Raw genomic sequence first — 115,343 nt, forward strand, 5'->3', positions numbered from 1 at the left:
AATGTTAATAAGAATCATTATCATTTTTATATTTTTTTCTATATTCTTACCTAAAACGAACAAATAGCGACCCGCGCAACCGCGTGCTGGTCCTCTCCAGGGTACTTTTTTATGGTGTGCATTAACGTTGCTTGTGCTCGCTTTAAACTTCCGGCTCCCGGGGTGGCGCTATGCTGAACCTCAAATTGCTCTTCCAGAAGCACGCGCACGAGATCCAGCAGTTTCTTCAGAAACGCGGGCACGGGCCTGATGTGGCCGCCGATCTGACCCAGGATACTTTCCTGCGCATCCTCAGTTCGGCACCGCAAAAGGATGATAACCCGCGTGCGTGGCTGCACCGGGTGGCACGTAACCTCTCGGTTGACCTCTATCGCCGCCAGCAGATTGTCACCATAGAAGAGATGCCGGAAGAGGACTTCTATGCCATTGCTGACCCGCTCTCCGGGCCGGAACGGACCTTTGGTGCGCGTCAGGATCTGCAAATACTGAACGATGCGCTGCATGAGCTGCCGTTACAAACTCAGCAGGCTTTCCGCCTGTATCGTTTAGGGGAGATGACGATTAACGAGGTGGCAGAGGAGCTGGATATTTCTATTTCCCACTGCTGGAAACTGATTCAACGCGCCTACCTTCATCTGCGCGTGAAATTGAACGATGCGCATAAGCAATGAACTAAAATAAGCAAACGCATCTCTTATCCATTACAGTATGAATGCTCTTTTTGCCGACGCGCCAGCGAACCGGATTTGCTCAGATGACTGGAAACATGTCGCAGGACGATAAACTGTTTGAAGAAGCCTTCGACCTGATCATCATGTTGCAGGCTGGCAAGGATACCCCGCAGGTGCGCGATCTGATTCAGGTCTGGCGCGCGCGTGGCCCTGCCCATGAAGCGGCCTGGCGCGAGGCGATGCATATTCACAGCCTGTCCGGCGATTTGCTGCATGTTTCCCCCTCCACCGTTGTGCCCCTTCCTTCCCGACCGGGATTATCCCGTCGTCGTTTTCTGCTGGGGGCAACTGCAGTTGCTGCTGCGGGGGCTCTGTTGGCAGTGGCGGGACCCCAACTGCTGCTTAACCTTCGTGCTGACAACGTGACGGCGACCGCAGAAGTGAAACATCTGCGGCTGGAGGACGGAACCGCTATCGCGCTGGGACCGGACAGTGCCGTTCGTTATCATTTTACCCCGCAGGAACGCCGTATTGAGCTGCTCTCCGGGATGGCGTGGATTGATGTTGCCGCTGACGACATGCGTACTTTTCGCGCGGTGGCGCGTGATATGCAGGTCAGTACTTTCGACAGTGCTTTCGATTTGAGCCAGGAGAGTTCGCTGCTGAATGTCAGCGTCGGGCGCGGCAGTGCTGAAGTGCTTATCGCGGGTAACAGTGACCCGGTCAGTCCGCAGCTGGGTGCCGGTGACTGGCTGACCCTGGATCTGCACAGTCAGTTGATTGAACATGGTCATCATTCTGCTGATGCCGCCGGTGCCTGGCAGGACGGTACGCTGGTGGTGGACGGCGAAACATTATCATCAGTGGTCGCACGCATTGCGCGCTGGCAGCCGGGCAAGGTGGTGATGGCCAGCAGCCGCCTTGGTCATCAGCGTATTAGCGGTGTCTATAATCTGAGTGACCCCTTGAGCGCCTTGCAGGCTGCGGTGCAGCCTCGTGGTGGCAAAGTGCATGAACTGAGTCCGTGGCTGACGGTAATCGCCACGATCTGACCGAAAAAGACCTTCCTCCCTACGTTTTCATTCTCCCCCAAAATAGTTTTGTAAAAAAAACATCTTAATGAGAAAAATTGTCATTCCCATTCGTTGTATCTGACAGAGCGTGCTGGCTGTCACCTGCATCATCGGCCGCTTACAAAATAACAATATTTTTGCCGAGGGGATTTATGATTTCGTCAGTTGAAGTTCGCCTTGCACGTCGTGTCGGTACCCGACTGTTAAGCGCAACGCTTTTAGGTTCACTTTCGTTGCCGCTGGTGGTGCTGTCTCACAGTGCACACGCAGAAGCCGCACAGCAAATTTCATTCAGCATCCCGGCCGGTTCACTGTCCGGCGCGCTGGCCGCGTTTGGCCGCCAGTCCGGTATGCAGATCAGTTATCCACCAGAAATGGCGGCCGGGAAGACATCTCCGGGTATCTCCACCACCACCACGTCTGACGCCGCGTTGAACCGGTTGTTGCAGGGCAGTGGGCTACAGGCAAACTTCAGCGGCAACACGGTCACACTGAATACGGCTTCAGCATCCAATGCCGACGATGATGCCCTGATGCTGGGCACCATTACCGTGACCGCTAAAGCAGGTGGAACGCCAGCGGACGCACCCTATGAAAGTGCCGGTTCCAGAGCGTATCTCTCTGGCGAACAGGTGGAGCGTTTTCGCGGCACCTCGGTAGGCGACTTCCTCTCTGGTGTACCCGGTGTGCTGAATGGTGATGCCCGCAACTCAGGGGCGCTGGATGTGAACATACGTGGTATGCAGGGACAGGGACGAGCACCGGTTATTGTCGATGGATCCAGCCAGGAGACCAGCATTTATCAGGGATATAATGGATCGAACTCACGTACCTATATTGACCCGGATTTTATTGGTTCCGTCGAGATTGAAAAGGGTGCCAGCATGGGTGCCGATGCCACTGGTGCCATCGGTGGGGTGGTGCGCGTCAGTACCATCGGTGTACAGGATATTTTGCTGCCGGGCGAAAGTCTGGGGGTACGTATTAAGGGCGGCTTTAACAGCAACAGTGGTCATGTTCCTGCGGAAGGTACCCGTGCGGGCATGAAAAAATCGTTCGGCTATGCTGGCGATAGTCCGACTTATGACCAGATGTATTATAAGAATGACACCCGGCGTCCGGGGTTACTGGAGGCAACGGGCGGTTCCGGAAGTATTGCGGTGGCAGGGACGAGCGACTATTTTGACGGTGTAGCTGCCTATGCCCGGCGCTACAACGGTAACTACTACGCGGGTAAGCACGGTGGCGGCCAGCCCCGGGTGACGACCAAAGTGGATCTCTATGGTAATAACACCTTAGTCAACGGCGGCATTGGACCTTACCGTGGCGGTGAGCAGGTGCTGAATACCTCGCTGGATAACGAATCCTGGCTGCTGAAAGGCAAGCTGAAGATGGTGAATAACCAGACGCTGGAACTGGGATATTCAAAATACATCAGTGACTACGGCTATCAGCTGGGATCGACGTATTTTATCACCCCCTCTTTCTATCAGGGACGGCTGAGTAATATCACGCTAGATACCTGGACTGCGCGTTATCAGTGGCAGCCCGATGATACCGATCTGATTAACCTCAAAGTGAACACGTTTTACAATCAGGTGGATAACCGTGCTAATGCCACCAGCTACAATGAAACGCTGGGCACTCTGACCTCTACCGCTATGCTGGTCGGTGCGGATCGCTGGGGTGCCACCGCATCGAATACCTCACTGTTCACCACGCCTGTCGGGGATGTCAGCGTTGAGCTGGGCGGAGGTTATACACGTGAAGATGTTGGCACACCGAGGGGTGTTACATTTGTCGATGATCTTTCGGTGGTCATGCCACAACCGCGCGAGGGTAATCGCCGCGAGAGTAATGCCTTTACCACACTGGAATGGAAACCGCAGGAATGGCTGACACTGAACGGCCATGTGCGCTATCAGCACTATAAAACCCTGGATGAGGCGCCAACCCTGGAAACACCGTATGAGCGTACCGATAAAGGCTGGTCACGGATTATCAGTGCAACGGTTGAGCCGTTTGAAGGTGTGAAACCTTATGTGAAGTACAGCAATGTCATGCGCAACCCCAGTATCTTTGAGTCACTGACCAGCCCGTCATTTGGCGTGCCGGTGGCGGATAACGCCGTGAAACCGGAACAGGCACGCAGCTATGAGGCCGGAATTAACATTCTGCGCGATGGCGTACTGATGAAAGAAGACAAACTGCGCCTGCATGCGGCGTATTTTGATAACCAGGTTGATAATTACATTACCCGTTCCAATGTCCCTATGGAGACACCGTGGTTCACCTGGTATGCGCTGGGACGCATTAACCTGAAGTCAGCCGAGATGCGCGGTTTTGAAGTTTCCGCTGAGTATGACACCGGCAAAGTGTTCGGCAGTGTGGGCTGGAACCACTATACCCATGTGATGTTCTGCGCGGTGCCGGGCAGTATTAATCCTGAATATACCGAGTGTGCAGCCGGGGGGATTTACAACAGCTTCGCGCTTCAACAGGTACCGCCGAAAGATACGGTGACGGTGAATCTGGGAAGCCGTTTCCTCGATGACAAGCTGACCGTGGGTTCACGTGTTAACTGGATCGGCAGCCGCTACACCGAGGGAATTGGTGATGGCAGTGAGAAAACCACACAGTCACTGGGTGTCGGCTCAATTCAGCCTTCTCGCTGGCGTCCGTATGCGCTGGTTGACCTGTACGCCAGTTATAAGCTGAACAGGAATACGACGTTTGATTTGACCGTTGATAACCTGACCGACCGTTATTATGTCGAGGCGATGAGTATCTCACCGCAGGCCGGTCCAGGCAGGACACTGCGCGGTAGTGTGACGATGAAGTTCTGATAGCCTTTTGCGGGCGGGGGAAACCCCGCCCGTTTTCTTTTTTTCATTTAAATCAAAAAACGTTGTCTTCACTGAGAAAAAAAAGCCGCGCCGTTCGTTTTATTAGTAAGAAGCAAGATGCCAGGCAATCAACCCGAGAGGGGTGAAAGAATAAAAACAGGTTGGGGGTGGTATGCAAGGCGTACTCGGGCCGGAAAGTCAGCAAGATTCTCCGCTGTGGTTAACGGGTGGTCTGCTGGCGCTGGCACTACATGGCGGTCTGGCAGTCTGGTGGATGTGGACGCCACCGCCGGTTGCTGCTGACGATGCCCCTCCCGCAGCCATTATGATTGAAATCGCCGATACGGCGCAGGCTGTACAGACGCAGCAGAACAATATCACCACGGAAAAGGTGGATGCCCAGGCCAGTCAGGCGCAGAACAAAGAAGAAGCGCAGAGCGATGGCGCAGCGGCACCCGCGCAAGCACAGCCGCAGCCATCATTGAAGGACCCAGAAAAACCGCTGCCTGTCGTGGAAAAAACGGTGATGACCCAGTCAGCCGCCCGGGCATCGAAAAGTAAAAAAGATGAACAACGCAAGGCGCAGCAGAAAAGGCAGCGTCAGCAAAAACAGCAAAAACAGCAACAAGAGCAGCAACGCGAGCAAGCTGCATCAGCCCAGAGCGTTCAGGCACAGGTACAGGCGCAGCAGGCATTACGTAACGCCGCCCGCCAGACCGTCGCCAGCAACGCGCTGTCACCCCAACAGCGGGCGACCTGGATGAGCAAAGTGATGGCCCATCTGGAGAAGCGCAAACGCTATCCGCAGGCGGCACAGGATCGCGGACAGCAGGGGGTGGCGACCGTCGAATTTACCCTTGATGGTCAGGGAAATGTACAGACGGTAGCACTCAGAAAGGGCGTGGGTTTTAGTGCACTGGATAATGAAGTGTTGTCTCTGTTACGCCGTGCTTCACCGGTACCGGCACCGCCAGATGGTGAACCGAAACGACTTACCGCACAGATTCAGTTCTTCCCGCGTTCGTAGCGCGTGAGGCAGTTACCAGGGGGATATTCCGCTTTTTCCGGGGTAACTACGCTCTTATATGTAAATACAAATACATATCATTGTGATTTGTATTTAATTTTTTTGACCGGAGCCGCTGGTGTAACACGTAAGGGCGGCTCTAAATTTGCAGTTAACCGTTGTAAATCATCTTTTTAAGGAGAGTTCCAATGTTTGCAAAGAATAAAGTGGTTCTGGCTTTGGCAATTTTGGCGACAACAGGTGTGGCACAGGCAGCGGTCATTGTCGGGGGGACCAGTGCCAGCAGTAACCTGCTTATTGGTCAGGCTGGAACGACGACGCCTGCTGTTGCAGGGGCGGGAGTGAGCGGGCAGTTAAACAGTGCCATCACGGCTTTCAGCCATTTCACGTTACCGATGTTCAAAAACAGTGGGAACGATGGCTACAAATTCTCCGGTAAACAACTGACGGCTATCGGCGTTCCTGGTCATGGTGGCCTGGGGGTCTGGTCATTTGCCAAGGTGGGAACCCAGGATGTGTGGTTCGGTGAGTGGGATGCAGAAGGGACGGCTGTCGGTAGCAAAGTTAATGGCACTCATACCGCATTTTACGTAGGGAACAATGGGAATGTTGCCACCACGCTGCCAACCACTGGTCCAGTGACCTATGCGGTGAAATCCATCAACCGTGGCACCTCTGCGACAGCAGCCCTGCCATCCAGTACGCTGACTGCTAACTTCAGCACCAAAACGGCCAGTTCTACCGGTGATATCGCCTTCACCGGCGGCACCATTACCACTTCTGCTTCCGATGTGAAACTGGCGGCAAGCAACGTAGCGGTAACCAGCGTTAGCGGTACCGGTGGTGCTCTGAATGGTCAGTTCTACGGTACCGGCGCTTCTGCTGTAGCCGGTCTGGTTAAATTCTCAGACCGTAATAAAGATACTGCCTTTGGTGGTACTAAAAACTAATCTACCGGCAGCCTGAGGGTTGCTCCTCAGCAGGGATCCTTTATCGGATCCCTGCTTTTTTTATTCGGGGAACGTTATGCGGATGAGCAGGCTGATGGGTATCCGTGCCTTACGAATCGCTATACCCTTTTTTTGTACGCTCACAGTCGCTCATGCTCAGGAGCGTGAAGATACTCGCCGCATGCTTGAGATGAACGTGCAGCGCCAGGCGGCAGACCGCGAACGCGATCTGTTGCAGAGTGAAACCACCGCCCCGGCGGGCAGTACAATTACGATTGATGGACAAACCTGGCAGGTAGAGCACAGCTCCCCGGCCGTGGGGCAGGCGCTCTATCTGTCGCTGCAATCGCAGCAGTGGCCGGAAGCGCAACGTTTTCTCAATGACTATCTGACCTTTGCCGACCGTGACCCGCTGCTGGTGCACTACGCACAGGGATTGCTGGCGCGCAAACGGGGTGATTTTTCGCAGTCTGTTGCTGAATTTACCGCTCTGCTGAACAGGCAGCCCGGTTTCCTGCCAGCCCGGCTTGAGCTGGCCCGCACGCTGTTTGAAGATGGTCAGGAGCGCGAGGCGGAGAATACCTTCACCGAGACGCTGGAGAGTATTGATGCCAGCGACCCAAAAACGGCGGGCGTCCGCAAGTCGATTGGCCTGTTCCGTGATGCACTGGAACAACGTCAGGCCTGGACCGGGGCTTTCGCTTTTGGTCCCGAATGGACGGATAACGTTAACCGGACCTCTGCCAGCCAGACCTGCCTGCTGTCGATCAGTGGTCAGTGTTATTACGAGCGCACCTTGCCGAAGGCGATCAGTACCACTGGCATCAGCTTTGACGCCAGCGTGCAGCGGCGTATTCCCATCTGGCAGCATCATGGCTTGTATATTCGTTCACAGCTGTTTGGTACTCAGTACCGCACCCACGGCGACTACAACGAAACGACCTTCAGTACTCAGGCGGGTTACAGCTATCGCAAGGGACGCCATCAGATTGCTGTTGCACCCACGTTTGAGTATTACGATCTGGGCAATGACGCCTTTTACGGTGCCTGGGGTGCGCACGCAGAGTGGAGCTATCTGGCGGGCAGCGCCTCGTTGCTGAAAATTGAGAGCGACTATAAAGCGATGCGCTTTCGGCAGCAGCTGTATGCGCAAAATTTTGATGGCGGGCAAACCTCAACTTACACCACCTTTTATCGTGAGGTTGGGGCAGGGGTGACGTTGTTTGGCGGTATCGATTTTGTCGACAGTACGGCGGAAGATAAGGTCAATGCCTATCAGCAGAAGGGCGTTCGTCTGGGCGCTTCTGTTGAGTTACCTGCCGGGTTCCAGGCGACCGTATTTAGCGCGTATCGGCAGCGTGATTACGGCATGTACAGTCCGCTTCTTGAGATGCGTCGTCGCGACAAAGAGCAGAATTATACGCTGGTGCTGAAGGCGGTTGACTGGAAGGTCGCGGGGTTTGTTCCACTGCTGACCGTGCGGCATAACAAGGTGAAGAGTAACGTCGACTGGTTGTACAGCTATGATCGTAATGACGTGAGTCTGAAACTGGAGTATGCGTTTTGACCGCCGGGTCAGGCATGCCTGACCCCTGGGAAATATCCGTGCAGCTGGGCGTGGCATGCCGCGCCCGGGAGGATTACAACGAGTCCTGGCTGATTTCGTCCAGCGACAGGCTGAAGCTCGGCACGAAGACTTCGACGAAATAGTCCATTTCCGGGCTGTGGCGCTGCGTCAGCGTCTTCTCAAGCCGCGCTTTTGCCAGCAGAAACTCATTATTACCCGCTGATAATTCTTCCAGGCATTTCAGATAGGCACAGAGAGCATCAGCCTGCTTGACGATGGCCGTCTCCGCTTCGCTGTGCTGATGTTCATCGATCAGCGGTGCATAGGCGGAACGCAGCTCTTCCGGCAGCATTTCAATCAGCTTTTGCTGGGCAATCTTCTCTATCTTTTTGTACTCATGGGCAATCTGCGCGTTGTAATACTTCACCGGTGTGGGCAGATCGCCGGTCAGCACTTCGCTGGCATCGTGATAAATCGCCATCATTGCGATACGTTCAGCGTTGAGATTGCCATTAAATTTCTTATTTTTGATCAGGGCCAGAGCATGGGCGACCATTGCCACCTGTAAGCTGTGCTCCGAGACATTTTCGGTACGCACATTACGCATCAGCGGCCAGCGGTTGATCAGTTTCAGGCGGGAGAGGTGGGCAAAGAAGTGGCTTTGAGTCATGGTCATTTTCCCTTACGTCAAAATGCGAAGAGCGGCCTTAGCCGCTCTTTGGGGGGAACATTACAGCTGGCGATAGCCGCTGAGGAAGCGACCAAACTTGTTAATCGCCATATCCAGCTCATCCACGCGCGGCAGGGTGACGATACGAACGTGATCCGGCCACGGCCAGTTAAACGCAGTACCCTGCACCAGCAGCACTTTTTCTTGTAGCAGGAAGTCGAGCACCATTTTCTGGTCATCGTGGATGTTGAACTTCTTACTGTCGATTTTCGGGAACATATACAGCGCGCCATCCGGCTTCACGCAGCTGACTCCCGGGATTTCATTGATCAACTCCCAGGCACGGTTGCGCTGTTCATACAGACGGCCGCCAGGCTGGATAAATTCGCTAATACTCTGATATCCCCCCAGCGCCGTCTGAATCGCATGTTGCGCAGGGACGTTAGCGCACAGGCGCATTGAGGCCAGCATTTCCAGCCCTTCAATATAGCCTTTCGCATGTTTTTTCGGCCCGTTCAGCACCATCCAGCCCTGACGGAAGCCCGCCACACGGTAGGTTTTTGACAGACCGTTAAAGGTAATGGTCAACAGATCCGGTGCCAGGGCGGCAATAGAGTGATGCTGTGCGGCGTCATAAAGAATTTTGTCGTAGATCTCGTCGGCAAAAATAATCAGGTTATGCTGACGCGCCAGTTCGACCACTTCCAACAGCAGTTCTTTGCTGTAGACGGCACCGGTCGGGTTGTTCGGGTTAATAATCACAATGCCGCGAGTACGCGGTGTAATTTTGCTGCGGATATCATCCAGGTCCGGGAACCATCCTGCAGACTCATCACACAGGTAGTGAACCGCTTTGCCGCCAGAGAGCGATACGGCCGCCGTCCACAACGGATAATCCGGCGCGGGCACCAGCATTTCGTCGCCGCTGTTCAGCAGCGCCTGCATGGATTGCACAATCAGTTCAGACACACCGTTACCGATATAGATGTCTTCTACTGTCATATCACGCACGCCGCGCGCCTGATAATGCTGCATGATCGCTTTACGGGCGGAATAGAGGCCTTTTGAGTCGCAATAACCCTGTGCGCTTGGCAGGTTACGGATGACATCGACCAGAATTTCATCCGGGGCTTCAAAACCGAACGGGGCAGGGTTACCGATGTTCAGCTTGAGGACTTTATTTCCTTCTTCTTCGAGGCGCTTGGCTTCTTTTAATACCGGGCCGCGAATGTCGTAACACACATTATCCAGTTTGCTGGATTTATCAATTGGGGTCATCTCTGTCGCCTTGACTGGCAGAAGGGCATTCCTGCCGTGGAAAACTAAACATTGCACAATGTACTCTTCTCCTGGTTCCTTTTGAAGGGTGGCAACAGGCTTTGGTGTGTTAAAGGATGTTTTTTCATTCAGATGGCAGGCGTGCACACTGGATCGCTGTTTTATGACATTTCATGCTGTTATCTGAGTGTAATCCGATGTGAACAACTATTCAGATGTTTTAAAATCTCAGCGTATTGTCCTATCCGTCATACTTTTTCAACGTGATTATTAAATTATTTAGTAAATATTGATGTACTGATGATACATGAAACAGTCAAGTCACGCTTATTTGTCGGTATGTTTTTTGTACAAAGGGGGCTTTGCGTGAAGATTGACCATTGAGGGCTGATCCGCATGCTGCCTCGACCGAGTGTGATAATCGTGCTGTGGGAATAATAAAGTTTGTAGTGTCAGGGCCTGTGCTGCGGGCTGTTGCCAATAAAATCTTACTTTAGTGATAAGAATAATCAGTTTTGGGCTTAAAAAGTAAACGACAGTATGTCAGGATAACCTTCAGGAGACTTTGCACCGGGTGTGCAGGTTCTTCCGGTAATAAAAAAAAGATTTTTATTACCCTAAACAATAAGTACTGCTTAACATTTTTCGCTGTTTCTACAGCGTGTTGGTAACTTAATTTTCAAGGGTTGTTTTAGACTAACGACACCGCAACTCGTCTCTTTTTGAGTTTTGTCGGCGTTACTTAACTATAACGACGCGGCTTCCTGCAACTTATGGGTTAGTGCAGCGTGCATTAGTGATGTATCAGACGGAAGAACCTTTTCTCTGCGATCTTGCCATTCACCATTGGTCAAAATTACCAGAGTAAAAACTACTTATTCGTCTGCCAATGAAAGTAATGCATCGGGTAATTTTTTTTATTGCTAAACACTGTAGCCATTATGCAATTGTTATCATTTTATCCCATTGATAAAAAAGGTAATAACACCAGGGTAGCTGTTTGTAAAAAACTTATAAAGTGAAGAAAAAAACATGACTAGTGCAAATCGTCCAATACTTAATCTTGACCTCGATCTGCTGAGAACCTTCGTTGCTGTTGCTGATTTGAACACCTTTGCTGCCGCTGCAGCAGCGGTGTGCAGAACGCAGTCAGCCGTAAGCCAGCAGATGCAGCGTCTGGAACAATTGGTAGGCAAAGAGCTGTTTGCCAGGCATGGACGCAACAAGTTATTAACGGAACATGGTATTCAGTTACTGGGCTACGCCAGAAAAATCCTGCGCTTCAACGATGAAGCCTGTACTTCTCTGATGTACAGCAACATTCAGGGCGTACTGACCATCGGCGCATCTGATGATACTTCTGATACCATTTTACCGTTTCTGCTCAACCGCGTGACATCGGTTTACCCGAAACTGGCTATCGATGTCCGTGTGAAACGCAATCCCTTCATGATGGAAATGTTAAACCAGGGTGAAGTTGATCTGGTGGTGACGACCTCCAGCCCGATGAACTTCGCCTGGCAGGTTCTGCGTACGTCTCCAACATTGTGGTACTGCGCAGCGGATTACATCTTCCAGCGTGGAGAAGCCATTCCTTTGGTTCTGCTGGATGAGCCAAGCCCATACCGTGACATGGCCATTGACCATCTTAACGAAGCGGGCATTCCGTGGCGTATCTCGTACGTTGCCTCAACACTTGCTGCGGTCCGTGCTGCGGTGAAAGCGGGCCTGGGTGTCACAGCTCGTCCGGTTGAGATGATGAGCCCGGAATTACGCGTAATGGGGGCTGCTGAAGGGCTGCCAATGTTGCCAGACACCGAGTATTTGCTGTGCCGTAACCCGGACAGCGATAACGAACTGGCGCTGGCAATCTTCAACGCAATGGAGTCCGGCAATGATCCCTACCGCCTGACCCCTGCAGCGCCAGACAGCGCAGCTTTTGCCGATGAAGAAGAATAACCAGTAAACGCAAACGATTACTTTTATCATTAAACATTGATGAATTTAAGTTTTACTGAGTAAAAAAGGCCTTTCAGCGTATTTTTAATCTGAAAGGCCTTTTTTTTACCTTTTAGTCGAGTGAAACCCTTCTTTTTTTGACGTCAATTAACACTGCGGTGTCAAAAATTCACCTATTCGTTGAACGACGATTTTTTTCCTCTTTCTGAGCCATCTGGTCCGATCAGTGAATTGATTCGGCAGTAAAAAAACCGACCGTTTTTATCACTAAAAACACCAAACTGTGTTCTGGATCAAAAAAATAACCCCATTAAGGGGCAGGAAAAGAGGACGAATCCTGCCAAAATAGGCCTTGTTAAATACACGATCCAAACAAGGTTTTAACCGCTACACTTTGATCACATGATGTCACTGACTCGATTTAGCCCATTTTTTGAGCATCATGTGTTAAATAAATGTTGTGAGTGTAAAATAATGTGCGGATAGTTTTGTCAAAGTTGACAAAAGGTCAGTTAAAGGAGTAAAAAACCACATAAAATTACTGCCTAATCGCTAAAGACGGTAAAATTTATAAGGTTTTTCATTCTTCCCTTGAATCGATGTGGTGTGTTAACTGCCAAATAATAGAGCAGGACGCAAAACGCCACTTTTGGTGAGTAAGCAAGAGTATGTCAACAACCACAGAAGTCGTCGCCCATCACTGGGCATTCGCTGTTTTCCTGATCGTCTCGATTGGTCTCTGCTGCCTGATGTTGGCCGGAGCATGGTTTTTGGGCGGAAAAGCCCGTGGAAGGCATACAAATACACCTTTTGAATCCGGTATCGCCTCTGTAGGCAGCGCCAAACTGCGTCTGTCTGCCAAGTTCTACCTGGTTGCCATGTTCTTCGTCATCTTCGACGTTGAAGCCCTCTATCTCTACGCATGGTCGACGGCTATTCGCGAAAGCGGATGGGTCGGCTTTGTCGAAGCCGCCATTTTCATTTTGGTTCTGCTTGCTGGTCTGTTTTATCTGGTTCGCATTGGCGCACTGGATTGGGCTCCTGCCCGTCGTCAGTTTGACGTCAAACCTACCACCATCTCGCACGCCAACCGTCACAAGCAGTAACAGCGAGGCATTAACATGGACTATACGCTCACCCGCATAGACCCGAACGGTGAGAATGACCGTTACCCACTGCAAAAACAGGAGATCGTGACCGATCCCCTGGAAAAGCACGTTCATCAAAACGTCTACATGGGCAAGCTGGAACATGCCATGCACGACATGGTGAACTGGGGTCGCAAGAACTCCCTTTGGCCGTTTAACTTCGGTCTTTCCTGTTGCTATGTCGAAATGACCACGTCGTTTACGTCGGTGCATGACGTTGCGCGCTTTGGTTCTGAAGTTATCCGTGCTTCGCCGCGCCAGGCAGACTTTATGGTGGTTGCAGGAACCTGCTTCACCAAGATGGCTCCGGTTGTTCAGCGCCTGTATGACCAGATGCTGGAACCGAAATGGGTGATCTCAATGGGTGCCTGTGCCAACTCCGGTGGCATGTACGACATCTATTCCGTAGTACAGGGCGTGGATAAATTCCTGCCAGTTGACGTGTATATTCCAGGCTGCCCACCGCGCCCTGAAGCGTATATGCAGGCGCTGCTGCTGCTGCAGGAGTCCATCGGAAAAGAACGTCGCCCGCTGTCGTGGGTGGTCAGCGATCAGGGCGTTTATCGCGCCAATATGCAATCTGAGCGCGACAGGAAAAACGCCGAGCGTATCGCAGTCACTAATCTGCGTACCCCTGACGAAATTTAAGACAGCAGTTTATGGATGTGGTCATGAAAAGCGCAATAAAAACACAATGTCATCGCGCTGACCCACCTGACGCCAACACTGAGTGCCTGTCTGACAGGCCAGAATGGTGAACAACTTATGACAGATTTAACCACGCAAGATCTCGCTCAGCCGTTATGGCAAACCCGAGATCACCAGGATGACCCGGTGATCGGCGAGCTGCGTAATCGTTTTGGGCCTGATGCCTTTACCGTGCAAGCAACCCGTACCGGCGTGCCGGTAGTCTGGGTGAAACGTGAGCAGTTGCTTGAGATTATTGAGTTCCTGCGCAAGTTGCCTAAACCTTATGTGATGCTGTATGACCTGCATGGCATGGATGAGCGCCTGCGTACGCACCGTGCCGGATTACCGGCGGCGGATTTTTCCGTTTTCTATCACTTCATCTCCATTGAACGCAATCGCGACATCATGCTCAAGGTGGCGTTGTCTGAAAACGATTTGAATGTGCCAACCATCACCAAAATTTTCCCGAATGCCAACTGGTATGAGCGTGAAACCTGGGAGATGTTTGGTATCAATGTCGAGGGCCACCCACACCTGACGCGCATCATGATGCCGCAGACCTGGGAAGGGCACCCGTTGCGTAAAGACTATCCGGCGCGTGCGACCGAATTCGATCCTTTCGAGCTGACCAAGCAGAAAGAGGATCTGGAGATGGAGTCCCTGACCTTCAAACCAGAAGACTGGGGCATGAAGCGTTCGACCAACAATGAGGACTTCATGTTCCTCAACCTGGGTCCGAACCACCCATCAGCGCACGGTGCTTTCCGTATCATCCTGCAACTGGACGGCGAAGAGATCGTCGACTGTGTGCCGGATATCGGCTACCACCATCGTGGTGCGGAAAAAATGGGCGAACGCCAGTCCTGGCACAGCTACATTCCGTACACTGACCGTATCGAGTATCTCGGCGGCTGCGTCAATGAAATGCCTTATGTACTGGCGGTTGAAAAACTGGCAGGTATCAAGGTGCCAGAACGCGTTGAAGTGATTCGCGTGATGCTTTCAGAGCTGTTCCGTATAAACAGCCATCTGCTGTACATCTCTACGTTTATTCAGGACGTCGGTGCTATGTCTCCGGTGTTCTTTGCCTTTACCGATCGCCAGAAAATTTATGACGTAGTGGAAGCTATTACCGGTTTCCGTATGCATCCGGCCTGGTTCCGCATTGGCGGCGTGGCGCATGACCTGCCGAAAGGCTGGGAACGCTTGCTGCGTGAGTTCCTCGACTGGATGCCAAAACGTCTGAAAGCTTACGAACAGACGGCGTTGAAAAACTCCGTGCTGATTGCCCGCTCCAAAGGTGTTTCTGCCTACAACATGGAAGAAGCGCTGGCCTGGGGCACCACCGGTGCTGGTCTGCGTGGTACGGGGCTGGACTTTGACGTGCGTAAATGGCGCCCGTACTCCGGTTATGAAAACTTCGATTTCGAAGTGCCAATCGGAGACGGCGTGAGCTGTGCTTACACGCGTGTGATGCTGAAGATGGAAGAGATGCGCCAGAGTATGCGCATTCTGGAACAGTGCCTGAAGAACATGCCAGCAGGCCCGTTCAAAGCCGACCATCCTCTGACCACACCGCCGCCGAAAGAGCGCACGCTGCAACATATCGAAACCCTGATCACTCACTTCCTGCAAGTGTCGTGGGGCCCGATTATGCCGGCCAACGAATCCTTCCAGATGATTGAGGCGACAAAAGGGATCAACAGTTACTACCTCACCAGTGATGGCAGCACCATGAGCTACCGCACCCGCGTGCGTACGCCAAGCTTCCCGCACTTGCAGCAGATCCCTTCGGTGATCAACGGCAGCCTGGTATCCGACTTGATCGTATACCTCGGTAGTATCGATTTTGTTATGTCAGACGTGGACCGCTAATTATGCACGATCAAAGAATTGCGATCGAAACGATCGATGAAACCGGGGCTTTTGTGCTGAGTGCGGCAGAGCGCGACGCCATCGAGCATGAAAAGCACCACTATGAAGACGCGCGTGCGGCTTCCATTGAAGCGCTGAAAATTGTCCAGAAACAGCGTGGCTGGGTGCCGGACGGTGCAATCCACGCCATTGCTGATGTGTTGGGGATCCCGGCCAGTGATGTGGAAGGGGTGGCAACGTTTTACAGCCAGATCTTCCGCACTCCGGTGGGCCGCCATGTGATCCGTTATTGCGATAGCGTGGTTTGTCATATTACGGGCTTCCAGGGGATTCAGTCGGCGTTGGAAAGCAGCCTGAATATCAAACCGGGTCAGACCACGGCGGACGGGCGCTTTACGCTGCTGCCAACCTGCTGTCTCGGCAACTGCGACAAAGGGCCGGTGATGATGGTGGATGAAGATACCCACGTTCATCTGACGCCGGAAGGTATCGCCAACTTACTGGAGCAGTATCAATGAGACAGATCGTGCGTACTGCCGAAATGCATCCGCTGACCTGGCGCATGCGTGAAGACAAACAGCCGGTATTCCTCGAAGAGTACCGCAGTAAGAATGGTTATGCCGGGGCTGAAAAAGCGCTGAAATCCCTGTCGCCGGAAGAGATTGTCAGTCAGGTTAAAGATTCGGGCCTGAAAGGGCGTGGCGGTGCAGGTTTCTCCACGGGTCTGAAGTGGAGCCTGATGCCAAAAGACGAATCCATGAACATCCGTTACCTGCTGTGTAACGCGGATGAAATGGAGCCGGGCACCTATAAAGACCGTCTGCTGATGGAGCAGATGCCACACCAACTGGTGGAAGGCATGCTGATCAGCGCGTTTGCACTGAAAACCTACCGTGGCTACATCTTCCTGCGCGGTGAGTACATTGAGGCGGCCGTTAACCTGCGCCGTGCCATTGCGGAAGCGACCGAAGCGGGTCTGCTGGGTAAGAACATTCTCGGCACGGGGTTTGACTTTGAGCTGATTGTGCATACCGGCGCGGGGCGTTATATCTGCGGCGAAGAGACCGCACTGATTAACTCACTGGAAGGGCGTCGCGCTAATCCGCGTTCCAAGCCGCCATTCCCGGCTTCTGCGGGTGCCTGGGGCAAGCCGACCTGCGTTAACAACGTAGAGACGCTCTCTAACGTACCGGCCATTATCGCCAACGGCGTTGACTGGTACAAAGGGATTTCTACCAGCGAAGATGCCGGTACCAAAATGATGGGCTTTTCCGGTCGTGTGAAGAACCCGGGCGTATGGGAGCTGCCGTTTGGCACCACCGCGCGCGAGATCCTCGAAGAGTATGCCGGTGGCATGCGCGATGGCCTGAAGTTCAAAGCCTGGCAGCCAGGTGGCGCAGGTACGGACTTCCTGACCGAGTCGCACCTCGATCTGCCGATGGAATTTGCCAGTATTGGTAAAGCCGGTAGTCGTCTGGGTACGGCGCTGGCGATGGCCGTCGACCACGAAATCAACATGGTGTCGCTGGTGCGTAACCTTGAAGAGTTTTTTGCCCGTGAATCCTGCGGCTGGTGTACGCCATGCCGCGATGGCCTGCCGTGGAGTGTGAAAATTCTGCGCGCGCTGGAAAATAAACAGGGACAGCCGGGGGATATTGAAACCCTGCTGCAACTCTGCCGCCAGCTTGGCCCGGGTAAGACCTTCTGTGCGCATGCGCCTGGTGCAGTAGAGCCACTGCAAAGTGCCATTAAATATTTCCGCGAAGAGTTTGAAGCGGGTATGGCACCCCAGGTATTCAGCAACGCGCACGCGATTAGCGGCATCCAGCCCAACCTGTTAAAGGCGCGCTGGTAAGCAAAGTTTAACGCCCGTGTTCGCACGGGCCTTACGGAAGCATGTTCACTATGGCTACAATTCATGTAGACGGTAAAGAATATGATGTTGATGGCGCAGACAACCTCTTGCAGGCCTGTCTCTCCCTCGGCTTAGATATTCCTTATTTCTGCTGGCACCCGGCGCTCGGTAGCGTCGGTGCCTGCCGCCAGTGCGCGGTGAAGCAATTTCAGAATGCCGAAGACACCCGTGGCCGCCTGGTTATGTCCTGCATGACCCCGGCGTCTGACGGCACCTTTATTTCGATCGATGATGGCGAAGCCAAAGAGTTTCGCGAAAGCGTTGTCGAGTGGTTAATGACTAACCACCCGCACGACTGCCCGGTATGTGAAGAGGGCGGTAACTGTCACCTGCAAGATATGACAGTGATGACCGGCCACAGCTTCCGTCGTTATCGTTTCACGAAGCGTACCCACCGTAATCAGGATCTCGGTCCGTTCATTTCCCACGAAATGAACCGCTGCATCGCCTGTTACCGCTGCGTGCGTTACTACAAAGATTACGCGGATGGCACCGACCTCGGTGTCTATGGCGCGCACGATAACGTCTACTTCGGTCGTCCGGAAGACGGCGTACTGGAAAGCGAATTCTCCGGTAACCTGGTTGAAATTTGTCCGACCGGCGTATTCACGGATAAAACGCACTCTGAGCGTTATAACCGTAAGTGGGATATGCAGTTTGCACCGAGCATTTGCCAGCAGTGCAGCATCGGTTGTAACACCAGCCCGGGTGAGCGCTATGGCGAACTGCGTCGTATTGAAAACCGCTACAACGGTACTGTAAACCACTACTTCCTCTGCGACCGTGGTCGTTTCGGCTATGGCTACGTGAACCTGAAAGACCGTCCACGCCAGCCGATGCAGCGTCGCGGTGATGACTGGATCGCGCTGAATGCTGACCAGGCAATGCAGGGCGCGGCGGATGTGCTGCGCCAGGCGAAGAAAGTGATCGGCATTGGTTCCCCGCGAGCCAGCGTAGAAAGCAACTTTGCACTGCGTGAACTGGTCGGTGCAGAAAACTTCTCCACCGGCATTGCGGCGGGAGAGCAGGCGCGCCTGGATCTGATGCTGAAAGTATTGCGCGACAGCGGAATTCATACTCCGGCGCTGCGCGAAATTGAAAGCTACGATGCGGTGCTGGTGCTGGGTGAAGATCTGACCCAGACCGGAGCGCGCGTTGCACTGTCAGTGCGTCAGGCGGTGAAGGGCAAATCCCGTGAAATGGCTGCCGCACAGAAAGTGGCAGACTGGCAGATTGCCGCCATTTTGAACATCGGGCAGAACGCGAAGCACCCCCTGTTTGTCACCAACGTTGACCAGACCCGTCTTGATGACATTGCCGCCTGGAGCTATCGCGCCCCGGTGGAAGATCAGGCGCGTCTTGGTTTTGCCGTTGCGCATGAACTGGATGAAAGTGCGCCTGTCGTTACGGATATTGATAAGTCACTGGCAGGCAAAATTGACGTCATCGTTCAGGCATTAGCCGGGGCGAAGAAACCGCTGATTATCTCCGGGACTAACTCCGGCAGCGAAGCGATGATTCAGGCGGCCGCTAACGTGGCAAAAGCACTGAAGAATCGCGGTGCTGATGTAGGTATTACCCTGCTGGCAACCGCGACGAACAGCGTGGGTCTTGGCCTGATCGGTGGGAAATCCCTTGATGTGGCATTGTCCGAGCTGGAAAGCGGTGCAGCAGATGCCGTGATTATCATGGAAAACGATCTCTACCGTCACCTGCCAAAGGCGAAGGTGGATGCTGCGCTGGCCCATACGCCAAACGTGATCGTACTCGATCATCAGCGTACGTCGACCACGGAAAAAGCCGGTCTGATCCTCTCCAGCGCCAGCTTTGCTGAAAGCGACGGTACGGTAGTGAATCAGGAAGGCCGCGCACAGCGCTTCTTCCAGGTTTATGACCCTGCCTACTACGACGAAAAAGTACAGATGCTGGAAAGCTGGCGCTGGCTGCATTCGCTGCAAAGCACGATTAACAGCCGCGAAGTGGACTGGAGCCAGCTCGATCATGTGATCGATGCCTGCGTAGCGGCGTTGCCACAGCTGGCTGGGATTAAAGAAGCGGCACCTGATGCCAGCTTCCGTATTCGTGGTCAGAAACTGGCACGTTCACCTAACCGTTCGAGTGGGCGTACTGCAATGCGCGCCAACATCGACGTGCATGAGCCGCGTCAGCCGCAGGACAAAGACAGCATGTTTGCCTTCTCTATGGAAGGGAACAACCAGCCGTCTGCAGCACGTTCGCAAATTCCGTTTGCCTGGGCACCAGGCTGGAACTCACCTCAGGCATGGAATAAATTCCAGGCGGAAGTGGGCGGAAGCCTGCGTAATGGCGATCCAGGCGTGCGTCTGATCGAAGCGGGGGCCACACAGCTGGGCTGGTTCGACACGGTACCTGCTGCCTTCACTGGCGTGAACGATGCCTGGCGTGTGGCACCGTATTTCCACCTGTTCGGCAGCGATGAAATGACTCAGCGCGCCCCGGTTATTCAGCAGCGTATGCCAGAAGCCTACCTGATGGTTAATCCGGATGATGCTGCGAAGCTTGGGGTGAATGTCGGCACGGCCGTTGAGTTTACTTGCCAGGGCGAAACACTGCGCCTGCCAGTACGCTTCTCCAGCACGTTGCAGGCAGGGCAGGTGGGTTTGCCACTCGGTTTACCGGGCATTCCACCGTTCCTGGCGGGTAGCAACATCGACAATCTGCGGGAGGCAGTACAATGAGCTGGCTGACACCGGAAGTTATCGACGTGCTGATTGCCGTCGTAAAAGCGCTGATTATCCTGTTTGTGGTGGTCGGTTGTGGCGCCTTTATGAGCTTTGGTGAGCGCCGTCTGCTCGGCCTGTTCCAGAACCGATACGGGCCTAACCGTGTCGGCTGGGGCGGTTCCCTGCAGTTGGTCGCTGACATGATCAAAATGTTCTTTAAAGAGGACTGGATCCCGCCGTTTACCGACCGCGTGATTTTTACCCTCGCTCCTATGATTGCTTTTACCTCGCTGCTGCTGGCGATGGCGATTGTGCCGGTGACCTCCACCTGGATGGGCGCCGACCTGAACATTGGTCTGCTGTTCTTCCTGATGATGGCGGGTCTGGCGGTGTACGCGGTGCTGTTTGCCGGCTGGTCGAGTAATAACAAATACTCGCTGCTGGGCGCAATGCGTGCCTCTGCGCAGACCCTGAGCTATGAAGTGTTCCTCGGTCTGTCGTTGATGGGCGTGGTCGCACAGGCGGGCTCATTCAACATGGTCGACATTGTTAACAGTCAGCAGCATCTGTGGAACGTGATCCCGCAGTTCTTAGGTTTCCTTACCTTCTGCATCGCCGGTGTTGCGGTCTGTCACCGCCATCCGTTTGACCAGCCAGAAGCGGAACAGGAACTGGCCGACGGTTACCACATTGAATATGCCGGGATGAAATTCGGCCTGTTCTTTGTCGGTGAATACGTCGGTATCGTGACCGTTTCATCACTGATCGTCACGCTGTTCTTCGGCGGCTGGAACGGTCCGTGGTTGCCACCGATTTTCTGGTTCGCGATTAAAACGGCATTCTTCATGATGATGTTCATTCTGATTCGTGCTGCGTTACCGCGTCCGCGCTATGACCAGGTGATGTCGTTCGGCTGGAAAGTCTGTCTGCCGTTGACGCTGTTGAATCTGCTGGCGACTGCCGCAGTCATTCTGTACACGGCGCAGTAAGGGGTTTAAGAACATGACATTAAAAGACCTTGTCGTTGGTTTCGGGACAACCGTACGCAGTATCTGGCTGATAGGCATGAATGCCTTCGCCAAACGCGAAACCATGATGTATCCGGAAGAGCCGGTTTATCTGCCACCACGCTACCGTGGCCGTATTGTGCTGACGCGCGATCCGGATGGCCAGGAGCGCTGTGTTGCCTGCAACCTGTGTGCTGTTGCCTGCCCGGTAGGCTGTATTTCTCTGCAAAAAGCAGAGATGGCGGATGGCCGCTGGTATCCGGAGTTCTTCCGTATTAACTTCTCGCGCTGCATTTTCTGTGGCCTGTGTGAAGAGGCTTGCCCGACCACTGCGATTCAGCTTACCCCAGATTTCGAACTGGGTGAGTTCAAGCGTCAGGATCTGGTGTATGAAAAAGAACACTTGCTGATTTCCGGCCCGGGTAAATACCCGGAGTACAATTTCTACCGGATGGCGGGTATGGCGATCGACGGTAAAGACAAAGGCGACGCTGAAAACGAAGCCAAACCTATCGACGTCAAGGGCTTGTTACCTTAAGGAGCCAGGCATGGAATTTGCTTTTTATGTTAGTGGTCTGGTAGCGGTGCTGGCGACGTTGCGCGTCATCACTCATACCAACCCGGTACATGCGTTGCTGTACCTGATTATTTCTTTGCTGGCCGTTTCAGGAGTGTTCTTTTCGCTCGGCGCCTACTTTGCGGGCGCGCTGGAAATCATTGTTTATGCCGGTGCGATTATGGTGCTGTTCGTCTTCGTGGTGATGATGCTGAATCTGGGCGGCCAGGAAGTCGAGCAGGAGCGCCAGTGGCTGAAACCGAGTATGTGGATGGGGCCGGCTGCGCTCTCCCTGGTATTGCTGGTGGTGCTGGTTTATGCCATTAGCGGCATTAATGACCAGGGCATCGACGGCAAGATGATCGATGCGAAAGCAGTGGGTATCAGTCTTTTCGGTCCGTATGTTCTGGCCGTTGAGCTGGCATCGATGCTGCTTCTGGCGGGTCTGGTGGTGGCCTTCCACATCGGGCGCGAACAGCGTTCTGGTGAGGTTCTGAGCAACCGTCCGGGTGATGCGGCGAAAAGTAATAAGGAGGAGCGGGTATGATCCCTCTACAGCATGGACTTATTCTGGCAGCCATCCTGTTTGTCCTTGGACTGACAGGCGTGGTGATCCGCCGCAATCTGCTGTTTATGTTGATTAGTCTCGAAATCATGATTAACGCCGCAGCACTGGCGTTTGTGGTGGCGGGAAGCTACTGGGGACAGGCCGACGGTCAGGTGATGTTTATCCTGGCAATCAGCCTGGCCGCGGCTGAGGCCAGCATTGGCCTGGCGCTGCTGCTGCAGCTCCATCGTCGTAGCCAGACCCTCAACATTGATAAAGTGAGCGAGATGCGCGGATGAACCTTCTCTATTTAACTATCCTGTTTCCGCTGATTGGCTTCTTACTGCTGGCGTTCTCCCGTGGCCGCTGGTCAGAGAATCTGTCTGCTACCGTGGGGATGGGATCGGTCGGCCTTGCGGCGCTGGTGGCGGCATATGCAGGTATCGACTTCTTCAATAACGGCCAGCAGGTATTCAACCAGGCGCTGTGGACCTGGATGCAGGTGGGTAATTTCAAAATTGATGTCAACCTGACGCTGGACGGCCTGTCGCTGACCATGTTGTCGGTGGTCACTGGCGTTGGTTTCCTGATCCACATGTTCGCGTCCTGGTATATGCGGGGAGAAGAGGGCTACTCACGCTTCTTCGCCTACACCAACCTGTTTATCGCCAGCATGGTCGTACTGGTGCTGGCCGATAACCTGATGCTGATGTATCTCGGCTGGGAAGGGGTGGGTCTCTGCTCTTATCTGCTGATTGGCTTCTATTACACCAACCCGAACAACGGCGCGGCGGCAATGAAAGCCTTTATCATCACCCGTGTGGGCGACGTGTTCCTGGCATTTGCGTTGTTTATTCTCTACAACGAGCTGGGTACGCTGAACTTCCGCGAAATGATGGAGCTGGCACCACAGCACTTTGCAGCGGATAACCACATGCTGCAGTGGGCGACCCTGATGCTGTTAGGCGGGGCGGTCGGTAAATCTGCACAGCTGCCGCTGCAAACGTGGCTCGCTGATGCAATGGCCGGCCCGACGCCGGTTTCTGCTCTGATCCACGCCGCCACGATGGTTACCGCGGGTGTTTACCTGATTGCCCGTACACACGGCTTGTTCCTGATGACGCCGGAAGTGCTGCATCTGGTCGGCATTATTGGTGCGGTCACGCTGGTACTGGCCGGTTTTGCCGCGCTGGTGCAAACCGATATCAAACGCGTGCTGGCTTACTCCACCATGAGCCAGATTGGTTATATGTTCCTGGCGCTGGGTGTTCAGGCCTGGGACGCGGCGATCTTCCATCTGATGACTCATGCGTTCTTTAAAGCGCTGCTGTTCCTCTCTTCTGGTTCGGTGATCCTTGCCTGCCATCATGAGCAGAACATCTTCAAGATGGGCGGTCTGCGTAAAAGTATCCCGCTGGTGTATGTCTGCTTCCTGGTCGGGGGCGCTGCGCTGTCTGCGCTGCCGCTGATCACCGCAGGCTTCTTCAGTAAGGATGAGATCCTGGCGGGTGCGCTGGCTAACGGTCATCTGAATCTGATGATTGCCGGCCTGGCAGGGGCGTTTATGACCTCCCTCTACACCTTCCGTATGATCTTCATTACCTTCCACGGGGAAGAAAAAATTCACGCTCATGCCGGCAAAGGGATCACTCACCATCTGCCGCTGATTGTGCTGTTAATTCTCTCAACCTTTATTGGTGCGATGATTGTTCCACCGCTGAAAGGCGTGTTGCCTGAGACCAGTGAGCTGGCGCATGGTAGCGTGCTGACGCTGGAGATTGCGTCTGGCGTAGTGGCGATTGTGGGCATCCTGCTGGCAGCTGCTCTTTGGCTGGGTAAACGCACTCTGGTGACGGCAATTGCCAACAGCGCAGTAGGCCGTTTCTTCAGTACCTGGTGGTTTGCTGCCTGGGGCTTCGACTGGCTGTATGACAAAGTCTTTGTTAAGCCTTATCTCGGCGTTGCCTGGCTGCTGTCGCGTGATCCGCTCAATTCACTGATGAATATTCCTGCTTTGCTGGCGCGCGGCGCTAACAAAGGCCTGGTCGTCAGTGAGAATGGCTATCTGCGCTGGTATCTCGCCTCCATGAGCATTGGTGCCGTTGTGGTACTGGCGCTGCTGCTGGTGATGTAAAGGTTTGTGAGTGGGGTGGGGCAGAGCCACACCCTATAAAGAATAAAAATCGCAATAAAGGGAAAACCGCCATGTTATTACCTTGGCTAATATTCATCCCGTTTGTCGGTGGGTTACTATGCTGGCAGCTGGAGCGCTTCGGGCCTAAGCTGCCACGCTGGATTGCACTGATCGCAATGGGGCTGACGTTTGTGCTCTCGCTGCAACTGTGGCTGCAGGGAGATTACTCACTGACTCAGGCGGCGGGCTTGCCGCAGTGGCAATCTGAGTTCTCCGTGCCGTGGATCCCACGCTTCGGTATTGAGTTCCATCTGGCCCTGGATGGTCTGTCGCTGCTGATGGTGGTACTGACCGGCCTGTTAGGCCTGATGGCTATTCTCTGTTCGTGGAATGAAATCGAGAAATGGCAGGGTTTCTTCCATCTGAACCTGCTGTGGATCCTCGGTGGCGTAATCGGCGTGTTCCTGGCAATGGACATGTTCCTGTTCTTCTTCTTCTGGGAGATGATGCTGGTGCCGATGTACTTCCTGATCGCACTCTGGGGCCACAAAGCCTCTGACGGGAAGACGCGTATTTCTGCTGCCACCAAGTTCTTCATCTACACCCAGGCCAGTGGTCTGGTGATGCTGATCGCCATTCTGGCGCTGGTGTTTGTGCACTACAACGCAACGGGCGTATGGACGTTTAACTACGAACTGCTGCTGAAAACCCCAATGACGCACGGCGTGGAATACATGCTGATGCTGGGCTTCTTCATTGCGTTCGCGGTGAAAATGCCGGTGGTACCGCTGCACGGCTGGTTACCGGATGCGCACAGTCAGGCCCCTACGGCAGGTTCTGTTGACCTGGCGGGGATCTTGCTGAAGACCGCGGCCTATGGCCTGCTGCGTTTTGCCCTGCCGCTGTTCCCGAATGCCTCTGCCGAGTTTGCACCGATTGCCATGTGGCTGGGGATTATCGGGATCTTCTACGGCGCATGGATGGCGTTCTCGCAGTACGACATCAAACGTCTGATTGCCTACACCTCGATTTCCCATATGGGCTTCGTGCTGATTGCTATCTACACGGGCAGCCAGCTGGCGTTCCAGGGTGCCGTCATCCAGATGATCGCGCATGGTCTTTCCGCTTCTGCGCTGTTTATTCTGTGTGGCCAGCTGTATGAGCGCCTGCATACCCGCGATATGCGTCAGATGGGCGGCCTGTGGTCACGTATCAAGTGGTTGCCGGGCCTGTCGCTGTTCTTCGCCGTTGCTAACCTGGGGATGCCGGGCACCGGTAACTTCGTCGGTGAGTTTATGATCCTGACGGGCAGCTTCCAGACTGTGCCGGTGATTATTGTCATCGCCACCTTTGGTCTGGTGTTCGCGTCGGTGTACTCGCTGATTATGATGCAACGCGCTTACTACGGTGCGCCGAAGTCAGAAACGCCGCTGGGGGGGATGTCTGCACGTGAGTTCCTGATGATCATGGTGCTGGTGGTCCTGCTGGTGTTGCTGGGTGTTTATCCGCAGCCGATTCTGGATACCTCTCATGCTGCGATGAGCAATATTCAGCAGTGGTTTACTGCTTCAATTTCAACTACAAGGCCGTAATTCGCCATGACAATAACTCCTCAACAATTGATCGCGCTTCTGCCGCTGCTGATCGTCGGATTGACGGTGGTAGTTGTGATGCTGTCCATTGCGTGGCGACGCAATCACTTCGTCAATGCGACGCTGGCAGTTGTCGGTCTCAACCTGGCGCTGTTTTCACTGTACTTTGTCGGTCAGGCAGGCCCCATGGATGTCACCCCGCTGATGCGGGTGGATGGTTATTCGATGCTGTATACCGGGCTGGTGATCCTTGCCAGCCTGGCGACCTGCACCTTTGCCTATCCGTGGCTGGCAACGTACCCGGACAACCGTGAAGAGTTCTATCTGTTGGTGCTGATTGCTGCCCTCGGTGGCGTGGTGCTGGCCAGTGCGAACCATTTGGCATCGTTGTTCATTGGTATTGAGCTGATTTCTCTGCCGCTGTTTGGTCTGGTGGGCTATGCCTTCCAGCAAAAACGCTCGCTGGAAGCCGCCATCAAGTACGCCATTCTGTCGGCAGCGGCCTCATCGTTCCTGCTGTTTGGTATGGCGCTGGTGTATGCCGATTCCGGTAACCTTGCTTTCGCATCACTGGGTGCAAGCCTGAATGACGGTGTGATCAACCAGCCGCTGTTGTTAGCGGGCCTGGGTCTGATGATTGTCGGCTTTGGCTTTAAACTGTCACTGGTGCCGTTCCATCTCTGGACGCCGGATGTTTACCAGGGCGCACCTGCACCGGTATCCACCTTCCTGGCGACCGCCAGCAAGATCGCCATTTTTGGCGTGCTGATGCGTCTGTTTATGTATGCGCCAATGGCGGATAACGAAGGTGTGCGTACCGTTCTCAGCCTGATCGCCGTGGCATCCATGCTGTTTGGTAACCTGATGGCAATCTCGCAGAGCAATATCAAGCGTCTGCTGGGTTACTCTTCTATCGCTCACCTTGGTTACCTGCTGGTCGCCCTGATTGCGGTACAGACCCATCAGCTGTCGATGGAAACCGTTGGCGTTTATCTGGCCGGTTATCTGTTCAGCAGCCTCGGCGCCTTCGGTGTGGTCAGCCTGATGTCCAGCCCGTACCGTGGCCCGGATGCCGATTCTATGTACTCTTACCGTGGCCTGTTCTGGCACCGTCCGATCCTCGCCTCAGTCATGACCGTGATGATGCTGTCGCTGGCGGGTATCCCGATGACGCTGGGCTTTATCGGTAAGTTCTATGTGATTGCTGTCGGTGTCAGTGCGCACCTGTGGTGGCTGACCGGAGCTGTGGTGCTTGGCAGTGCCATTGGCCTGTACTATTATCTGCGTATGACCGTCAGTCTGTATCTTTCACCACCGGAACTGTCCCAGCGTGATGCGCCTGCTAACTGGGCATTTACTGCCGGTGGTGTGGTGGTGCTGATTTCCGCGATTCTGGTGCTGATACTGGGTATCTTCCCGCAGCCGCTGATTTCGCTGGTGAAACTGGCGCAGCCACTGATGTAATTTGATGCAAGACAGGTAATAATCGGGCCCACAGTGGCCCGATTTTTTTTGCTTCAGTCTGAGGAGTTAAGTTGATGGACATCATCTGGCAGGACCTGCACCACAGCGAACTCAGTGCCGCCCAGCTTTATCGGCTGCTGGCATTGCGCAACGCGGTGTTTATTGTTGAGCAGCAGTGCCCTTATCTCGATATTGATGGCGCGGATCTGGTGGGTGAAAACCGCCATCTGCTGGGTATCCTCGACAATCAGCTGGTTGCCTGTGCACGCATTCTGATGCCTGAAGGGGAGGGTCAGCCGGTCAAGATTGGTCGGGTGATTGTGTCCGGAGAGGCGCGCGGGCTGAACCTGGGGAGTCGGCTAATGGAGCAGGCCATGAATAGCTGCGAACACCATTGGCCAGGGCAGCCTATTTTTCTTTCTGCACAGGCGCATTTGCATCGTTTCTACGCTCGTCTGGGGTTTGTGGCAGTCAGCGGGGAGTATCTGGAGGATAATATTCCGCATATTGATATGCAGCGGACGTCTGGTTAGCGATAGCGTTTGGCGTTAATCGTTTATTTTAAGGTCAACGTCAACGTCAACGCCCTGGACCTTGAGACGTTGACCTGGCCCTTGACCGGCCAGGTCCAAACGCGATTAACCCGCGGTCATAATCCGGTCATCCACGTATTTACGCTTATCCGGCGGCGGTGGAACATACTGATACAGCCAGGTTTCGCTTAACGTTTCATCTTTAGTCCGCAGGAACAGACGCATATTTACCGGTTCGGTGGAATCGCTGTTTGGATACCAGTCGAAGAGAATACGGTAACCATCAATCGGTTCAACGTAGAGGATTTCAACCTGCTTCAGCGTACCGGAGGTGACGTTAATCACCGGCTCAATGCCTTTCGGTGCTGCTGCTTTCAGATCGCCGCCAACAAAGTCAACGGCGAAACGGCGTGACCAGACGTTCGGGTAATGCTCGCCCGGTGCCCAGCCTTCCGGGAAACCGCCCATGCCGGTGCGGGTGGCATTAACACGTGCCAGACCGCTACGTACCGGTGGCAGGCCGCTCCAGTAAAGCTTGTAGGAGAAGCTGTGCTCGCTCCCGGCTTTGATGGCATCGGCTGGCTGCCAGAAGCAGACAATATTATCCAGCGTTTCACCCGTGGTCGGGATCTCCATCAGGTTAATCGCACCTTTACCCCACTTACCGACCGGTTCCACCCACAGGCTTGGGCGCTTGTTGTACCAGCCAATCACATCCTGATAACTGTCGAAGTCATGATTAAGCTGTAACATGCCAAAACCACGCGGGTTTTCATCCTGATAGGCGTTAAACGTCAGACGCTGTGGGTTGTTCAGCGGACGGCAAATCCACTCACCGCTCCCTGTCCACATGGCCAGACGATCGGAGTCGTGGATCTGCGGATGGATGGTATCGCACATGCGGCGCTCGTTATTGCCGCAGCTGAACATGGTGGTCATCGGCGAGATACCCAACTGCTGGATATTCTTGCGCGCATAAATGTGGTTTTCCACTTCCATCACTACGCGTTTATCTTCGCAGTGAATGGTGAATTTAAACGCGCCGGTGCAGCTCGGGCCATCCAGCAGGGTATACACCACAAAGGTGGTGTCATCGGCTTTCGGGGTTTCGAACCAGAAGGCGGTGAAGTCCGGGAACTCTTCTTTACCGTTACTGAAGGTGTCGATGGCCACGCCACGCGCGGACAGACCGTACTGGAAGGTTTCATCGACAGCACGGAAGTAGCTGGCGCCGAGGAACGAGACGATGTCGCGTTTTGCCAGCTCGGGTTTTTTAAATGCACGGAAACCAGCGAAGCCAAGGTCGGTTTTGCCTTCCAGCTGTTTGGTGTCGACGTGAGCATTGTTGTAGTTAAACAACTCAGGGCGGAAGTGAATTTCACGCGCCTCACGACTGGCACCATCAACGGAGAACATGCGGATACGGCGCTTAAAGCCCATCCCCACATGGAAGAACTGAACGTCAAGCTGACGGTTGTCGATGCCGTTCCACAGCGAATGGTTGGCATCGTACTGGATTTCGTTATAGGCCTGCGGCGTCAGCGTTGCCAGTGTTTCAGGCAACGGCGCCGGAGCACCACCATAGGCCTGTTTTGCCATATCGGCGGCCATTTTTTTAAGCACATCAAAATCAAATCGCTTTGCGGAACCATCGGCAATCCCGTCTTCCGCCCAGGCAGCCTGGGAGAACAACGTGGATAAACCCGACATCCCACTGAGGGTTGCGAATGCCATTGACGCTTTCATAAACATTCTTCGATTCATGCCGGAAATAATTTCCTCAGGTGAACGGAGTTTGTAGTGACTGTCGTGCGTTTGCACGCATTCGCTTCGCCGGATAAAGGTCCGGTTACAGAGAGTTACGACAGCTTGCCTGGGTAATGATTCAGTTCACGCAAAATTTATCAGATAAATCTAACTACCGCAGTGGTTTCGCATGTGAATTAACGTAAATATCGGGAAAATAAGCACCCTTTGACCCGTTTTACTGTCCCTGAACACACCATTCTCAGTCGATTCCTGGCGGTTTTAATCAAGCAGAGCGGCAAAAACTGTCTATAGTTACCTGACGAAGATTTTTCGCCCAAGGAGAATGGAAATGGCAACAACGACTGAACCACATGAAACTCGCCTGGATGACGATCTGGCGCTGCTCACTGAAACCCTGGAAGAAGTGCTGAAGTCGTCGGGCGATCCGGCCGATCAGAAATACATTGAGCTGAAAGCGAAAGCGGAAAAATCACTGAACCAGGTGAAGTCCCGCATCAGCGATGCCTCTGATACCTACTATGTGCGAGCCCGTCAGGCCGTTACGCGTGCTGATGATTATGTCCACGATAAACCCTGGCAGGGGATTGGTGTCGGTGCCACGTTGGGCCTGGTCATCGGCCTGCTGCTGGCGCGTCGCTAATTCAGTAGAACAACAGGCAGTAGCACAACAGACGCCCTCCCGGGCGTCTGTTCATTTCTCTCCGCTGTTTTCAGATCAATATCCTGCCTTGCTAATCCCGCTAACATAACTGCCCATCCGTGTTTTACTTTCTATTGAGGTCAGCGTGCAACTTGCTCAGGCGGTAGAACAGCTACGCGATCGGCTCGCACAGGTGAGCGAATCGGTGCCCGGCGTGCGGCAAATCAGCGTGCGCTTTTCCCCCGAAACTGATGCGCTGAACTGGCTAGCCTCCCAGTCCTGCTGGCCCCAGTTTTACTGGCAGTCGCGCAGTGGTGAAGAGATCGTGGCAGCCTGTGGTGCGCTTGAGCGGTTTCACTCCGTTGCAGAGGCTACCCTGCGCTTGCAGGCATTGCCGCCGGGCTGGCGGATGTTTGGCGCAAACAGCATCTTTGGTGCCAGTGACCTGTTTCTGCCTGTCCTGCTGTGGCAGCAGGACAGTGCAGGGCACCACTTGACGATCAATCTGGTCAGCGACGGTTCGTTACAGCAGCAAGCCCGGCGTTTGCTGCACTGGCTGGCAGGCTTGCGCCCGGTGCAGCCGGCTACATCCTTACCGCATTATCATCGCGTGCATCATGCCCCGGATAAAGCGGGCTGGGTCCAACGGGTTAACCATGCGCTGACGGCTATAGCCGCTGGCGAACTGGAGAAAGTCGTGCTGGCACGCGTCAGCGATTTCAGCCTGTCTGGCCCCTTGTCTGCCGCCGCCTTGCTGGCCGCCAGCCAGCGCATTAACCCCCATAGCTACCATTTTATGCTGGCCACAGAGGAACATCAGGCGTTGGTGGGATCCAGCCCTGAACGGCTGTATGCGCGCGAGGGCAGCCAGCTTTCGAGTGAAGCCCTAGCCGGAACGGCTGACGTGCATCAGCCAGGGTTGCTGATGGATAAAAAAAACCAGTGGGAAAACACCCTGGTGGTGGAGGATATCCGTCAGCGGCTGGCGGATATTGTTACTGAACTGGAAGTCATGCCCGCAGAATTACTGCCGCTGCGTCATCTGCAACATATCCGGCGGCGGATCCGCGCGCGGTTAATGCGAGCGGACGATGCGCAATGCGTGGATCGCCTTCAACCCACAGCGGCCGTTGCCGGGGTGCCGCGTGCCGCTGCACAGGCTTTTATTCGTCAGCAGGAACCCTTTAGTCGCGGCTGGTACAGCGGGTCGGTGGGGTATCTGTCGCAGTCACACAGCGAGTTTGCCGTGGTGCTCCGTTGCGCGCAGGTGTCGGGGGCACAGGTTCGCCTCTACGCTGGGGCCGGTATTGTCAGCGGCTCCGAACCGGAGCGGGAGTGGGAGGAAATTGAACGCAAAGCCGCGACGCTGGGCACGTTACTCACGGCGGAAAACCAGGGGTAAAACTGGCCCAAATCAAAAAGGACCTCAATTCAGCTGATTATAATAGCGCGAGGATTTTTGATCTGGAGTGGCTATGCAGCAAGAGATGTCGCACGCAACGTTTAATCGCCGCTGGGCTACCGTACTGCTGGAAACGCTGACGCGCCACGGTATACGGCATATCTGCATTGCTCCCGGGTCCCGTTCTGCGCCGCTGGCTCTGGCAGTAGCAGCCAGTGATAAATGGGTGTGTCATACCCATTTTGACGAGCGTGGCCTCGGTTTTCTCGCGCTCGGCCTGGCCAAAACCACCCATCAACCGGTGGCGATCGTTGTCACTTCCGGGACGGCGGTAGCCAACCTTTATCCCGCGCTGGTTGAAGCACATCTGACCGGCGAAAAACTGGTCGCCATCAGCGCCGACCGCCCACCCGAATTGATTCACTGTGGCGCGAATCAGGCCATTGAACAGCCTGGTCTCTTTGCGTCCCACGTTTCCGCTGTACTCAACCTTCCCCGGCCTTCACCGTCGATCCCCGCACGCTGGCTGGTCTCGGCCATCGATACCTTGCTGGCACAGCAGCAGCATGGCGGCGTGCATATCAACTGCCCGTTTGCTGAACCTCTGTATGGCGCTGACAGCAACGATTACCTCGCCTGGCAGGATGAACTGGGAAACTGGTGGGACAGCAACGAACCCTGGCTGAAATATCCACAGCGCAGCCATACCCCCATTGAAGAAGACTGGTTTTTCTGGCGCCAGAAACGGGGGGTGGTGATTGTCGGGCGCGTCAGTGCTCAGCAAGGCCAGCAGCTGGCCGAGTGGGCGGAAATGCTGGGGTGGCCGCTGCTCGGTGACGTGGTGTCACAAACCGGGCAACCACTGCCTGGCGCGGCCTTGTGGCTGGGGCATCCATCGGCACAGCGGGCCTTGAGTGAGGCGCAGATCGTGGTGCAGTTCGGCAGCAGCCTGACGGGAAAAAACCTGCTCAACTATCAGAACGACAGCGGCACTGAGATGTACTGGCTGATCGATGCATTACCGGGGCATCGCCATCCGGGGAACCCTGGCGGGCGGCGCATTCAGGCCAATATTTCTGACTGGTTGCAGCACCATCCTGCGGCGCCTCGTCATCCCTGGTGTCCACAGCTGGTGCCGCTGGCTGAACGTACCCGGGACTATCTGCAACAGCATTTGCAGCAGTTTGGCGAGGCACAGCTGGCGCACCGTCTGCCCGCACTGCTGCCGGAAAACGGCGCGCTGTTTATCGGCAACAGCCTCGCCATTCGCCTGGTTGATGCTTTTGCACAGCTTCCTGCGGGTTATCCGCTGTACTGTAATCGCGGTGCCAGCGGCATCGACGGGTTACTGGCAACGGCGGCGGGCGTACAGCGCGGCACGGGCCAGCCGCTACTGATCCTGCTGGGCGATCTCTCCGCGCTCTACGATCTGAATAGCCTGGCGCTGTTGCAGCAGGCTTCTGCGCCGGTGGTGGTCATCGTGGTAAACAACCAGGGCGGCCAGATCTTCTCTATGCTGCCAACGCCCTTATCTGAACGTGAACGCTTCTTCACTATGCCGCCCAGCGTTGATTTTCGCCATGCTGCGGCACTGTTTGGTTTGCATTTTGCACAGCCAGCCAGCTGGCAGGCACTTCAGCGGGCGGTTGAACAGGGTTTCAGTTCGGGCATCACCCTGATTGAGGTGGTGGTCGACGGTGATGAGGGTGCACAAACCCTGGCGCGCTGCGCCAGCGAGGTGGTCCATTTATGATGCTACATGCGCACTGGCAGGGGCACCATCACAGTACGCGTCCGGTACTGGTATGGCTGCACGGTTTTCTCGGGAGTGCAACGGACTGGCAGCCGGTTCAGCGCTATTTCAGTCACTGGCCGCTGCTCAGTATTGATCTGCCCGGTCACGGTGGTTCACGTGCGCAGACCGTGAGCGGTTTTGATGATGTATGCCAGCGACTTAACGCCACGCTGCACTATCACCAGGTCGATCGCTATTGGCTGATCGGTTACTCCCTCGGCGGACGGCTGGCGCTCTATCACGCCTGCCGTCACGCCGGTAACGGTCTGGCAGGATTGCTGGTGGAAGCCGGGCATTTTGGCCTCAGTTGCCCCAGTGAGCGTACCCGCCGCCGGGCGCATGACCAGGGCTGGGTACAGTGTTTCCGCCAGCAACCGCTGGAAGAGGCGTTGGACCAGTGGTATCAGCAGCCGGTTTTTGCCGAACTGACCGCAATCCAACGCCAGTGCCTGGTCGCCCGGCGGCTCAACAATCGCGGTGAAGATCTGGCGGCGATGTTACAGGCCACCTCACTCTCAGAGCAGCCCGACCTGCTGCCGGAACTGCGAGAAAAAACCTTTCCGTTCCGCTATCTCTGCGGTGAGTGGGATCAAAAATTTTTGCAGCTTGCTCAGCAGGCCGCACTTCCTCCTGCGGTTATCCCCGCAGCGGGCCATAACTCGCACCTGGCGAATCCCCTGGCATTTGCCCATCAACTTGCCCGCGTGCTTAATCACCATTAAGGAGCTTTGATGTTGTATCCAGATGAAAGCCTGCTGTATGCCCCGGCGCAGTGGCGGGATTGCGGCGCTGAGTTCAGCGATATTCGCTATCACAAAACGGACGATGGTATTGCCAGAATCACCATCAACCGCCCTGAAGTACGTAATGCCTTTCGCCCGTTAACGGTCAGTGAAATCCAGCAGGCGCTGGATAATGCGCGCCGTGACCCGGCGGTGGGCGTGATTGTGCTGACCGGCGAAGGCGAACGGGCATTTTGCTCCGGTGGGGACCAGAAAGTTCGCGGCGACTACGGCGGTTATCAAGATGACGCGGGCGTTCATCATCTTAACGTCCTCGACCTGCAACGCCAGATTCGTACCTGTCCGAAACCGGTCGTGGCGATGGTGGCGGGCTATGCGGTGGGTGGCGGCCACGTTCTGCATATGATGTGCGACCTTACGATTGCGGCAGATAATGCACAGTTTGGTCAGACCGGGCCGAAAGTGGGCTCCTTTGATGGCGGCTGGGGCGCGGCCTACATGGCGCGTATTGTCGGCCAGAAAAAGGCGCGTGAAATCTGGTTCCTGTGCAGGATGTATAACGCACAGCAGGCACTGGATATGGGGCTGGTTAATACCGTTGTACTGCTGGCCGAGCTGGAAAAAGAGACCGTTCGCTGGTGCCGTGAGATGTTGCAAAACAGCCCGATGGCGCTGCGCTGCCTGAAAGCCGCTCTCAATGCGGATTGTGATGGCCAGGCCGGGCTGCAAGAGCTGGCGGGCAATGCCACCATGCTGTTCTATATGACGGAAGAGGGGCAGGAAGGGCGCAATGCATTCAACGAAAAGCGTCAGCCTGACTTCAGCAACTTCCGGCGTAATCCCTGATGCGTCACGCCACGTTATACGGTTATCAGGTCGCCATGGACGCCGGGGTGGTGTTACGAAACCAGCGGTTAAAAACCCGCCAGGGACTGCTGGTGAACCTGATGGAGGGAGCAGCGCAAGGCTGGGGTGAGATTGCCCCCCTCCCTGAGTTCAGCCATGAGACACTTGAACAAGCACAGCAGCAGGCGATGAGCTGGCTGGCGCAGTGGTGTGAGGGTGAAACGCCCGCAGAGAGTGAACGGCCTTCTGTGGCCTTCGGCATCAGCTGTGCGCAGGCCGAGCTGACGAACACCCTGCCCGCAGAAGGGGAGTATCGTCTGGCGCAGCTGTGCAGTGGCGATCCGGACGCGTTATTTCAGCAACTGCTGCGTCAGCCAGAGCCGCTGGCAAAAATGAAAGTGGGCCTGTACGAGGCGATACGCGACGGCATGCAGGTCAACCTGCTGCTGGAGGCGTTACCGCACCTCACCTTGCGGCTGGATGCTAACCAAAGCTGGACGCTGGAAAAGGCATTGAGCTTTGCCCGCTATGTGTCGCCGGAGCTGCGTTCACGCATTGCGTTTATCGAAGAGCCTTGCCGTGACAGACAGCAGAGCCTCGCCTTTGCCGCCGAGACAGGTATTAACATCGCCTGGGATGAAACCCTGCGTGACCATGATGACGCACTGACCGCCGCACCCGGCGTGGTGGCCGTGGTCATCAAACCGATGCTCACGGGCAGTATTCAGCGCGTACAGCATCAGGTGTTACAGGCGAAGGCGCAGGGGTTAACCCCGGTGATCAGTAGTGCGCTGGAGTCCAGCCTTGGGCTGACCCAGCTGGCACGGCTCGCACATGAGCTGACGCCGGGCGTGCGGCCAGGTCTGGATACGCTGCAACTGATGCAGCAGCAGGTGCTGCGGGCGTGGCCCGGCAGTATGTTACCTGTGCAGAACAGAGAGGTGCTGCAATGTCTCTGGCAACGATAGCCGACTGGCCGTGGCGTGACTGGCAGAAGTGTTGTCCGGCGTCGCTGGCGATTGATAGTGGCGAGGTCACGCTCAGTTGGCAGCAGCTGTCACAGGCGGTGGCAGAACATGCTCAGGGCTTTCAGCAGCAAGGCGTGGCCGCCGGAGATGTCGTGGCGCTGCGAAGCGCGAACAGTCTGGCGGCGCTGCTGGCGTGGCTCGGACTGATGGCCTGCGGGGCACGAGTGCTGGGGCTTAACCCTCAGTTGCCGGATGCCCAGCTACGCCAGCTGTTGCCGGGGCTGGGGCTGGACTTTGTACTCAATCTGGCCGGGGAAACCAGTATTGAAAGACCCATGCTGGCGCTGCGTCCGATTGCCGGTGATGGCAGCCAGCCGTGGCAGCCGGATCGGATCGCCACCCTGACGTTAACCTCTGGCTCTACCGGGCTGCCTAAAGCAGCGGCCCACACTTTCAGCGCCCATCTGCACAGCGCCGCAGCGGTCATTGAACTGATGGCGTTGACGGCTGATGATCGCTGGTTATTGTCGCTGCCGCTGTTTCATGTCTCCGGGCAGGGCATCCTTTGGCGCTGGCTGCTGGCCGGAGGCACGCTGGTGATCCCCGATGACAAAGGATTGCATACTGCACTGGCGCGCAGCAGCATCGCGTCTCTGGTGCCCACGCAGCTCTGGCGCCTGCTCAATCAACCTGTTTTACCCGCCAGATTGCGCGCGGTACTGCTGGGCGGTGCGCAAATCCCCGCTGAGCTGACGCGTCAGGCGGAGGCCGCCGGGCTGCACTGTTATTGTGGCTACGGTATGACGGAAACTGCATCGACTCTTTGCGCCCGACGGGCAGACGAACATCCAGGCGTGGGTGCGCCACTGGCTGGCCATCAGGTCAGGGTGGTCGACGGTGAGATCTGGGTGCGTTCGCCCGCTCTGGCCTCCGGCTACTGGTTGCAGGGCGCACTGATGCCGTTGACGGATCACGACGGCTGGTTACGTACCGGCGATTGTGGGCACTGGCATCGGGGCGAGCTGCGGGTCGACGGACGGCGCGATAACCTGTTCTTTTCAGGCGGTGAGTCGGTACAGCCGGAGCATATTGAACGCGTTTTGCTCGCCCATCCGGCGGTGACACAGGTGTTTATTGTGCCAAAAGTCGATGCGGAGTACGGTCATCGCGCGGTCGCACTGGTGGAAGGCAATATTGGGCTGGAGGTGTTGGCCGACTGGGCCGCGCCAAAGCTGGCCGGGTATCAGCGCCCGGTGGCGTGGTATCCGCTACCGGCTGATAACGGCGGGGCGATCAAGCGCTCACGCGTGCAGCTGAAGGCATGGGTGGCAAATCAGACGCAGGCCTGTTTGACATCGCGGGTCTGAATGACGGCTAAAGAAGTGGAAATTGACGTTGTATTTCTGCCGGGCGCTTCTTACAGTGTAAAGCTTGAGTGTACCCGGAGAACAACATGATAAGAGTGGAAATGCTCGCGACCGGCGACGAAGTGCTGCACGGACAAATCGTCGATACCAACGCGGCCTGGCTGGCTGGCGTACTGTTTGAGCAGGGCTTACCGATGACCAGCCGTCAGACGGTAGGGGACAGCTTGCAGGATTTGGTGACGGTACTGACCGAGCGCAGCAAAGTGGCTGATGTCTTGATCGTGAATGGTGGCCTGGGGCCGACCAGTGATGATCTGAGTGCGCTGGCCGCCGCCACCGCAGCCGGAGTGGAACTGCAAATTCATCCTGAGTGGCTGGCGAAAATGGAAGCCTTCTTTGCCAGCCGTGGCAAAGTGATGGCCGCCAGTAATCGTAAGCAGGCTGAAATCCCGCAGGGTGCGGAGATGATCGATAACCCGGTCGGCACCGCCTGCGGTTTCGCCATGCAGCTTAATCGCTGCTGGATCTTCTTCACGCCGGGTGTGCCTTCCGAATACAAGGTGATGGTCATGGATCAAATCCTGCCGCGCCTGAAAGCCCGTTTCCAGTTGCCCGAGCCGCCCGTCTGCCTGCGGATGACCACTTTTGGTCGCGGGGAAAGTGACCTCGCCTCTGATATTGAGCCTTTAGCGCTGCCGGAAGGGGTGGTGATGGGTTACCGCGCATCGATGCCGATTATCGAACTGAAGCTGAACGGTCCGGCGTCAAAGCGTGCCGAGATGGAGCAGTTCTGGCAGCAGGTACGTGAGATTGCCGGTGACAGTGTGATCTTTGAAGGGTTTGAAACCTTACCCGAGCAGCTGGCACGCCGTCTGAAAGAACATAAGCTTACGCTTGCCGTTAGCGAGCAGTTCAGCGCCGGGCTGTTGCAATGGCAGCTTATTTCCGCCGGTGCTTCTCTGGCGGCGGGCAACGTGTTGCCTCATCAGAGTGAGTCACTGGGCTTGCTGGCGGCACGCAGTCAGCAGCTGGCGAAACAGAACCATGCCCGGTTATCGCTGGTCGTGGGAAGTCTGGAGGACGATCGTCTGGGCTTTGCTCTGCACACGCCGGACGGCACTTTTGCGCAAAAAGTGAAGTTTAACGTCAGCCGACATGGTCTGAAAGCACGGCAGGAGATGGTGGCCATGCTGGCGATGAATATGCTGCGCCGCTGGTTGAATGGTCAGTCAGTGACCACCGGACACGGCTGGATTGATGTGGTAGAAACGCTGTAAATGCCCCGGGCGAGGCATGCCTCGCCCCTACGTGATGCGGTGACGGTATCGATTATCGGGAACGTGTAGGGGTCGGTCATGCCCGGCCCGATGTGATGCGGTGACGGTATCGATTATCGGGAACGTGTAGGGGTCGGTCATGCCCGACCCGATGTGGTGCGGTGATGGTATCGATTATCAGTAATGCGCAGGGGTCGGGCACGCCCGACCCGACGTGGCACGGTGACGATATCGATTATCAGTAATGCGCAGGGGTCGGTCATGCCCGGCCCGATGTGATGCGGTGATGGTATCGATTATCAGTAATGCGCAGGGGTCGGGCACGCCCGACCCGACGTGGCACGGTGACGATATCGATTATCAGTAATGCGCAGGGGTCGGGCACGCCCGACCCGACGTGGCACGGTGACGATATCGATTATCAGTAATGCGCAGGGGTCGGGCACGCCCGACCCGATGTGATGCGGTGACAGTATCGATTATCAGTAATGCGCAGGGGTCGGGCATGCCCGACCCGATGTGGTGCGGTGATGGTATCGATTATCGGGAATGCGTAGGGGTCGGGCATGCCCGACCCGATGTCGATGAGACAGCCGCGCTTAACCCCTTACAGCGCGATCTCAATATCCCCTTCGGCCTTGCAGCAGCAGGGCAAAATCTCACCCGGTTGCACAAAGGCCAACGGCGTTGCGCTGTAGCTGACTTCACCCTTCAGCAGACGTGTGCGGCACGAACCGCAGTAGCCCTCACGGCACTGATACTCCACGCACACCCGGTGCGACTCCAGTGCGGCAAGCAGGGAAGGGTGCTCATCATGACATTCAAGCTGCGTACCGGTGGTACGCAGTGTAATGCTCGCCATCTTACAGCTCGAAGTCGCTGAGGTCGTCAGCGTTTACTTCAGAGTCAATCTGGCCGACCAGGTAAGAACTCACTTCCACTTCCTGCGGCGCGACCTGCACGTTATCGGAAACCAGCCAGGAGTTGATCCATGGAATCGGGTTGGAGCGGGTTTTAAACGGCAGATCCAGACCGACGGCATTCATGCGGATATTGGTGATGTACTCAATATACTGCCACAAAATGTCTTTATTCAGGCCGATCATCGAACCGCCGCTGAACAGATATTCTGCCCACTCTTTCTCCTGCTCGGCTGCCAGCACAAACAGGTCGTAGCACTCCTGGCGACACTCTTTGGCGATCTCTGCCATTTCAGGGTCATCTTCGCCGCTGCGCAGCAGGTTCAGCATGTGCTGGGTGCCGGTCAGATGCAGGGCTTCATCACGGGCGATCAGCTTGATGATTTTGGCGTTGCCTTCCATCAGTTCGCGCTCGGCAAAGGCGAAGGAGCAGGCAAAGCTGACGTAGAAACGAATGGCTTCCAGCGCATTCACGCTCATCAGGCAGATGTAGAGCTGCTTTTTCAGTGCACGCAGGCTGACGGTGACGGTTTTACCATTCACTTCGTGCGTACCTTCACCCAGCAGATGCCAGTAGCTGGTCATCTCAATCAGATCGTCGTAGTAGCCAGAGATATCTTTGGCACGCGACAGGATCTGCTCGTTGGTGACGATATCGTCAAACACCAGCGACGGATCGTTAACGATATTGCGGATGATATGGGTGTAAGAACGTGAGTGGATGGTTTCTGAGAATGCCCAGGTTTCAATCCAGGTTTCCAGTTCAGGAATCGAGATCAACGGCAGCAGCGCCACGTTCGGGCTACGTCCCTGGATGGAGTCCAGCAGCGTCTGATATTTCAGGTTGCTGATAAAGATGTGTTTTTCGTGATCCGGCAGTGCCTGATAGTCGATACGATCGCGTGAGACGTCCACTTCTTCCGGGCGCCAGAAGAAAGAGAGCTGCTTTTCGATCAGTTTTTCAAAAATGTCATACTTCTGCTGGTCGAAACGCGCCACGTTCACCGGCTGGCCGAAGAACATCGGTTCCAGCAGCTGATTATTTTTATTCTGCGAAAATGTGGTGTAAGCCATGATGTATTCCAGATGCGTTCAGGGTCGGGCATGCCCGACCCTCAGAGTCAATGTTTCGCGAAGGGGCCAGGCAAACCTGGCCCACGGAGATTAGATCTTGCAGGCACCGCTTTCACAGCCATCATCCTGAATCGATGGTGCCAGGTCTTCCTGGGTATCTTCTGCACCGTCACGCGTGTTCTGATAGTAAAGCGTTTTCACGCCAAACTTATAGGCCGTCAGCAGGTCTTTCAGCAACTGCTTCATTGGCACCTTACCGTTGGCAAAGCGCGTTGGATCGTAGTTGGTGTTCGACGAAATCGCCTGGTCGATAAATTTCTGCATCAGGCCGACCAGTTGCAGATAGCCATCATTGTTTGGCATATCCCACAGCAGCTCGTAGCTGTCTTTCAGACGTTCGTACTCCGGGACCACCTGGCGCAGGATACCGTCTTTTGATGCTTTAATACTGATATGGCCGCGCGGTGGTTCAATCCCGTTGGTGGCGTTAGAAATCTGCGAAGAGGTTTCTGACGGCATCAGCGCAGACAGCGTGGAGTTACGCAGGCCGTGCGTTTTCACGGATTCACGCAGTGCTTCCCAGTCGAGCAGCAGCGGTGTGTTACAAATCGCATCCAAATCTTTCTTATAGGTGTCGATTGGCATAATACCCTGAGAATACGTGGTTTCATTGAACCACGGGCAGGCACCCTGTTCGATGGCCAGATCGTTGGACGCTTTCAGCAGCCAGTACTGAATAGCTTCAAAGGTCTGGTGCGTCAGGACGTTGGCGCTGCCATCGGAGTAGCGTACGCCATTTTTAGCCAGATAGTAGGCGTAGTTGATCACACCAATACCCAGCGTACGACGCCCCATTGCACCGCGTTTGGCGGCCGGGATGGGGTAATCCTGATAATCGAGCAGGGCGTCCAGCGCGCGAACTGCCAGCGTGGCCAGCTCTTGCAGGTCATCCAGGCTCTCAATCGCGCCCAGGTTGAATGCGGAGAGCGTACACAGCGCAATTTCGCCGTTTTCGTCGTTCACATCCAGTAGTGGTTTGGTTGGCAACGCAATTTCCAGACACAGGTTGGACTGGCGAACGGGCGCGATAGCCGGATCGAACGGGCTGTGAGTATTACAGTGGTCGACGTTCTGGATGTAGATACGGCCGGTAGAAGCACGTTCCTGCATCATCAGTGAGAACAACTCTACCGCTTTGATACGCTGCTTGCGGATACTGTCGTCTTGCTCGTATTTGGTGTACAGGCGCTCGAACTCGTCCTGATTCGCAAAGAAAGCATCGTACAGGCCTGGCACGTCAGACGGGCTGAACAGGGTGATATCTTCGCCTTTCAGCAGGCGCTGATACATCAGTTTGTTGATCTGAACACCGTAGTCCATATGGCGCACGCGGTTGCCTTCAACACCACGGTTGTTTTTCAGTACCAGCAGGCTTTCGACTTCCAGATGCCACATCGGGTAGAACAGCGTGGCTGCTCCGCCGCGAACGCCGCCCTGAGAGCAGGACTTCACTGCAGTCTGGAAATGCTTATAGAACGGGATACAGCCGGTGTGGAAGGCTTCTCCGCCACGGATCGGGCTACCCAGCGCACGAATGCGGCCCGCATTGATACCAATCCCGGCGCGCTGAGAAACATATTTCACAATGGCGCTGGAAGTGGCGTTGATAGAGTCCAGGCTGTCACCACATTCGATCAGCACGCAAGAGCTGAACTGGCGCGTAGGCGTACGCACGCCAGACATGATTGGCGTTGGCAGTGAGATCTTAAAGGTGGAGATCGCATCATAAAAACGCTTCACGTAGTCCAGACGCGTCTCGCGCGGGTAGCCGGAGAACAGGCAGGCCGCGACCAGAATGTACAGGAACTGGGCGCTTTCATAGATCTCACCACTCACGCGGTTTTGCACCAGATACTTGCCTTCCAGCTGCTTCACGGCAGCGTAGGAGAAGTTCATATCACGCCAGTGGTCAATAAAGCCGTCCATCAGCTCAAACTCTTCCGCACTGTAATCTTCCAGCAGATGATGGTCATATTTGCCCATCTCTACCATGCGGGTGACCTGGTCAATCAGCTTTGGCGGCTCGAACTGGCCGTAGGCTTTTTTGCGCAGATGGAAGATGGCCAGACGGGCAGCCATGTACTGATAGTCAGGGGCATCTTTAGAAATCAGATCAGCAGCAGACTTAATGACAGTTTCATGGATATCAGAAGTGCGGATACCTTCGTAGAACTGGATGTGAGATCGCAGTTCAACCTGAGAGACGGAGACGTTTTGCAGTCCTTCGGCAGCCCAGTCGAGAACACGGTGGATTTTATCGAGATCGATACGCTCGGTGCGGCCATCGCGTTTGGTTACAAGCAGACTCTGATTCATGTCGCGTTTTACCTGTCCTTAACAAATAGTCCCCACGTTTATACACAGATTTCTCATTGTGAGTAACTCTGTGGATAAACACTACATATAGGGGGTGGAAGAAACCTTGATAACAATATGGTGAGTATTCTAGTAATTTCCGCGTGCTTAACAAGGCTTGATTTTCGCGGCAAACTCCGGTTCTAGGGCTGGTATTTTTCCTAAGTCCACGTTTCTCAAGGCCCTGGGTCAATGTCAATGGGTTGAGATTTTTTTTAGAATATTGATCGAGCGCGGGTTTCTTGTTCAGGTTAAAAAATTCGAGCTTTGGGGCGCTGAAAAAGTACGCACAATAAGACGCCTCACGGGCACAAATGGCGTGATGCGGTGAGATTAACCTGATCTTGATGACAGGGATAAGACGAAAACGATCTTATCTCGCGTCAGGCACTAAGATGGACTTATATATCGCACGTATATCGCACGGGCGGATCGGCATCCGCCCGTATAGCGTCACGACGCGTCGATGGCGCTGTGCGTATGCACCATATAGTTCACGTCAACGCCCGGAGCCAGTTTGAAGTGGTTGGTGATCGGGTTGTAGTGCAGGCCAATAATATGGCGTTCGCGCAGGGGGGTTTCATCGACCCAGTTCAGCAGTTCAGCCGGACGGATAAACTTTTTGATGTCGTGTGTGCCGCGCGGCACCATACGTAATACGTATTCTGCGCCGATGATCGCCATCAGCCAGGATTTGCTATTGCGGTTAAGGGTTGAGAAGAACACTTCGCCACCCGGTTTCACCAGCCGGGCGCAGGCATGGACCACGGAACGTGGATCGGGCACGTGCTCCAGCATCTCCATGCATGTCACCACATCGTACTGTCCGGCGAACTGCTCAGCGTGCTCTTCCACGGTCTGCTGGACGTAATCAATGGCTACGCCGCTTTCCAGTGCATGTAGACGGGCAACCTGCAACGGTTCCGCTCCCATATCCAGCCCGGTGACGTTCGCACCTTCACGCGCCATGCTCTCGGCGAGAATACCGCCGCCGCAGCCAACATCCAGCACCTTCTTGCCAAACAGGCCGTCAGCGTGTTGGGCAATCCAGCCAAGGCGCAGCGGATTAATCCGGTGCAAAGGCTTAAATTCGCCTTCTAAATCCCACCAGCGTGAAGCAACTGCTTCAAATTTAGCGATTTCACCGTGATCAACGTTCTGCGTACCCGCGTTTTGTTCTGATTTCATTGGGTTATTACTCCAGCCAAAGTTTGCCCCATTATACATGTTTACGCGTTGCGATGGGCAGGGGCGCGGGCCGGAGAGGGACAGAATGCAATAAAGCGGCCAAAGCAACGCTTTCCATTCAACACATGGCTGCTTTGTGATATACTTTCGCACCTTTGAATCCGGGAATAATACAGAAGGAAAGCGCCTCCATGAGCGACCTGGCCCGCGAAATTACACCGGTCAATATCGAAGAAGAGTTAAAGAACTCCTATCTGGATTATGCAATGTCGGTCATCGTTGGCCGTGCGCTGCCAGATGTCCGTGATGGCCTGAAGCCGGTTCACCGCCGCGTGCTTTACGCTATGAACGTCCTCGGTAACGACTGGAACAAAGCTTATAAAAAATCCGCCCGTGTCGTCGGTGACGTCATCGGTAAATATCACCCTCATGGCGACACTGCCGTGTATGACACCATCGTGCGTATGGCGCAGCCGTTCTCGCTGCGTTACATGCTGGTGGACGGTCAGGGCAACTTCGGCTCCGTAGACGGCGACTCCGCTGCTGCGATGCGTTATACCGAAGTTCGCATGTCCAAAATCGCTCACGAACTGTTGGCGGATCTGGAAAAAGACACCGTTGACTTTGTGCCTAACTACGATGGCACCGAGCAGATCCCGGAAGTGATGCCGACCCGCGTTCCCAACCTGCTGGTTAACGGTTCCTCAGGGATTGCCGTCGGGATGGCCACGAACATTCCTCCACATAACCTGACCGAAGTGATCAACGGCTGCCTGGCCTATATCGACGACGAAAACATTACCGTCGAAGGGCTGATGGAACACATCCCAGGCCCGGACTTCCCGACCGCCGCTATCATCAATGGCCGCCGTGGCATTGAAGAAGCTTATCGCACTGGCCGTGGAAAAATTTACATCCGCGCCCGTGGCGAAGTGGAAGTGGATGCGAAGACCGGCCGTGAAACCATCATCGTGCATGAAATTCCGTATCAGGTGAACAAAGCGCGCCTGATTGAGAAAATTGCCGAGCTGGTAAAAGAAAAACGTCTGGAAGGCATCAGCGCCCTGCGCGATGAGTCTGACAAAGACGGTATGCGCATCGTGATCGAAGTGAAGCGCGATGCGGTTGGCGAAGTGGTTCTGAACAATCTGTATTCACTGACTCAGCTTCAGACCTCTTTCGGCATCAACATGGTGGCACTGCACCAGGGCCAGCCAAAGATTATGCCGCTGAAGGATATTCTTGAAGCCTTCGTGCGTCACCGTCGTGAAGTGATTACCCGCCGTACCATTTTCGAACTGCGTAAAGCGCGTGACCGTGCTCATATCCTTGAAGCACTGGCCGTAGCGCTGGCGAACATCGATCCGATTATTGAGCTGATTCGCCGCGCTGCTTCTCCTTCTGAAGCGAAAGCGGGCCTGATTGCGCGTCCATGGGCGCTGGGTAACGTCTCCGCGATGCTGGAACGTGCCGGTGATAATGCGGCGCGCCCTGAGTGGCTGGAAGATGAGTTCGGTATCCGCGATGGTCAGTACTATCTGACTGAGCAGCAGGCTCAGGCGATCCTTGATTTACGCCTGCAGAAACTGACCGGACTTGAGCATGAAAAACTGCTCGACGAGTACAAAGAGCTGCTGGAGCAGATCGCAGAGCTGTTGCGCATTCTGGGCAGTTCCGAGCGTCTGATGGAAGTGATTCGCGAAGAGCTGGAGCTGATCCGCGATCAGTTCGGCGATGAGCGTCGTACCGAAATCACCGCTAACAGCGCCGACATCAACATCGAAGACCTGATCAACCAGGAAGATGTTGTGGTGACCCTGTCGCATCAGGGCTACGTGAAGTATCAGCCATTGACTGATTACGAAGCGCAGCGCCGTGGTGGTAAAGGTAAATCGGCTGCACGCATTAAAGAAGAAGACTTTATCGACCGCCTGCTGGTGGCCAACACCCATGACACCATCCTCTGCTTCTCAAGCCGTGGTCGTCTGTACTGGATGAAGGTTTATCAGCTGCCGGAAGCCAGCCGTGGTGCGCGTGGACGTCCAATCGTCAACCTGTTACCGCTGGAAGCCAACGAACGTATCACCGCAATCCTGCCGGTGCGTGAGTATGCAGAAGGCTTTAACATCTTTATGGCGACCGCCAGCGGTACCGTGAAGAAAACGGCCCTGAAAGAGTTCAGCCGCCCACGCAGCGCCGGTATCATTGCCGTCAACCTGCGTGACGACGACGAACTGATTGGTGTGTCACTGACCAACGGTAGCGATGAAGCGATGCTGTTCTCTGCCGCCGGTAAAGTGGTGCGCTTCGCAGAAAGCGCTGTTCGTGCGATGGGTCGTACTGCCTCTGGCGTGCGCGGTATCAAACTGGCAGAAGGCGATCGCGTGGTGTCACTGATTGTACCGCGTGACGATGGTGCCATCCTGACCGTGACACAGAACGGTTATGGTAAGCGTACGGCGAACACCGAGTATCCAACCAAGTCGCGTGCGACGCAGGGTGTGATCTCGATTAAAGTGACCGAACGTAATGGACCGGTTATTGGTGCGGTACAGGTTGTCGACAGCGATCAGATTATGATGATCACCGATGCCGGTACGCTGGTGCGTACCCGCGTGTCTGAAGTGAGCGTAGTAGGGCGTAACACCCAGGGTGTTATCCTTATTCGTACCGCTGAAGATGAAAACGTGGTGGGTCTGCAACGTGTGGCCGAACCGGTAGCGGAAGATGAACTTGATGCTATCGACGGCAGCGTCGCGGAAGGGGATGACGATATTGCCCCGGAAGTGGAAAGCGACGACGATGCACCTGAGGCCGATGACGAGTAATCGTTAAGGGTCTGATAAAAAAGCCGGTTCACTCTGAACCGGCTTTTTTTTACCTGAAAAACAGAACTTACTTAGCGGGCCGGGGCGCGAGAAAACCGTGGTGTTGCATAAACTGGCCGACGTCGGCCAGGGTTTTCTGGTGGATCACTTCCCGTTGCGCCGTTGGGGTTTCACAAATAAATGCCTCCCCTTCCTCTGCCAGAATCGCGGCGGCATTGGGCTGGCAGAGCGGTAGAAAGTCAAAGTGCCCGGCATCAGGCACGGTTATCAGCGGTAATTTAAGACGATCCACACCGAGATTCATCTTTCCGGTGGCACGAATAAAATAGTCTGCGGCGATGGTCAGCAACGGGATCTTGATGGTATCCAGACTGCTGCGGGTCAGTACGTAGCTCATGCCGGGGTCGAGGGCTATGACCCACTTCACCCTCGGATCGCGATAGCTGGCCGCCAGGCGCTGGTCGTCCGTGTTTTCCAGTCTGACGCCATCACGATAGTAAAACTGACAGTCTGGCATCTGTGGCATTGTCTGGCAGTAGTGGCTCATCTGCTGGCGGTTGGTGCGGGCACCGGCCAGCGCCAGCACGCTGTATCCGCCTTTAGAATGACCTATCGCGCCGATTTTTTCTGCATCGATGGTCTGCTGCCAGCGTGGAGCCTGAAGATAGTGGGTGAGCATAAAAGAGAGATCGGTTATCTGAAGGGTCAGATCGGTTTTTGGACTGGAATCTCCGGTGGTACTGCCGGGGTGGCTGGCGGCAATAACGATGGCACCGCGCGCTGCCAGAGGAACGGCCAGCCAGGCGAGACTGGCGTTATTACCGCCGCTGCCGTGGCTCAACACAATCAGCGGGAAACGGCCTGTTGCCAGCGGCGCATTCACGATAGCCGAGAACCCCGAAAAAACGCCATTCTCTGCCTGTCGCTGAGGGACTTGCTCGCTATGGCTGGGATAAAAAATACGCACATTCAGCGTGCGTGCGCGCTGGCTATCAACGATCGTTTCCTGCTGGCTGCCGACGGAATAGCACCACGCGGGGAGACTCAGTATCCATAGCATTGTGGAAATAATTAAACGCATCATATTCACTCGTCGTGTGGAAAAAGACTATTATCAGGACATTACAGGCGCCTGGCGTCCTCGATCGCGATAGAGTCCTATGCTGATACCGGTTAATTTTTTGCTCAGTCTGGTGTGCGTGTTGCTGTTGGTGCAGCGCCGATACACCGGACACTTGTTTCAACTGCTGCTGTGGTTGTGTCTGATGCACAGTCTGATTGCCGGGCTGGCTATTATGCTGCCCGGGGAAAAGGTCTGGCGCGGATTGCAGCCCATCACGGCGGCGGCACTGCCGCTGATGTGCCGTCTGGCGCTGGCACAGGCAACCGGGCAGAGCGTACACGCCTGGCGAAGTGCGCTGGTGGTCATGTTGATGGTCGCCTGCGTGCTGTGGCTGCCGCAGGGGATTGACTGGCTGCTGCCTGCCATCTGGCTGGGCTGTGCCGGCCTGATGTTGCTGCGGCTGAAATCGGGCAGCGATGTGTTGCCGGAGGCGGTACTGAGCGAGAGTGATCTGACGCTGCGCGGCTGGCGGCTGCTGGCGCTATTGCTGGTTGCGGTAGCCTTACTGGATATCACCGTGTCCTGGTTAATGATATTTGCGGCGGCGGAGGGAACCCCGGGACTGTTATTAGCCGGAAATCTGACCATCGCGGCGGTGATGTCGCTGTTGCTGTTGTTAAGCCGTGTACCTGTTGCACCGCCTGTGATCAAGGTGACGCGGGAGGCCAGTGCAGAGGACCCGGATATTGTGGCCCGTATTGATGCACTGATGCAGGCCGGGCTGTACCGGGAACCTCAGCTGAACCTTGCGCGACTGGCGCGCAAAGCCGGGATCCCGACGCGGCAGGTATCCGCGGCGGTGAATGCCCTCTATCAGCAAAGCGTGTCTCAGTATGTGAATGGCTGGCGTATCCGCGAGGCGGTGGAGCGTCTGGCGGGCAGCCAGCAGACGGTGATTGAAGTGATGGAGAGCGTCGGTTTCCAGACCAAATCCAACTTTAATCGCGAGTTTCGCCGCATCACGGGTAAAACCCCATCTGAGTGGCGCAAAGATGCCTGGGAACAGGCTGAAAATCACTGAAATAGCGGCCTGCGGGCGTGCTGATAACTGGCTTTTTTACCATGCTGACGCTACTGTATCGGCAATCATTTTCTTTTGTCCGTTATGGCTGCCAGTGGGTTACGCTTGAAATATCTTGTCTCTTTCCGAACGACGTTAAAGATCTCCCGCTATCTGTTCCGCGCCCTGGCGTTGATGCTGTGGACGCTGGGCGCACTGCTGACCACGTTTTATATCATTAACGTCATACACGAAAGAGAATCGCAGGTACGCCAGGAATTCAATACCAGCTATGATCAGGCTCAGTGGTATGTGCGCCACTCAGCGGACGTCATGCGTGAGCTGAAGTTTATTGCGGAAAACCGCCTGAATACTGCGACCAGCAGCCTTGATGGACTGAGCGGTGTCTCTGCAGGCAAAGCATCGCCGCCACAGTTCTACCCTCTGTATGCGGATTCCGACTGCAATGCAATGAGCAATACCTGGCGCAACTCACTGGAGCCTCTCAGTTATTTCCTGAGTTACTGGAAAGAAAATTTCGCTTCCGCCTATGAACTGAACCGGGTGTTCTTTATCGGTGGCGACAGCACCTGCCTGGCGGATTTCGGCCTGGGCACGGCATCCGTCGATCGTGAACGCGCGATGAAATCGCTGCGCGAGCGCATCCTGAAGTACCGTAATGGTAACGACGACGAGCGTAAAAACAGCCTGTTCTGGATCTCTCCTGCGGCACAGCCCGGCGTTGGCTATTACTACATGATCACCCCGGTGTATGTGGCCAATAAGGTCACGGCTCTGCTGGGCATTGAGCAGAGCATCCGTATGGAAGACCTGATCCTGCCGGGTAGCATGCCGGTAACGGCCACGCTGGTGGATCAGAATAATCAGCGTCTGCTCTCTTCTGCGCGCAATGGCCCGGATTTCTCAGCGGATGACCTGCCTGATGACGCCGCCTGGTTTGGCTATATTTCCGGCTACAATCAACTGATCATGAAGAAAAGTCTGTCACCGTCTTCGCTCAGTATCGTCTACTCGGTGCCGACCAATGTGATGATTGAACGGCTGAAAATTTTGATTATCAACGCCCTGTTGCTGAACCTGATCAGTGCGGTAGTGCTGTTTACGCTGGCATGGCTGTTTGAACGCAGAATGTTTTTGCCCGCAGAAGATAATGCCCACCGGCTGGAGGAGCACGAGCAGTTTAACCGTAAAATTGTGGCCTCGGCGCCGGTCGGGATCTGCATTTTGCGCACCAGTGATGGCACCAACATCCTCAGTAACGAGCTGGCTCATAATTATCTCACCATGCTGACTCAGGAAGATCGGCTGCGCTTAACCGAGATTATCTGTGGACAGCAGGTTAACTTTGTCGATGTGCTGACAGGCAGTAATACCAATCTGCAAATCAGCTTTGTCCATTCGCGCTACCGCAATGAGAATGTGGCGATCTGCGTGCTGGTTGACGTCAGTGCCCGCGTCAAAATGGAAGAGTCATTACAGGAGATGGCTCAGGCCGCAGAGCAGGCCAGCCAGTCCAAATCCATGTTCCTGGCGACCGTCAGCCATGAGTTGCGTACGCCGCTGTATGGCATTATCGGTAACCTTGACCTGCTGCAAACAAAATCTCTGCCGCCGGGCGTTGAGTCGCTGGTGACGGCCATGAACAACTCCTCCAGCCTGTTGCTGAAAATCATCAGTGATATTCTCGATTTCTCCAAAATTGAGTCTGAGCAGCTGAAAATAGAACCCGCTGAGTTCTCTCCGCGTGAAGTGGTGGCACATATCACTTCCAACTATCTGGCAATGGTGGTGAAAAAGCGTCTGACGCTGTGGTGCTTTGTCGACAGCGATGTTCCAGCCACGCTGGATGGTGACCCGATGCGTTTGCAGCAGGTCATCTCCAACCTGCTGAATAATGCTATTAAGTTCACTCATACTGGCGGGATCATCCTGCAGGTTTACGTCAAAGATGGGTATCTGGCTTTCCGCGTGCGCGACAGCGGCGTGGGGATCCCGGCAAAGGAGTTGACGCGCCTGTTTGACCCGTTCTTCCAGGTCGGAAGTGGGGTACAGCGTAACTTCCAGGGAACCGGGTTGGGGCTGGCTATCTGTGAGAAGCTGATCAATATGATGGACGGTGATATTGAGGTCGACTCTGAGCCGGGCATGGGCAGCCAGTTTATTATCCGTATTCCGCTCTATAACAGCCGGGTGATAGCGCCAGAGTTGCAGGACGGTCTGCACGATAAGCAGTGCTGGCTGGCACTGCGTAATGAGCAGTTGGCCACGTTCCTGACGCGCTTGCTGGGCGAACACGGTATTCAGGTGCAGCGCTACGAAGGCGAGGCGGCGGCAGATGACGTGATGATTACCGATCATGATTTCCTGCCTGAGCAGGCCGTACGTGCCACTATCCGCTTTGACAGTCGCCACAATGATGCACCACAGCATCTGGGCGCGGGGCACTGGGTTTGTGCGACAACCACGCCGCACGAATTACCTTCATTGCTGGCGCGGATCTACCGGGTGGAGGCGGATCAGCCTGAAGGCGGGCTTGCCGTACTGGCGAAAGAAGCGCAAACCGCCGCGCATGATGACATCCTGATCCTCGTGGTCGACGATCATCCGATCAACCGTATGTTGCTTTCCGATCAGCTCGGATCGCTGGGTTACCGCGTGAAAACGGCGCGCGACGGTCTTGATGCACTTAACGTGATCGGCCGTAACGAGATTGATATCGTGTTGACCGATGTCAATATGCCGAATATGGATGGTTATGGCCTGACACGACGTCTGCGTGAACTGGGGAAAACGTTCCCGGTGGTGGGCGTGACGGCGAATGCGTTAGCGGAAGAGAAACAGCGCTGTATTGATGCGGGAATGGATAACTGTCTGTCTAAGCCGGTGACGATGGATACATTACAGCAGGCGTTAACGTTATATGCGCAGCGGGCAAGAGAGAGCAGGGCGAACGTTTAAATCATAAAGGCTGACCAAAACAGAAGGTCAGCCCCTGCAGATGTAGGGGCGACCATTTTTCCGGTCGCCCCGTCAGTCTTAAACTTAATCTTTAACCGGTGACATGCTGACTGATGACAGATAGTTCAGCAGCGCAATATCGTTATCCACACCCAGTTTCATCATGGCTGATTTCTTCTGGCTACTGATCGTCTTAATACTGCGGTTCAGTTTCTTGGCAATTTCGGTTACCAGGAAGCCTTCAGCAAACAGACGCAGCACTTCGCTCTCTTTCGGTGACAGACGCTTGTCGCCGTAACCGCCCGCGCTGATTTTCTCCAGCAGTTTCGCCACGCTATCCGGCGTATACTTTTTGCCTTTCTGCAATGCGGCCAGAGCCTTAGGCAGGTCGGTTGGTGCACCCTGCTTCAGTACGATGCCTTCGATATCCAGATCCAGCACAGCGCTGAGAATGGCTGGGTTATTGTTCATGGTGAGAACAATGATCGACAGATCAGGATAGTGACGCTTGATATATTTGATCAGTGTAATGCCATCGCCATATTTTTCGCCTGGCATAGACAAATCTGTCACCAGAACGTTGGCATCAAGCTTAGACAAGCTGTTAATTAATGCAGTGGAGTCTTCAAACTCACCGACAACATTGACCCATTCAATTTGTTCGAGCGACTTACGAATGCCGAACAGAACAATGGGGTGATCGTCGGCAATAATGACATTCAGGTTATTCATATTATTGGTTACCTTGCTGCAGCAGGTCATTGACGTAATTGTCAATTTCACTGGTGGTATTTTTGATGTTTGAATCGTCACACTGTTCAATGTGATGTTCTAACGTTTCACAAAGCTGCTTGCCGGGTAATAAATTTAACATGGCAAACACGCCTTTCAGCCGATGCGCAGTCTGAGCAAGCGCAGTAAAGTCCCTGTTTGCGGCCTCATTATACAGTCTCTTGACATCATCGGGTACTGTATCGACGAAAAGCTGGAAGTAACCACTGGCGAAAAGTTGAGCCGTGGTCTGTTGTTCCGCATTTTCGTCACCCAGCTCGTCCTGAGCCAGTTGCTGTTCAATCAACGTCAGCAGCGCATCCTGCATCGCACTGCTGATATTGAAATTGACCCGGTACTGATTGGATGAAATCTGGCAGAAACCCGGTTCATCACCGGAGAGCAGTAATGACCAGGGCGTCAAATGCTCAGGTTCATCCGTTACCAGTACATCGTGTTCCTGACCGGAGAAACGTTCGTCTGGCGTAATGCAGTTCGCTCCCCAGTCTTCAAGCTGATGTACGACGATTTTACGCACGTCATCAACGGTAATATCAATCAGGGCGTTGACGCCCTCCAGGAGCTTCTCTTCCTGTACCAGCTGGGGTTCCAGCGGCGTATGGAGCTGGATGCTGTAGCGCGAGCCGATATCCGGGCTGGCGCTGATATCCAGATGGCCACCTAACTGTTTGCACAGTTGCTTACACAGGAAAAAGGCCATGCCTGAGGCTTGACCATAACGGTCCTGATGAGTCTCACCCAGGTACGGGAAATCCGTGTTCGACATTTCGTCAGCCGAAAGACCAGCACCAGTATCAACAATCTCAATCGACAGGCGATCCGGGCGATCGTCGGGGGCGCTTACGGTGACGCTGACCCGGCCCCAGGTTGTGGTGGTCACGGCATAGTGCAGCAGCGTGGACAAGATCTTACTGATTGCCCGACGATCGCCAAAACGCGTCTCATCGCTGCTGCGGTGATTGGCGATCATCAGCGTCAGACCTTTGCGGCGCATAACCGGTAGCAGCTCAGCCACCAGCTCATCCAGCAGGGTTTGCAGATTGAAACTGCCTGCGTCCGGGGTCCAGTCGAGGGTTTCCAGCTGGTTCAGTAACACAATATCATCAACCAGACGACTGAGAGCCTGAGAGGCTTCCAGCGAGGTATCCACCTGTTCGTCCGGATGTCCGGCAGCCAGCGCTTGCAGGCTGGTGATCACCTCGTTCAGTGGACGCTGCAACGCGTGACCGAGATTCTGCAAGAGCTGTTGGCGTGACTGATGGTTTTTATCCAGCACCTGCTGTGCTTTTTGCAGCTTTTTGTTCACCAACAACTCACGATCCTGATCGCGCATCATAAACACCTGCGTATGCGGTGAAATCATGCTGCGGGCATGACGGATCTCATACACCTCGTTGTTCACCGTGGCCTGCAAAACACCCTGATGTTGATCGGACATATTGATGATTTTTTGCAGATTGAGATGCGGCAGCAGGTGCTCAGCAATTTTATTGCTGATAAGGGTGCGGTTATTGGCAAAATCATACACCAGCAGCCCCACCGGGAGCGTACCGACGATCTCTTCATTCAACAGGCGCAGCGACTCCAGCTCGGCACTCTGGTTTTCACTGGGGCGCAACGACTGCTGGCGCAGCAGGAAAAGACCCGCCAGTGACATCAGCAGCAACGCGAGATTAGCCAGCAGCGGCCACAGCAGATTATGTAAGGTATCTACCACCAGCCCGGTGATCGGTACACGATAGATCAGCTGTAAGGGTGTGCTGGCCAGTGAACCGGCAATTTCGATATTAGGGTTAACCCAATTGATGCGGGTGGTGCTGCTGCTGTCCTGATTATCATCCCCTTCGGCAACCGGGGTGGTATCCTGCTTTAGCTGGAAATTCTCCAGCGGCATATTCAGCGGAATAATGTCGTTCACCGGCAGATCGAAAGCCACCACGGTCGCCAGATGCCCCGGCTGATTGAAGGTGGTACGCACGGTGAAGTAGTGGTCATTCTGCCAGGTAAAACGGCGCAACGGCGAGAAGCTCTCACGCTCGTCCAGCGCATTAGCCTGTTGCAGCATCTCGGCGCGACGTGCCTCAACGATGTTGCTGATCGCGCTTTCTTTATAGCGTGAGGCCATATCTTTTAATGGCAGGGTAGAGACCAGGATCAGGCTGTTGTCCTGCCCGTTGAGGAAATACATCGACCAGGTGCTGTTCTCGGCACCCCATAAGGTGTCGAGATAGTTGGACATACGCAGGGTCATATCCAGCGTGCCACTGTCGTGTGAACCAAAAATCAATGCTTCGGTTTTACGCCGGGTTTTCTCCAGATAATAGACATCCTGACGTAGACGGGTTTCCTGCAAACTGTTGCCCGCCGTGCCCGCCGCATTGGCTGCCAGGTTTTCATAAATCTGCCAGGTGGCGAAGCGATAGGTATCAATACGCTTTTGCATCGCGTGAGTGATATCCGCCATCGCGTAGCGCTTTTCTGTCAGCCAGGCGTTAACTGCATTGTGGATCATAAATCCTGATGCCAGTACCAGCACCAGAATAAACAGTGCAAAGAAGCGCGTAACATTGCCGGAAGTCAGTGGAAATTTATATGGCAACATGCAGTGAAACCCCGGTTAACGAGTAATCTGTCGGGCGCTGGCAGCAACGACCAACAGCAGCGCCGCAATGCCGCTGAACGCGACGGACAGGCTGGATAATTGAGAAATAAAACCGACCAACGCGGGCCCTGCAAGAATGCCGGCGTAACCGATAGTGGTCATCGCCGCGATGGCCAGATTGGCGGGCATCACTTGCTGCTTTCCCGCTGCGCTGAACATAATTGGGACGGCGTTTGAAGCACCAAACCCCACCAGCAGAAAACCGGCCAGCGTCCAGGTGGCATCCGGTATCGCCACTGCCAGCACCAGGCCACCCGCCGCGCATAATGAACCGCAGAATAACGTTGCTGTGCGCCCGAACACGTTGACGATGCGGTCGCCAAACAGGCGGCCAATGGTCATGGCGATGGAAAATACCGCGTAACCCAACCCGGCTTGTGAGGCGGGCAGGTCACGGTTATGGGTCAGAAACAGTGCGCCCCAGTCAAGAATGGCACCCTCGGTTAAAAACAGAATAAAACAGAGCACGCCAAGGAACAGTACCCAGCCGCGCGGCATCACAAACAGCGGCATATCGGGCTGGTGCAGACGCTGGCTCAGCAGGTGCTGCTGGCAGTAAAGCCACAGCAACACCAGCAAAACATTGATCATCAGTATCGACACTAACGGAGAGGCACCGAGCGCGAGCGCAGCGCTGACCAGTCCGGCACCCACAATCCCGCCCGCGCTGAAGAAACCATGAAACCCTGACATCATCGCTTTTTTAGCCGTTTTTTCGACCTCGACGGCCTGGATATTCATGGCAACGTCGATCAGACCGATGGCGGCACCGAAGATCATCAGCGCCGGCGCCAGTGTAGAAGGGCTGGAGAGCGTTGCCAGTAGGGGTAAGAGCAGCAACAGCAACAGACTGCCCGCTGCAATAACGCGTTTGCATCCCAGACGACCCACCAGCATCCCGGTCAATGGCATCGCAATCAGCGAGCCTAATCCAAGAAACAATAACAGGGTGCCGAGTGAGCCATCGCTCAGCAGGGCACGATCTTTCGCATAAGGAACCAGGGGGGCCCAGGAGGCCATGCCGATACCGGCGATTAAAAATACCGCACGCGTGGCACGCTGTGTTGCCAGCGCTTTTTCCTCTGAGGCAGAGCCTTCCAGTATCGTCATTGTATCCATTTTGCCTGTCGCGTAATCAACCCCATTTTTTACCACAATTGTTGCCAGTTAAGAAGCTAAACCCTGCCTGCGAAGGCGATGCCGGGCAGGGTGCAACACAGAAAGACAGGATGGGCAAAGTTAATAACCTGGATAAATAGGGCGGTGAATCAGAATTGTCCCTTAACGCCAGCTTTTAAGAAGGTTCCTGGCTAAGGCTGAGCCTCTTTTACTTAACTCAAATTATTGTGAGGGAACATAAAATGCCGATTTTCACTGCTGAACCCGGAGCGGGGTTGGTGGCTTTTTAAGCTATTGCCTGCTTGTGCTTACGGTCACGAATCAACATGAAATTTTCGCGTCATTAACCCCGCGTTATTACCACGGTTAAATCGCTTTTATGCCTGAAAGTGTCTAAACGGCCATCATCAAACTAATTTTTCTGTTAACTAAATCAAATCATTAATCAGTGGTTGCACTATTTTTCAGCATTTTTTGGCAATTAATCGGCTACTGTACTAAACCATTAAATTAAAATAATTAATCGAATCGATAAATTTTAATCAAATCAAACATTCATTTTATTAATTATATGTGAATGAGGAATTAAACAAAAAATAAGTCAGTTTCAGCAAATTTAAGCCATTTTTTTCAGGGAGAGTCACTCTCTGACTGTGCATCAGGTGAAAAGTAACGCCCAACACGGTGTGAAAATATTTTGTTTAAGGTGAGCTAAAAGTGAAGTTTTTTTTCACTTTTCTCGCGTTGAACTTCTAAATCCTGTTATCTGATGTACATGAGGTTACTAAAATGGCACAGCTCAATGATGGCCGCGTAGACATTCTCTCACGCGACGACGGCTCTATTCTCTCCCAGGCCAATGCGGGCTCGTCCAGGAACGTTCTCCTTAATCAACCCAGCATCGTAAAAGTGCATGGCACGCGCGAAATGGTGGCCGAATACGAGCGCCAGGGTAACGACCTCATTCTGCACATGAAAGATGGCACCACTGTGCGCTATCAGCAGTTCTTCTTGGATGACGTGGATGGCGATCACAGCGAACTGGTGTTCGATGACGGAGTTAATCCGCCGGAACACGCTCTGTTCCCGGTGACCAGCGAGTTTGCCGATGCGCAGACCGCGATGGTCATCACGCCGCAGTATGAATCCCTGGGAAGTATTGAACCTCTGCTGCTGGCTGATACCGGGGCGGGTCCGGGCCTTGTCACCGCTGCAGGTCTGGGTGCGCTTGGCCTGGTGGGGCTGGGTGCTGCCGCACTGGGTGGTGGCGGCGGTGGTGGTGGTGATGATGGCGGTAATGGCGGTGGGACCAACCCTCCCAATCCTCCTAACCCTCCTGCTAACGGGCCGACACTGACCATTGGCACCTTCGCGGGCGATAACGTATTGAGCGCCGCAGAAAAAGAGACCACTCAGCTGTTAAGCGGTACTACCACCAACGTACAAGCCGGACAAACGGTGGTGATCGTGCTGAACGGCGTCACCTATAATGCGACGGTGCAGGCGAATGGTAGCTGGAGTGTGGCGGTTCCGGTTTCGGCCTTAGAAGCGCTGTCGAACGGTTCGGCGACCATTTCAGCCTCGGTGACTAACATCGCCGGCCAGTCTGCCAACGATACGCATAACTTTACTGTTGAAGTCTCTCCGGCGGCAAACGTGCCTCAGATTGCCATTGCTATTTTTGCCGGTAACGATGTGCTCGATGGCGCGGAAAAACTGACCTCACAAACCCTGAGCGGTACGACCGTTAACGTGCAACAGGGGCAAACCGTTACCGTTACGCTGAACGGAAAAACCTACACCGGAACGGTTGATGCTGACGGCGTATGGAGCGTGTCGGTGCCGGCGGCCGATCTTGCGCTGTTGTCCACCGGCAGTGCGACTATTTCTGCCAGCGTGAGCAATACGGGCGGCACGTCTGCCAGCGCCACTCACAATTTCAACGTGCAGGAAAGCACCACCCCAAGCGTCAGCATTACCTCGCCAGTCAGTGACGATGGCTATCTCAGTGCGACTGAAGCACAGGGCACGCTCACCCTGAGCGGGTCCGCGAGTGGCGTACCGGTGGGCACTGCCGTGTCTGTAACCCTGGGGGGGGTAAGTTATCCCGCTGTCACTCAGGCAGGCGGCAGCTGGACGGTAACGGTGCCGTCAGCCGACCTGCAACAGCTTCCGCAGGGCTCGAATCTGATTGTTGCCAGCATTACGCTGCCTAATGGCACCCTCATTGAAAACAGCACCACTGTCTCGGTGGATGTGATCACCACTGCGCCAGTCGTGCAGGTCGATCTGCCGTTTGTCGATGGTGTGTTAAGCGGCACGGAAATCGGTCAGCCGCAGACTGTGACCGGGACGACCGGCGTGACGGGCCCTAATCAGACGGTTTCCATCGATTTTAACGGTGAGAAATACCCCGGTACGGTCAATAACGACGGGAGCTGGAGTGTCACTATTCCGGCGGGTTCAGTGACCGATCCAACGCAAGGGACATTACCTCTGGTGGTGAATATCACCGATCCGGCGGGTAACACGGGCAGCAGCACAGTTGAGGTGACGGTGGATAATACGCCTCCGGTTGTCACTGTCGCGCCGTTTGACAGTGCGCTGAATGCCACTGACATCACGCAACCGCTGACAATCACTGGCAGCAGCGTTGGCGGTCAATCGGTGACCGTCTCTCTGGATGGTCAGACGTATACCGCTTCAGTGAATCCCGACGGTAGCTGGAGTGTGAACATTCCGGCTTCGGCGTTACAACAGCTCGATCAGGGGAGTAGCGACCTGGTTGTCACCTCTACCGACAAATACGGTAATACCTCGGCTGAAACCACCCTCCCGCTGAGTGTGGATACCGTGGCACCGACGGGCGTTACGCTGACGCCTGTCACTGATAATGGCGATAACTACGTTTCCGCTGATGAACTGGGCACCCTGACTATCAGCGGGACGGCGGAATCGGGCAGTATCATTCGCGTCTTCATCGGTGACCGGGAGCTGAGCCTGACCGGCAATGCGAATGGCAATAACGAATGGAGCATCGTGGTTTCTGACGCCGACAAGGCCGCTCTGGCCGACGGCAGTTACCCAATAAGAGTGGAAGCGTCCGATGCGGCAGGCAACGTGACGACGGCATACGGGAATGTCACTCTGGCCGTTGAACCGGGCAGCCAGCCGTTGATCGAGGTGAATACCTTTGCCGGAGACAACGTTCTGCAAAATGCCGAACTGGGTGTGGATCAGGAATTGAGTGGCCGGGTTCTCAATGTTGAGCAGGGCCAGCCCCTGATTGTCACGTTCAACGGCGAGCCATACCCGACGACCGTGCTGGCGGGGGGATTATGGCATGTCACCATTCCTGCCGATGCACTGGCAGGCCTGACTAACGGCCAATTTGTGAATTACGGTGTGTCCGTGTCCAATGCTGCCGGCGTCACCGCCCTGTTTGGCGGCAATTATCCCGTGATTAACGATCCGTTAGCCGTGACGCTGGCGATTGCGCCGGTTGGTGGCGATAACTGGATCAACGCGTCGGAAGCCGGGTCACCGGTGACCGTCAGCGGCAGTAGTCAGGGCGTGCCGCAGGGCACCCTGCTCACCGTGACGTTTAACGATAAATCCTACACTGCCACCGTGGGTGCAGACGGTAAATGGACCACTGAAATTCCGCCTGCTGACTTCGTTGGGGTCGCTAACAATACTTATGACATTAAGGTCGAAGTTGCCACCGATCCTGGCATCAGCGCCACGCTGAACATTGGAGTGCAGGCCAACTTCCCGGACAATGTCACTGTCAACGCTGCCTTTGGTGGCGACAATATCCTTAATCTAACCGAATCAGCCACACCGCAGACGATCACCGGTAACACCGGATTGACACTGCCGGATCAGACGGTGACCGTTGAGATAAACGGCACCTCCTATAACGCCACGGTGAATCCTGCTACGGGCGCCTGGAGTGTTCACTTACTCCCTGCTGATCTAGCGTTGCTGCAGCAGGGCAGCAACAATGTGATCGTGACGGTGCGCGATGCCGCAGGAAATGAAGTTATCCATAATGCCAGCGTCAGCGTGGACACACTCGCGCCAGACCTGAATGTCGGCGCGGTAGCGGGGGACGGGGTGATCAACCGCACCGAACAGGGTCAGCCGCTGCCGCTTTCCGGGACAGCAGACCCGTTAAGTACCATTACGGTGGTACTCAACGGCGTGACTTACCGCACTGCCGCCGATGCAGATGGCAACTGGAGCGTCAATATTGCGCCATCGACGCTGCAAACGCTTGCCGATGGTAAATATGATATCAGCGTCACGGCTCGCGACAGCGGCGGCAATGAAACGACGACGCTGACCCCGGTCACCCTCGATACGGCTTCACCGTCTGTGACGGTTGCACCGGTTTCTGGCGACGGCTATCTCAATGCGCTGGAACACAATGCAGCGCTGGCCATTACCGGTACCACTGAGCCGGGTGCGACGGTGGTGGTGAGCGTCAATGGCGTTGATTACCCCGCCACGGTGGATGCTGGCGGTAACTGGACCGCAACCCTTCCCGCGAACGTCGTTACCGGCCTGGCCGACAATACCTACACCGTGACTGCGACGGCCACCGACCCCCTGGGCAACAGCGGCAGCAGCAGCCAGCCGCTGACGGTGATTGCTGGCGGCGGTTCACTGCCGACCGTCACCGTCGGTGCGTTTGCGGGCGATAATATCCTCGACGGCGCGGAAAAAGGGCTGTCTCAGTTTGTCACCGGGACCACCACGAATGTTCAGGCAGGCCAGACGGTCACCGTCAGCCTCAATGGTGCAAGCTACACTGGTCAGGTACTGTCAGATGGCAGCTGGAGTGTGCTGGTTCCGGCCTCGGCGTTGCATAATCTGGCGAACGGCACCGATAATTATACCGTCAGCGTCAGCGATGTGGCCGGTAACCCGGCCAGCACCAATGGCAGCTTCACCGTTGATAATACCTTCAGCGCCATCGCCATCGGGGTGATCAGCGACGACAATACGCTGAACGCCAGTGAGGCACTGTTGCCGCTGTCCATCCATGGTTTCAGCCGCTTTGTGGCCTCAGGCAGTTCGGTATCGGTGTCATTCCGCGGAAAATCCTATCTCACCACCACCAACAGTGATGGCAGCTGGACGGTCACGGTTCCACCTGCCGATCTGGCGAACCTGACCAATACCACGCTGACAGTCACTGCCAGCACCGTTGATGTCAATGGCAATACCATCACCGTTGAGCATTCGCTTAACAGTGAAGTGCTGCCGGGCTTCCTGCCAGAGATCAACCCACTGTTTGGTGATGATTATCTTAATGCCACGGAGGCGGGCAGTGCCCAGACAATAAGCGGTTCATCGGGCGTTGAAGGTGCGGGCCAGACGGTGAAAGTGCTGATTGGCGGGATCACCTACACCGGAACGGTGGATGCGCAGGGTAACTGGAGCGTGTCGGTGCCGTCTGCCACGCTGCAAAACCTGCCGCAGGGAGAAAATACCTTATCCGTGACGCTGGGCGATGGTGCGGGTAACAGCGTTAACGTGAATACCGACTTTATCGTGGATACCGTCGCGCCAGTGGTGACGCTGGATGCGGTGGCGGCAGATAACCGCATTAACCTTGAAGAACAGAACGACATACAGACCATCGGTGGGTCAGGTACGCAGGGTGACCGTATCAGTGTCACACTGAACAACCAGACGTATGACGTTGTCGTGGATGGCACCGGGCACTGGGAGATCGAGCTGCCGGTTAACGCGCTGAAAGCGCTGACCGCGAGCAGCTATGAACTGCAGGTCACCAGCACCGATGAAGCCGGCAACGTGACCACCGTGGTCCGTACCATTGAGGTGGATATCACTCCGCCGCCAGTGACCGTCAATGCGGTTTCCGGGGGCTATATCAATGCGGCAGAGTCTATTCAGCCGCTGACGGTGACCGGCACCGGGGAAGCCGGCAATGTTATCCGCGTGGAACTGGCGGGAACCACGGTTACTACCGTGGTCGGTGCAGACGGGTCCTGGTCTGCCCTGATCCCGGGCAACGTGGTGGCCGGGGTGACTGATGGTGACTATACGCTCTCGGTAACGGCCGTTGATCCGGCGGGCAACACGACTATCACCAGCACCCCGCTGGTCGTGGATACCGGTGTACCGTCCATTGTTGTCAACAATGTCACGCCGAATAACAGTATTGATGGCGCTGAACAGCAGGTGGACCAGATTATCACCGGTACGGCTTCGAATGTGGAAGCCGGTCAGACCCTGACGCTAACGCTGAGTGGCAATGGCGCGACGTACACCACCACCGCCCTCATTCAGTCCGGCGGCGGCTGGCAGGCCAATCTGCCGACAGAGGTGCTGGAGGGGCTGGCGAACGGATCGTACACCCTGACCGCCAGTGTCACCGACAAAGCGGGTAATACCGGCACCACGGATAAAACCTTCAACGTCGATGACACGCAGCCCGCGATTGCCGTCAGCCCGATCAGTGACGATGGCTACCTCAACTTCGCTGAATCTCAGGCGGCAGAGGGGCTGGATATTATTCTGACCACGCTGAATGTTCCTGCTGACAGCAGAGTGACCTTTAGCTTTAATGGCCTCCCTTATGATGGCGTATTGCAGCCTGACGGAACCTGGCTGGTCAACATTCCGCTTGCTGACGTGGGAGCGTTGACCAATGGCACCGTGACGGGTGTCGCGACCGTTTATGACAGCAGTGATAACCCACTGGCCACCAGCAACGCCTCGCTGATTGTGCACGTCACCAACCTGCCGAACCCAACGCTGGATACGCCGTTTGGCGATAATACGCTCACCAATGCTGAAGCACTTATCGGGCAGACCCTGACGGGCACCACCGGGGAACTGGGCGACGGTCAAAGAGTGATTATTAACATCGGCAACAGTGCGTTTGAGGCCACCGTTAACAGCTCCGGCGTCTGGACTCTGGTGCTGACCACGCAGCAGTTACTGGATTTGGATCCGAAGGGGGCGTCTTCCATTCTGGTTACGGCGATTGATGTGGCCGGGAACAGCGCCGAAGCCGGGCCGTCATCCGTCACGATTGCCACCGATCTGCCTTCTCTGACGCTGGGTACTATCGCCGAAGATGGCATTATCAATGCCACCGAACAACAGGCGCCGCTGGTGATTGAAGGCACCACCGCTGCGGGTAATACCGTGGTGATCACGCTGGAGGGTAAAACCTATAACGCGGTATTCGGCAACAATGGCAGCTGGACGGTAACCATCCCACCTGCTGACCTGGCCCTGCTGCAAGACGGTGGCTACGATGTCACTGTTACCGTCACCGATCCGGCAGGCAACAAAACGGTGGATACTGAGGTGGTGATTGTTGATACCGCCGCGCCAACGTACACCCTCGATCCGATCGGCGGTGACGGCATCATCGATCGTGTTGAAGTGACGCAGCCACTGGATATCACCGGTAGTGGCACCATTGGGGACAGCGTCAGCGTCACCCTTGGCGGCACCACGCTGGATACCACGGTAGGCAGTGACGGCAAGTGGTCGGTCACCTTCCCGGTGACCACGCTCGATAATCTCGATCAGGGGCAGAACCCGGTCACCATTGTGGTCACCAATCCGGAAGGCAACAGCGTGACGCAGAACACCTCGGTGATTCTGGATACCGCTGTTTCCAACGCGCTGCTGGTGAATCCGGTCGCGGGTGACGATGTGGTTAATGCACTGGAAGCGGCCGCAGGTCTGACCGTTACCGGTAGCGTACCGGACGGCACCACCAGCGTGGTGGTTACCTTTAATAACCAGTCTTATAACGCCACCGTCGGGCCTGATGGTCTGTGGAGCGCCACCATTCCGTCCACGGCCCTCACCGGGCTGGCCGACACGGGTTATACCGTGACGGTGGTTGCAACACCATCGGTCGGTGACAGCGTGACGGTCACACGTCCGATTGTGCTGGACACCACGCCACCTGATTTTGTGATCACTCCGGTATCTGATGGCTATCTGAATGGCACTGAGCTGGGGCAACCTCTGGCGATCACGGGGACCGGTACGCCTGGCGACAGCGTGCGCGTCACGTTGAACGGCAAGGTTTATCTGACCACCGTGGGCAATGACAACAGCTGGGCGGTGAGCGTGCCGACCGGCGATCTGGCGGGCCTGAACAGCGGTACCAACACCGTCAGCGTGGTAGTGAAAGATCCGGCAGGCAACACCTCAACCAGCAGCAGCAATTTCACTGTTGACACTATTGCACCGTCGTTGGCGCTGGATCCTGTCACCGGCGACAATATTATCAACGCCAGCGAGCAGCAAAATGGTATCGCTATCAGCGGTACGGGTGAAAATGGCGCAGCCATTGTGGTGACGCTGAATGGCAAAACTTACGAGACCACCGTTGGGGTTAACGGGCTGTGGTCGGTAGAGGTGAATGCAACTGACCTCGGCGCTCTCACGGGCAGCAGCTACCCGGTCAGCGTTACGGAAACCGATCTGGCCGGCAACAAAACTACCCAGACGACCACGGTGCAGATCAATACCTCGCAACCGACGATTACGGTTGATCCGTTTACCGGCAACGATATTGTTGATGGGGCAGAGCAGCATGTCAGCCAGAAACTGACCGGGACCACTACCAACGTGGAAGAAGGTCAACTCGTTACCCTCGCGCTGAACGGCGTCACTTACAGTGGCGTGGTACAGGCGAGCGGCGCATGGAGCATTACGCTTCCCGCGACGGCGCTGGAAGCCTTAAGCAACGGACAGCAAACCTATGTGGTTTCTGTCAGCAACAGTGCCAATACAGCGATTGAACAAACCGGAAGCTTTGAGGTGAACAACCTGCTTTCGGGCCTGGCAATCAATCCGATCAGCGGTGATGGTTTCCTCAATGCGCAGGAGGCGGCTCAGCCGCTGGAAATCAGCGGTACTTCAGCTAACTTCACGGTCGGTACTCTGCTGACGGTCAGCATGGGTGGCAGCGACTTCCCGGTCACCGTTGGCGCAAATGGTCAGTGGACATTAACCTTGCAACCGGGGGCTATCCCCTTAGTGGATGGGCCGCTGACGGTAACCGTGAGCGGTACTGATGCGACAGGTTCGGCAGTGACCAGCAGCAGCTCGCTGGATGTTCACGTGACGAATCTCCCCAACGTGGTGGTTGATGCACCGTTCGGTGATAGCGTCCTGAATGCGACAGAGGCAGGCAGTACGCAAACCCTGACCGGCTCAACCGGTATCTCTGGCGACGGTCAGACGGTCACCATCACACTGGCAGGTATCACTTATACCGGCACGGTTGACGGTAACGGCAACTGGAGCGTGGCAATCCCGGGAACGGTACTGGCGGGATTACCGCAGGATACCAACAACATCACGGTGCTGGTCAACGATGCCGCGGGTAATCCGTCAGAACTCACCGTACCGTTTAACGTTGATACCCTGGCGCCGGCGGTCACCGTTGATGTGATAGCGGGTGACGGTGTGCTGAATGCCGCAGAGCGGGGCGCCGATCTGGCGGTTTCCGGAACGGGTGAAAATGGCAGCAGCATTGTTGTGACGCTGAACGGCGTCACCTATCCGCCGGTGGTGGTGAGCGGCGGAATCTGGACGGTAAACGTTCCTGCGGAAGATTTACAGGCTATTCCGGATGGCAGCTACGCGGTGAGTGTGACGGCGACGGATGCGGCGCAGAACAGCAGTGCCCCTGTCACCAGCACGCTGGTGGTGAAAGCGGATGTGGCGGATCTCCCCACGATTACGATTAATACCTTTGCCGGCAACAATATCGTTGATGGTGCTGAACAGCAGAGCAGTCAGTTGTTGTCCGGTACAACGACAAATGTCGAGCAGGGACAGACGGTGACCGTCACCCTGGGTTCGCAGGTCTATAACCCGGTTGTACAGTCAGATGGCAGCTGGAGTATCAGCATTCCGTCCGGTACCTTGCAGAACGGCACACCAACCATTACTGCCGCGGTGAGTGATGCTGCGGGCAACCCAGCCAGCAACACTCTCACTATCACGGTGAACACCCTTGCCTCGGGGATCAGTATCGATCCGATCAGCGACGGTTATCTCAGCGCCGATGAGGCTCAGCAGTCGCTGATCGTTACCGGTCATACCGCCAACGTGGCGACGGGCACCCCGGTGTCAGTATTGATTAATGGTCAGACCTTTACCGTGAACGTGGGTGCCGGTGGTGTGTGGAGTGCGCTGGTACCGGCAAGTGCGCTGGCGGGCCTGGCTGACGGCCAAACCATTGTTTCTGCCAGTACGCTGGATGCCAACGGTAATCCGGTTGCCAGTAACGCCACGCTGAACGTGGTTGTCCATAATCTGCCGCAAATCAGCGTCGATATCCCGTTTGGCGATGGTGTATTGAACGCCAGCGAAGCGGCACTGGGGCAGACGCTGTATGGCACCACGGGTGTGGCGGGGGCAGGACAAACGGTCTCTGTGCTTATCGGCACCACCACCTATACCGGCACGGTGGATACTAACGGTAACTGGAGCATTCCTTTGCCGTCAGCAGTCTTGCAAGGTCTGCCGCAGACAGGGGCAGATCTGGCCGTTACGGTCACGGATGTGGCAGGCAACAGCAGTAGCCAGACGGTGACGGTCGGTGTGGATACGGTCGCACCAACGATTACGCTGGATCCGATCGCCACTGACGGTGTGATCAACGCTACTGAAGCCGCGCAGGGTGTCACCATCAGCGGGGGCAGTACCGGTGCGCAGGAAGGTCAGGCAGTGAACGTGGTGTTCAACGGACAGACTTACACTACGACCGTTGATGATCAGGGGAACTGGAACCTGACTATTTCTGCCGATGCCCTGACCGGTGTGACCAACGGCAGCTATACGCTGACGGCCACCGTGACGGATGCCGCAGGTAACAGCAGCCCTGTCAGCACCAACGTGACGCTGGCTACCGGCGCACTGCAGCCAACGATTAACCTCCCGTTTGGCGATGGTTATCTCAACAATAACGAAGCGACTGATCCTGCCGGGCAGTCCCTCACGGGCACCACCGGCGCGATCGGTGCCGGTCAGACGGTGATTGTTACCATCGGCAGCCAGGCGTTCCCTGTTACGGCAGACATTAACGGTAACTGGACGCTACCGCTGAGTACCACACAGTTGCAGGCCCTCGGCGAGGGTAGCCTGCCCATCAGCGTGGACGTGACCAATGCGCAGGGCAATACGGGCAGCATCAGCAGTTCCGTCATCGTTGATCGGACTGCGCCAACGCTGAGTCTGGATCCGGTTGCCGGTGATAACGTGATCAACGGCACTGAAATTCTGCAAACCGTGACCATCAGCGGCACGGCATCGCCGGATGAAGCAGGTCAGCAGGTGAGCATCACCTTTAACGGTAACCAGCCTGCTTATATTGCGATTGTGCAGGAGGATGGTAGCTGGCGCTTTGATCTGCCGGGGAGTGCGACGCAGAACCTGGCCGACAATAGTTATACTGTGACCGCCACGCTGACCGACAAAGCGGGTAACACCTCATTGGTGGCCACGGAAACCGTCGAAGTGAGGGCAGAAGCCGGCGATCTGCCGCTGATTACCATTGATGCGATCACCGGTGATGACTATCTCAACACCAGTGAAGTGGGTCAGGCACTGCAGTTAAGCGGTACCACCACCAATGTGACCGATGGCCAGATGGTGGAGATTACCTTTAATGGGCAGACGTTTTACGCTGAGGTTAACGGCGGAGTATGGAGTTACCTGGTACCGGATACGGCAGTGGGAAGCATTGCGGATGGTCCGCAGCAGGTGAGTGTCTCGGTCAACGATATCTACGGTAACGTGGGCGATGATACCCGTGACTTTACCGTGATTGCGCGTGGTGACGATCTGCCTTCCATTACCATCAACCCGGTCACCAGTGATGACATGGTGAACTACAACGAGTCACGCGACCCGAATGGCGTCATCATCACCGGTAGCAGCCAGCATATTCCGGAAGGTGACACCATTACCGTGCGCGTTAATGGTAAAGACTATCCGGCAACCGTGGACAGCGACGGTAACTGGACAGCGACGATCCCGCAGACTGATGCGCAAAATCTGCCGCAGAACAGCAATGCCATTACTGCCAGCGGTAACGACGTTGCAGGCAATACCGCGACGGCCAATGAGAGCTTTACCGTTCATACTCAACCGCCACTGCTGGAAATCGACGCCAACCTGGTGACGGACGGTGTGCTCAGCCTGGCGGATGCTCTGACGGGGCTGGTGTTGTCAGGCAATACAGCGCCGAATCTCAACGTTGAGATCACCCTTGGGACCAATGTCTACAGCGTGCTCTCCGATAACCTGGGCAACTGGAGTACCACCATTCCAAGTGCTGATTTGCTGGCATTGGTCGACGGTGATCTGGGGCTCAGTGTCTCCGTCAAGGATGCGTACGGTAACACCACGGAGCAAATTCTCGACGTCAACGTGGCGGTGAACGCCCTTACGGAACTGACCCTGGAGACGCCATTCGTTGATGGCTTCCTTAACAGTACCGAAGTTTTAGTTGATCAGACGATCCGGGGCACGGTGGATAATCTGCCGAACGGTGCCAGCCTGGTGGTGACTGTCGGGACACAGACTTACTCCCCTGTGGTTCTGGATGGTCTGGGGGGATGGTCGGTGACTATCCCGGCCGCCGATCTGGCCGCGATGGGCAATGGGGTTATTCAGGTCAGTGTATCAACAGTGGATGCGGTGAACCCGGTGAGCGTATCGGCCGATGTCGAGCTGATACTGACCAATACGCTGAACCCGGTGATCAACCAGCCGTTTGTTGATGGTCTGCTGGATGTGGCCGAAGCCGCAGTGTCGCAGACGCTGACGGGCACGACTGGTGTGATTGGTGCAGGGCAGACTATCGTACTGACGATTAACGGCAACGTCTATGCCGCCAGTGTTGATGCCAACGGTGTCTGGACGGCCAACTTAACCCCGACACAGCTGCTTGCTTTGGGCAACAGCACGGGGGCAGGCCATGAGATTGTGATTGTGGTCGGCGATGCGGCGGGCAATACGGCATCAACCTCGCTGGACTTCCCCGCGATTGTCACCGGATTACCGACGGTCACCCTCGATCCGCTGTCGCTGGCGGGTAACGGTATTTTGACGCTGAATGAAGTCGCTGGCGGGATCACGTTGGGGGGGAATGTGACCTTTAACGGCGATCCGGCTAACACCCATGTCATTGTTAATGTGAACGGTACGCCGATTGAGGCCATCATCAACGGTGATGGCACCTGGAGTCTGCCGCTGTCGGGTGGCGTATTAGCCACGCTGCCGGACGGCAACTGGCCAATTACGGTGACGGTGACGGATGGCGTGGGCAACGTGGGGATCCCGGCAGATGCATCGCTGACCGTGGCGATTAACGATGTGCCCGTTCCGACGATTACCCCTCCGTTCGTTGATGGCCTGCTCAATATTGCGGAAGCCGCGGTCGATCAGGTGTTGAGGGGATCGACGGGGGTATTAGGTGCGGGTCAAACCGTCACTGTCAGTATTGACGGCGCGGCAGCTGTGCCTGCCGTCGTTAATGCCAATGGTAGCTGGTCGTTGGATCTCAGCACCGGCCTGTTGTCTGGTCTGGCCAACGGTGAACACACCATTACCGTGGTGGCGACTGACGCCTACGGCAATGAGGCGGAGGTTGAGGGCAGCTTTGATGCACTGCTGACGCTGCCTGTGCCGACCATTGTTAATCCGTTTGGCGACGGGCTGGGTATCACGGAAGCGGCGGGTACCATCATCGTGACCGGCACCACCGGCATTCCGGTCGTGGCTGGGCAGGATCAGACGGTTAAGTTGAAAGTGGATGTCAATGGCGTCGTTTATGACGGCGTGGTACAGCCAAACGGTGACTGGTCAGTCACTCTGCCTGCCGGGGCGCTAAATGGCCTGAATAACGACCTTCATCAGATTAGCGTGACGGTGATTGATGCGGCAGGCAATGCGGCGACGAAAACGCTCGACTTCAATGCCTATCTGACATTGCCGCAGCCTACGCTGGAAGTGCCATTTGATAATGGCTACCTCAACGTGGCGGACCTGGCGGGTACAGTCTTGAGCGGCACCACCGGCGCGGTTGGCGCAGGGCAAACCGTCACCGTGATCTTCAATGGTAATATCCCTATTCCAGCCATTGTTGACGCCAACGGTAACTGGACGGCCACGCTCACTCCGGGCGAACTCGCCGATATCGTGACAACTCAAGGCCCTCACACCCTTCAGGTCAGCGTGACCGATCCGGGGGGTAACACCAATACCCTCACCGAAGGCTTTATCATCGATACGGCTGCCCCGGTAATTAACGGACTGACGTTCGCTGGCGATAATGTCCTCAACTACGTCGAAAGCCTGAATACGCAGACGCTGACCGGGATTTCCAATCCTGCTGATGCGGGGGCCACCGTTACGCTGAGCATTGGTGCTCAGACCTTAACCGGCCAGGTGGGTGCCAACGGAACATGGACGATTAATGTCGGGGTGACGGATCTCGCGGCACTGGTGACCGCAGGCGGTAATTACACGGTGTCCATTACCGACGTTGCGGGCAATACCACCAGCGTTAATGGTGCTGTTGGGTTAAACCTCAGCCCAACACTTGACGGTTACATTACGCTGGCTCCTGTCAGCGGCGATAACATTATCAATGTGGCCGATGGCCCTAATACCCTTATCAGCGGGACGCTCAACAACGTCCCTCTGTCGCTGGGCGGGCAGATCACCATCACGGTGGGTGGCACTCTGGTCGATACAATTACGGTCGATGCGCTGCGCCTGAACAATGAGTTTACCTCCCAGACGCTGGTGAATGCGGACCTTCCGGCCGGTTCACAGCAGGTGGTGGTGACCTTTACGCCAACCGTTGGCGACCCTGTTGTCGCCAACACGACGGTTCTGATTGATATCACTGCGCCTACTGTGACGATCACGCAATTTGCCGGAGATAACATTCTCACCGTGGCGGAAGCGGCCACATCACAGACGATTACCGGTACCTCATCGGAAATTGGCAGCACGGTTTCTGTGACGCTGGGAACCAAAACCTACACCGCCGTGGTGCAGGCTGGCGGCGCCTGGACGGTGAACGTGCCGTCTGCCGATCTGCAAGGGCTGGCTCAGGATGTGACCAGCATCAGCGCCAGCGTGAAGGATGCGGCGGGTAATACCGGGTCTGCGGTACTTAACAATGTGATTGTGGATACTGTCGCGCCATCGTTGCTTAATGTAGACGCCTTGCTGGGTGATAACGTCATCAACGCGACTGAATCACTGCTGACGCAGACGCTGACGGGGACTGTGTCGGGAGCCGATGGTCAAAATATTTATGTTTACCTCGGTAACAGCACTGTTCCTCTGGCGCAGGCAACCGTCCTCAACGGTGCCTTTAACCTTGAGCTGACGCCGACGGCGATCGGCGCCCTGTTGCAGGGCGGTAACGTGCTGACAGTGAAAGTGGCGGATGACCATGGCAACCAGACCAGTGCCGCCATCACCATTAACAAAGTGTTCAACAGCCTGCTGGGGCTGACGGTTGATACCGTGTTTGGCGATCCTGCGGGCACCGGGGGTTACCTGAATGCGGTTGAGGCTGGCCTCAGTCAGCTGATCACCGGTACTGCGGTGTCCGCAGCGGGGGGATTAGTGTCACTCACGCTGCTCAGTGGTCAGGTCCTGACTGCCACTGTTGGTCAGGATGGCAAATGGTCTCTGGCAGTGCCGCCAGCGGCGCTGGCGACCTTGCAGGAAGGGGCCAATACGCTGAATCTGGTGGTGACTGACGTCGTCGGTAACGTTGCCAGCGCGGCGACATCGGTCACCACGATTGTCAATAATGTGCCGGTAGTTAACACGCTGACCAACCTGTTTGGCGACAACAACGTGCTTAACCTGCTGGAAGCGCAGGCCGGTCAGACCATCGGCGGCACATTAAATGCGGTGGCTGGCTCGGTTGTCACTGTGACGCTGGGCGCCAAGGCGTATACCACCACCGTGCAGGCGGGCGGCGGCTGGAGCGTAGACCTCTCCGCCACCGATCTGCTGGCGCTCGGGAATGGCAATCTGTCGCTGGGGGTAAAAGTGGTCGACCCGGCAGGTAACGTTGCCAGTAATAGCGCCAGCATCACCGTTGCGACGATCAAGCCAGAGATTATCCTTAACCCAATCCTGGGTGACGGCTTACTGAATATTGCCGATTTGAGCAATGTCGCCAGTCAGCTGGTCAGCGGTACGGTGAAAAATGTGGCGGCCGGTACCGTCATCAAAGTGATGATCGGGACAACTGAGGTGGACGCGACGGTTGATGCCAATGGTAAGTTCAGCGCGGGCCTGACTTTGGGTCAGTTGCAGGGGCTGCAGTCCGGGCTGCTGGATATCAGTGCCTCGGTGAAAGACAGCCTGTCCGGTAATGAGTCCACCCTTAATGTTGTGGGCGGGTTGCAGGTCAGTCTGACTCCGCCAAGCCTGTCGTTGAACCAGACGCAGCTGTTCGGGGATGGCCTGCTGAATGCGGCGGATGCACTGGTTAATCAGCTGATCAGCGGCACCACCACGGCGGGGGCGCGTGTCGTGGTCACTGTTGGTGACAGCATTACGCCACTGCTCTCCGGCACGGCAGGGACTGACGGGGCCTTTAATCTGGCGCTGACGCCATCGGCGCTGGCGACCCTGTTAGACGGCGGTGTCACCCTTAAAGTGACCGTCACCGATACGGCGGGTAACAGCAGCAGCAGCACACTGGCGGGGACGGTGGGCATTCATGCTTTACCATCGGTCACCCTTAACCCGCTGTTTGGCGATGGGATATTAAGTGTGACAGAGGCCCTCTCTTCGTTAGGGCAGCTGTTAAGTGGTCATGTCAATAATGTCCCAACCGGTACCCTGGTCAGTATTAAAGTCGGTGGCCTGACTTTACAGGGGAGCACTGACTCCAACGGCAACTTCGGTGTGACACTCACATCGGCACAGTTACTGGGTCTGGCGACGGGGGGACTGACGGTGTCAGCAACCGTGACCGATGCGGTAGGCAATGTGGGCAGCAGCAGTGTCGGCGTCACCATCGGGGTGCATGTGGCACCGACGGTCACCGTAGGCACGCTGTTTGGTGATGGCGTTCTTAACGCCGCTGAGCTGGCGACAGCGCAGACCATCAGCGGTACCTCCACCAATGCGGTGGCGGGTTCAACGGTGAGCTTTACCCTGAATGGTATTGCTTACAGTACGACGGTGGGCAGTAACGGCAACTGGAGTATCAGCATTCCGAAAACTGCGCTGGCTGCCATACCAGACGGTCCGTTGACCATCACCGCCAATCTGGCTGACCCGTATGGCAATACCGCGTCCGGCAGCAACAGCGCCAGCGTGATTGCGCACAATACGCCGACCATCACCTTTGGCACGCTGTTTGGCGATGGGGCACTGAATGCGGTGGAAGCGCAGACGGCGCAAACCATCTCCGGTACGGCGTTTAATGCCGAAGGTTCGACCATTCTGGTTAACGTCGGGTCGAAGATCTACAGCACGGTGGTCGCCGCCAACGGCAGCTGGAGCGTTTCGGTGCCGTCGGTGGATCTGAAAGCATTGCCGGATAACACGGCGTCAATCAGCGCCAGTGTGATCAACGGGGCCGGTACCAGCAGCGGCACGATTACGGTTCCGGTGATTGTCGGTACTCACAGCACGCCGACGGTGACGTTGAGCAATACCGCGGGCTTCAGCGATGGTTACTTCAACCTTGCTGAATCCGGTACCGCACAAGTCATTACCGGGACGTCCACCAGTGCAGCGGGGGGCCGGGTCACTGTCAATATTGAAGGGATGTCATACACCGGCACGGTAGCCGCTAATGGGACCTGGAGTGTGACCATCCCGGCAGGAGGGCTGACCTCTCTGGCAGATGGGCAGCATACTGCGGCAATCACTGTTGCTGACCGCGCAGGTAACACCAGCAGCACCAGCGCCAGCTTCAACGCCGTGACGCAAAACCTGCCGGCGGTGAGCGTTGATGCGGTTGCCAGTCTGTTGAGTGTCTTGCTGACCGGGCTGACCATTTCAGGGGGAAGCCTGCGTCTGGCGACGGGGACCGCGGTGACGATCACGCTGTCGCAAAGCGGGCAAACCCAGACAATGACCACGACGGTGGGCGCTAATGGACGGTACAGTGCGAAGTTCGTCGGGGGGTTACTCAGCACGTTGGATCTCAGCTCGGTGGTCACAGTGACGGCGGTTGATGCCGCAGGTAACCCGGCGACCACCGTCACCACGCTGCTGTTGGGTTCAGTGTTGCCGTTAGCCACCACCGCCTCGGTGATGATGGCGGTGGCCTCCGATGAATCTCTGGCGTCGACGGATACGTCTTCAATCAGTGCGGCCAGCACCAGTGAAGAGAGCACCACCACTACCGTGCATACGGCAGCGCGTGTGGCCTCAACGCTGGTGACCGACAGCGATACCAGCAGCACCGACCATGCCACCTCCACGGCAGCGGCCAGCACCACGGCCAGCAGTGAAACAGTGGCATCGACGGCAACGGATGACGGCAGCTACACCATTGGCGGGGTCACCATTACGCTGGCGGATGGTCAGACCGTGCACGGCGAATCGGTGACGGGTAGCGTAGGTAATGACACCATCACGGTGAATTCGCTCGACTTTACGCATATTGATGGCGGCGCAGGGACGGATACCCTGGTACTGAACGGTGAACATATTGCGCTGGATCTCACCTCGCTCGGTCTGAAAGTCGAGCATGTGGAGATTATCGACCTTGGCACCTCGGGCAATAACAGTATTAAGCTGGACTTGAACGAAGCGCTGAATATTACCGATAAACAGAGCGATGACCTGCTGATCAAAGGGACGCTGGGTGACCAGGTGACGCTGGCCAATACCGATGGCGGCGTCTGGGCCACCACCGGGCAAAGGACGGTAGAAGGGCAGACCTTTGACGTTTATCACAACTCGGCGCTGTCGTCAGACAACACCCTGGGCGATGTGCTGATCCAGCATAATCTCCAGGTCCATGTCGTATAACGAAAAAATAATCCCAGCTCGGGTCGCATTCCCGCGCTGGGCGTCTAAAGTTAAGAGGAAGTGATAGATTGGTAGCGAAACAATCCAACAGCGGCTTCGGCCGCTGTTGTTCGTTGTGGACCTGAATAAACTAAGAAAGGTGTTTTTAAAGTGAGTAAGGCAAAAATAACAATAAGATATAAGGCCACTGGCGAAGTGTAATTCCAGATTTTGGCCAGTAGTAATGCGCTGATGACAAGGCTAACGTAGGCCGCGCCAGCGCTACTATAATAGCTATTTTAACCATTTTTCCTTGTATGGATTGCATTGTGATCCGTTGTACACCGGGTGACGCTCGGCGCTATTTTTGTAGCGCTGGCTGATGTTTTGCGTGAAAAAAACGGCCTCTGGCTGGGCTTTTCTTCGCAAACGCTTACTCACTTTACCGGGTACACAAGGGGAAACACCATGACTCAGCCTGCATCTGGCTTCGTCGATATACTCTCTCGCGATAGCGGAAAACTGCTGTCTCAGAGCCAGCCTCATACGTCTCAAACCGTGCGGCTTGATCAGCCTTCGCTGGTGAAAATTCACGCACCGACCACCTCCGTTGTTGAGTATCAACAGCAGGGCGACGATCTGATCCTTCACATGCGTGATGGCAGCACGGTGCGCTATCAGCATTTCTTCACGGCCACCGACGGCGAACAAAGTGAACTGCTGTTTGATGACGGGGTGAACCCGCCGCAGCATGCGCTGTTCAGCAGCGGGCTGAATACTACCGATGCCGCAACGCCGCTGACACCAACCTATCAGGCACTGGCCAGCGTCGATGCGCTGCTCGGCGCGCCCGCCGCAGCGGAGAGCAGTGGAACCCTGACGGCCGTTGGTCTGGGGCTACTCGGACTGGCCGGGGTCGGCGGTGGCGTGGCGCTGGCCAGCCATCACAGCAGCAACGATGACAGCAGCAGTCAGAGTGCGCCTGCCAGCGGCGGTGACACCCCGGTGGTTGTGCCACCGGAGAGCGGCACAGGAACGGGCGGCAGCCCGTCACTCACCGTGACCCCGCTGACGGGTGATACGGTGATCAGTGCTGACGAGCGCCAGAGCGATCAAACCTTCAGCGGGACCTCCACCAATATTGCCGCAGGCAGCACCCTGACCGTCAGCCTGAATGCGCACACTTACAGCACGCAGATTGCCAGCGATGGCAGTTGGAGCGTCATCCTGCCTGCCGCAGATCTCCAGGCGCTGCCCGACGGCAGCAACACCATCAGTATCAGCTTCGTTAACGCCAGCGGCGGTACGTCGACCGCAAATAAAGTGATTACCGTTGAGCCGCTGACGCCCATCGGTGAGCCGCCGCATCCCACCCTCGACCTGCCGTTTGGCGATGGCATCCTGAACAGTGCCGAGCTGGCAACGCAGCAGACCCTGACCGGCAGCACGGGATCGACCGGCAGTGGGCAGAAGGTGGTGGTGACGATGGGTGAAGAAAACTACAACGCCACGGTGGACAACGACGGTAACTGGTCACTGAGTCCTGATTCGTATGCCCTGTATTTGATGGGCCAGGGGGAAAGCACCATTGTGGTCACCGCCACCGATGGCTGGGGCCAGCAGGGCAGCAGCAGCACGCCGATTGTTATCGACACCAGCGACCCACAAATCACCATGAATGAGATTTCGGGCGATGACGTGATTGATGCCAGTGAAAAGGGTGACGATTTGCTGATTAGCGGTTCGGCCTGGGGCGAAGCGGGACGGACCGTGGATGTGCTGTTCAATGAGCAGACCTGGCACGCGGTGGTGAGCAGCAGTGGCACATGGAATCTGGCTATCCCGGCCAGCGCGCTTCAGGGGCTGGACGATGGCGTCTATCGCGTGCAGGCCAGCCTGAGTGATGCCGCGGGTAACAGCACATCTACGGCGCACAACATCACCCTCGCAACCTCTGTTGATACCCTGCCGTCACTGAGCATTGACCCCATCTCCACCGATGATGCCGTCAACTACCGTGAAGGGATCTATGGGCTTGAAATGTGGGGCACCTCCAGCAACCTGCCTTCCGGCACGGTGGTTACACTGGATCTTGCGGGTAAAACCTATTATGGCAACGTCGCCAGCGACAATATCTGGCGCGTGTCGATCAATGACAGCGAACTGGCGGCGATCACCGACGGTAAATATACCTTTACCTTCAGCGCTACCGACCCCAATGGCAACAGCACCAGCGCCACCCGCGATGTCCTGTTGCTCAGTCATTACACCAGCAAAATTGGTTTCACCGTCGATGACGTCACCCCGGCGGACGTTAGCGTGGTTGACGGCCAGGAGTACGTCACCATTGGCGGCACCTTCGCCGATACCTTCCCCATTAACTTGATCAGCATCCGGGTGGATGACTATCCGTATTACAGCGCGACCCTGACGGAGGATCACCACTGGAGCATCACCGTGCCGCTGTCCGGTTCCAATGTGCATGACGGGCTGAATTATATCTATTTTGGTACCTCGGACGGTGCCGGTAACTGGGTTGAACAGTCTGACCAGATCCACGTTGATCTGGGGAATGCGACGGACAGCGGATCGCTGCAACTCGCCAGTCTGGGTCTGGCAACGCAGAGCGATGCGCTGGTGGCCGCGACAACGCAGGACGACCTCACCGCCGTTCAGTCACTGCTCCTGACCGGGGACAGCCCGGTGGCGCTCAGTACCACCGACAGTGGTGTCTGGTCACAGGTGTTACCGGGGGGCAGCAGCGAACCGATGTCGGATGTGTATCACGCTCCCCTTCAGGAAAGCACGCTGGCAGACGTGCTGACGCAGCATCAATTGCAGTTACAAACCGCTTAATTGGGGGCAGAAGAGGCGGGGTATTTCCCGCCTCTGGCCCGGAACATAATGATCACAGGTGTCTGGATGAAAAATAGGGTGATATTGCTGTGTTTCACAACCTGTCTGGTTGGGCAGAGCGCACTGGCGGCGAAAGAGGAACCTGTTGCGGCATTTAACTGGCGCGCAGCACCCACGGAAGAGCAGATTGCCAGCCTGACGCTGCGTGACGCTATCCTGCGAGCCTTTGCACGTAATCCCAAAATTTCTGAAGCCGCTGCACAGATCCGCGTCGGTGAGGCCGAGTTGGATGCGGCGAAAAGCGCCTGGTATCCCCAGGTGTCGCTGGCAGCCAGCGGCGGGCGATCGCACCAGACCGACTCCTCCGGCAGCCTGAATAACAGCGGTTCGGGTGGCATCACCCTCAGCCAGTTGCTGTATGACTTTGGCCGTACCGGGGGGGCAATCGACGAGCAGCACAAGCTGTCCGATGCCTACCGCTATGCGCTTTATGACACCATGACCACCGTGGCGCAGGACACCCTTCAGGCGTATCTGGCAGTGAAACGCTACCAGGCGCTGGTGGATGCCGCGCGTCTGAATATCGCGTCTTTGCAGCGCGTCAGGGACATGGCAAAGCTGCGTGCAGATGCCGGGCTAAGTTCCCAGTCTGATGTCCTGCAGGCACAAACCCGCATTGCCGGTATGAACGCCAGCATGGAGCAGTATCGCGCACAGGCGCGATCGGCGCGTGCGCAGCTGACCGTGCTGACGGGCGTAACGTCTGAAAACCTGCCAGAACTGCCACAGGCGTTGCTGAACCAGCAGGTGACACTGGACAAAATCGCCTATGAGAAAAGCGCTGCCGTGCGCAGTGCGCAGGCGAAGCAAGAGGCGGCGCTGGAGCGTGTGCGCCAGGCTTCATCCAACCACTGGCCGACCATTAAAGTCCAGGCTGGCCGCACCCGTTATGAAAATGACAGCCGATCCTACTGGGATGACGAACTGCAATTGCAGGTAGAAGCGCCGCTGTATCAGGGCGGGCTGGTGAACGCCAAAACTCGTGCCGCTGAGGGCGATCGTGAAGCGGCTGAGGCCGCCATCCAGCAGTCAAAACTGCAAATCAACCAGAATGCCTCTACGGCCTATGCCGACATGATTGGCGCGCAACAGCGTAAAGAGGCCGGTGAGCAGCAGTTGAGCAGTGCAGATCATACCCGTGAGGTGTATGCCGATGAATACAAACTGAATAAGCGTAGCCTGAACGACCTGCTGAGTGTTGAGCAGGATGTCTTTCAGGCTGACAGCAGCCGCCTGACGGCGCTCTACGATGGCTGGGATGCCACGGTTCGTTATGCCGCAGCGGTGGATAATCTGCTGGATATTTTGGGCATTGACCGGGAAAAGAACAGTGGACAAACGCTGCCGTCGCTGTGATGCGGCGCTCGTAAGACAACCAGATAAGGCCGTTTTTTATGACTAAACAAACCGCAACCACGGAAAACTGGATCGATGCCATGCTGCGTGTGGCCGCCCGCTTCGGTAAACCGGCTGATGGTAAAACACTGCGACAGCAGATGCGCTGGTTTGAGCACCTCACGCCGCCGCAGCAGCTGGAGCGACTGGCGGGGCTGCTCGGGCTGCATCTCACTATGACACCGCGTGACAAAATCCGCTGGCGTCAGGAAGTCACGCCCGTGGTGCTGATTATGGAGAGCGGCAGTGTGGTGGTGATTGAAGCCATTGATGGTGAAGGCAATGCCCGTTACTGGCTCAGTGACGGCGGTGACGTGGTGCGTGAAACCGAACTGGCGCTGCTGCTGGCACAAAGTCAGCAAGAGGTGGGGATTATCGGCGTGGCGGCACGTGGGCGCGATGCGCGTATTGATGAGTTCGTCCAGCCGTATAAAAAGCACTGGTTCTGGCAGAACTTCCAGGGAATGGGGCGCAAAATCGGTGAGATTTCCCTGGCCTCGATAGTCGGTAACGTGCTGGCGCTGGCGGGGATTCTGTTCTCCATGCAGATCTATGACCGGGTGATCCCCGCGCAGTCAGAAGCCACGCTGTGGGTGCTGTTTGGCGGCGTACTGATTGCCGCCGTGATCGAATATCTCATCCGTCTGATGCGTACGCAGGTGTCTGACATGATGGGAAAACGCATCGACCTGAAAGTCTCTTCCATGCTGTTTGCGCGTGCGATGAATATCCGTAACGAGGCGCGACCAAAATCCACCGGATCGTTTATCTCCCAGCTGCGTGAAATTGATCAGGTGCGTGAGCTGCTGACCTCCACCACCGTGGGGGCGGCGGCGGATATGCCGTTTGTCATCCTGTTCCTGTTTATTATGGCGTTTATTGGCGGCCCGCTGGTGATCGTGCCGCTGCTGGCGATCCCGCTGATCGTCATTCCCGGCCTGCTGATCCAGATTCCTATGGCGAAACTGGCCAAAGAGGGATTACGCGAAGGGGCATTGCGTAACGCCATCCTGGTGGAAACCATTGAAGGTATTGAAGATATTAAATCACTGCAGGCTGAACCCTATTTCCAGCGTCAGTGGGAGCAGACGCACGAAGTGAGCGCCGCGATTGGCATGCAGCAGCGTCTGTGGGGCGCGCGCCTCACGGGCTGGGCGTCAAGCGTGCAGCAACTGACCTACGCCAGCATGCTGGTGTTTGGGGTCTATCTGGTGCTCGATGGTCAGATCACCACCGGTACGCTGGTGGCGAGCAGTATGCTCTCTTCGCGCACCATTGCGCCGCTGATGCAGCTGACGATGGTGTTCTCGCGCTGGCAACATGCGAAAAGTGCGATGAACGGGCTGGATGAATTGCTGAAGAAACCGCTCGACCAGCCGGAAGAGGGAGAAATGGCGCACTGCCCAACGCTGACCGGTCACTACGATCTGCGTGGCGTGCAGTACAGCTACGATGAAGAAAACGTGAAAAACGTGATCACCATTAACCAGCTGCAAATTAAACCCGGCGAACGCATCGCTATCCTGGGACGTGTGGGGGCCGGGAAGTCGACGCTGCTGAAACTGCTGGCCGGGCAGGCGATGGCGACCCAGGGCAAAGTGATCGTCGACGGCGTGGACTTACGCCGCATTGACCCGGTTGACCTGCGGCGACAGTTGGGCTGGTTGTCACAGGATTCTCGTCTGTTCTTCGGCACCCTGCGCCAGAACCTGATGCTGGGCAACCCCCACGCCAGCGAGCAGGATATGTTACAGGCGCTACGCGTCAGCGGTGCACTGAGCCTGGTGCAGCAGGATGCGGCCAGCCTGGACCGCATTATTAATGAGGGCGGACGCGGACTCTCCGGCGGGCAGCGCCAGATGGTGATGCTCAGCCGTATGATCCTGCGCCAGCCGCAGGTGGTGCTGATGGACGAACCCACCGCGTCGATGGATGAACAGCTGGAAGAACATGTGATCAGTCAGATGAAAGGCTGGCTGAGTGGGCGCACCCTGATACTGGTGACGCATCGCCCGGCGCTGCTGAAAATGGTCGATCGCATTATTGTCATGGATAACGGCCGCGTGATTGCTGATGGCCCGAAAGATGACATCCTGAAACGTGCTACCGCGCAGACGGCACAGGCCCAACCGCCGGCGGCCAGTGCAAGAGGAGATGCCGCATGAGCCTTGTATTGATGGATCGCAGTCTGAAACAGAATGAACGGCGCACCTCGGCCATCATCTGGGTCTGTACTGTCGCGCTGGTGCTGTTTTTTGTCTGGGCACATTTCGCCATTCTTGATGAAGTGACGGTGGGAACGGGCAAGGTCACGCCGCTCAGTCGTGCGCAGGTGATTGAAAGTCTGGATGGCGGCATCGTCGACCAGCTCAACGTCCATGAAGGCAATATCGTCGAGAAAGGGCAGGTGCTGGCAAAACTTGACCCGACGCGTTTTCAGTCCAACTTTGGTGAGGCGGCATCACGCGCGCGAACGCTGCGCGGATCGGCCGAACGCTTAACCGCTGAACTGACGGGCGCGCCGCTGAAATTCAGTGCCGAAACGCTGAAAGAGCCGGATCTGGTGGCGCGTGAAACGCAACTTTACCAGTCGCGGCGGCGTAATTTGCAAGAGACCGTCAGCAATCTGGAGCAGTCAAAAAAACTGGTTCAGGATGAGCTGCGCATGACCCAGCCGCTGGTGGCGAAAGGGGCGGCGGGTGAGGTGGAAGTGATCCGCCTGCGCCGTCAGGTCGCTGAGCTTCAGGGAAAAATAGATGAGGCACGTAATGACTACGCGGTACGCGCACGCGAAGAGCAGGTGAAGAACAACGCGGACCTGGATGCACAATTACAGGTGATGACCGGGAAAGAGGATCAACTGACCCGCGCCACTATTTACTCACCGGTACGCGGCATCGTTAAAGATATTCAGGTCACCACCGTGGGCGGCGTGTTGCAACCCGGCGGTAAGCTGATGGAGATTGTCCCCCTTGAGGACCAGCTACTGATCGAAACACGCATTAACCCGCGTGATATCGCCTATATCCGTCCGGGGCTGCCAGCCACGGTCAAAGTGACGGCGTATGATTCGTCAATCTATGGCGATCTGCGCGGTGAAGTGGAGACGGTATCACCCGATACCTTGCAGGATGAGGTCAAACGTGACCAGTACTATTACCGGGTTTATGTGCGTACCGACAAGGCCGAACTGACCAACAAAGCCGGACGAAAATTCCCGATCGTGCCGGGGATGGTCGCGAACGTAGAGATTAAAACCGGCCAGAAATCCGTCATGGATTATCTGATTAAACCGCTGAATAAAGTTAAAGAGTCGATGCGCGAACGCTAGATTTTCGTCGCCAGATAATACCAGGAAAGAATAATTTCTCAGGGGAATAAAATACGTAAAAAAATGCCAGGCACAAAGCCTGGCAATATTAATAGGTGGTGCAACTCATTCGGGGTGAATGAAGATAATAATTCAATAAATGATGATAGCGCGCTAATAATACTGCTTCATGGCAGAATAATTTTATCAATCAGTGCGCATTGTTACATGTAGGTGTAATGCAATGAATTATAAGACGAATCTTATTTTTTGTCTTTAAGTGCGCAATTAGTTATCTATTTGTGCTGCGTAAAAGTTCCGCTTTATTTACATTAAGAAATGTGTTTACCCCCTTAAGAAACATTTTATGTGATTTAGTATCATTTTCTTGATGGATTATTACTCTCCCAAGCTTAACATGACACTAAGTGCTTAATTTTTACCTACAGCACGCAGTGGCAATATAAGACTTATAATCGAGAGGGTATTAAAAAATGAAACTTCGCGTTCTTTCTCTGATGGTCCCGGCGTTGCTGGTAGCAGGTTCAGCGGGTGCGGCAGAAATCTATAACAAAGACGGCAACAAACTGGATCTGTTCGGTAAAGTTGATGGTCTGCACTACTTCTCAGACGACTCCGGTTCAGATGGCGACCAGTCTTATCTGCGTTTCGGCTTCAAAGGTGAAACCCAGATTTCCGACCAGCTGACCGGCTACGGTCAGTGGGAATATCAGGCAGCCCTGAACACCGCTGAAGCCCAGGGAACAGCGAACAGCTATACCCGCGTTGGTTTTGCCGGTCTGAAATTCGGTGACGCTGGCTCATTCGATTATGGTCGTAACTACGGCGTGGCATACGACATCGGCGCATGGACCGACGTACTGCCAGAGTTCGGTGGCGATACCTACGGTGCAGATAACTTCATGTTCCAGCGCGGCTCGGGCATGGCGACCTACCGTAACAACAACTTCTTTGGTCTGGTCGAAGGCCTGAACTTCGCCGTACAGTACCAGGGTAAAAATGACAGCGATGCTGAAGTGGCGGGCAACCGTAGCGCTACCGCACAGAACGGCGATGGATATGGCCTTTCTGCCACCTACGACATCGGTGCGGGCTTCAGCGCTGGTGCTGCCATGTTCTCTTCTGACCGCACCAATACCCAGAACAGCAATGCGCTGCTGGGCAACGGTGACAAAGCAGAAGCTTACACCGGTGGTCTGAAATATGACGCGAACAACGTTTACCTGGCAGCCATGTACACCAAATCGTACAACGCGACTCGCTTCGGCAGCACGGATAATCCGGCCGCCTACGGCTTTGCCGATAAAGCAGAAAACTGGGAACTGGTTGCACAGTATCAGTTCGACTTTGGTCTGCGTCCGTCACTGGCTTACGTGACTTCACGCGGAACCGATATTCAGAACTGGGGCACCCAGAACCTGAAACAGTACATCGATGTCGGCGCGACTTACTACTTCAACAAAAACATGTCGACCTATGCGGATTACCAGATCAATCTGCTGGATGACAACAACTTCACCCAGGCTGCCGGTATCAATACCGACAACGTGGTGGCTGTAGGCCTGGTTTACCAGTTCTAATCCTCACCTGATACGGCCATTTTCCTGGCCGCGATAAGCCTGAGGCACAATAAAAAGCCGCCTCTGCGTGATATGACGCAGAGGCGGCTTTTTTGATCATGCCAGGTTCAGGCGGCCATCACGGCCACTTTTTTATCGCTCTCTTCTCCTTCTTCTTTCCCGGCGAAATGCTGCGTACTGCCTTCCAGTCCTGCTCCTCCGAGCGTCAGCAGTGAAAATCTCAACAGACGACGTCGGGCCTGGTTTTCTTTGACCGCATTTTTGTTGCGCATGACCTTTCCTCATTCTGAACAATAAGGATTATCAAGCAGAAAACGTGCCAGGTTGGGGGAGAGCGGATTGAGGGGCGGTTCAGGTGGCTTGTGATACTGTGCGCGGCTCAGAGAGAGGCAGGATGCACCAGGATGGTGCCGGTGAACTCACCCCGGTGCGGCCGGGGGAGTCTGGCATACCGTGTTAGCGGTGACGCGGACGCGGTAATTGTCGGACGTGTGTCTGCTTGTAATGCTTAAAGCCTGCAAAGATAATCAGGGCGATTGAAGCCATGAGAAGCACGTAATAGATCATTATGGCTCTCCTTTAAGAGTGAATGATGGGCGTCACGAGTGCCCTGTACAGCTACCATCCTGGTGAGCAATGGCGGTAAGATCAAGGCATCGAGTCCGAGTTTTCCCTGCGGTAAAGCGCGGTTCGGACCAGTTTTTAATCAAGGTTACAGGTTGATATGAAGAGTAAATGGCGGTTTTTTTTAGGTTTGATGGTGGTTTACTTGCTGACGTCCTGTGACAATCCTAAGCCATCAGCGGGATCTGAAGGGATGGTGCTCGAAGGTAAAACAATGGGAACATTCTGGAGGGTGAGCCTGGCGGGCGTCGCGCCTGAGCGTCGTGACGCCCTGCAAAAAGCGATACAGCAGCAGCTGGATAACGATGACCACGAACTTTCCACCTGGAAAAGTGATTCGGTTTTGTCACGTTTTAACCAGTATCGCGGCAGCGCGCCGCAGCCCATCAGTAACAACATGGCCGATATCATCACGCTGTCGTTACGCATCGGGCAGCAGACCTCAGGCGCGATGGATATCACGCTGGGTCCGCTGGTTAACCTGTGGGGGTTTGGGCCGGATAAACAGCCGCTGAAGACGCCGACACAACCTCAGATTGATGCTGCCCGCGCCTTAACCGGGCTGGAACATTTACAGGTGATCAACCGCGCCGGGCAATCCTGGCTGCAGAAAGACCTGCCTGAGCTGTATGTTGATCTCTCGACCGTCGGTGAAGGTTTTGCCACCGACCATCTGGCGCGGCTGATGGAGCAGCAGGGGATTAACCACTATCTGGTGTCGGTGGGCGGCGCGGTGCTGACGCGCGGCAAAAATGCCCAGGGCAATGCGTGGCAGGTGGCGATCCAGAAACCGACCGATCAGGAGAACGCCGTTCAGGCGATTGTCGACCTTCAGGGGCACGGTATCAGCACCTCCGGTAGCTATCGCAACTATTATGAGCTGGAAGGAAAACGCATCTCACACGTGATTGACCCGTCAACGGGTCGCCCCATTCAGCATAAGCTGGTCTCTGTCACGGTGATTGCCACCACGGCGCTGGAAGCCGATGGCTGGGACACCGGGCTGATGGTGCTGGGTACCGAGAAGGCCAAAGCACTGGCATTGCGTGATAAGCTGGCGGTCTATCTGATTTTCAAAGAGGGTGATCATTTCAGCCACTGGATGTCGCCACAGTTTGCGGCCTTTATCCCGCCATCCTCTCCACACTGATACGCGAAGGAGTTCCAATGCTCGATCTGTTTGCCGATGATGCCCCGTGGCAAGAACCGCTGATGGACGGCGCGGTGATCCTGCGCCGCCGCGTTCGTGACAGCGCCGCAGAGCTGATGGCACAGGTGAACCAGATTGCTGCGCAGAATCCTTTTGAACATCGCATCACGCCCGGCGGCCATAAGATGTCAGTGGCGATGACCAACTGCGGCGATCTTGGCTGGTCTACGGACTCACGCGGTTACCAGTACAGCGCCCAGGACGACGTCAGCGGCAAGCGCTGGCCCGCGATGCCCGCTTCCTTCCGGGAGCTGGCCGTGACCTGCGCCGCTGAAGCCGGGTTTAGTGGTTTTTCCCCCGATGCCTGTCTGATCAACCGCTACGAACCGGGGGCAAAGCTTACCCTGCATCAGGACAAAGATGAACGCGATCTGCGTCAGCCTATTGTGTCCGTATCGCTGGGGCTGCCAGCGGTCTTTTTATTTGGTGGTTTTGAGCGCGCTGACGCCTGCCAGCGCGTGCTGCTGGAGCAGGGGGATGTGGTGGTCTGGGGCGGGCCATCACGTCTGCGTTACCACGGTATTCTGCCGCTCAAACCCGGCATCCATCCGCTCACCGGGCCTTTTCGCTTCAATCTGACCTTTCGCCGCGCCCGCTAGCCCGCGTGTAAACGTTCCCGAATGAGAATTGTTATTGATCTCGTCTTGCTTCTCATTAAACTGCAAGCTGCTTTTTACCTGCCGGGACGTATTCATGGAGTTGCTTCACGTTGTTTATAAGCAGTATCGCTGGCCGTTTATTCTGGTGATCGTGCTTAGCCTTCTTAGCGCCGCGCTGGGGATTGGACTGATTGCTTTCATTAACCGCGAACTGATCGTCACCCTTAATTCCTCTGTGATGGTGTTACCGCAGTTTCTCGGACTGCTGCTGCTGTTGATGGCGGTTACGCTGGGTTCACAGCTGGCGCTGACCATGCTGGGCCACCATTTCGTCTATCGTCTGCGCGGCGAATTTATCAAACGTATTCTCGACACGCGGGTTGAGCGCATTGAGCAGATTGGTAACGCTCAGCTGCTGGCCAGCCTGACCAGTGATGTGCGTAATATCACCATTGCTTTTGTGCGTCTGCCGGAGCTGATTCAGGGGATCATCCTGACGATCGGCTCTGCGGCCTATCTGGCCTGGCTGTCACCGAAAATGATGGTGGTGACCTCCGTGTGGGTGGCGGTGACGATTATCGGCGGCTGGCTGCTGGTGGCACGCGTTTATCAACATATGGCGGTGCTGCGCGACACGGAAGACCGTCTGTATCACGACTTCCAGATTATTATTGAAGGGCGTAAAGAGCTGGCGCTGAACCGTCAGCGCGCGCAGCAGATCTTTGAAAACGTCTACAGCGAAGATGCAAAGACCTATCGTCACCATATTGTGCGGGCCGATACTTACCATCTGAGCGCGGTGAACTGGTCGAATATCATGATGCTGGGCGCCATCGGGCTGGCATTTTACCTGGCGAACAGCCTTGGCTGGGCCGATACCACGGTGGCGGCGACCTACTCGCTGACCCTGCTGTTCCTGCGCACGCCGATGCTTTCAGCGGTGGGAGCACTGCCCACGCTGCTGACCGCACAGGTAGCCTTCGACAAGCTGAACACCTTTAATCTGGCGCCTTATGAAGCTGAGTTCCCGCAGCTTCCGGCGGCGAAAAACTGGCAGACGCTGGAACTGCGTAATCTGATGTTCCATTACGGCGATAACGGTTTCCACGTTGGCCCGGTGAACATGACGCTTAAGCGTGGCGAACTGGTGTTCCTGATTGGCGGTAACGGCAGTGGGAAATCCACGCTGGCGATGCTGCTGACCGGGTTATATCAGCCGGTGTCTGGCGACATTCTGCTGGATGGCCAGGTGGTGGAAGCGTCCTCAATGGAGAGCTATCGTCGCCTGTTTTCGGCGGTGTTTACCGATGTGCATCTGTTTGACCGCCTGATTGATGATCAGGGGCAGGCGATTGACCCGGCGCTGGTGCAGAACTGGCTGGAACGCCTTAAAATGCAGGATAAAATCAAGCTGGAAGGCAACCGCGTGCTGAACCTGAAGCTGTCGAAGGGGCAGACCAAGCGCCTTGCGCTGCTGCTGGCGACGGCAGAGCAGCGCGATATCCTGTTGCTTGACGAGTGGGCCGCCGATCAGGACCCGCACTTCCGCCGCATCTTCTATCGCGAGCTGTTGCCGTGGTTGCAGTCACTGGGGAAAACGGTGTTTGCCATCAGTCATGATGACCATTATTTCCTGCATGCGGATCGCCTGCTGGAGATGCGTGACGGCACACTGAGTGAATTGACAGGGGATGAACGCGATCAGGCTACGCTGGATGCCGTGAAAAGGACGGATACATTAGTCTAGGGGCGAGGTAAGGTTTTCGTAGGGGCGAGGCACGCCTCGCCCGTGGCAGGTAAAGGTTTTCGTAGGGGCGAGGCACGCCTCGCCCGTGACAGATAAAGGTTTTCGTAGGGGTGAGGCATGCCTCGCCCGTTGCCGATGAGGTCGAGGCGTACCCCGACCCTATGGTGATACTGACTTATCACAGCACCTTCGCCAGAAAACGACGGGTCCTCGGATGCTGCGGCTGGTTCAACACCTGCCCGGCGCTGCCTTGCTCCACAATTTTCCCTTCCACCATAAACACCACATTATCCGCCACCTCGCGGGCGAAACCGATCTCGTGCGTGACCACGACCAGCGTTGTGCCGGAACGCGCCAGCTGCTTAATGGTATCGAGTACCTCGCCGACCAGCTCCGGGTCCAGCGCCGACGTGGGTTCATCAAACAGAATCACCTTCGGATTCAGCGCCAGCGCGCGGGCAATCGCCACTCGCTGTTGCTGCCCGCCAGAAAGATGGCGCGGCCAGGCATCGGCTTTATGGCGCAGACCGACCGTGTCGAGCAGCTGCAAAGCCCGTTCTTCGGCATCGGCGCGTGACAGTTGCTTATGGGCCAGCGGCGCTTCAATAATGTTTTCCAGCACCGTCAGGTGGGGGAACAGATTGAAATTCTGGAACACATAGCCCACGCCGATACGCTGTTTGAGGATCGCTTTTTCCTTCAGCTCATACAGCTTATTGCCTTTACGCTGATAGCCAATATAGTCGCCATCAATACGGATAAAACCTTCATCCACGCGCTCAAGATGATTGATTGCCCGCAGCAGGGTGGACTTTCCCGATCCGGAAGGACCGAGGATCACCGTCACGGAACCGGGCGGTAGTTCCAGCGACACATCGTCCAGCGCCTTGAAACGGCCATAACTTTTACTCACCCCGGCAATCGAAATATGACCGAGAGTGGCATCGCTGTGCAGATCGATAGCTTCAGACATGATTAGCTCCTGACAGGGGTAACGGCGGCGCGCAGACGCGCAGAGGCGAGGCGGCTAACGGGTTCACGCGTGGCCCCCCGGGCCAGCCAGCGTTCCACATAGTGCTGGAACACCGATAACACCGTGGTGATCAGCAGATACCAGACGGCCGCCACCATCAGCAGCGGGATCACCTGCTGCGTGCGGTTGTAAACCATCTGGATGGTGTAAAACAGCTCCGGCATCGCCAGCACATAAACCATCGCGGTGCCTTTGGCGAGGCTGATGATTTCGTTAAAGCCGGTAGGAATAATGGAGCGCAGCGCCTGCGGCAGGATAATGCGCAGCGTGCGGCGCGATGACGGTAAACCAAGAGCGGCTGCGGCTTCAAACTGCCCCTGATCCACGCCTAAAATCCCGCCACGAATAATCTCAGCGGTATAGGCGGCCTGCACCAGCGTCAGCCCAATCACCGCGGTGCTGAACTGCCCGAGCACATCAATGGTTTTATACTCAATCAGTGTTAGCGGGGTAAACGGAATCCCCAGTGAGAGCGTGTCGTACAGATAGGAGAAGTTGTAGAGAATAATCAGCACCACAATCAGCGGTAGCGAGCGGAACAGCCAGATATAACCGAACGCCAGCCCGGAGAGCAGCCAGGAAGGGGAGAGACGTGCCAGCGCAAGGCCCACTCCGAGCAGGATACTCAGCAGGCTGGCGATCAGCGTCAGCAGCAGCGTCTGGCCCAGACCACTGAGGATCGCCGGGGCAAAGAACCACTGAGCGAATACTGACCACTCCCAGCGTGGGTTAAACGCCACGGACTGGATCACCACGGCCAGAATAAACAGCGCGATCACCGCCCCCACCAATCGCAGCGGGTAGCGTGCGGGCACGACGCGCAGGGTTTCACTGGGTTTCATTGGCGGCTCCTGCATCGACGTTCTGGTGCAACGGCTTGGTAAAGCGCAGGCGGCCATCATGCGGTGGCAGGCTGTACTCTTCCGGGTCACGGCGGGTATCAAACTGCGGCTGATAACCGTGGGACAGATACAGTCGCACGGCCTCCGGCTGACGGAAACCGGTGGTCAGATACACCTGACGATAACCCGCCAGCAGGGCGCGGCGTTCCAGCTCCACCAGCACCTTCAGGGCCAGGCCCTGGCGGCGCAGGTCACTGCGCGTCCAGATGCGTTTCAATTCTGCTGTTTCGGCATCGAGTGCCTTGTAAGCGCCCATCGCAATAATGTCCCCGTCGCGCTCCAGCACCACAAACATCCCCCGGGGCGACAAATACCATTCGGTCAGTTCGACTTCGGCATCGCGTGCAAAGAAGTCACCGTAACGTGCGCTGTACTCACCAAATAACCCGTCGATAATCGGCGCCAGTTCAGGCGCCTCCGGCGACAGCTGGCGGAACTGTTCATGGCTCATGCTGACCTCCGTTAGTCGCCCAGGCCTTCCGGGTTGATTTCAGAATGGTCAAGACGCTCAATGCCTTCGCCCCAGCGGTTCAGCACCTTGTCGTACTCGCCCCCTTTGATCACGCCATTTAGCGCGGCGTTAACGGCAGTCACCAGCCCGTTACCTTTCTTCAGCGTTACGGCGATATGGGCCGCTTTCGGCCAGCCGCCATCCACGCTGCCCACCAGCCTGGTTTTTCCGGTCAGTGCGGCTTTCCATGCACCGATCACGTTCGGGCCGAAGAAGGCATCGGCGCGTCCGGACTGCAGTGCCAGCGTTTGCGCAGCATCATCCTTCACATAGTTAGGCGTGAACGGTTTCAGACCTTTCTTCTGATTTTCGGCATCCCACGCCAGCAGGATCGCTTCCTGGTTGGTGCCGGAGCCGACAATAATGCGCAACCCGGCGATATCTTCGGCTTTGGTCAGTGAGGTGATTTTACTGTCAGACTTCACGTAGAAACCGAGGGAGTCTTTACGGTAGGTGGCGAAATCGAACTTCTCTTTACGCGCTTTGGTCACCGTCACGTTGGTGATGGCGGCGTCATACTTACCGGAACTGACGCCCAGCGGCCAGTCCTCCCATGAGGTCGGTACCACGTTCAGCTCCAGCCCCAGGCTGTCAGCCACCAGGCGGGCGATATCCACTTCACTGCCTTGCAGGGTTTTATTGTCATCGGAGAACAGCGTCAGTGGCGGTGAGTTCAGTGCCGCAACGGCGACGGTAAACTTGCCCGGTACGGCCAGCTTAAGATCTTTCGGCAGCAGTTTGACGGCGTCCGGATTCAGCGGCGCGTGCACCGGCGTGGCATTGGCCTCGACGCTGATCCCGGTCCCGTTAATCTTGACGGTTTCTGCATTTGCTGTGGTGCCAAGCCACAAAGACGCGCTGAGCAGGCCCAGTAATACGGATGATTTTTTCATGATGAATGACTCTTATTATGGTGAAAATGCAGATGAATCGGGCCGTTCTCAGCCCGTTAAGCGATGTCCTTCAGCGCCGCTTCAGCCAGCTGGCTAAAGTATTCTGCGGCGGGATACAGCAGGGCTTCATCCGGGTTAAAACCAGGGTGATGCAGACCAAATTCACTGTTGCTGCCGATGCTGACAAAGGTGCCCGGCGTGTTATGCAGGTAGAAGGCAAAATCTTCGCCCCCCATTTGCAGTTCGGCATGTTGCACTGCGTAACCCTGACGGGCAGCCACCTGTTTGCTGAACTCGGCCCAGTACTCGGTATTAATCAATGCCGGCGGGCCGGCATGCCAGTTGAGGTCGGCACGTGCACCAAAGCCACTGGCGATGCCTGCAATAAGCGTGCGCAGGCGCTGCGGCAGCTCGCTGCGGATCGCCGCGTTATGGGTCCGTACTGTGCCTTCCAGCACCACTTTCTGCGGTAACACATTCCAGGTATTGCCGCCCTCAATGCGTGTGACGCTGACCACCACGGATTCCAGCGGGCTGTAACTGCGGCTGACCAGGGTCTGTAAGGCGCTGACGATCTGGCTGGCGATCACAATCGCATCCACCCCTTCCTGCGGCCGGGCTGCATGGGCACCTTTGCCGTGAATGTCGATGTCAAAACGATCCACGTTGGCGTAGAACGGGCCACCACGCGTCTCAAACGTACCGACCGGCAGTTCCGGGGCGTTATGCATACCGAAAATCGCTGCCACGTCCTGTAAAGCACCCGCTTTGATTAGCGTTTTCGCGCCACCAAAGCGTTCTTCTGCCGGTTGAAACAGCAGGCGAACGCGGCCGGGCAGGCTCTTTTCACGGGCCTTAAGCAGTTTTGCGGCACCCAGAATCACCGAGGTGTGCACATCGTGACCGCAGGCGTGCATCACGCCCTGATGCTGCGAGCGGAATTCGACCGGGACGATCTCTTCAATCGGCAGGGCATCGATATCAGCACGCAGGGCGATCAGCGGCTCACCCTGACCGACTTCGGCCACGACGCCTGTCGCCAGATCAAAAGGCAGGAGGGTAATGTCAGCTTCTTTCAGCCAGCCGGTGATGCGTTCCGTGGTGGCAAACTCCTCGTTCGACAGCTCAGGATACTGGTGCAGTTCACGGCGCCAGGCGACGAGCTGCTGTGCAAGAGAGTGGCTCATGGTCCGGCTCCTTATGCGGCAACCAGCTGGTGGGTGGCCAGCAGTTGCAGGGATTTCAGGCGTGGAACACCTGCACTGATCGGGGTGTCAATAATGAATTCTTCCACCCCGAAACGCTGATGCAGCGCGTCCAGATGGGCGTGAACCTCTGCGGCGGTGCCTTTCAGTACTGCGGATTCACGTGGTTCAATCCGGTACTGTTTCGCGCCGGACTGGCGAATAAAGGCCTCGGCCTGGGCCAGATTGCCGACCGTGACGCTTTGGCCGTTATCCACATGCACGCGGAAGTGCTGTAAATCCGCCGCCAGCAGATCGGCTTCGGCTTCGCTATCGGCAACAATGGCCTGCACGGCCAGCAGCGCGGATTGTCCTTTGCTGTGTGTGCGGTAAGCCGTCAGGGCGCGTTCCAGTTCCTGCTTGTCGCCATTCAGGTGGGCGGCAAACACGAACTGCCAGTTCAGCTCGGCGGCCAGCTGAGCGCTGGCTTCGCTGGCACCCAGCAGAAAACGAGTTGCCGGGCGCGGTGGTACCGGCGTGGCCAGCAGCTGGTCTTCACCTTCAGGGGCAGGGGAGGCGCTCAGCCACTGATCCAGCGCGCGCAGCTGGCTGGCAAAATCCCCTTTCTCTTCCGCGTTTACACCCTGCTGTAATGCTTTCGTGGACAGCGGCAGCCCGCCCGGCGCTTTACCCACGCCCAAATCGACGCGGCCAGGGGCCAGTGATGCCAGCAAATTGAAGTTTTCCGCGACTTTATACGGGCTGTAGTGCTGCAACATCACGCCACCGGAACCGACACGGATGTGGCGCGTGTGGGCGAGGATCCAGGCGATCAGCACTTCCGGTGACGGGCTGGCCAGTGCGGCCGTGTTGTGGTGTTCTGCCAGCCAGATGCGGTGATAACCCAGTTCTTCCGCCCGTTGCGCCAGGGTCAGGGTTCGTGCCAGCGCAACCGCCGCGGTTTCGCCTTCAGCCAGGGGGCTTTTATCCAGTAAGCTCAGTCGGTAAGCCATAATGCATCCTTGAACGGTATCAGTTGCTGGCAATTATTGAAGGAGGGTCCGCTGCTGTAAAACAACAAATCTGGCTTATATCAGTCGGGAAATGGGATTAACCCACGTTTGCCGGGAATCGGCAAAGGCTGTGCGAAATGGGTATTTTGTCTGGCGGGGGGAGTCGGGTTTAATAAAGCTTCACTTGAAGCCTGATGCGACAGGCGGTTAACAGAGGAATAAATGATGAAAGGTATTTGGCTGCACTTCACGCGATTTTTTCAGGCACCCTCTGGCATGGCAACATTAGACAGCTGTCGGGTGATTGAGGCAATGATGCCGATGGTTGAGCTGTACGGTGTGGATCTACACGATCTGCCGTCGCTGCAACAGCGTCATCACGATGCATCCCGTTAATCTCTGCGCTGCTGCGGCCCGATAATCCAGGTGATCACCTGATCGGGTTGCAGTATGGCTCTTCCCTCAAAAATTCTCCCGACCACCATCTCCCCGGAAATTGTCTGCGTCAGACGCAGGCTGATGTGCTGTAAGTCGGCACTGCACTGAATCACTTCCGCTGCACTGAAATCCATAAACTGCAACACCCGCGGGTAAAGCGCCTTATACAGACTCTCCTTTAGCGAAAAAGCCACGGTCAGCGCCGTCGTAAAGGGAACTTCACTCAGTTCCAGGCGTGCTTTCTCTGCTGCGGTGATCAGCATGGGGTGCGTCTCATGGGCGACCTGCGGCGTCATAATACGTTCACAGTCAACGCCGAGCAGCCGATCCTGACGACGCGTCAGCAGTGCGCAGACCTGCTGGTGGGTGTGCGACAGTGACCCGTTGATACCTTGTGGCCAGATGGGGGCGCGATCGGGGGTATTACGCAGCAAAAACGAGGGAATACCCCAGCTTGTCAGCGCCTGTTGCAGGCAGTAGCGGCTGGCCAGATATTCAGCACGGCGCTTTTTGACTGCCCGCTGTAAGTGTTCAGGCGCAGGGATAGTCAGCGTGGTAAACAGGGATTCCGTGAAATGCGCGGCATCGTAGTGTGCATCCAGCAGATAGATATCGGGATGCTCGGCCAGCGGTTGCAGGGTGCAGTGTGAAATAAAAGGCGGGTAAGACGGGAGGTGCAGTGCAGTCATAGCCGCTAACCTGTTCAAATAAGATGATTTATTTAAACAGGTTAGTGGCTGGATATCAAAATAAAGGCGTTAATCAGTGATTAGGGGGGATCGCGAAACTTTTCAGTGAGACAACGAAGTGATCGTGGCCTTTGGAGATCTTGGCGCCACGATCGCACCACTGGCTGGCAAGACGAAAGAAGTCGTCACTACCGATGTCATAAGCCAGTTCCACTTTACTGATACCTGAATGAAGCAGTTCTTCTGCGTCTTTGAAGTTTTTTGCTTTGATAATGGCCATTTGAGTTATCCCTGTCTGACAGTGCGATGAAAGTCTAGCGACAGCGTATGATATTACTGTGACAGTTTTGTTTCAGTGATGAAGATTGAGAGTTTCGCCACGTTTTTTGACGGAAAAATGCAGAGAATCGACGAAAAAAAGAGCGTAAAAACAATGCGATCTCTTGCAGGGCGCGATCATTTTTTCCGAGCGACCCGTGCTGAGGGTGTGCATCAGGAGGCTGGCCTGCAACACTGGTCGACCGAAACAGAAGGTCGGCCACCCCGGTTCACCGTCAACGCTGGCCCAGTTACCCCCTCAGATCGCCCCAACTAAACAGTTAACGCCGTCTTACACGTCCCTACAGTTAAGGCTAATTATTAGTTATTTAGTCTTAAAAAAGTCTTTAGGTAGTGTGCTGTGTGATTTATTGACTAGTGTCAAGATTTGGATTCATTAATCCGATACAGTGACTTTAATTAGTGATGATGGTGACTTTCATCACATTTTTTAATTAGGGCATTAAGTTTATGAAAAAACTATTTATTGTTGCTGCTGTGTTATTCGCTGGATGTAGCTCTCAGGCTTCACGTTTGGCTTCCTGTGAGGCTCAAGGCATCAGCCGTGATACGTGCTACCTTGCAGAACAAAATCGTCAAGCGGCTATTGTCGGAGCTGCTGAAAATCAGGCTTTACGTAATGCAAGCACTGTAAAATTTCATGCTCAATCAGCGCATAAAGTCAAAGTGTGGAAAGGGTACGGCGTGGTCGTTAAGCAGGATAGTTTAGGTATCGTTTCTGTTGAGGGTAAGCCTGCTGTATTGACTGAATCAGCACCTAACGGAACTAAGAGTTATCAACAGGGTTTGTTTGATGTTGTTTTCTACCCATCCGGGAAAGTGTGGCTAATTAAATCTGGTGTTGTTCAGGGGGCTTTGAAATGAAACTAATGGTTCTGTTAGTGGTGGTAAGGTCTCTTACGGCGTGAGCCACAATAAGCCACCAGGCTAAGGAAGGTTAAATATAGGTAAGTCATTGTGGGGTAAGATAAAAATTGGTCGGCACGGAGAGATTTGAACTCTCGACCCTCGCCACCCCATGACGATGCGCTACCAGGCTGCGCTACGCGCCGACAGAGTCATCTATATTACCCAACTGCATCCTGATTGCAACCCGCTAACGCGTTGACTGCTCTAGATTTATACAGCTAATTTGCGATAAATCGTTTTTCGTCAGTCAGAACCTGTAACAACAATGCCAGCTGCGGCTTGTGATCTTTCAACGGCTGGCCCTGCAAATCCCAGGCAGCATAGCCCCCATTGTTATCCAGCGCCAGCGTCTCCTGCGGGGTGGTGATCAGCAGTTGATGATGGGTGCTGCTGGCAACCCAGTTGTGACGTCGCTGGGCAGCAAACAGATCCTCGCCCTGCGAGTAATCAACCGCTGGCGTGTTGACGTGCAGCAGGCGCTGCATCAGGGTGGTCATTATATCCTGATGATCTGTCAACTTATTGACGGTTTGCGCAGGGGTTTGCGGCCAGTGAACCACCAGAGGTACCTGCAACATTTCACGATTTCCCGGCGTGGTATCGCCTTCCAGCACCACGCCGTGTTGGGCGGTGATCACCACCACGGTGTTCGCCAGTAATCCTTTTTGTTCCAGGGTCGTCAGCACCGTCTGGATCTGCTGGTCTACACTGGCCGCGGCGCGGTTGTAGTGACGAGCGCTCTGCTTATCGGCGCTATCACTGCTGTCAGATGTCGACAACGACAGGTAGGAGAACCACGGCGTACCTTCGTTTTTATGTCCGTCCAGCCAGCGCTGCCACTGACGAGTGGTATCCGCATTCGACTGGCTCTGCGATGTCGGTAAAGAGAAGTCGGTGAGCAGGGCCTGGCGATACAGCGGCGAGTTGAAACCGTCGCTGGCAAACAGACCCAGTTGGTAACCCTGTTGCCCCAACGCCGTGATCAGCGTTGAGGGAATACGCGATGACAGCACGCCATCCATATAGCTTGGTGAGATGCCGTAGAACAGGCCAAATAATCCACTGTCTTCCGTAGCGCCTGAGCTGAAATGCTGGCTGAAGCGCACGTTACTTTCGGCAAAACGTGTCAGGTTGGGCAATGATTTCGCCATCGAGGCTTCATTCAGCCCATCAACGGTAATCACCAGCAGGTTGTTACGCGTGCCTTTATCACTGAAGGTGATATCGCTGAGCGGATAAGCGACTGACACGGCTTCAGGGTTACCCTGTTGTACCAGGCGGCGTTGATATTCCTGAGCATCCAGCAGGCCGTGCTTCTCAAGGAAGCGTCGCGCGGTCATCGGATAAGAGAGCGGCAGGTTCGAGCGCTGCATAGTGATTGGACGGTAGAAATTGGCATCCGCCCAGATGTACATCAGGTGGCTGGCAAAGAAGGCGCTGATAAACAGCCCGGCCAGGGGTTTACCAAAGCTGCGACGGTTCAGACTGCGCAGTTTCTGCCAGCTCCAGGTGGCAAACAGCATCTCCACCAGGAAGATGACCGGTACGCTGATAAACATCAGTTGCCAGTCACGGGCCATCTCACTTTGGTCGGGGTTGACCACCAGCTCCCAGACGACCGGGTTCAGGTGCAGGTGGAAGCGGGAAAACACCGCACTATCCACCAGAACCAGCGTCAGCCCGGCAGTCGCGATAATCGCAGAGAGAAAGCGCAGCAGGCGCTGCGACATCACCACAAAGGTCAGTGGAAATATAATCAGCAGATAGGCAGCGAAAACAATAAAGCTGAAATGGCCAATCCAGCTGCTGAATGAGTAGATGCGACCGGCCAGCGAGGCTGGCCAGTCGGAGACAAACAGGTAACGGCTACCCAGAATAAGCGCAAAGATGATGTTAAACAGGGCGAACCAATGCCCCCAGCTAATCATCTGGGACACTTTTTCACGGTAGCGCTGTCGATTTGTTACCATATCGGAATCAGGATCATCTCATCAGTGGGCTTGGTCATCGCGTACCGACGCCTGCAGGGCATCGGCAAACGAACGTGCCATTGCCTGGCGCTGTGCCGGTGACACGCTGGTGTTAAGTAAGTTGGTCACCATATTCCCCAATACCATCAGGGAAAGATCGGTTGGGGTCTGGTTTGATTCCAGAACCTGGACCATTTCTGCGAGGATCTTCTCCACGCGCTCGTTGCTGTAGCGGGATGATTGTGCCATAACGTCAATTTTATACTGAGGTTTAAAGGGCGCTATCTTACCGTAAGAACGTGCTTTTTTCTGCATTTTTATCGTAATGACGCGCGAATGGACTGTGCATCGTTCTGACAGTTGATCGTAAAGTCGCACAGTGATTGAATACGCGCCTGTGCTTAAAGGAGAGTTTACCATGAGTCTGGATATCACCCAGATTGCCCTTCACCAGATGATCAAGCGTGACGAACAGACGCTGGAGCTGGTGCTGCGAGATTCACTGTTACCGTCCAACGCGCCCGTGACGGCAATGATGGAAGAGCTGCATCGCGTTTACAGTGCCAAGAGCAAAGCCTATGGCCTGTTTAATGAAGAGAGCGAACTCGCCGATGCATTACGCAACTGTCGTAAGGGCGAGAATGATTTCCTGGCGTTTAGCCGCGCCGCCAGTGCACGCCTGCGCGATGAGCTGAGCAAGTATCCGTTCGCAGAGGGTGGCGTGGTGTTATTCGGTCACTATCGCTATCTGGCGGTTGAGTATTTGCTGATTGCGGTACTGAACAGCCAGAACAGCATGCGTGTTAACGAAGAGCTGGATATCAGCACGACCCACTATCTGGACATCAATCATGCCGATATCGTGGCACGCATCGATCTGACCGAGTGGGAAACCAACCCGGAATCGACTCGTTACCTGACCTTCCTGCGTGGGCGGGTGGGGCGTAAAGTGGCTGATTTCTTTATGGACTTCCTCGGTGCCAGCGTGGGCCTGGATACAAAAGCGCAGAACCGTGGCCTGCTACAGGCGGTGGATGACTACTGTGCCGAAGCCAGCCTCGATAAAAATGAGCGGCAAAACTACCGCCAGCAGGTTTCCACTTATTGCAACGAGCAGCTTAAATCCGGTGAAGAGATTGAACTGGAAGGCCTGTCGAATGAGCTGGCCCCGCTGGGAGACAAAACCTTCCAGGCCTTTACTCAGGAACAGGGTTACGAGCTGGAAGAGAGCTTCCCGGCAGACCGCAGTACGCTGCGCCAGTTGACCAAATTTGCCGGCAGCGGCGGCGGGCTGACGATCAACTTTGACGCAATGCTGTTAGGTGAACGTATCTTCTGGGATCCGACCACTGACACGCTGACCATTAAAGGGACACCGCCTAACCTGCGCGACCAGTTGCAGCGCCGTACCAGCGGAAAATAGACGAAAAAAAACGCCGCATTAAGCGGCGTTTTTTTCACATCTAAAACGAACGGGCGATTAAGCGCGAACGAAGTCGATGTGGTGCAGTTTTGGCTTGAACGGGTGACGCTGAACAGCCTGCACTTTTACTTTAGTTTCTTTGCCATCAACAACCAGGGTCAGAACTTCGTCGTAGAAACCAGGCTTCGCCTGCAGGTTCATAACAGAGTCGTGGTCCAGTTCGATAGCAACAGCTGCTTCATTTCCGCCATAGATGATGGCTGGGAATTTGTTAGCTAAACGCAGGCGGCGGCTCGCACCCTTGCCCTGCTCTTTACGAGCTTCAACATTAATAGTGAACATTTTTAAGTCTCTTCAAGTTTTATTCCTGCTACAGGCGACCCAGCAACAGGTGGATTGTTCAGCTTTTATCCGGCAAAGCCAGTTAAAAGCGGGCGGAATTATACCCGGGTTTGCCTTTTCAGGCAATGTATTAAGTCGGAAAGCAGAGCAGGAGCGGCAATCCGTCTGTTTTAACGTAATTCGTTGGCCCGGCGGAAACGTCCCTGGTAATCAAACACTTTCTCGCGCACTTGCCAGTAATGGCGCTGTTTACGCGCGACGACGAAATCGGGATGACGCAGCAGCGGCTGAAGCGCAATGATATCGGCAGCGCTCTTCCAGCACAGCGGTACGCCGGGTGCACGTTGATGCGGGCGCAGAAATAGCTGCTCAAAGGCGGTGCGCTGCGCCGGGGTTTTTAAACGAAAGCGCTCGCTGACTTCGGTCGCTTCTTCATCGTAGTAACGCACCTTCAGCCATTCGCCCTGGTCGTCGCTCCCGTTCTCCAGCACCATCGCCGCACAGCGCAGCACCAGCGCATCTTTCAGTTTCAGTGCGGCTTTCAGCATATCGTCAGGGTCAACAAGGATTGCATCACACTCCCGGCAGCGGCGTGCGGCAATATCATTTTCAGCATGACAGTGTGGGCAGTTTTTAAAGCGAAAACGGTAATCACACTGTTCACGCAGCCCGTCATCATCCTCCAGCACGCCCTGGCAGCGACGGCCAAAGTGTTCGATAAGGGTGCCATCCTGAGTGGTTTTGCCCCAGAAGGTATTGGCAAAACCACAGCCAGGGCAGAAAACCTGCACCGGCTGATTATCACTTTTACCCTTGGGCGCACCGACTTCCGGGGTAAAAATATCGTGGGGGTTACCGGCATAGTCGAGGATTAGACAGTCTGTTTTGCCAGGACTGAGCCGCAGCCCACGTCCGACAATTTGTTGATACAGGCTGACTGATTCCGTGGGGCGCAGAATAGCGATAAGATCAACATGCGGCGCATCGAACCCCGTCGTCAGCACCGACACATTGACCATATACCGCAGTTCACGTGCTTTAAATGCGGCAATCAGCGCGTCACGCTCGACAGCCGGGGTGCCCGCGCTGATCAGGGCTTTACTGCCCGGCAGCAATCCGAGCACTTCACGCGCATGGTCGACCGTGGCGGCGAAAATCATCACGCCTTCCCGCTGTTGGGCAAATTCAACAATCTGCTGGATAATGTGCGGCGTAATACGCTGCTGCTGTTTCAGTTCACGGTTGAGGTCCGCCTCGCTGAACAGGCCGTTTTCCTGCGCCTGTAAACGACTGAAATCATACTGCACCACCGGCATATCCAGCCGCTCTGGCGGCACCAGAAAGCCGTGTTTGATCATATAGCGCAACGGTAGCTCATAGATGCAGTCGCGAAAGAAGGCGCGTTCGTCGCCTCTGACCATGCCGTGATAATGGAACTGATAAATCCAGCCTTTGCCCAGGCGATACGGTGTGGCGGTCAGGCCCAGCAGCCGGAGCTGCGGGTTATGCTGGCGAAGCTGATTGATAATTTGCTGGTACTGGCTGTCGTCGGCATCGCTGATGCGGTGGCATTCGTCGATAATCAGCAGCGAAAATTCCGCACTGAACTGCGCCAGATTTCGTGCTACTGACTGCACGCTACCAAACACCACCTTGGCATGACTCTCTTTACGTTGCAGTCCGGCGGCAAAGATATCGGCTTCCAGCCCATATGCCTGATATTTACTGTGGTTCTGCGCCACCAGCTCTTTCACGTGGGCCAGCACCAGCACGCGCCCGCGTGCGACCCGTGCCAGTTCTGCAATCACCAGGCTTTTACCGGCTCCGGTAGGCAGTACAATGACCGCAGGTTGCGACGTGTGGCGGAAATAGCGGATGGTGGCATCCACGGCTTCCTGCTGATAGGGACGTAGGGTGAACGACATGAAGACCTGTAAAGCAGCAATAAAGGGACATTATGCCATGAAAGCGCCATAAGAATACGATCCCCTCTGTGCCTCAGCCCCTTCTGCCGCTATACTCCCTGTTCCATTCCGGATGAGCGTTCTGCGCCACATCAAAAGACGATTATCGTCAGTTTCCACTCCAAACTAATTACAGGCAGTGCAGAGTTAATGCGACTTGATAAATTTATATCCCAGCAACTGGAAGTCAGCCGTGTCATCGCCGGGCGTGAGATTCGTGCAAAGAAAGTGACCGTAGACGGTGACGTTGTACGCGATAGTGCATTTAAACTGAGCCCGGACAGCGCGGTTGAATATGATGGCAATCCGCTGCAACAGCAGCATGGCCCGCGCTACTTTATGCTGAATAAGCCGGTCGGTTATGTCTGTTCCACTGAGGATCCCGATCACCCGACGGTGCTGTTCTTCCTTGAAGAACCTTCCGCCTGGAAGCTGCATGCCGCCGGGCGTCTGGATATTGATACTACCGGTCTGGTGCTGATGACCGATGATGGTCAGTGGTCCCACCGCATCACGTCTCCGCGCCATCACTGTGAAAAAACCTATCTGGTGACGCTGGAATCTCCGCTCAGTGACGATACCGCACAGCAGTTTGCTGACGGCGTTCAGCTGCACAATGAGAAGACGCTGACCAAACCTGCTACGCTGGAAGTGATTGATCCGCATCAGGTACGTCTGACCATCAGCGAAGGGCGCTATCACCAGGTAAAACGTATGTTTGCCGCGGTGGGGAACCACGTCGTGGGGCTGCATCGTGAACGTATTGGTGCGATTGCGCTCGATACAGAGATGGAACCCGGTGAGTATCGTCCTTTAACCGCAGAAGAAATTGCCAGCGTCGGACTGACGCGTTAGTGAATTTTTGTCCAGCAGAGGGGCAGGTGAGTGGCAAAAGATAAGAATTCCTCCATGGGACTGGTGGTGATCCTCGGGCTGCTGGCGATGCTTATGCCGCTGTCGATCGATATGTATCTTCCTGCCTTACCGCAGATTGCCCGCGAATTCGCGGTGTCAGCGGGCAGCGTACAGATGACGCTGAACGCGTATATTCTCGGTTTTGCCCTGGGTCAGCTGGTCTACGGGCCGCTGGCTGACAGCTTTGGCCGCAAACCGGTGATTGCGGCAGGAACGCTGATTTTTGCTATTGCGGCTGCCGCCTGTGCTCTGGCGCAGACTATCGATCAGTTGATCACACTGCGTTTTCTGCACGGCCTGTCGGCGGCGGCGGGCAGCGTGGTGATCAGTGCACTGATGCGTGACAGCTACTCGAAAGAGGAGTTTTCCCGCATGATGTCCTTTGTCATGCTGGTCACCACCATTGCACCCCTGCTGGCACCGATTGTTGGGGGCTGGATGCTGCTGATCTGGAGCTGGCATGCCATTTTCTGGACCATCTCGGCGGCAGCGGTGGTCACCACGCTGCTGGTGGTGACCCAAATCAAAGAGACGTTGCCGAAGGACAAACGGCAACCGTTCAGCCTGCGTACCACGTTGCGTAACTTCCTCTCTCTGTTTCGTCACAAGCGGGTGTTCAGCTATATGCTGGCCAGTGGATTCTCGTTCGCCGGGTTGTTCTCATTTCTGAACGTCGGGCCGTTTGTCTATATCGAGCTGAACCATATTTCGCCGCAGGATTTTGGTTATTATTTTGCGCTGAACGTGGTGTTTCTGTTCCTGATGACGCTGCTAAACAGCCGTTGCGTGCGCCGCTTTGGTCCGCTGGTGATGTTCCGTTTTGGGCTGTTAATCCAGTTCTCGATGGGCGTCTGGCTGGTGGTGGTGAGTGCGCTGAATCTTGGTTTTATACCACTGGTGTTCGGCGTGGCGATGTTTATCGGCTGCGTGGCAATGGTCTCGTCTAATGCGATGGCGGTGATTCTGGAAGAATTTCCGCATATGGCAGGAACCGCCTCCTCGCTGGCGGGTACGCTACGCTTCGGCGTGGGCGCGCTGGCAGGCGCACTGCTCTCCACGATTACGTTCACCAGCGCGTGGCCCATGGTCAGCGCCATCTTTATCTGCGCCACCACGTCCATCATGTTGTTTATCTACGCTTCGCGACCGCGCAAATCTGTCCCTGCGGGCTGACGAGTCGTGTAGGGCCGATCATGTGTTGCGATCGGCCCGTGCGAAAAATGTCTCCCGGCGTAATGACAACCCTCTCTCACCCCACTGGCTCCCCAAATCTCGCCTCCCGGCCTAAAAACCCTGCTCAGGATGTTGATTTTTTGTAAAAAAATTTCCATAAAAAAGTAACAACATTGCAGCGAAAACGGTTGTTATCACCCGGCGAACGCGGTAAATATAACGAATAAATGAGAGGCATCTCTCAAAAATGGGGCCGGATACGTGATTTTTCATGTCAGCCGATGCTCTGACACAGGGTAAATAGTTCCAGTAATTAACAGGTTAATCTGTTAGCGAGAATTGATGATTTACCTTGTGAATTATTTGTGAAAATATTGTTTAAAAATCGCTCTGGGGAGCTCTGGTGAATACGTTACAACATTCAGTGGTACATCGACTGCCGCAACGCTATCACTGGTGTGCCGGCCCGGTCGGACAGGTCATTGAAGCACAGACCCTTAACGGTCTGAACGGCGATGACGATCTTATCGGGTTGCGCCTGCTGAGCCATAGCGGCGAGTCGGCATGGGAAACCATGCAGAAGATTGAGTCGGCGCTCGCGGAAATTCAGTTGGTATGTTCGGTGGTCGAGTGGGAAGGGGAACCTTGTCTCTTTGTTCATCGTGATGATGAATGCGCAGCAACCTGCCGACTGAAAAGTTTCGGCGTTGGTATTGCCGAACCTTTTCTTAGCGACCGCAGTGCCTGATCGCCATTCAGCGTCAGGCCAGCGTGAGTAACTGTTGTGTATAGCTCTGCTGCGGTGCGCTAAATACCTGCTCACACTCACCCTGTTCAACCACTTCCCCCTGACGCAGTACCACTACCTGATGACACAGTGATCGCACAACGCGTAAATCATGGCTGATAAAGATATAGGCCAGACGGTGCTGTTGCTGAAGCTTTTTCAGCAATGTCAGGATCTGTTTTTGCACCGAACGATCAAGCGATGAGGTCGGTTCATCAAGGATGATCAGCTGCGGTTGTAAGATCAATGCCCTGGCGATAGCCACGCGCTGGCGCTGCCCGCCGGAAAACTCAGAGGGATAACGCTGACGCGTCTCAGGGTCCAGCCCCACTTCCTGCATTGCGGTGATGACCCGTGCTTCGCGTTCAGCGTGACTCAGTTCAGGATGATGTACCTGCAAACCTTCGGCGATAATCTGCAAAACGTTCAGGCGCGGGTTGAGTGAGGAGTTAGGATCCTGGAACACCACCTGAATCTGGCGCCTGACGGGCAGCATTTTTTTGCGGTTCAACAGGTGCAGAGGCTGGTTCTTAAACCAGATTTCCCCCTGCGAATGCAGCAGACGCAGCAACGCCAGCCCGGTGGTGCTTTTACCGGAGCCTGATTCTCCCACCAGGCCCAGGCTCTCTCCTGGCCGCAGCGTGAAACTCAGTGACTTCAGCGCATGATGATAACCCACGGTGCGCCTCATCAAACCTTGTTTGATCGGGAACGCGACGGCCAGATTTTCCACGCGCAGCAACGGCTCGGCCTGCTCGTCAGCCGGATCCGGCTGGCCTTCGGGTTCCGCGTTCAGTAACTGCTGTGTGTAAGCGTGCTGAGGGGCGCTGAAAAGCTGATGGGTGCTGTTATGTTCCACGCCCTGACCGTTACGCATCACGGTCACACTATCCGCCAGCTGTCGCACAATATTCAGGTTGTGGGTGATAAACAGCAGGCCCATATTCAGCTCCTGCTTGAGCTCTTTCAGCAGGGTGAGGATCTGTGCCTGCACCGTGACATCCAGTGCGGTGGTCGGCTCATCGGCGATCAGCAGTTCAGGCTGCGTCAGCAGCGCCATGGCAATCATCACGCGCTGGCGTTCACCGCCGGAAAGCTGGTGCGGGAAATCATTCAGACGGCTGGCGGCCTGGCGGATGCCCACCCGATCGAGGCAGGTCAGCATCTCAGCGCGTGCGGCTTCACGGCGCATACCACGATGCAGTGACAGCACCTCATACAGCTGTTTTTCGATGTTGTGCAGGGGGTTCAGCGATACCATCGGTTCCTGGAAGATCATCGCGATGCGGTTGCCTCGCAGGCCCCTTAGCGTACTTTCCTCAGCGTGTAGCACGCTTTTTCCATCAAACAGAATATCGCCCTGCGGATAGACCACCGGCGGTGTGGGCAGCAGACGCATCACCGACAGGGCAGTGACACTTTTCCCTGAACCCGACTCACCCACCAGTGCCAGCGTTTCACCGGCATCCACGGATAGTGACAGCCCATCCACAACACGACGTTCTACGCCACCCTGACGGAACGCGATACTGAGATCCTGAATCGTGAGCAGCGCCATATCAATACACCTTGCTGGGGTCAAAGGCGTCGCGTACGGCTTCACCAATAAAGATTAACAGCGACAGCAGGATCGCCAGTGAGAAGAAGGCGGTCAGGCCGAGCCATGGGGCTTGCAGGTTATTTTTACCCTGTAACAGCAGTTCGCCCAGCGAAGGTGAGCCGAGCGGCAGACCAAAGCCGAGAAAGTCCAGCGAGGTCAGCGTGGTGATTGATCCGCAGAGAATAAAAGGCAGATAGGTCAGTGTGGCAACCATCGCATTTGGCAGCATATGGCGAGACATAATGCGCCAGTCGCTCACACCCATTGCCTGCGCGGCACGGATGTAGTCAAAGTTACGGGTACGCAGGAACTCTGCACGCACCACGCCGACCAGTCCCATCCAGCCAAACAGCACGGTGATCCCCAGCAGCCACCAGAAGCCGGGCTGAATCACGCTGGAGAGCAGGATAATCAGAAACAGCGTTGGCATACCGGACCAGACTTCAATAAAACGCTGCCCCCAGAGATCGACCCGCCCGCCAAAATAGCCTTGCACCGCTCCGGCGAAAATACCCATCACGCTGGAGGCAATCGTCAGCATCAGACCAAACAGCAGGGAGATACGTGTGCCGTAAAGAATGCGCGCCAGCACATCGCCACCGTTAGCATCGGTCCCGAGCCAGTTCTGCGTGGAGGGGGGCGAAGGGAAGGGAACGGTACTGGCAAAGTTAATCGTATCATCACCAAAGCGGATCGGTGCCCAGATGGCCCAACCATTCTGGTCCAGACGCGATTTCAGCCACGGATCCTGGTAGTCAGCCGGGGTTGCCAGCGGGCCACCAAAATCACTCTCCTGATAGTTGACCAGCAGCGGGAAGTAAGTGCGATCCTGATAATGCACCACCAGCGGTTTATCATTGGCTAACAGCTCTGCACCAAGACACAGAATAAACAGCACGGCAAAGATCCACAGCGACCAGTAACCCCGGCGGTTATGGCGGAATCGCGCCCAGCGCGCCTGATTAATCGGGTTTAAACGGCTCATTAGCGGCCCTCAAAATCAATGCGCGGGTCGACCAGCGTATAGGTGATATCGCTCAGGATATTCAGTAGCAGGCCAATCAGGGTGAAAATATACAGCGTGCCGAACATCACCGGGTAATCGCGCTGGATCGTGGCATCGTAGCCCAGCAATCCCAGCCCGTTGAGTGAGAACATCACTTCGATTAACAGTGAACCAGTGAAAAACATACTGATGAAGGTGGCCGGGAACCCGGCAATCACCAACAGCATGGCGTTACGGAACACGTGGCGATAAAGAATTTTTTTCTCGTCCAGCCCTTTAGCGCGGGCGGTAACAACATACTGCTTGCGGATCTCATCCATAAATGAGTTTTTGGTCAGCATGGTGAGCGTAGCAAAACCGCCAATCACCGTTGCCAGTACCGGCAGGCAGATATGCCAGAGATAATCGGTGACTTTGCCATACCACGGCAGGGAATCAAACTGCGGGGAAACCAGCCCGCGTAGTGGGAACCAGTCGAGATAACTGCCCCCGGCAAACAGCACAATCAGCATGATACCGAACAGGAAAGACGGAATGGCGTAACCCACGATGATCAGCGTGCTGCTCCAGATATCAAAGGCACTCCCGTTGCGCACCGCCTTTTTTATGCCCAGCGGTATCGAGACCAGATAAATAATCAACGTGCTCCAGAGCCCGAGCGTCACCGACACTGGCAGGCTCTCTTTGATCAGCTGGATTACTGAGCTGCTACGAAACAGGCTGTCGCCAAAGTCAAAGCGCACGTAGTTCCACAACATGGTGAAGTAGCGCTCATGCAACGGTTTGTCGAAGCCGTAACGTTTGGTAATCTCGGCAATCACTTCCGGGTCCAGGCCGCGTGAACCCCGGTACTGACCGTCGCCCGGCGCGGCGTTAAGCGAGCTACGCCCGTGAGCCGAACCTTCCGCCCCGGCGCCGGGGAGGCCGGTCGTCTGACCAAACTCAATATTAGCAATCGCCTGATCTACCGGGCCGCCCGGTGCGATCTGCACAATGAAAAAGTTGATAGTGATGATCGCCCAGAGCGTTGGGATAATCAGCAATAAACGACGAAGTAAATAAGCACCCACAGTCAGACTCCTTAGCGACGTTGCGCCGGCAACTGTGCGGCTTTGTTGACATCGTACCACCAGTTATCAAAACCCTGCGCATAGGTTGGGCGCGTGGCTGGCATCGAAAACTTGTTCCAGTATGCGTAACGGTCATTGGCGGTATACCACATCGGGATCATGTAATAGTTCCACAGCAGCACGCGATCCAGGACGCGGCCCAGCGGCAACAGTGCCTCGGCATTGCCCTGATTCTGATTAATGCGGGTGATCAGGTCGTCAAGCAGCGGACTGCTCACGCCAGGCGTATTGTAACTGGAGTCCATATAGGACGTGGCCCAGTAAAACTGCAGGCCAGTATCGGGCGTAGGAAAGGCCGAATAAACGGTCGGCAGCATATCAAAGTCACGTTTCCGCAGGCGTGCCAGATATTGCGAACTGTCAACCTGACGCACCGTCATGGTAATGCCGACCCGCGCCAGGTTGTGCTGGAAGGGGAGAACCCATTGGTCGTTGCCGCCGCTGCGCAGCAGCAGCTCAAACGTAAAGGGTTTGCCGGTCTTACTGTTAACCAGCCGCTGGTTTTTCAGCTCCCAGCCTGCCTGGTTCAGTAGCGCCAGCGCCTGCAACAGTTTTTCCCGGTCGTAACCCGTGCCGTCAGATTTCGCAGGTTGATAGATCTTATCGATCACCTCCTGCGGATACTGGCCCTTTAAGGGGCCAAGGATCTCACGCTCTTTGGCATCAGGAAAGTGGCGCGCGGCATACTCGGTATTCTGAAAATAGCTGTCGACACGTTTATAAGCATTATAAAACAGGGCCTTGTTCATCCATTCAAAATCAAACAGCAGCGACATGGCTTCGCGTACCTTACGGTCGGCAAACTGAGGCTTCTGGGTATTAAATGCCAGCCACTGGGTGTTTGTGGCAACGGTATTCGGCACCTGTTCTTTAATGATATATCCGCGTTCGAAATTCGAACCACTGTACTGCGTAGCCCATTTCTTGGCCGACCCTTCGGTACGAAAATCAAATGCGCCGGCTTTAAAGGCCTCAAAGGCGACGTTGTCGTCAAGATAATAGTCGTAGCGGATCGTATCGAAATTATAGCGGCCTTTATTCACCGGTAAATCTGCCGCCCAGTAGTCTTTCACCCGCGAATAGGTTATCGACTGGCCCACTTTATACGCAGAAATACGATAAGGTCCGCTGGAAAGAGGAGGGGAGGGCAGGGGTTCCCCGAGATTGCGATTTTTCCAGAATTTTTCCGGAAACACGGGAGAAGAGATCAGCGACATCATCTTATCGCGGTCTCCCTTCGGCAGATCGAAGCGTACGGTGAGGCGTGAAAGCGCTTTCACTGTCACCCCTTTGTAAAACACCCGATACTGCGGCACGCCCTGCGTCATAAACATATTGAAGGTAAAGGCCACATCCGCAGCGGTAATCGGTGAACCATCCTGAAAACGCGCCCGTGGATTGAGGGTCACTTCTACCCAACGATAATCATCCGGATAACGGGCAAATTCCGCAATCAATGGATACAGGCTGCCGACTTCGTCATCAGATGAGGTAAATAAGCGGTCATACAACGTGTCCGTACCCACCCCGGGGCTGCCACGCAGGGCGAAGCGGTTGAAATTATCAAAGGTACCAATAGAAGAAAGTGTTGCGCTGCCGCCCTTCGGTGCGGCCGGGTTAGCATAATCGAAGTGTGTGAACCCGGCAGCGTACTTCGCCGTGCCCAGTTGAGCGAAACTGTAGCTCTCATTAATTTTTTCTGCCTGCACGCTGGCCGCAGACAGGCTAAGTAATGCAAGGGCAACAATACGCACAATCATGGTTTCAACAGGCTCCCACCAGCGACAAATCGGTTATATTTGCAAGCCGTGGCAGTCAAACCACGATGAGACAATGATAGTAAAGGTTTTTATCTGATTTAACAGCCCGTTATTCCTTTAAAATTGTACTGGGAACAGGCGTTTGTTGCTCAAGGTAGTACTCAATAAGCTGTGGCACGGTACGTGGGCGACTGAACAGATAGCCCTGCAAATAGGTTACGCCGCGGTTGATCAGCCACAATGCCTGTTCGCCCGTTTCGACACCTTCGGCCACCGTATTAAGGTTGAGTTTGTTCGCCAGCGTCAGCACCGCGTCCAGTACGGGAGAATTGACCGTCTCCATACCGATGCTTTGTACAAACCCCCGGTCGATCTTCAGATAATCAAACTGGAATTTTTCCAGATAGATTAATGCGCTGTGACCGGTGCCGAAATCATCAATGGCTATTCTGATGTTCTGCTGGCGGATCCAGTCGAATATTTCCTCAGTCCCCTGTTCGCTGACCATCGCCCGTTCGGTGATTTCAAACACGTACTCAAAATGGCCCGCAGGCATCATGGCCAGCCAGTCCCGCACATCCTGGCGAAAGCTCGGGTGAACAAGGTGATTGGGCGACAGATTAACCCCCATTTGAGTGCCGACGGGCACTACTTTACAGAGGCGATGCGCGTCCTGTGCCACCAGCGTAAAAAGATGGCGGGTCAGCGGCACAATCAGATTCTGTCCTTCGGCATAACTGATAAACGAATCTGGCGGGATACGGCCATCAGTCGGATGCGTCCAGCGCAGCAACGCTTCCAGCCCGTAGCATTTTCCGCTGTGGGTTTCGATGACGGGTTGGTATTCAACATGAAACTCTCCGCGCTTAATGCCAAGCATGATTTCTTTACCCGAGCGCAGGCGCAGCGTAAGCATCAGGAAACAGCCGCAGGTAATCAGTACGCCCATTAAGAGCCCTGCCAACAGGATAATATGGATATCGCGGCGTGGCAGCGCTTCGCCGTAAAGATAGAGCGTGAGGGGATAACCTGGAATGGCAATACTGCGCAGTGGCACCTTTGGCAGCGCGCTGCGTTTCACCACGCGTTGTTCATCCCAGGTGGTCATCGCACTGTCTCCGGCGACGATTGCCATACCGCTAATCTGTTGCTCGCGTGAGGCCAGCAGTAAATAAGGGGTGAGATTAATATTGAGGGTAGTGAAAACACCGCTGTTGGGCAGGGCAGGGTTTTTTAGCCACAGCACGATGGCGGGTGTATGGGGCATCATCGGCGTACCGGAGATCAGTCGAATGTCGGTGGCGTTTCTGACATCGGTATAGGGAGAGATTTCGCGGATATCCATTTGCATCGGACCGGTAGCGGATGAGCAAAAGGCACTGTGATCTTTGACCAGGAGAATAGCGCGAACATTGGCTGCAAAGGCTGAGCGTTGCGTAAGATCGTTGCGTATGGTTTCACAGGTCGCGTTGGTGGCAACCTGAAGTGGTTGGAGTGTGGTCTGCAACTCGTCGAAGGCGTTAACAACGTAACGTTGCGTATAGCTCGCGAGGCGATCGTGCGCTGCGGATCGCCGGCTCCAGGTGACGGTCAGCATAATGATAAGAAACAGTAGAAAAAAGAAAAAACCTATGGACGCACTGAGACAAACTATCTTGCGCGGCTGAGTCACCTGCCGCCTGACGGTGGTAGATAGTGGCATTCGGTGATCTCTCCCGTTTTCGCCGATTTTATTATTATTGGTCGCGAACTGCTTCTGGTGTCAGCCAGTGAGGATATAACGGAGGGGAAATTCTGTCTCTATCTTATTGATGGTAATCAATTCCTTTTCGGGCGGCCTGCCAGGTAAAACAACTGAAAAATTGTTCCAGGACGACGTAATCCTTTTTGCGGCAAAAAACAGGGTTCACTCCGCGAAATGACGAGCAGGAAGGACGGTATAAAAGGCAAAAAAAAACGCTGCCATGGCAGCGTTTTCATATCTCGTGTTCGCAGATTTCAAGGGAGTGAAATCAGCTTTGCGTTCGGCTCAATACCCTGCGGGCATCGCGGTAACGGTTTTTCCAGTAAGAATCATTCAGGTTCGAAATCATCACACCGCTGCTGGTGGAGGCATGAACAAAGTTGTCATTACCGATATAAATACCGACATGACGACCCGTGGAGCCTGCACGGAACAGCACTAGATCACCTGCACGCAGTTTTGCGCGCTGAATACTTTTTCCGGAATCTTCCTGCTCATACGTTGAGCGAGGTAAATCCAGGCCAAACTGTTCACGGAATGTGGTCTGGACAAACGCAGAGCAATCAATGCCACGTTTGCTGGTGCCGCCAAGACGATAACGTACACCTTTCCAGTCCGCATACTGGTCCATCAGGCGGGATTTGATATCCACATTCTGGACCATCTGTTCGAATTCATCCTGAGACGCTTGCAGTAAAAAACCGTTTTGATCTTTAACTGCATGAGTATCAGTTTGTACGTTGTGTCCGCTGTTCGAACTACATGCTGACAACAGTGTTGCTAATGCAACGGCGGGGAGCGCCCGCAAGATATATCTCAGAATAGGTTGAGACTTGACCATTATGTTTGTGATCCCTTGAAGTCCTTAACGACTAAGTCGTTAGCAAAATTGCGAAACGAAACGAGATTAATTAGTACAGGAGGTTAAGACAAATCGGAAAACCTTAAAATGTGTCATTGAGCACAAATTAAAATGTAACTTACCGAAATACTTTAGCCATTTAGCCTAATCGAAAACGAGATTACCCGATAACAAGCCCCATAGCGAGGGCTTTTAAGCACTTTTTTAGAGGATTTTACGATGTAAAACCATTACGTAACGAATTGGTCACATTATCGCCAATTAGCAGCTTAACTGAATGTGCTTAAGCGCAATTTTGCTGCTAACAACTACGGGTCAAGTCAAAATCAGAACAATCTGGATGGACAAGCTTGAGATGTAGCGGTTTCGGCTGTTATCCGGGGCATAATAAATACGTCTTATAGCCCCTTTTTCGCCTGCAGATTATTTGCCTGAACGGCAATATAGTGGACGTAAAAAAGAGTCTTTACATCCATGCGGCTGGGATTATTGTGCGGGTTTATATTTGCCCGGCAAATTGCGATACAGCCAGTTCACCAGATAATCACTCGCCGGTGTCAGCAACCACCAACTCATACCAACCAGTACGATTGACAGGGAACCCACGGCAATATCGGTAAACCAGTGTGCGCCAATCATCACGCGCGGCAGGGCAAAAATCAGCACAATAATCACGGCCAGGCCAAATGCGCGGCGGGTGAAATAGCGCAGCATAAAGCAGGCAAAAATCATCAGCATCATGCCGTGGTCACCGGGGAAACTGTCTGCTGAGGAATCTTTTGTCGGGATCCCGGTGAGTTTGGTCACGTGATTAACGTCCGGGAAGAATTTCGTTGGGCTGGGATGCGAAACCGGAATTTGATGGCCGAGTTGGTTAAGGCCCACTGCCGTGATTAACATGGTGATGCCGATGGCAAACATGCGGCGGCGCCCTTCAGGTGTTTCACGACGCCAGAAATGCAGGTACAACCCGCCCATCGCCAGCAGTGACACACCGTCAAAGGCGCGGAAGTTGGTAATAGCCACCAGCCATAACAGGATCGGATTGGTCGCCAGTCGCTGATTGAACCCGTAAAAAATGGTTTTATCGAGGGTAAACCACAGGCCATGGTTGGCCGGAATATACCATGAGAAAAACAGCGCCAGGCCGAGAACGTTCAGCAGCAAAATCAGTAAAAAACGTTTAATAGTCATATCCGTATAG

Annotated in this window: 78 protein-coding genes, 1 tRNA gene and 1 pseudogene; 48 read left to right on the forward strand and 32 right to left on the reverse strand. The window is 55.3% G+C overall.

Translation table 11 applies throughout. From position 1 onward, the window contains the following. Positions 1–170 precede the first annotated feature (170 nt). The 6 genes from HHI26_RS11010 to HHI26_RS11035 all read left to right on the forward strand — a co-directional run bounded on the left by HHI26_RS11010 (position 171) and on the right by HHI26_RS11035 (position 8,134). On the forward strand, positions 171–671 hold the full coding sequence (locus HHI26_RS11010) for an RNA polymerase sigma factor (protein WP_133841390.1): 501 nt from the start codon (positions 171–173) through the stop codon (positions 669–671). Between the two features lie 83 nt (positions 672–754). Further along, on the forward strand, positions 755–1,723 hold the full coding sequence (locus HHI26_RS11015) for a FecR domain-containing protein (RefSeq protein WP_159336282.1): 969 nt from the start codon (positions 755–757) through the stop codon (positions 1,721–1,723). A gap of 173 nt (positions 1,724–1,896) precedes the next feature. Beyond that, complete coding sequence (locus HHI26_RS11020) at positions 1,897–4,590, forward strand: TonB-dependent receptor (protein ID WP_133841392.1); 2,694 nt, start codon at positions 1,897–1,899, stop codon at positions 4,588–4,590. A 172-nt stretch (positions 4,591–4,762) separates the two neighbouring features. Next, positions 4,763–5,617, forward strand: a complete 855-nt coding sequence (locus HHI26_RS11025) for an energy transducer TonB (protein ID WP_171149095.1) — start codon at positions 4,763–4,765, stop codon at positions 5,615–5,617. A 188-nt stretch (positions 5,618–5,805) separates the two neighbouring features. Continuing rightward, positions 5,806–6,567, forward strand: a complete 762-nt coding sequence (locus HHI26_RS11030) for a Slam-dependent surface lipoprotein (RefSeq protein ID WP_133841394.1) — start codon at positions 5,806–5,808, stop codon at positions 6,565–6,567. Positions 6,568–6,748: 181 nt separating this feature from the next. Beyond that, the gene (locus tag HHI26_RS11035) at positions 6,749–8,134 is read left to right on the forward strand and encodes a porin family protein (protein WP_241008266.1); all 1,386 of its coding nucleotides are present in this window, start codon (positions 6,749–6,751) and stop codon (positions 8,132–8,134) included. 73 nt (positions 8,135–8,207) lie between these two features. Here HHI26_RS11035 and yfbR read toward each other — a convergent pair whose 3' ends face one another. Both yfbR and HHI26_RS11045 read right to left on the reverse strand, forming a co-directional pair. Further along, complete coding sequence (gene yfbR / locus HHI26_RS11040; RefSeq protein ID WP_133841395.1) at positions 8,208–8,804, reverse strand: 5'-deoxynucleotidase; 597 nt, start codon at positions 8,802–8,804, stop codon at positions 8,208–8,210. A gap of 60 nt (positions 8,805–8,864) precedes the next feature. Then, entirely contained in the window at positions 8,865–10,082 is a 1,218-nt protein-coding gene (locus tag HHI26_RS11045) for a pyridoxal phosphate-dependent aminotransferase (RefSeq protein WP_133841396.1), read from the reverse strand. Between the two features lie 1,032 nt (positions 10,083–11,114). Between HHI26_RS11045 and lrhA the strand changes: the two genes are divergently transcribed. The 15 genes from lrhA (at position 11,115) to HHI26_RS11120 (ending at position 28,204) form a co-directional block, all read left to right on the forward strand. Further along, positions 11,115–12,041, forward strand: a complete 927-nt coding sequence (lrhA, locus tag HHI26_RS11050; RefSeq protein ID WP_133841397.1) for a transcriptional regulator LrhA — start codon at positions 11,115–11,117, stop codon at positions 12,039–12,041. A 668-nt stretch (positions 12,042–12,709) separates the two neighbouring features. Further along, positions 12,710–13,147 (forward strand): NADH-quinone oxidoreductase subunit A, encoded by a 438-nt coding sequence (locus HHI26_RS11055; RefSeq protein WP_133841398.1) that lies wholly within the window; start codon positions 12,710–12,712, stop codon positions 13,145–13,147. A 15-nt stretch (positions 13,148–13,162) separates the two neighbouring features. Then, the gene (locus tag HHI26_RS11060) at positions 13,163–13,837 is read left to right on the forward strand and encodes an NADH-quinone oxidoreductase subunit B (protein ID WP_133841399.1); all 675 of its coding nucleotides are present in this window, start codon (positions 13,163–13,165) and stop codon (positions 13,835–13,837) included. 117 nt (positions 13,838–13,954) lie between these two features. Next, entirely contained in the window at positions 13,955–15,754 is a 1,800-nt protein-coding gene (nuoC, locus tag HHI26_RS11065) for an NADH-quinone oxidoreductase subunit C/D (protein WP_133841400.1), read from the forward strand. Between the two features lie 2 nt (positions 15,755–15,756). Next, positions 15,757–16,272 (forward strand): NADH-quinone oxidoreductase subunit NuoE, encoded by a 516-nt coding sequence (gene nuoE, locus HHI26_RS11070; RefSeq protein ID WP_133841401.1) that lies wholly within the window; start codon positions 15,757–15,759, stop codon positions 16,270–16,272. Continuing rightward, positions 16,269–17,609 (forward strand): NADH-quinone oxidoreductase subunit NuoF, encoded by a 1,341-nt coding sequence (gene nuoF / locus HHI26_RS11075; RefSeq protein ID WP_133841402.1) that lies wholly within the window; start codon positions 16,269–16,271, stop codon positions 17,607–17,609. The genes nuoE and nuoF overlap by 4 nt, the downstream gene beginning before the upstream one ends. Before the next feature lie 50 nt (positions 17,610–17,659). Beyond that, positions 17,660–20,386 (forward strand): NADH-quinone oxidoreductase subunit NuoG, encoded by a 2,727-nt coding sequence (gene nuoG, locus HHI26_RS11080; protein WP_133841403.1) that lies wholly within the window; start codon positions 17,660–17,662, stop codon positions 20,384–20,386. Next, positions 20,383–21,360, forward strand: coding sequence for an NADH-quinone oxidoreductase subunit NuoH (nuoH, locus tag HHI26_RS11085; protein ID WP_133841404.1), 978 nt, complete (start codon positions 20,383–20,385; stop codon positions 21,358–21,360). The genes nuoG and nuoH overlap by 4 nt, the downstream gene beginning before the upstream one ends. A 13-nt stretch (positions 21,361–21,373) precedes the next feature. Continuing rightward, complete coding sequence (nuoI, locus tag HHI26_RS11090; protein WP_048915455.1) at positions 21,374–21,916, forward strand: NADH-quinone oxidoreductase subunit NuoI; 543 nt, start codon at positions 21,374–21,376, stop codon at positions 21,914–21,916. A gap of 10 nt (positions 21,917–21,926) precedes the next feature. Beyond that, positions 21,927–22,481 (forward strand): NADH-quinone oxidoreductase subunit J, encoded by a 555-nt coding sequence (gene nuoJ, locus HHI26_RS11095; protein ID WP_133841405.1) that lies wholly within the window; start codon positions 21,927–21,929, stop codon positions 22,479–22,481. Further along, on the forward strand, positions 22,478–22,780 hold the full coding sequence (nuoK, locus tag HHI26_RS11100) for an NADH-quinone oxidoreductase subunit NuoK (protein ID WP_133841406.1): 303 nt from the start codon (positions 22,478–22,480) through the stop codon (positions 22,778–22,780). Before nuoJ ends, nuoK begins: the two co-directional genes overlap by 4 nt. After that, a complete protein-coding gene (gene nuoL / locus HHI26_RS11105) occupies positions 22,777–24,615 on the forward strand; it encodes an NADH-quinone oxidoreductase subunit L (RefSeq protein ID WP_133841407.1) in 1,839 nt (612 codons plus the stop codon). The genes nuoK and nuoL overlap by 4 nt, the downstream gene beginning before the upstream one ends. Positions 24,616–24,686: 71 nt before the next feature. Beyond that, positions 24,687–26,207 carry an NADH-quinone oxidoreductase subunit M gene (nuoM, locus tag HHI26_RS11110; protein ID WP_171149096.1) on the forward strand — a complete coding sequence of 507 codons (1,521 nt, stop codon included), beginning with the start codon at positions 24,687–24,689 and terminating at the stop codon, positions 26,205–26,207. Between the two features lie 6 nt (positions 26,208–26,213). Beyond that, positions 26,214–27,671, forward strand: coding sequence for an NADH-quinone oxidoreductase subunit NuoN (gene nuoN / locus HHI26_RS11115; protein WP_133841409.1), 1,458 nt, complete (start codon positions 26,214–26,216; stop codon positions 27,669–27,671). A 74-nt stretch (positions 27,672–27,745) separates the two neighbouring features. After that, complete coding sequence (locus HHI26_RS11120) at positions 27,746–28,204, forward strand: GNAT family N-acetyltransferase (protein ID WP_133841410.1); 459 nt, start codon at positions 27,746–27,748, stop codon at positions 28,202–28,204. Between the two features lie 105 nt (positions 28,205–28,309). On the opposite strand, the gene HHI26_RS11125 is transcribed toward HHI26_RS11120, so the two are convergent. Continuing rightward, positions 28,310–29,968, reverse strand: coding sequence for a glucan biosynthesis protein D (locus HHI26_RS11125; RefSeq protein ID WP_171149097.1), 1,659 nt, complete (start codon positions 29,966–29,968; stop codon positions 28,310–28,312). A 334-nt stretch (positions 29,969–30,302) separates the two neighbouring features. Between HHI26_RS11125 and elaB the strand changes: the two genes are divergently transcribed. The 9 genes from elaB to HHI26_RS25620 all read left to right on the forward strand — a co-directional run bounded on the left by elaB (position 30,303) and on the right by HHI26_RS25620 (position 39,440). After that, entirely contained in the window at positions 30,303–30,614 is a 312-nt protein-coding gene (gene elaB / locus HHI26_RS11130) for a stress response protein ElaB (RefSeq protein WP_133841412.1), read from the forward strand. Positions 30,615–30,759: 145 nt separating this feature from the next. After that, positions 30,760–32,016 carry an isochorismate synthase gene (locus HHI26_RS11135; RefSeq protein WP_171149098.1) on the forward strand — a complete coding sequence of 419 codons (1,257 nt, stop codon included), beginning with the start codon at positions 30,760–30,762 and terminating at the stop codon, positions 32,014–32,016. 85 nt (positions 32,017–32,101) lie between these two features. Further along, entirely contained in the window at positions 32,102–33,769 is a 1,668-nt protein-coding gene (gene menD, locus HHI26_RS11140) for a 2-succinyl-5-enolpyruvyl-6-hydroxy-3-cyclohexene-1-carboxylic-acid synthase (RefSeq protein WP_171149152.1), read from the forward strand. Continuing rightward, on the forward strand, positions 33,766–34,533 hold the full coding sequence (gene menH / locus HHI26_RS11145) for a 2-succinyl-6-hydroxy-2,4-cyclohexadiene-1-carboxylate synthase (protein ID WP_171149099.1): 768 nt from the start codon (positions 33,766–33,768) through the stop codon (positions 34,531–34,533). The genes menD and menH overlap by 4 nt, the downstream gene beginning before the upstream one ends. A 9-nt stretch (positions 34,534–34,542) precedes the next feature. Then, entirely contained in the window at positions 34,543–35,400 is an 858-nt protein-coding gene (menB, locus tag HHI26_RS11150) for a 1,4-dihydroxy-2-naphthoyl-CoA synthase (protein WP_171149100.1), read from the forward strand. Next, complete coding sequence (gene menC, locus HHI26_RS11155; RefSeq protein WP_159336286.1) at positions 35,400–36,368, forward strand: o-succinylbenzoate synthase; 969 nt, start codon at positions 35,400–35,402, stop codon at positions 36,366–36,368. Before menB ends, menC begins: the two co-directional genes overlap by 1 nt. Further along, on the forward strand, positions 36,350–37,735 hold the full coding sequence (menE, locus tag HHI26_RS11160) for an o-succinylbenzoate--CoA ligase (RefSeq protein ID WP_171149101.1): 1,386 nt from the start codon (positions 36,350–36,352) through the stop codon (positions 37,733–37,735). The genes menC and menE overlap by 19 nt, the downstream gene beginning before the upstream one ends. Before the next feature lie 86 nt (positions 37,736–37,821). Further along, complete coding sequence (locus tag HHI26_RS11165) at positions 37,822–39,012, forward strand: nicotinamide mononucleotide deamidase-related protein YfaY (protein ID WP_133841417.1); 1,191 nt, start codon at positions 37,822–37,824, stop codon at positions 39,010–39,012. Positions 39,013–39,317: 305 nt separating this feature from the next. Next, positions 39,318–39,440, forward strand: a complete 123-nt coding sequence (locus HHI26_RS25620; RefSeq protein ID WP_277395215.1) for a hypothetical protein — start codon at positions 39,318–39,320, stop codon at positions 39,438–39,440. A 179-nt stretch (positions 39,441–39,619) separates the two neighbouring features. Here the strand turns inward: HHI26_RS25620 and yfaE are convergent, their stop codons facing one another. The 4 genes from yfaE to ubiG all read right to left on the reverse strand — a co-directional run bounded on the left by yfaE (position 39,620) and on the right by ubiG (position 44,609). Beyond that, positions 39,620–39,874 (reverse strand): class I ribonucleotide reductase maintenance protein YfaE, encoded by a 255-nt coding sequence (yfaE, locus tag HHI26_RS11170; protein ID WP_133841418.1) that lies wholly within the window; start codon positions 39,872–39,874, stop codon positions 39,620–39,622. A 1-nt stretch (position 39,875) separates the two neighbouring features. Next, on the reverse strand, positions 39,876–41,006 hold the full coding sequence (gene nrdB, locus HHI26_RS11175; protein ID WP_133841419.1) for a class Ia ribonucleoside-diphosphate reductase subunit beta: 1,131 nt from the start codon (positions 41,004–41,006) through the stop codon (positions 39,876–39,878). Positions 41,007–41,096: 90 nt separating this feature from the next. Then, positions 41,097–43,382 carry a class 1a ribonucleoside-diphosphate reductase subunit alpha gene (gene nrdA, locus HHI26_RS11180; RefSeq protein ID WP_133841420.1) on the reverse strand — a complete coding sequence of 762 codons (2,286 nt, stop codon included), beginning with the start codon at positions 43,380–43,382 and terminating at the stop codon, positions 41,097–41,099. Positions 43,383–43,874: 492 nt separating this feature from the next. After that, entirely contained in the window at positions 43,875–44,609 is a 735-nt protein-coding gene (gene ubiG / locus HHI26_RS11185) for a bifunctional 2-polyprenyl-6-hydroxyphenol methylase/3-demethylubiquinol 3-O-methyltransferase UbiG (RefSeq protein WP_133841421.1), read from the reverse strand. A gap of 191 nt (positions 44,610–44,800) precedes the next feature. Between ubiG and gyrA the strand changes: the two genes are divergently transcribed. Continuing rightward, positions 44,801–47,437, forward strand: a complete 2,637-nt coding sequence (gene gyrA, locus HHI26_RS11190) for a DNA topoisomerase (ATP-hydrolyzing) subunit A (protein ID WP_133841422.1) — start codon at positions 44,801–44,803, stop codon at positions 47,435–47,437. 67 nt (positions 47,438–47,504) lie between these two features. On the opposite strand, the gene HHI26_RS11195 is transcribed toward gyrA, so the two are convergent. Then, positions 47,505–48,521, reverse strand: coding sequence for a hypothetical protein (locus tag HHI26_RS11195; protein ID WP_241008267.1), 1,017 nt, complete (start codon positions 48,519–48,521; stop codon positions 47,505–47,507). 76 nt (positions 48,522–48,597) lie between these two features. On the opposite strand from HHI26_RS11195, the gene HHI26_RS11200 reads away from it, so the two are divergent. Both HHI26_RS11200 and rcsC read left to right on the forward strand, forming a co-directional pair. Beyond that, positions 48,598–49,581 (forward strand): AraC family transcriptional regulator, encoded by a 984-nt coding sequence (locus tag HHI26_RS11200; protein ID WP_171149102.1) that lies wholly within the window; start codon positions 48,598–48,600, stop codon positions 49,579–49,581. A 105-nt stretch (positions 49,582–49,686) separates the two neighbouring features. After that, positions 49,687–52,539 carry a two-component system sensor histidine kinase RcsC gene (rcsC, locus tag HHI26_RS11205; RefSeq protein ID WP_133841424.1) on the forward strand — a complete coding sequence of 951 codons (2,853 nt, stop codon included), beginning with the start codon at positions 49,687–49,689 and terminating at the stop codon, positions 52,537–52,539. A gap of 84 nt (positions 52,540–52,623) precedes the next feature. Here rcsC and rcsB read toward each other — a convergent pair whose 3' ends face one another. From rcsB to HHI26_RS11220, 3 genes are read right to left on the reverse strand one after another with little or no spacing between them, the layout of a single operon-like run. After that, the gene (gene rcsB, locus HHI26_RS11210) at positions 52,624–53,271 is read right to left on the reverse strand and encodes a response regulator transcription factor RcsB (protein WP_062742930.1); all 648 of its coding nucleotides are present in this window, start codon (positions 53,269–53,271) and stop codon (positions 52,624–52,626) included. Between the two features lies 1 nt (position 53,272). Continuing rightward, positions 53,273–55,933 carry a phosphotransferase RcsD gene (gene rcsD, locus HHI26_RS11215; RefSeq protein ID WP_171149103.1) on the reverse strand — a complete coding sequence of 887 codons (2,661 nt, stop codon included), beginning with the start codon at positions 55,931–55,933 and terminating at the stop codon, positions 53,273–53,275. A gap of 15 nt (positions 55,934–55,948) precedes the next feature. Beyond that, positions 55,949–57,103 (reverse strand): MFS transporter, encoded by a 1,155-nt coding sequence (locus HHI26_RS11220; RefSeq protein WP_159336289.1) that lies wholly within the window; start codon positions 57,101–57,103, stop codon positions 55,949–55,951. Positions 57,104–57,901: 798 nt separating this feature from the next. On the opposite strand from HHI26_RS11220, the gene HHI26_RS11225 reads away from it, so the two are divergent. The 6 genes from HHI26_RS11225 to ompC all read left to right on the forward strand — a co-directional run bounded on the left by HHI26_RS11225 (position 57,902) and on the right by ompC (position 85,372). Further along, the gene (locus HHI26_RS11225; protein ID WP_171149104.1) at positions 57,902–76,171 is read left to right on the forward strand and encodes an Ig-like domain-containing protein; all 18,270 of its coding nucleotides are present in this window, start codon (positions 57,902–57,904) and stop codon (positions 76,169–76,171) included. 447 nt (positions 76,172–76,618) lie between these two features. Further along, positions 76,619–79,006 carry a BapA prefix-like domain-containing protein gene (locus HHI26_RS11230; RefSeq protein ID WP_171149105.1) on the forward strand — a complete coding sequence of 796 codons (2,388 nt, stop codon included), beginning with the start codon at positions 76,619–76,621 and terminating at the stop codon, positions 79,004–79,006. A gap of 66 nt (positions 79,007–79,072) precedes the next feature. Then, the gene (locus HHI26_RS11235) at positions 79,073–80,422 is read left to right on the forward strand and encodes a TolC family outer membrane protein (protein ID WP_133841429.1); all 1,350 of its coding nucleotides are present in this window, start codon (positions 79,073–79,075) and stop codon (positions 80,420–80,422) included. A gap of 38 nt (positions 80,423–80,460) precedes the next feature. Next, the gene (locus HHI26_RS11240; protein ID WP_133841430.1) at positions 80,461–82,626 is read left to right on the forward strand and encodes a type I secretion system permease/ATPase; all 2,166 of its coding nucleotides are present in this window, start codon (positions 80,461–80,463) and stop codon (positions 82,624–82,626) included. Then, a complete protein-coding gene (locus HHI26_RS11245; protein ID WP_133841431.1) occupies positions 82,623–83,792 on the forward strand; it encodes an HlyD family efflux transporter periplasmic adaptor subunit in 1,170 nt (389 codons plus the stop codon). Before HHI26_RS11240 ends, HHI26_RS11245 begins: the two co-directional genes overlap by 4 nt. Positions 83,793–84,265: 473 nt before the next feature. Further along, complete coding sequence (ompC, locus tag HHI26_RS11250; RefSeq protein ID WP_133841432.1) at positions 84,266–85,372, forward strand: porin OmpC; 1,107 nt, start codon at positions 84,266–84,268, stop codon at positions 85,370–85,372. Between the two features lie 107 nt (positions 85,373–85,479). Here the strand turns inward: ompC and HHI26_RS11255 are convergent, their stop codons facing one another. Next, complete coding sequence (locus tag HHI26_RS11255; protein WP_159336293.1) at positions 85,480–85,644, reverse strand: hypothetical protein; 165 nt, start codon at positions 85,642–85,644, stop codon at positions 85,480–85,482. A gap of 452 nt (positions 85,645–86,096) precedes the next feature. On the opposite strand from HHI26_RS11255, the gene apbE reads away from it, so the two are divergent. The 3 genes from apbE to HHI26_RS11270 all read left to right on the forward strand — a co-directional run bounded on the left by apbE (position 86,097) and on the right by HHI26_RS11270 (position 89,552). Then, on the forward strand, positions 86,097–87,146 hold the full coding sequence (gene apbE, locus HHI26_RS11260; protein ID WP_133841433.1) for an FAD:protein FMN transferase ApbE: 1,050 nt from the start codon (positions 86,097–86,099) through the stop codon (positions 87,144–87,146). Between the two features lie 17 nt (positions 87,147–87,163). Continuing rightward, positions 87,164–87,805 (forward strand): DNA oxidative demethylase AlkB, encoded by a 642-nt coding sequence (alkB, locus tag HHI26_RS11265; RefSeq protein WP_133841434.1) that lies wholly within the window; start codon positions 87,164–87,166, stop codon positions 87,803–87,805. A gap of 94 nt (positions 87,806–87,899) precedes the next feature. Continuing rightward, positions 87,900–89,552: a multidrug ABC transporter permease/ATP-binding protein gene (locus tag HHI26_RS11270; protein WP_171149106.1), complete on the forward strand. Its 1,653-nt coding sequence runs from the start codon at positions 87,900–87,902 to the stop codon at positions 89,550–89,552. A gap of 178 nt (positions 89,553–89,730) precedes the next feature. Here HHI26_RS11270 and HHI26_RS11275 read toward each other — a convergent pair whose 3' ends face one another. From HHI26_RS11275 to HHI26_RS11300, 6 genes and pseudogenes are all read right to left on the reverse strand, one after another. Beyond that, positions 89,731–90,525 carry an amino acid ABC transporter ATP-binding protein gene (locus HHI26_RS11275; RefSeq protein WP_133841436.1) on the reverse strand — a complete coding sequence of 265 codons (795 nt, stop codon included), beginning with the start codon at positions 90,523–90,525 and terminating at the stop codon, positions 89,731–89,733. Positions 90,526–90,527: 2 nt separating this feature from the next. After that, the gene (locus tag HHI26_RS11280; protein WP_167863602.1) at positions 90,528–91,427 is read right to left on the reverse strand and encodes an amino acid ABC transporter permease; all 900 of its coding nucleotides are present in this window, start codon (positions 91,425–91,427) and stop codon (positions 90,528–90,530) included. Beyond that, complete coding sequence (locus HHI26_RS11285) at positions 91,414–91,938, reverse strand: GNAT family N-acetyltransferase (RefSeq protein ID WP_171149107.1); 525 nt, start codon at positions 91,936–91,938, stop codon at positions 91,414–91,416. The genes HHI26_RS11280 and HHI26_RS11285 overlap by 14 nt, the downstream gene beginning before the upstream one ends. Before the next feature lie 11 nt (positions 91,939–91,949). Then, a pseudogene (locus tag HHI26_RS11290) lies at positions 91,950–92,903 on the reverse strand (ABC transporter substrate-binding protein); the annotation flags it as partial. A gap of 44 nt (positions 92,904–92,947) precedes the next feature. Continuing rightward, positions 92,948–94,078 (reverse strand): M20 peptidase aminoacylase family protein, encoded by a 1,131-nt coding sequence (locus tag HHI26_RS11295; RefSeq protein ID WP_159336297.1) that lies wholly within the window; start codon positions 94,076–94,078, stop codon positions 92,948–92,950. An 11-nt stretch (positions 94,079–94,089) separates the two neighbouring features. Then, the gene (locus HHI26_RS11300) at positions 94,090–95,088 is read right to left on the reverse strand and encodes an LLM class flavin-dependent oxidoreductase (RefSeq protein ID WP_167863603.1); all 999 of its coding nucleotides are present in this window, start codon (positions 95,086–95,088) and stop codon (positions 94,090–94,092) included. A 222-nt stretch (positions 95,089–95,310) separates the two neighbouring features. Between HHI26_RS11300 and HHI26_RS11305 the strand changes: the two genes are divergently transcribed. Further along, complete coding sequence (locus HHI26_RS11305; RefSeq protein ID WP_159336299.1) at positions 95,311–95,484, forward strand: hypothetical protein; 174 nt, start codon at positions 95,311–95,313, stop codon at positions 95,482–95,484. On the opposite strand, the gene HHI26_RS11310 is transcribed toward HHI26_RS11305, so the two are convergent. Further along, a complete protein-coding gene (locus HHI26_RS11310; protein WP_167863604.1) occupies positions 95,481–96,215 on the reverse strand; it encodes a 4'-phosphopantetheinyl transferase superfamily protein in 735 nt (244 codons plus the stop codon). The two genes, HHI26_RS11305 and HHI26_RS11310, sit on opposite strands and share 4 nt — an antisense overlap. Before the next feature lie 73 nt (positions 96,216–96,288). Beyond that, on the reverse strand, positions 96,289–96,495 hold the full coding sequence (locus HHI26_RS11315) for a hypothetical protein (RefSeq protein WP_133841443.1): 207 nt from the start codon (positions 96,493–96,495) through the stop codon (positions 96,289–96,291). A 509-nt stretch (positions 96,496–97,004) separates the two neighbouring features. Between HHI26_RS11315 and HHI26_RS11320 the strand changes: the two genes are divergently transcribed. Further along, positions 97,005–97,418: a hypothetical protein gene (locus tag HHI26_RS11320; RefSeq protein WP_133841444.1), complete on the forward strand. Its 414-nt coding sequence runs from the start codon at positions 97,005–97,007 to the stop codon at positions 97,416–97,418. Between the two features lie 111 nt (positions 97,419–97,529). Here HHI26_RS11320 and HHI26_RS11325 read toward each other — a convergent pair. The 3 genes from HHI26_RS11325 to HHI26_RS11335 form a co-directional block, all read right to left on the reverse strand. Next, positions 97,530–97,606, reverse strand: a tRNA-Pro gene (locus HHI26_RS11325). 75 nt (positions 97,607–97,681) lie between these two features. Beyond that, positions 97,682–99,433, reverse strand: coding sequence for an LPS biosynthesis-modulating metalloenzyme YejM (yejM, locus tag HHI26_RS11330; protein ID WP_133841445.1), 1,752 nt, complete (start codon positions 99,431–99,433; stop codon positions 97,682–97,684). Between the two features lie 21 nt (positions 99,434–99,454). Further along, positions 99,455–99,682, reverse strand: a complete 228-nt coding sequence (locus HHI26_RS11335) for a YejL family protein (RefSeq protein ID WP_133841446.1) — start codon at positions 99,680–99,682, stop codon at positions 99,455–99,457. A 169-nt stretch (positions 99,683–99,851) separates the two neighbouring features. Between HHI26_RS11335 and yejK the strand changes: the two genes are divergently transcribed. Beyond that, positions 99,852–100,856 (forward strand): nucleoid-associated protein YejK, encoded by a 1,005-nt coding sequence (yejK, locus tag HHI26_RS11340; RefSeq protein WP_133841447.1) that lies wholly within the window; start codon positions 99,852–99,854, stop codon positions 100,854–100,856. Positions 100,857–100,913: 57 nt separating this feature from the next. On the opposite strand, the gene rplY is transcribed toward yejK, so the two are convergent. Beyond that, the gene (rplY, locus tag HHI26_RS11345) at positions 100,914–101,198 is read right to left on the reverse strand and encodes a 50S ribosomal protein L25 (protein ID WP_133841448.1); all 285 of its coding nucleotides are present in this window, start codon (positions 101,196–101,198) and stop codon (positions 100,914–100,916) included. Between the two features lie 170 nt (positions 101,199–101,368). Next, the gene (locus tag HHI26_RS11350) at positions 101,369–103,123 is read right to left on the reverse strand and encodes a DEAD/DEAH box helicase (protein WP_171149108.1); all 1,755 of its coding nucleotides are present in this window, start codon (positions 103,121–103,123) and stop codon (positions 101,369–101,371) included. A 189-nt stretch (positions 103,124–103,312) separates the two neighbouring features. On the opposite strand from HHI26_RS11350, the gene rsuA reads away from it, so the two are divergent. The 3 genes from rsuA to HHI26_RS11365 all read left to right on the forward strand — a co-directional run bounded on the left by rsuA (position 103,313) and on the right by HHI26_RS11365 (position 105,998). Then, positions 103,313–104,017, forward strand: coding sequence for a 16S rRNA pseudouridine(516) synthase RsuA (rsuA, locus tag HHI26_RS11355; RefSeq protein ID WP_133841450.1), 705 nt, complete (start codon positions 103,313–103,315; stop codon positions 104,015–104,017). A 30-nt stretch (positions 104,018–104,047) separates the two neighbouring features. Then, entirely contained in the window at positions 104,048–105,250 is a 1,203-nt protein-coding gene (locus tag HHI26_RS11360; protein ID WP_171149109.1) for a Bcr/CflA family multidrug efflux MFS transporter, read from the forward strand. Between the two features lie 400 nt (positions 105,251–105,650). Further along, the gene (locus tag HHI26_RS11365) at positions 105,651–105,998 is read left to right on the forward strand and encodes a YejG family protein (RefSeq protein WP_133841452.1); all 348 of its coding nucleotides are present in this window, start codon (positions 105,651–105,653) and stop codon (positions 105,996–105,998) included. Between the two features lie 13 nt (positions 105,999–106,011). Here HHI26_RS11365 and yejF read toward each other — a convergent pair whose 3' ends face one another. From yejF to HHI26_RS11400, 7 genes are all read right to left on the reverse strand, one after another. Beyond that, the gene (gene yejF / locus HHI26_RS11370) at positions 106,012–107,595 is read right to left on the reverse strand and encodes a microcin C ABC transporter ATP-binding protein YejF (protein ID WP_167863612.1); all 1,584 of its coding nucleotides are present in this window, start codon (positions 107,593–107,595) and stop codon (positions 106,012–106,014) included. Between the two features lies 1 nt (position 107,596). Continuing rightward, positions 107,597–108,622, reverse strand: a complete 1,026-nt coding sequence (locus HHI26_RS11375) for a microcin C ABC transporter permease (RefSeq protein WP_133841454.1) — start codon at positions 108,620–108,622, stop codon at positions 107,597–107,599. Then, a complete protein-coding gene (locus HHI26_RS11380) occupies positions 108,622–109,713 on the reverse strand; it encodes a microcin C ABC transporter permease YejB (RefSeq protein WP_133841455.1) in 1,092 nt (363 codons plus the stop codon). Before HHI26_RS11380 ends, HHI26_RS11375 begins: the two co-directional genes overlap by 1 nt. An 11-nt stretch (positions 109,714–109,724) precedes the next feature. Further along, positions 109,725–111,533: an extracellular solute-binding protein gene (locus HHI26_RS11385; RefSeq protein WP_171149110.1), complete on the reverse strand. Its 1,809-nt coding sequence runs from the start codon at positions 111,531–111,533 to the stop codon at positions 109,725–109,727. A 109-nt stretch (positions 111,534–111,642) separates the two neighbouring features. Further along, entirely contained in the window at positions 111,643–113,235 is a 1,593-nt protein-coding gene (locus tag HHI26_RS11390; RefSeq protein WP_133841457.1) for a cyclic di-GMP phosphodiesterase, read from the reverse strand. Between the two features lie 310 nt (positions 113,236–113,545). Beyond that, positions 113,546–114,118 (reverse strand): bifunctional murein DD-endopeptidase/murein LD-carboxypeptidase, encoded by a 573-nt coding sequence (gene mepS, locus HHI26_RS11395; protein ID WP_133841458.1) that lies wholly within the window; start codon positions 114,116–114,118, stop codon positions 113,546–113,548. A gap of 507 nt (positions 114,119–114,625) precedes the next feature. Further along, entirely contained in the window at positions 114,626–115,333 is a 708-nt protein-coding gene (locus HHI26_RS11400) for a phosphatase PAP2 family protein (RefSeq protein ID WP_133841459.1), read from the reverse strand. Positions 115,334–115,343 lie beyond the last annotated feature (10 nt).

This window comes from Erwinia sp. JH02 (genome assembly GCF_013074405.1).
GTDB classification, from domain to species: Bacteria; Pseudomonadota; Gammaproteobacteria; order Enterobacterales; family Enterobacteriaceae; genus Erwinia; species Erwinia rhapontici.

Bases quoted from the DNA above. Each gene is read 5' to 3' on its own strand.
- HHI26_RS11390 (WP_133841457.1), bottom strand. From the start codon at position 113,235: ATGCCACTATCTACCACCGTCAGGCGGCAGGTGACTCAGCCGCGCAAG.
- rplY (WP_133841448.1), bottom strand. From the start codon at position 101,198: ATGTTCACTATTAATGTTGAAGCTCGTAAAGAGCAGGGCAAGGGTGCG.
- HHI26_RS11045 (WP_133841396.1), bottom strand. From the start codon at position 10,082: ATGACCCCAATTGATAAATCCAGCAAACTGGATAATGTGTGTTACGAC.
- apbE (WP_133841433.1), top strand. From the start codon at position 86,097: ATGAAGAGTAAATGGCGGTTTTTTTTAGGTTTGATGGTGGTTTACTTG.
- gyrA (WP_133841422.1), top strand. From the start codon at position 44,801: ATGAGCGACCTGGCCCGCGAAATTACACCGGTCAATATCGAAGAAGAG.
- HHI26_RS11230 (WP_171149105.1), top strand. From the start codon at position 76,619: ATGACTCAGCCTGCATCTGGCTTCGTCGATATACTCTCTCGCGATAGC.
- nrdB (WP_133841419.1), bottom strand. From the start codon at position 41,006: ATGGCTTACACCACATTTTCGCAGAATAAAAATAATCAGCTGCTGGAA.
- yfbR (WP_133841395.1), bottom strand. From the start codon at position 8,804: ATGACTCAAAGCCACTTCTTTGCCCACCTCTCCCGCCTGAAACTGATC.
- HHI26_RS11020 (WP_133841392.1), top strand. From the start codon at position 1,897: ATGATTTCGTCAGTTGAAGTTCGCCTTGCACGTCGTGTCGGTACCCGA.
- nuoI (WP_048915455.1), top strand. From the start codon at position 21,374: ATGACATTAAAAGACCTTGTCGTTGGTTTCGGGACAACCGTACGCAGT.
- yejF (WP_167863612.1), bottom strand. From the start codon at position 107,595: ATGGCGCTGCTCACGATTCAGGATCTCAGTATCGCGTTCCGTCAGGGT.
- HHI26_RS11315 (WP_133841443.1), bottom strand. From the start codon at position 96,495: ATGGCCATTATCAAAGCAAAAAACTTCAAAGACGCAGAAGAACTGCTT.
- HHI26_RS11035 (WP_241008266.1), top strand. From the start codon at position 6,749: ATGCTTGAGATGAACGTGCAGCGCCAGGCGGCAGACCGCGAACGCGAT.
- HHI26_RS11275 (WP_133841436.1), bottom strand. From the start codon at position 90,525: ATGTCTGAAGCTATCGATCTGCACAGCGATGCCACTCTCGGTCATATT.
- elaB (WP_133841412.1), top strand. From the start codon at position 30,303: ATGGCAACAACGACTGAACCACATGAAACTCGCCTGGATGACGATCTG.
- HHI26_RS11060 (WP_133841399.1), top strand. From the start codon at position 13,163: ATGGACTATACGCTCACCCGCATAGACCCGAACGGTGAGAATGACCGT.
- alkB (WP_133841434.1), top strand. From the start codon at position 87,164: ATGCTCGATCTGTTTGCCGATGATGCCCCGTGGCAAGAACCGCTGATG.
- HHI26_RS11255 (WP_159336293.1), bottom strand. From the start codon at position 85,644: ATGCGCAACAAAAATGCGGTCAAAGAAAACCAGGCCCGACGTCGTCTG.
- HHI26_RS11300 (WP_167863603.1), bottom strand. From the start codon at position 95,088: ATGGCTTACCGACTGAGCTTACTGGATAAAAGCCCCCTGGCTGAAGGC.
- HHI26_RS11025 (WP_171149095.1), top strand. From the start codon at position 4,763: ATGCAAGGCGTACTCGGGCCGGAAAGTCAGCAAGATTCTCCGCTGTGG.
- rcsB (WP_062742930.1), bottom strand. From the start codon at position 53,271: ATGAATAACCTGAATGTCATTATTGCCGACGATCACCCCATTGTTCTG.
- HHI26_RS11010 (WP_133841390.1), top strand. From the start codon at position 171: ATGCTGAACCTCAAATTGCTCTTCCAGAAGCACGCGCACGAGATCCAG.
- HHI26_RS11235 (WP_133841429.1), top strand. From the start codon at position 79,073: ATGAAAAATAGGGTGATATTGCTGTGTTTCACAACCTGTCTGGTTGGG.
- HHI26_RS11125 (WP_171149097.1), bottom strand. From the start codon at position 29,968: ATGAATCGAAGAATGTTTATGAAAGCGTCAATGGCATTCGCAACCCTC.
- nuoE (WP_133841401.1), top strand. From the start codon at position 15,757: ATGCACGATCAAAGAATTGCGATCGAAACGATCGATGAAACCGGGGCT.
- yejK (WP_133841447.1), top strand. From the start codon at position 99,852: ATGAGTCTGGATATCACCCAGATTGCCCTTCACCAGATGATCAAGCGT.
- HHI26_RS11285 (WP_171149107.1), bottom strand. From the start codon at position 91,938: ATGAGCCATGAACAGTTCCGCCAGCTGTCGCCGGAGGCGCCTGAACTG.
- HHI26_RS11320 (WP_133841444.1), top strand. From the start codon at position 97,005: ATGAAAAAACTATTTATTGTTGCTGCTGTGTTATTCGCTGGATGTAGC.
- nuoL (WP_133841407.1), top strand. From the start codon at position 22,777: ATGAACCTTCTCTATTTAACTATCCTGTTTCCGCTGATTGGCTTCTTA.
- nuoK (WP_133841406.1), top strand. From the start codon at position 22,478: ATGATCCCTCTACAGCATGGACTTATTCTGGCAGCCATCCTGTTTGTC.
- HHI26_RS11280 (WP_167863602.1), bottom strand. From the start codon at position 91,427: ATGAAACCCAGTGAAACCCTGCGCGTCGTGCCCGCACGCTACCCGCTG.
- HHI26_RS11375 (WP_133841454.1), bottom strand. From the start codon at position 108,622: ATGAGCCGTTTAAACCCGATTAATCAGGCGCGCTGGGCGCGATTCCGC.
- HHI26_RS11015 (WP_159336282.1), top strand. From the start codon at position 755: ATGACTGGAAACATGTCGCAGGACGATAAACTGTTTGAAGAAGCCTTC.
- HHI26_RS11030 (WP_133841394.1), top strand. From the start codon at position 5,806: ATGTTTGCAAAGAATAAAGTGGTTCTGGCTTTGGCAATTTTGGCGACA.
- menB (WP_171149100.1), top strand. From the start codon at position 34,543: ATGTTGTATCCAGATGAAAGCCTGCTGTATGCCCCGGCGCAGTGGCGG.
- nuoG (WP_133841403.1), top strand. From the start codon at position 17,660: ATGGCTACAATTCATGTAGACGGTAAAGAATATGATGTTGATGGCGCA.
- HHI26_RS11220 (WP_159336289.1), bottom strand. From the start codon at position 57,103: ATGACGATACTGGAAGGCTCTGCCTCAGAGGAAAAAGCGCTGGCAACA.
- nrdA (WP_133841420.1), bottom strand. From the start codon at position 43,382: ATGAATCAGAGTCTGCTTGTAACCAAACGCGATGGCCGCACCGAGCGT.
- nuoN (WP_133841409.1), top strand. From the start codon at position 26,214: ATGACAATAACTCCTCAACAATTGATCGCGCTTCTGCCGCTGCTGATC.
- HHI26_RS11165 (WP_133841417.1), top strand. From the start codon at position 37,822: ATGATAAGAGTGGAAATGCTCGCGACCGGCGACGAAGTGCTGCACGGA.
- HHI26_RS11310 (WP_167863604.1), bottom strand. From the start codon at position 96,215: ATGACTGCACTGCACCTCCCGTCTTACCCGCCTTTTATTTCACACTGC.
- HHI26_RS11055 (WP_133841398.1), top strand. From the start codon at position 12,710: ATGTCAACAACCACAGAAGTCGTCGCCCATCACTGGGCATTCGCTGTT.
- HHI26_RS11295 (WP_159336297.1), bottom strand. From the start codon at position 94,078: ATGAGCCACTCTCTTGCACAGCAGCTCGTCGCCTGGCGCCGTGAACTG.
- menH (WP_171149099.1), top strand. From the start codon at position 33,766: ATGATGCTACATGCGCACTGGCAGGGGCACCATCACAGTACGCGTCCG.
- nuoJ (WP_133841405.1), top strand. From the start codon at position 21,927: ATGGAATTTGCTTTTTATGTTAGTGGTCTGGTAGCGGTGCTGGCGACG.
- HHI26_RS11120 (WP_133841410.1), top strand. From the start codon at position 27,746: ATGGACATCATCTGGCAGGACCTGCACCACAGCGAACTCAGTGCCGCC.
- menE (WP_171149101.1), top strand. From the start codon at position 36,350: ATGTCTCTGGCAACGATAGCCGACTGGCCGTGGCGTGACTGGCAGAAG.
- HHI26_RS11350 (WP_171149108.1), bottom strand. From the start codon at position 103,123: ATGTCGTTCACCCTACGTCCCTATCAGCAGGAAGCCGTGGATGCCACC.
- rcsD (WP_171149103.1), bottom strand. From the start codon at position 55,933: ATGTTGCCATATAAATTTCCACTGACTTCCGGCAATGTTACGCGCTTC.
- rsuA (WP_133841450.1), top strand. From the start codon at position 103,313: ATGCGACTTGATAAATTTATATCCCAGCAACTGGAAGTCAGCCGTGTC.
- yejM (WP_133841445.1), bottom strand. From the start codon at position 99,433: ATGGTAACAAATCGACAGCGCTACCGTGAAAAAGTGTCCCAGATGATT.
- nuoC (WP_133841400.1), top strand. From the start codon at position 13,955: ATGACAGATTTAACCACGCAAGATCTCGCTCAGCCGTTATGGCAAACC.
- HHI26_RS11400 (WP_133841459.1), bottom strand. From the start codon at position 115,333: ATGACTATTAAACGTTTTTTACTGATTTTGCTGCTGAACGTTCTCGGC.
- HHI26_RS11335 (WP_133841446.1), bottom strand. From the start codon at position 99,682: ATGGCACAATCATCCCGCTACAGCAACGAGCGCGTGGAGAAGATCCTC.
- HHI26_RS11245 (WP_133841431.1), top strand. From the start codon at position 82,623: ATGAGCCTTGTATTGATGGATCGCAGTCTGAAACAGAATGAACGGCGC.
- menD (WP_171149152.1), top strand. From the start codon at position 32,102: ATGTCGCACGCAACGTTTAATCGCCGCTGGGCTACCGTACTGCTGGAA.
- nuoH (WP_133841404.1), top strand. From the start codon at position 20,383: ATGAGCTGGCTGACACCGGAAGTTATCGACGTGCTGATTGCCGTCGTA.
- HHI26_RS11225 (WP_171149104.1), top strand. From the start codon at position 57,902: ATGGCACAGCTCAATGATGGCCGCGTAGACATTCTCTCACGCGACGAC.
- yfaE (WP_133841418.1), bottom strand. From the start codon at position 39,874: ATGGCGAGCATTACACTGCGTACCACCGGTACGCAGCTTGAATGTCAT.
- HHI26_RS11270 (WP_171149106.1), top strand. From the start codon at position 87,900: ATGGAGTTGCTTCACGTTGTTTATAAGCAGTATCGCTGGCCGTTTATT.
- HHI26_RS11385 (WP_171149110.1), bottom strand. From the start codon at position 111,533: ATGATTGTGCGTATTGTTGCCCTTGCATTACTTAGCCTGTCTGCGGCC.
- HHI26_RS11305 (WP_159336299.1), top strand. From the start codon at position 95,311: ATGATGAAAGGTATTTGGCTGCACTTCACGCGATTTTTTCAGGCACCC.
- HHI26_RS11200 (WP_171149102.1), top strand. From the start codon at position 48,598: ATGCTGATACCGGTTAATTTTTTGCTCAGTCTGGTGTGCGTGTTGCTG.
- ubiG (WP_133841421.1), bottom strand. From the start codon at position 44,609: ATGAAATCAGAACAAAACGCGGGTACGCAGAACGTTGATCACGGTGAA.
- HHI26_RS11195 (WP_241008267.1), bottom strand. From the start codon at position 48,521: ATGATGCGTTTAATTATTTCCACAATGCTATGGATACTGAGTCTCCCC.
- HHI26_RS25620 (WP_277395215.1), top strand. From the start codon at position 39,318: ATGCGCAGGGGTCGGGCACGCCCGACCCGACGTGGCACGGTGACGATA.
- nuoF (WP_133841402.1), top strand. From the start codon at position 16,269: ATGAGACAGATCGTGCGTACTGCCGAAATGCATCCGCTGACCTGGCGC.
- mepS (WP_133841458.1), bottom strand. From the start codon at position 114,118: ATGGTCAAGTCTCAACCTATTCTGAGATATATCTTGCGGGCGCTCCCC.
- menC (WP_159336286.1), top strand. From the start codon at position 35,400: ATGCGTCACGCCACGTTATACGGTTATCAGGTCGCCATGGACGCCGGG.
- ompC (WP_133841432.1), top strand. From the start codon at position 84,266: ATGAAACTTCGCGTTCTTTCTCTGATGGTCCCGGCGTTGCTGGTAGCA.
- lrhA (WP_133841397.1), top strand. From the start codon at position 11,115: ATGACTAGTGCAAATCGTCCAATACTTAATCTTGACCTCGATCTGCTG.
- nuoM (WP_171149096.1), top strand. From the start codon at position 24,687: ATGTTATTACCTTGGCTAATATTCATCCCGTTTGTCGGTGGGTTACTA.
- HHI26_RS11240 (WP_133841430.1), top strand. From the start codon at position 80,461: ATGACTAAACAAACCGCAACCACGGAAAACTGGATCGATGCCATGCTG.